The 104,637-nt window shown below is 52.3% G+C and carries 102 protein-coding genes and 2 tRNA genes (1 of these 104 cut by a window edge); 66 read left to right on the top strand and 38 right to left on the bottom strand.

Annotated features, from left to right (window positions below; genetic code table 11):
- Window positions 1–192: 192 nt before the first annotated feature.
- On the bottom strand, window positions 193–792 hold the full coding sequence (locus tag H575_RS07310; RefSeq protein WP_042700138.1) for a hypothetical protein: 600 nt from the start codon (window positions 790–792) through the stop codon (window positions 193–195).
- A gap of 330 nt (window positions 793–1,122) precedes the next feature.
- On the opposite strand from H575_RS07310, the gene H575_RS07305 reads away from it, so the two are divergent.
- The 8 genes from H575_RS07305 to H575_RS07270 all read left to right on the top strand — a co-directional run bounded on the left by H575_RS07305 (window position 1,123) and on the right by H575_RS07270 (window position 13,273).
- Window positions 1,123–1,389, top strand: a complete 267-nt coding sequence (locus H575_RS07305) for a hypothetical protein (protein WP_042700134.1) — start codon at window positions 1,123–1,125, stop codon at window positions 1,387–1,389.
- Between the two features lie 638 nt (window positions 1,390–2,027).
- Entirely contained in the window at window positions 2,028–5,867 is a 3,840-nt protein-coding gene (drmA, locus tag H575_RS07300) for a DISARM system helicase DrmA (protein ID WP_042700130.1), read from the top strand.
- A gap of 2 nt (window positions 5,868–5,869) precedes the next feature.
- Complete coding sequence (drmB, locus tag H575_RS07295) at window positions 5,870–7,681, top strand: DUF1998 domain-containing protein (protein ID WP_042700127.1); 1,812 nt, start codon at window positions 5,870–5,872, stop codon at window positions 7,679–7,681.
- Entirely contained in the window at window positions 7,681–8,157 is a 477-nt protein-coding gene (locus tag H575_RS07290; RefSeq protein ID WP_042700125.1) for a phospholipase D-like domain-containing protein, read from the top strand. Before drmB ends, H575_RS07290 begins: the two co-directional genes overlap by 1 nt.
- Entirely contained in the window at window positions 8,154–11,162 is a 3,009-nt protein-coding gene (locus tag H575_RS07285; protein WP_042700122.1) for a hypothetical protein, read from the top strand. The genes H575_RS07290 and H575_RS07285 overlap by 4 nt, the downstream gene beginning before the upstream one ends.
- Window positions 11,163–11,236: 74 nt before the next feature.
- Complete coding sequence (locus H575_RS07280; protein WP_042700119.1) at window positions 11,237–12,505, top strand: DNA cytosine methyltransferase; 1,269 nt, start codon at window positions 11,237–11,239, stop codon at window positions 12,503–12,505.
- Window positions 12,498–12,905: a very short patch repair endonuclease gene (locus H575_RS07275; protein ID WP_042700117.1), complete on the top strand. Its 408-nt coding sequence runs from the start codon at window positions 12,498–12,500 to the stop codon at window positions 12,903–12,905. The genes H575_RS07280 and H575_RS07275 overlap by 8 nt, the downstream gene beginning before the upstream one ends.
- A gap of 65 nt (window positions 12,906–12,970) precedes the next feature.
- Window positions 12,971–13,273 (top strand): hypothetical protein, encoded by a 303-nt coding sequence (locus H575_RS07270; RefSeq protein ID WP_042700115.1) that lies wholly within the window; start codon window positions 12,971–12,973, stop codon window positions 13,271–13,273.
- A 700-nt stretch (window positions 13,274–13,973) separates the two neighbouring features.
- Here H575_RS07270 and H575_RS07265 read toward each other — a convergent pair.
- Both H575_RS07265 and H575_RS09170 read right to left on the bottom strand, forming a co-directional pair.
- On the bottom strand, window positions 13,974–15,776 hold the full coding sequence (locus tag H575_RS07265; protein ID WP_042700114.1) for a ribosome biogenesis/translation initiation ATPase RLI: 1,803 nt from the start codon (window positions 15,774–15,776) through the stop codon (window positions 13,974–13,976).
- A complete protein-coding gene (locus H575_RS09170) occupies window positions 15,777–16,466 on the bottom strand; it encodes an EMC6-like membrane protein (RefSeq protein WP_081406702.1) in 690 nt (229 codons plus the stop codon).
- A 219-nt stretch (window positions 16,467–16,685) separates the two neighbouring features.
- Between H575_RS09170 and rqcH the strand changes: the two genes are divergently transcribed.
- The 7 genes from rqcH (at window position 16,686) to H575_RS07220 (ending at window position 27,151) form a co-directional block, all read left to right on the top strand.
- Window positions 16,686–18,596 (top strand): ribosome rescue protein RqcH, encoded by a 1,911-nt coding sequence (gene rqcH, locus H575_RS07255; RefSeq protein WP_245554504.1) that lies wholly within the window; start codon window positions 16,686–16,688, stop codon window positions 18,594–18,596.
- Window positions 18,593–19,621, top strand: coding sequence for an mRNA surveillance protein pelota (locus H575_RS07250; protein ID WP_042700110.1), 1,029 nt, complete (start codon window positions 18,593–18,595; stop codon window positions 19,619–19,621). Before rqcH ends, H575_RS07250 begins: the two co-directional genes overlap by 4 nt.
- Before the next feature lie 1,107 nt (window positions 19,622–20,728).
- A complete protein-coding gene (gene twy1 / locus H575_RS07240) occupies window positions 20,729–21,664 on the top strand; it encodes a 4-demethylwyosine synthase TYW1 (protein WP_042700104.1) in 936 nt (311 codons plus the stop codon).
- Window positions 21,661–23,241, top strand: coding sequence for an O-phosphoserine--tRNA ligase (gene sepS, locus H575_RS07235; RefSeq protein ID WP_042700101.1), 1,581 nt, complete (start codon window positions 21,661–21,663; stop codon window positions 23,239–23,241). The genes twy1 and sepS overlap by 4 nt, the downstream gene beginning before the upstream one ends.
- Window positions 23,242–23,415: 174 nt before the next feature.
- A complete protein-coding gene (locus tag H575_RS07230) occupies window positions 23,416–24,570 on the top strand; it encodes an LL-diaminopimelate aminotransferase (protein ID WP_042700098.1) in 1,155 nt (384 codons plus the stop codon).
- Window position 24,571: 1 nt separating this feature from the next.
- Window positions 24,572–25,873, top strand: a complete 1,302-nt coding sequence (lysA, locus tag H575_RS07225; protein WP_042700095.1) for a diaminopimelate decarboxylase — start codon at window positions 24,572–24,574, stop codon at window positions 25,871–25,873.
- A gap of 3 nt (window positions 25,874–25,876) precedes the next feature.
- The gene (locus H575_RS07220) at window positions 25,877–27,151 is read left to right on the top strand and encodes a hypothetical protein (protein WP_042700092.1); all 1,275 of its coding nucleotides are present in this window, start codon (window positions 25,877–25,879) and stop codon (window positions 27,149–27,151) included.
- On the opposite strand, the gene H575_RS07215 is transcribed toward H575_RS07220, so the two are convergent.
- Window positions 27,146–27,331, bottom strand: a complete 186-nt coding sequence (locus H575_RS07215) for a hypothetical protein (RefSeq protein ID WP_042700089.1) — start codon at window positions 27,329–27,331, stop codon at window positions 27,146–27,148. The two genes, H575_RS07220 and H575_RS07215, sit on opposite strands and share 6 nt — an antisense overlap.
- Window positions 27,332–27,536: 205 nt before the next feature.
- Between H575_RS07215 and radA the strand changes: the two genes are divergently transcribed.
- Window positions 27,537–28,526 (top strand): DNA repair and recombination protein RadA, encoded by a 990-nt coding sequence (gene radA, locus H575_RS07210; protein ID WP_042700087.1) that lies wholly within the window; start codon window positions 27,537–27,539, stop codon window positions 28,524–28,526.
- A 20-nt stretch (window positions 28,527–28,546) separates the two neighbouring features.
- Window positions 28,547–29,227 (top strand): phosphoglycolate phosphatase, encoded by a 681-nt coding sequence (locus tag H575_RS07205; RefSeq protein WP_042700083.1) that lies wholly within the window; start codon window positions 28,547–28,549, stop codon window positions 29,225–29,227.
- A gap of 27 nt (window positions 29,228–29,254) precedes the next feature.
- Here the strand turns inward: H575_RS07205 and H575_RS07200 are convergent, their stop codons facing one another.
- Both H575_RS07200 and H575_RS07195 read right to left on the bottom strand, forming a co-directional pair.
- A complete protein-coding gene (locus H575_RS07200; protein ID WP_042700080.1) occupies window positions 29,255–29,506 on the bottom strand; it encodes a PRC-barrel domain-containing protein in 252 nt (83 codons plus the stop codon).
- A gap of 58 nt (window positions 29,507–29,564) precedes the next feature.
- Window positions 29,565–30,443 (bottom strand): CBS domain-containing protein, encoded by an 879-nt coding sequence (locus H575_RS07195; RefSeq protein ID WP_042700077.1) that lies wholly within the window; start codon window positions 30,441–30,443, stop codon window positions 29,565–29,567.
- A gap of 55 nt (window positions 30,444–30,498) precedes the next feature.
- Between H575_RS07195 and H575_RS07190 the strand changes: the two genes are divergently transcribed.
- On the top strand, window positions 30,499–31,521 hold the full coding sequence (locus H575_RS07190) for an NOG1 family protein (protein ID WP_042700074.1): 1,023 nt from the start codon (window positions 30,499–30,501) through the stop codon (window positions 31,519–31,521).
- 95 nt (window positions 31,522–31,616) lie between these two features.
- Here H575_RS07190 and H575_RS07185 read toward each other — a convergent pair whose 3' ends face one another.
- The gene (locus H575_RS07185) at window positions 31,617–32,264 is read right to left on the bottom strand and encodes a CDP-alcohol phosphatidyltransferase family protein (RefSeq protein ID WP_042700072.1); all 648 of its coding nucleotides are present in this window, start codon (window positions 32,262–32,264) and stop codon (window positions 31,617–31,619) included.
- A gap of 81 nt (window positions 32,265–32,345) precedes the next feature.
- Between H575_RS07185 and H575_RS07180 the strand changes: the two genes are divergently transcribed.
- Together H575_RS07180 and H575_RS07175 are read left to right on the top strand one after the other, a co-directional pair.
- Window positions 32,346–33,023, top strand: coding sequence for a RibD family protein (locus H575_RS07180; RefSeq protein ID WP_042700069.1), 678 nt, complete (start codon window positions 32,346–32,348; stop codon window positions 33,021–33,023).
- 36 nt (window positions 33,024–33,059) lie between these two features.
- Window positions 33,060–33,527, top strand: a complete 468-nt coding sequence (locus H575_RS07175; RefSeq protein ID WP_042700066.1) for a peroxiredoxin — start codon at window positions 33,060–33,062, stop codon at window positions 33,525–33,527.
- Between the two features lie 69 nt (window positions 33,528–33,596).
- Here the strand turns inward: H575_RS07175 and H575_RS07170 are convergent, their stop codons facing one another.
- The 3 genes from H575_RS07170 to H575_RS07160 are packed head-to-tail and all read right to left on the bottom strand — an operon-like array spanning window position 33,597 to window position 36,745.
- Window positions 33,597–34,436: a hypothetical protein gene (locus H575_RS07170; RefSeq protein WP_042700065.1), complete on the bottom strand. Its 840-nt coding sequence runs from the start codon at window positions 34,434–34,436 to the stop codon at window positions 33,597–33,599.
- Window positions 34,437–35,498, bottom strand: coding sequence for a polymer-forming cytoskeletal protein (locus tag H575_RS07165; protein ID WP_245554503.1), 1,062 nt, complete (start codon window positions 35,496–35,498; stop codon window positions 34,437–34,439). It abuts the gene before it with no gap.
- 26 nt (window positions 35,499–35,524) lie between these two features.
- On the bottom strand, window positions 35,525–36,745 hold the full coding sequence (locus H575_RS07160) for a 2,3-bisphosphoglycerate-independent phosphoglycerate mutase (protein WP_042700062.1): 1,221 nt from the start codon (window positions 36,743–36,745) through the stop codon (window positions 35,525–35,527).
- A 451-nt stretch (window positions 36,746–37,196) separates the two neighbouring features.
- Here H575_RS07160 and H575_RS07155 point away from each other — a divergent pair, with 451 nt between their 5' ends.
- Window positions 37,197–38,858: a cache domain-containing protein gene (locus tag H575_RS07155; RefSeq protein ID WP_042700059.1), complete on the top strand. Its 1,662-nt coding sequence runs from the start codon at window positions 37,197–37,199 to the stop codon at window positions 38,856–38,858.
- Window positions 38,859–38,863: 5 nt separating this feature from the next.
- Window positions 38,864–39,295, top strand: coding sequence for a hypothetical protein (locus tag H575_RS07150; RefSeq protein WP_081406704.1), 432 nt, complete (start codon window positions 38,864–38,866; stop codon window positions 39,293–39,295).
- A gap of 1,142 nt (window positions 39,296–40,437) precedes the next feature.
- Here the strand turns inward: H575_RS07150 and amrS are convergent.
- Both amrS and H575_RS07140 read right to left on the bottom strand, forming a co-directional pair.
- Window positions 40,438–41,439, bottom strand: coding sequence for an AmmeMemoRadiSam system radical SAM enzyme (amrS, locus tag H575_RS07145; RefSeq protein WP_042700053.1), 1,002 nt, complete (start codon window positions 41,437–41,439; stop codon window positions 40,438–40,440).
- Between the two features lie 39 nt (window positions 41,440–41,478).
- Complete coding sequence (locus H575_RS07140) at window positions 41,479–42,195, bottom strand: FKBP-type peptidyl-prolyl cis-trans isomerase (protein ID WP_042700050.1); 717 nt, start codon at window positions 42,193–42,195, stop codon at window positions 41,479–41,481.
- Between the two features lie 197 nt (window positions 42,196–42,392).
- Here H575_RS07140 and H575_RS07135 point away from each other — a divergent pair, with 197 nt between their 5' ends.
- A complete protein-coding gene (locus H575_RS07135; RefSeq protein ID WP_342664216.1) occupies window positions 42,393–45,164 on the top strand; it encodes an aminotransferase class V-fold PLP-dependent enzyme in 2,772 nt (923 codons plus the stop codon).
- 43 nt (window positions 45,165–45,207) lie between these two features.
- Here the strand turns inward: H575_RS07135 and H575_RS07130 are convergent, their stop codons facing one another.
- A complete protein-coding gene (locus H575_RS07130; protein ID WP_042700047.1) occupies window positions 45,208–45,939 on the bottom strand; it encodes an SIMPL domain-containing protein in 732 nt (243 codons plus the stop codon).
- Window positions 45,940–46,156: 217 nt separating this feature from the next.
- Here H575_RS07130 and H575_RS07125 point away from each other — a divergent pair, with 217 nt between their 5' ends.
- Window positions 46,157–48,589 (top strand): CDC48 family AAA ATPase, encoded by a 2,433-nt coding sequence (locus tag H575_RS07125; RefSeq protein ID WP_042700044.1) that lies wholly within the window; start codon window positions 46,157–46,159, stop codon window positions 48,587–48,589.
- A 36-nt stretch (window positions 48,590–48,625) separates the two neighbouring features.
- Complete coding sequence (locus H575_RS07120) at window positions 48,626–49,045, top strand: hypothetical protein (protein ID WP_143744995.1); 420 nt, start codon at window positions 48,626–48,628, stop codon at window positions 49,043–49,045.
- A gap of 78 nt (window positions 49,046–49,123) precedes the next feature.
- Here H575_RS07120 and H575_RS07115 read toward each other — a convergent pair whose 3' ends face one another.
- From H575_RS07115 to pyrG, 6 genes are all read right to left on the bottom strand, one after another.
- The gene (locus tag H575_RS07115) at window positions 49,124–49,759 is read right to left on the bottom strand and encodes a CDP-alcohol phosphatidyltransferase family protein (protein WP_042700038.1); all 636 of its coding nucleotides are present in this window, start codon (window positions 49,757–49,759) and stop codon (window positions 49,124–49,126) included.
- The gene (locus tag H575_RS07110) at window positions 49,756–50,268 is read right to left on the bottom strand and encodes an adenylate kinase family protein (protein WP_042700037.1); all 513 of its coding nucleotides are present in this window, start codon (window positions 50,266–50,268) and stop codon (window positions 49,756–49,758) included. The genes H575_RS07115 and H575_RS07110 overlap by 4 nt, the downstream gene beginning before the upstream one ends.
- Window positions 50,265–51,323, bottom strand: coding sequence for a pyridoxal phosphate-dependent aminotransferase (locus tag H575_RS07105; RefSeq protein WP_042700034.1), 1,059 nt, complete (start codon window positions 51,321–51,323; stop codon window positions 50,265–50,267). Before H575_RS07105 ends, H575_RS07110 begins: the two co-directional genes overlap by 4 nt.
- Entirely contained in the window at window positions 51,301–52,428 is a 1,128-nt protein-coding gene (locus tag H575_RS07100; protein WP_042700031.1) for an aspartate aminotransferase family protein, read from the bottom strand. Before H575_RS07100 ends, H575_RS07105 begins: the two co-directional genes overlap by 23 nt.
- 162 nt (window positions 52,429–52,590) lie before the next feature.
- Window positions 52,591–54,117, bottom strand: a complete 1,527-nt coding sequence (gene guaA, locus H575_RS07095; protein ID WP_042700028.1) for a glutamine-hydrolyzing GMP synthase — start codon at window positions 54,115–54,117, stop codon at window positions 52,591–52,593.
- Between the two features lies 1 nt (window position 54,118).
- On the bottom strand, window positions 54,119–55,702 hold the full coding sequence (gene pyrG, locus H575_RS07090) for a glutamine hydrolyzing CTP synthase (protein WP_042700026.1): 1,584 nt from the start codon (window positions 55,700–55,702) through the stop codon (window positions 54,119–54,121).
- A gap of 187 nt (window positions 55,703–55,889) precedes the next feature.
- Between pyrG and dcd the strand changes: the two genes are divergently transcribed.
- The 7 genes from dcd (at window position 55,890) to H575_RS07055 (ending at window position 61,669) form a co-directional block, all read left to right on the top strand.
- Window positions 55,890–56,453: a dCTP deaminase gene (dcd, locus tag H575_RS07085; RefSeq protein ID WP_042700024.1), complete on the top strand. Its 564-nt coding sequence runs from the start codon at window positions 55,890–55,892 to the stop codon at window positions 56,451–56,453.
- Between the two features lie 125 nt (window positions 56,454–56,578).
- Entirely contained in the window at window positions 56,579–57,853 is a 1,275-nt protein-coding gene (locus tag H575_RS07080) for an O-acetylhomoserine aminocarboxypropyltransferase/cysteine synthase family protein (RefSeq protein WP_042700021.1), read from the top strand.
- Between the two features lie 8 nt (window positions 57,854–57,861).
- Entirely contained in the window at window positions 57,862–59,325 is a 1,464-nt protein-coding gene (metX, locus tag H575_RS07075; RefSeq protein WP_042700018.1) for a homoserine O-acetyltransferase MetX, read from the top strand.
- Window positions 59,322–59,798: a threonyl-tRNA synthetase editing domain-containing protein gene (locus tag H575_RS07070; RefSeq protein ID WP_042700015.1), complete on the top strand. Its 477-nt coding sequence runs from the start codon at window positions 59,322–59,324 to the stop codon at window positions 59,796–59,798. Before metX ends, H575_RS07070 begins: the two co-directional genes overlap by 4 nt.
- Window positions 59,799–60,180: 382 nt before the next feature.
- A tRNA-Cys gene (locus H575_RS07065) sits at window positions 60,181–60,252 on the top strand.
- A gap of 62 nt (window positions 60,253–60,314) precedes the next feature.
- Window positions 60,315–60,494, top strand: a complete 180-nt coding sequence (locus H575_RS07060; protein ID WP_042700012.1) for a hypothetical protein — start codon at window positions 60,315–60,317, stop codon at window positions 60,492–60,494.
- Entirely contained in the window at window positions 60,491–61,669 is a 1,179-nt protein-coding gene (locus H575_RS07055) for an aminotransferase class V-fold PLP-dependent enzyme (RefSeq protein WP_042700009.1), read from the top strand. Before H575_RS07060 ends, H575_RS07055 begins: the two co-directional genes overlap by 4 nt.
- A gap of 71 nt (window positions 61,670–61,740) precedes the next feature.
- Here H575_RS07055 and H575_RS07050 read toward each other — a convergent pair whose 3' ends face one another.
- The 10 genes from H575_RS07050 to H575_RS07005 form a co-directional block, all read right to left on the bottom strand.
- On the bottom strand, window positions 61,741–62,340 hold the full coding sequence (locus H575_RS07050; protein WP_042700006.1) for an SLOG cluster 4 domain-containing protein: 600 nt from the start codon (window positions 62,338–62,340) through the stop codon (window positions 61,741–61,743).
- Between the two features lie 94 nt (window positions 62,341–62,434).
- Window positions 62,435–62,869 carry a carboxymuconolactone decarboxylase family protein gene (locus tag H575_RS07045; RefSeq protein ID WP_052320009.1) on the bottom strand — a complete coding sequence of 145 codons (435 nt, stop codon included), beginning with the start codon at window positions 62,867–62,869 and terminating at the stop codon, window positions 62,435–62,437.
- Window positions 62,870–62,872: 3 nt separating this feature from the next.
- Window positions 62,873–63,811, bottom strand: coding sequence for a methanogenesis marker 7 protein (locus tag H575_RS07040; RefSeq protein WP_042700003.1), 939 nt, complete (start codon window positions 63,809–63,811; stop codon window positions 62,873–62,875).
- Entirely contained in the window at window positions 63,808–64,389 is a 582-nt protein-coding gene (locus H575_RS07035; RefSeq protein WP_042700001.1) for a methanogenesis marker 17 protein, read from the bottom strand. The genes H575_RS07040 and H575_RS07035 overlap by 4 nt, the downstream gene beginning before the upstream one ends.
- Window positions 64,390–65,652 (bottom strand): methanogenesis marker 15 protein, encoded by a 1,263-nt coding sequence (locus H575_RS07030; protein WP_042699998.1) that lies wholly within the window; start codon window positions 65,650–65,652, stop codon window positions 64,390–64,392. It abuts the gene before it with no gap.
- Window positions 65,649–66,095: a methanogenesis marker 5 protein gene (locus H575_RS07025; protein WP_042699995.1), complete on the bottom strand. Its 447-nt coding sequence runs from the start codon at window positions 66,093–66,095 to the stop codon at window positions 65,649–65,651. Before H575_RS07025 ends, H575_RS07030 begins: the two co-directional genes overlap by 4 nt.
- The gene (locus tag H575_RS07020) at window positions 66,095–66,556 is read right to left on the bottom strand and encodes a methanogenesis marker 6 protein (protein ID WP_042699992.1); all 462 of its coding nucleotides are present in this window, start codon (window positions 66,554–66,556) and stop codon (window positions 66,095–66,097) included. Before H575_RS07020 ends, H575_RS07025 begins: the two co-directional genes overlap by 1 nt.
- A complete protein-coding gene (mmp3, locus tag H575_RS07015) occupies window positions 66,553–68,097 on the bottom strand; it encodes a methyl-coenzyme M reductase-associated protein Mmp3 (RefSeq protein WP_042699989.1) in 1,545 nt (514 codons plus the stop codon). The genes H575_RS07020 and mmp3 overlap by 4 nt, the downstream gene beginning before the upstream one ends.
- Before the next feature lie 9 nt (window positions 68,098–68,106).
- Window positions 68,107–69,876 (bottom strand): methyl coenzyme M reductase system, component A2, encoded by a 1,770-nt coding sequence (gene atwA, locus H575_RS07010; protein WP_042699986.1) that lies wholly within the window; start codon window positions 69,874–69,876, stop codon window positions 68,107–68,109.
- Between the two features lie 149 nt (window positions 69,877–70,025).
- Window positions 70,026–70,850, bottom strand: coding sequence for an HAD-IC family P-type ATPase (locus H575_RS07005; protein WP_042699984.1), 825 nt, complete (start codon window positions 70,848–70,850; stop codon window positions 70,026–70,028).
- 73 nt (window positions 70,851–70,923) lie between these two features.
- On the opposite strand from H575_RS07005, the gene H575_RS07000 reads away from it, so the two are divergent.
- The 23 genes from H575_RS07000 (at window position 70,924) to H575_RS06890 (ending at window position 88,499) form a co-directional block, all read left to right on the top strand.
- Window positions 70,924–71,883, top strand: a complete 960-nt coding sequence (locus tag H575_RS07000; protein WP_042699981.1) for a ribose 1,5-bisphosphate isomerase — start codon at window positions 70,924–70,926, stop codon at window positions 71,881–71,883.
- A 1-nt stretch (window position 71,884) separates the two neighbouring features.
- Entirely contained in the window at window positions 71,885–73,096 is a 1,212-nt protein-coding gene (locus H575_RS06995) for a RuBisCO large subunit C-terminal-like domain-containing protein (protein ID WP_042699978.1), read from the top strand.
- 111 nt (window positions 73,097–73,207) lie between these two features.
- Window positions 73,208–74,032, top strand: coding sequence for a diaminopimelate epimerase (dapF, locus tag H575_RS06990; RefSeq protein ID WP_245241219.1), 825 nt, complete (start codon window positions 73,208–73,210; stop codon window positions 74,030–74,032).
- Window positions 74,033–74,179: 147 nt separating this feature from the next.
- Entirely contained in the window at window positions 74,180–74,668 is a 489-nt protein-coding gene (locus tag H575_RS06985; protein WP_042699975.1) for a hypothetical protein, read from the top strand.
- Window positions 74,665–74,904: a DUF2109 domain-containing protein gene (locus H575_RS06980; RefSeq protein WP_042699973.1), complete on the top strand. Its 240-nt coding sequence runs from the start codon at window positions 74,665–74,667 to the stop codon at window positions 74,902–74,904. The genes H575_RS06985 and H575_RS06980 overlap by 4 nt, the downstream gene beginning before the upstream one ends.
- Complete coding sequence (locus H575_RS06975; protein ID WP_042699970.1) at window positions 74,901–75,140, top strand: DUF2108 domain-containing protein; 240 nt, start codon at window positions 74,901–74,903, stop codon at window positions 75,138–75,140. Before H575_RS06980 ends, H575_RS06975 begins: the two co-directional genes overlap by 4 nt.
- Window positions 75,137–75,379: a DUF2107 family protein gene (locus H575_RS06970; protein ID WP_042699968.1), complete on the top strand. Its 243-nt coding sequence runs from the start codon at window positions 75,137–75,139 to the stop codon at window positions 75,377–75,379. Before H575_RS06975 ends, H575_RS06970 begins: the two co-directional genes overlap by 4 nt.
- Window positions 75,376–75,888: an EhaF family protein gene (locus H575_RS06965; RefSeq protein ID WP_042699966.1), complete on the top strand. Its 513-nt coding sequence runs from the start codon at window positions 75,376–75,378 to the stop codon at window positions 75,886–75,888. The genes H575_RS06970 and H575_RS06965 overlap by 4 nt, the downstream gene beginning before the upstream one ends.
- A complete protein-coding gene (locus H575_RS06960; protein ID WP_042699963.1) occupies window positions 75,885–76,505 on the top strand; it encodes an EhaG family protein in 621 nt (206 codons plus the stop codon). The genes H575_RS06965 and H575_RS06960 overlap by 4 nt, the downstream gene beginning before the upstream one ends.
- A complete protein-coding gene (locus H575_RS06955) occupies window positions 76,502–77,143 on the top strand; it encodes a membrane protein (protein WP_042699959.1) in 642 nt (213 codons plus the stop codon). Before H575_RS06960 ends, H575_RS06955 begins: the two co-directional genes overlap by 4 nt.
- A gap of 2 nt (window positions 77,144–77,145) precedes the next feature.
- Window positions 77,146–77,337: a hypothetical protein gene (locus H575_RS06950; RefSeq protein WP_042699955.1), complete on the top strand. Its 192-nt coding sequence runs from the start codon at window positions 77,146–77,148 to the stop codon at window positions 77,335–77,337.
- 1 nt (window position 77,338) lies between these two features.
- The gene (locus H575_RS06945; RefSeq protein WP_042699952.1) at window positions 77,339–78,193 is read left to right on the top strand and encodes a respiratory chain complex I subunit 1 family protein; all 855 of its coding nucleotides are present in this window, start codon (window positions 77,339–77,341) and stop codon (window positions 78,191–78,193) included.
- Window positions 78,190–78,438, top strand: a complete 249-nt coding sequence (locus H575_RS09430) for a hypothetical protein (protein ID WP_042699949.1) — start codon at window positions 78,190–78,192, stop codon at window positions 78,436–78,438. The genes H575_RS06945 and H575_RS09430 overlap by 4 nt, the downstream gene beginning before the upstream one ends.
- Window positions 78,435–78,794 carry a DUF1959 family protein gene (locus H575_RS09425; RefSeq protein ID WP_042699946.1) on the top strand — a complete coding sequence of 120 codons (360 nt, stop codon included), beginning with the start codon at window positions 78,435–78,437 and terminating at the stop codon, window positions 78,792–78,794. The genes H575_RS09430 and H575_RS09425 overlap by 4 nt, the downstream gene beginning before the upstream one ends.
- On the top strand, window positions 78,791–79,270 hold the full coding sequence (locus tag H575_RS06930) for an NADH-quinone oxidoreductase subunit B family protein (protein WP_042699944.1): 480 nt from the start codon (window positions 78,791–78,793) through the stop codon (window positions 79,268–79,270). Before H575_RS09425 ends, H575_RS06930 begins: the two co-directional genes overlap by 4 nt.
- Window positions 79,267–80,352: a hydrogenase large subunit gene (locus H575_RS06925; RefSeq protein ID WP_042699942.1), complete on the top strand. Its 1,086-nt coding sequence runs from the start codon at window positions 79,267–79,269 to the stop codon at window positions 80,350–80,352. The genes H575_RS06930 and H575_RS06925 overlap by 4 nt, the downstream gene beginning before the upstream one ends.
- A gap of 1 nt (window position 80,353) precedes the next feature.
- Window positions 80,354–80,950 carry a 4Fe-4S binding protein gene (locus H575_RS06920; protein ID WP_042699939.1) on the top strand — a complete coding sequence of 199 codons (597 nt, stop codon included), beginning with the start codon at window positions 80,354–80,356 and terminating at the stop codon, window positions 80,948–80,950.
- Window positions 80,951–82,651, top strand: coding sequence for a formylmethanofuran dehydrogenase subunit A (locus H575_RS06915; protein WP_042699936.1), 1,701 nt, complete (start codon window positions 80,951–80,953; stop codon window positions 82,649–82,651). It begins immediately after the preceding gene.
- Window positions 82,648–83,418: a formylmethanofuran dehydrogenase subunit C gene (locus H575_RS06910; protein WP_042699933.1), complete on the top strand. Its 771-nt coding sequence runs from the start codon at window positions 82,648–82,650 to the stop codon at window positions 83,416–83,418. The genes H575_RS06915 and H575_RS06910 overlap by 4 nt, the downstream gene beginning before the upstream one ends.
- Window positions 83,419–83,613: 195 nt before the next feature.
- The gene (gene argH, locus H575_RS06905) at window positions 83,614–85,092 is read left to right on the top strand and encodes an argininosuccinate lyase (protein ID WP_042699931.1); all 1,479 of its coding nucleotides are present in this window, start codon (window positions 83,614–83,616) and stop codon (window positions 85,090–85,092) included.
- Complete coding sequence (gene gatD, locus H575_RS06900; RefSeq protein WP_042699928.1) at window positions 85,089–86,324, top strand: Glu-tRNA(Gln) amidotransferase subunit GatD; 1,236 nt, start codon at window positions 85,089–85,091, stop codon at window positions 86,322–86,324. The genes argH and gatD overlap by 4 nt, the downstream gene beginning before the upstream one ends.
- Window positions 86,324–88,153 carry a Glu-tRNA(Gln) amidotransferase subunit GatE gene (gene gatE, locus H575_RS06895; protein WP_042699925.1) on the top strand — a complete coding sequence of 610 codons (1,830 nt, stop codon included), beginning with the start codon at window positions 86,324–86,326 and terminating at the stop codon, window positions 88,151–88,153. The genes gatD and gatE overlap by 1 nt, the downstream gene beginning before the upstream one ends.
- Before the next feature lie 67 nt (window positions 88,154–88,220).
- Window positions 88,221–88,499, top strand: coding sequence for a DUF5350 domain-containing protein (locus tag H575_RS06890; RefSeq protein ID WP_011832954.1), 279 nt, complete (start codon window positions 88,221–88,223; stop codon window positions 88,497–88,499).
- A gap of 176 nt (window positions 88,500–88,675) precedes the next feature.
- On the opposite strand, the gene H575_RS06885 is transcribed toward H575_RS06890, so the two are convergent.
- Entirely contained in the window at window positions 88,676–89,920 is a 1,245-nt protein-coding gene (locus H575_RS06885) for a tRNA (N(6)-L-threonylcarbamoyladenosine(37)-C(2))-methylthiotransferase (RefSeq protein ID WP_095642074.1), read from the bottom strand.
- 79 nt (window positions 89,921–89,999) lie between these two features.
- Here H575_RS06885 and ppk1 point away from each other — a divergent pair, with 79 nt between their 5' ends.
- The 5 genes from ppk1 (at window position 90,000) to H575_RS06860 (ending at window position 95,420) form a co-directional block, all read left to right on the top strand.
- On the top strand, window positions 90,000–92,069 hold the full coding sequence (ppk1, locus tag H575_RS06880) for a polyphosphate kinase 1 (protein WP_052320008.1): 2,070 nt from the start codon (window positions 90,000–90,002) through the stop codon (window positions 92,067–92,069).
- Window positions 92,070–92,124: 55 nt separating this feature from the next.
- Complete coding sequence (locus tag H575_RS06875; RefSeq protein WP_042699922.1) at window positions 92,125–92,694, top strand: HdeD family acid-resistance protein; 570 nt, start codon at window positions 92,125–92,127, stop codon at window positions 92,692–92,694.
- A gap of 284 nt (window positions 92,695–92,978) precedes the next feature.
- Complete coding sequence (locus H575_RS06870) at window positions 92,979–93,548, top strand: MerR family transcriptional regulator (RefSeq protein ID WP_042699918.1); 570 nt, start codon at window positions 92,979–92,981, stop codon at window positions 93,546–93,548.
- Between the two features lie 71 nt (window positions 93,549–93,619).
- Complete coding sequence (locus tag H575_RS06865; protein ID WP_042699916.1) at window positions 93,620–94,783, top strand: hypothetical protein; 1,164 nt, start codon at window positions 93,620–93,622, stop codon at window positions 94,781–94,783.
- A gap of 139 nt (window positions 94,784–94,922) precedes the next feature.
- Window positions 94,923–95,420, top strand: coding sequence for a hypothetical protein (locus H575_RS06860; protein ID WP_042700188.1), 498 nt, complete (start codon window positions 94,923–94,925; stop codon window positions 95,418–95,420).
- A 58-nt stretch (window positions 95,421–95,478) separates the two neighbouring features.
- Here H575_RS06860 and H575_RS09315 read toward each other — a convergent pair whose 3' ends face one another.
- Genes H575_RS09315 through H575_RS06830 form a run of 7 tightly spaced genes read right to left on the bottom strand, consistent with a single transcriptional unit; the run spans window position 95,479 to window position 99,460 of the window.
- Complete coding sequence (locus tag H575_RS09315) at window positions 95,479–95,661, bottom strand: hypothetical protein (protein ID WP_095642078.1); 183 nt, start codon at window positions 95,659–95,661, stop codon at window positions 95,479–95,481.
- 24 nt (window positions 95,662–95,685) lie between these two features.
- On the bottom strand, window positions 95,686–96,063 hold the full coding sequence (locus H575_RS06855) for a YigZ family protein (RefSeq protein ID WP_042699914.1): 378 nt from the start codon (window positions 96,061–96,063) through the stop codon (window positions 95,686–95,688).
- Window positions 96,060–96,671, bottom strand: a complete 612-nt coding sequence (locus tag H575_RS06850; RefSeq protein WP_042699913.1) for a DUF5591 domain-containing protein — start codon at window positions 96,669–96,671, stop codon at window positions 96,060–96,062. The genes H575_RS06855 and H575_RS06850 overlap by 4 nt, the downstream gene beginning before the upstream one ends.
- A gap of 2 nt (window positions 96,672–96,673) precedes the next feature.
- Complete coding sequence (locus H575_RS06845) at window positions 96,674–96,919, bottom strand: PspC domain-containing protein (RefSeq protein ID WP_042699910.1); 246 nt, start codon at window positions 96,917–96,919, stop codon at window positions 96,674–96,676.
- A 24-nt stretch (window positions 96,920–96,943) separates the two neighbouring features.
- Window positions 96,944–97,654, bottom strand: coding sequence for a HesA/MoeB/ThiF family protein (locus H575_RS06840; RefSeq protein WP_042699907.1), 711 nt, complete (start codon window positions 97,652–97,654; stop codon window positions 96,944–96,946).
- Window positions 97,651–98,283, bottom strand: a complete 633-nt coding sequence (locus H575_RS06835) for a TfuA-related McrA-glycine thioamidation protein (protein WP_042699905.1) — start codon at window positions 98,281–98,283, stop codon at window positions 97,651–97,653. The genes H575_RS06840 and H575_RS06835 overlap by 4 nt, the downstream gene beginning before the upstream one ends.
- Window positions 98,255–99,460 carry a YcaO-related McrA-glycine thioamidation protein gene (locus H575_RS06830; protein WP_042699902.1) on the bottom strand — a complete coding sequence of 402 codons (1,206 nt, stop codon included), beginning with the start codon at window positions 99,458–99,460 and terminating at the stop codon, window positions 98,255–98,257. The genes H575_RS06835 and H575_RS06830 overlap by 29 nt, the downstream gene beginning before the upstream one ends.
- 133 nt (window positions 99,461–99,593) lie before the next feature.
- Here H575_RS06830 and msrB point away from each other — a divergent pair, with 133 nt between their 5' ends.
- The 4 genes from msrB to H575_RS06805 all read left to right on the top strand — a co-directional run bounded on the left by msrB (window position 99,594) and on the right by H575_RS06805 (window position 102,791).
- Window positions 99,594–100,583, top strand: coding sequence for a peptide-methionine (R)-S-oxide reductase MsrB (msrB, locus tag H575_RS06825; RefSeq protein ID WP_052320006.1), 990 nt, complete (start codon window positions 99,594–99,596; stop codon window positions 100,581–100,583).
- Window positions 100,584–100,973: 390 nt separating this feature from the next.
- The gene (hypD, locus tag H575_RS06815) at window positions 100,974–102,002 is read left to right on the top strand and encodes a hydrogenase formation protein HypD (RefSeq protein ID WP_042699896.1); all 1,029 of its coding nucleotides are present in this window, start codon (window positions 100,974–100,976) and stop codon (window positions 102,000–102,002) included.
- Between the two features lie 10 nt (window positions 102,003–102,012).
- Window positions 102,013–102,672, top strand: a complete 660-nt coding sequence (locus tag H575_RS06810) for an HAD family hydrolase (protein WP_042699892.1) — start codon at window positions 102,013–102,015, stop codon at window positions 102,670–102,672.
- Window positions 102,673–102,717: 45 nt separating this feature from the next.
- A tRNA-Arg gene (locus H575_RS06805) sits at window positions 102,718–102,791 on the top strand.
- A gap of 80 nt (window positions 102,792–102,871) precedes the next feature.
- On the opposite strand, the gene H575_RS06800 is transcribed toward H575_RS06805, so the two are convergent.
- Entirely contained in the window at window positions 102,872–103,663 is a 792-nt protein-coding gene (locus H575_RS06800) for an FkbM family methyltransferase (RefSeq protein WP_081406700.1), read from the bottom strand.
- 187 nt (window positions 103,664–103,850) lie between these two features.
- Between H575_RS06800 and H575_RS06795 the strand changes: the two genes are divergently transcribed.
- Together H575_RS06795 and H575_RS06790 are read left to right on the top strand one after the other, a co-directional pair.
- Window positions 103,851–104,180, top strand: a complete 330-nt coding sequence (locus H575_RS06795) for an ATPase (protein ID WP_042699886.1) — start codon at window positions 103,851–103,853, stop codon at window positions 104,178–104,180.
- On the top strand, window positions 104,167–104,637 hold the beginning of the coding sequence (locus tag H575_RS06790; RefSeq protein WP_042699883.1) for a V-type ATP synthase subunit I. It continues 1,515 nt past the right edge of the window; the window shows 471 of its 1,986 coding nt (coding positions 1–471); its start codon is at window positions 104,167–104,169; the stop codon falls past the right edge of the window. Before H575_RS06795 ends, H575_RS06790 begins: the two co-directional genes overlap by 14 nt.

Raw genomic sequence — 104,637 nt, 5'->3', positions numbered from 1 at the left:
CCGTTTCGCTTCGCTCACTTGTTCACAAACTTTCGGTTTGCTCCCCGTTTCGGGTCTTCGACCCTCGCTTGTTCACAAATCAGAGATTTGCTCTCCGCTTCGGGTCTTCGACCCTCGCTTGCGTGCCGGTTTTTCTTTCATTGTACCGATTCTTTCACAAAGAGTACGTGGAATATTTCATCATTCTATGGGTTACCTGTAAAAATCCTCTCTTTCCAGGGCGATACGTTCGGGGATTATTTTTTTCCACGTGTTTATGGCTCTGAGCGTGGATGCGCTCAATTCCCCGGAGAGCACGAGTTTGTCCCGCTGAAGGGAGATAACGAATTGGTCTGAGTCTTTTGTACAGGTAAGGTTGGTTATCCAGGTGCCAAAGATCGTCGTAGTTTCAGCCAGGCCGCCATTCCCATACGTTCTTCTTAGTTCTTCGTCGGTCAGCATGTGATCGACGGTTTGGATGTAATCGGTTATGTTATCTGTTTCGACTGGAAGAGTTTCGGTCTGTTTACATGTTACCGGGTCAAAGTATCCGATTTCCGTGGTATAGAGACTATCTGTGATTTTTACTGAAGAGAGATCCAGAGGGTTTTCTTTGTATAGGGAGTCAAGTATATCCTCATACGTCGTCATCTGCAGGATAACGTCAGGATGGGGTATTTCGTATGCGCTGGTTTTTGTGTCGTCGGGTACTCCGGTCACAAGAACATACCCGATCAGGGATACGAGGATAAGAAGTAAAATGCCAATGACGATCCAAGGAGCTCTATTTTTTTGATCAGTTTTTTCTTTCATGGTATCACCTGAAGTTGACTGAATGATTCATCTGAGATGTATTAATGATTTTGATTGCCTGACATGGGACGTTTTTTTGCATTTTTTGTACGGTATCTCTCTGAGTGAGAGCGGGTTTTTTCCGTTTTTTGGGGGCATTATCGCTTCGCAAATCAGAGATTTGGTCGCAAGGCAAAGCCTTGCTCGGCTAAGATCGCCGGCTGAGCCGTCGATCCGCCTCAGCTGAGGCCGCTCCTGCGGAGCAACCCGCCACCGCGCGGTCAGGGGTTTATAATGCGTGACGTCTTAGGTTGTTTATGTGTTCGGGGATACCTGGGCAGGAGATACGTTATGATGAGTGATATTCCGCCGACGCTGCAGGATAGATTGAAGCCGCTGTTTTTTCAGAAGGATATGTATGCGGATAAGTTATGCCAGACAGGGAAAGATATCCGAAGAGTGCAGCTCGAACTAATGAAAACTGCGGGGGCGTCGAAAGAGACTCTTCTCCGTTCGCAGCGGCTGATCGACGGGACGCGGGTTGGACGCGGAACGCGGACGACCTCAGCGGAGGCGGGGACCTTTAGGTCCCTTAGCGGAGGCGGGCCGTCCCTTTAGGGGCGGGCTCAGCCGAGCAAGTCGATAGACTTGCGACCAAGTTTTCGAAGGAAACTTGCGACTGCGGGTTGGATGCGAGCGAAGCGAAGCAGACTACCCGAAGGGGTGACCTTTCCGACTGTGGGTTGGTGGAGAGTCGACGATCTTAGCCGATTTTTTTCTTTTCGATTTCGCGTATTAGCTTGTTTTGGATGGTACAATTCATCACACGAAATGCACGAAAAACACACAAAAACACGAAAAAGAAAAAGATGAGAAAGGGTGGCCCTCTTAAGTGCCCTCCCCCGTCCCTCGCAAGTCTATCGACTTGCTCAGCTGAGGTCGTCCGCTTTCAGCGTCCAACCCGCCCACACCAAAAAGCACCAACTCGCAAACCTTCGGTTTGCTAGGCTGAGGTCGTCGACTTCGTCGCCAACCCGCCAACGAAATTCACGAAAAGGGGGACAGGGGCGGAGAGAGGGGGAATGATGTGAAAAGGGAGCGCACAATTTTCGGTACTTATTTATTGCTAGATTCGGATAAAAAATCAGATAATGGATAAACAGGCTGGTTTCATGGCAGATGCCTAATAAAATCGTCTTCACAAGAGAGAAAAGAGTAGGAATGATTATATTTGCCAAAAAGAGAATATATCAACCATGAACGGATTACGCAGAGAATACATTAATGAATTACTCAAGGATTTACGAGGACCAAGACTTGGGGTATATGAGCTGATCTCTGCAAATCCATCCGAAGAATATGTTACAGGTATTATCGTCCCACCAACCCGGATATCAGAAGATCTGATAAATACCCCGGATGTTGAGTTGACCCGGGACATCATTGAAAATACAGATCCAAAGTATCTGGTCAATGATGATGAGTATGAAGAGGAACCAATCTATTCGATCCCAAATGAATTAAATCCAAAAGACCCTCCCAAATCATTCGGACTTTCATTCCTTGTTTCCGGAGATAATCCTATCCTTGATGTATGTGTTTCGTGGGCACGTTACCATGCCGAAAGTAAGATAGTGGATGATGATACTTCGAAAGGATGGAAAAGAATCCCATATCTGAAATTCTGTGAAGTAAAGATAAATAAACCAGGACAACAGGAATTGACTATATATTCCGAAGAAGACGGTGATGTCAAGCTGGTTGTAAGGACACTGCCATCTTCAGGAACTCCCACTTCACACCACGTTATAATATCACTTGTAAACAGGATGCTAATTCCACCCCCGCCTAAAAACAAAGAGATAAAAGAAGAAAGATCTCTGTTTCAACCATCTATTCGTGTAAATATCAAAAATGGATTATTATTACCAAATAAAATACATGTTGAAGACGGTTTAAGCTATGTTCATAGAGACCTTGCATCATATGCACGAGGATATATGTGTGCAGCCGTCTGGAAAGACGTCGACTATTATGATCAGGTTGATGTAAATTTATTGTGGCCGGAAAATGAAATTGATCCGGAAAAAACAAAACCATATGTAAACTGTGATGTCAGAACTGAATTTTTACCTCTGATTGCCCTTTCCTCTCCTGACCTTGACTGGCCGGCAGGTTATGAAAAACCCGAGTTATCAACTCAGAAACTATCAGAAGCATGGGATCCAAAGCTCTTATCAGGATATTTACAACCACTTATCGATTCATATTCCAAATGGGTTGAACAAAATAAAGTCAAACTTGTCTCCCGGGTTTCAGAGTATTCAGAAATAGAAAAGAACATTCTTAATGCTCAGACGATCTGCATTGAAAGAATTAAAGAGGGAATTGATTGTCTTATCACGTCAGAAGATGCAAGACTGGCATTTTGTTTTGCTAACAAGGTATTGTGGCAACAAAACCTATGGAAATCCAGACAGAAAAATCCGGATAGTACACCGGATTTTGTATGGAGGCCATTTCAGATTGCTTTTTTCCTGACATGTATCGAATCCCTCTACAATCCTGAATCAAAAAACCGGGATACAATGGATTTATTATGGGTCTCTACCGGAGGTGGGAAAACTGAAGCTTATCTTGCAATTATGGCATTTACTATCTCATTACGTAGAATCCGGGCAAAACCCATCGCCGGGGAAGATAATGCCGGCAACACCGGAGCCGGGGTCTCAGTAATTACACGATATACTCTCAGACTTCTGACGGTTCAACAATTCAGGCGTACACTTTTAATGGTTACTGCTGCAGAATATCTCCGGGTCATGAAATATGGCAACCTTCATGGATGGAGACCTGAACAATGCCCGGTTAGGGGAGACTGGATCTATGGTAGAGGTCGATTCTCAACAGGTATGCTTGTAGGCGGAGATGTCACACCGAATCACCTGAGAGATTCCGGAAAGGACTTGAGAGGTGCAATTACCGCTCTTGAAGGAAAACATAGAAAATCCGAACCCGCACAGATTACCAAGTGTCCGGTTTGCGGTGAGTGTTTATCTATTCCTGAAGCGGGGCTTCCACCGGGCGAACACCATCTTCACATTGTAATCCATACAGAATTAAAACGGGATGAACTGAAAAAAATCCTATCCACATATCACGTGGAATTGGAAGATATGAGCATGACGTGCTCGGTAGCACGAAATCTATTTACTCGATCAGAAAAATCAGGATATCACATAATTAATGTAAAATTATATACAAATTCACCAAAAAATGATGAGCAAATTGATCAGATTATAAGAAAGTTCATCGGAGATCGTGATTCTGAAATTATGGGGGAGTGCGTGGCTTTCAGACCATCACGTCCGGGTTATTTCCCAGCCCCATCATTTGGTAAGTCATCTGCTTCTCCGGACTTTGAGATCTACTGTCCGAATCCTGATTGTGATTTAAACGCTTCTCATGAATGGAGTGAGGAACTTCCAATAAATAGTGAAAGAACGAATCCCTTTTTCAGGGAGAAATGTATTCCTATTCCTGCATATACGGTAGATGAACAGATTTTTCACCGGTGTCCTACTATCCTCATATGCACAGTTGATAAAATAGCACAATTCGCTTTTGAACCACGTGCCGGCTCTATTTTTGGCAAAGTAAGATATTTCAACCGTTATTATGGATATCTACGGGGATCTGAAAAGGATAGCCCGTATATGCCGAAACATCATTCAGCCGCTGCACTAAAACCTGAAAACTCAGTTGAGACTGTTCAATTCCTCCCACCCGATCTTATCGTCCAAGATGAATTACATCTGCTTGAAGGACCATTGGGAAGCATGTTCGGGTTATATGAAGTAATGATCAGGGCATTAATAAAGGAGAGCGGCGGAAGACCAAAATATGTCTCATCATCAGCTACCGTGAACCACGCCGAAAAGCAGATCAAAGCTCTATTCAATACACCAACACAACAATTTCCGCCGTATGGATTACAATATGAAGATAGTTTCTTTGTCCGATATACTACTGATGCAGCATGGGATGCTGAAGAACCGGGCAAGGTGTATATGGGAATCTTCTGTCCGGGTCGCGGGGCACTCACTCCGGCTATCAGAGTATGGGCACGTCTTTTGAAAACAGGGAAAGATAATGAAACAGACACCTTCATCAATAATTTCTGGACAATTGTTGGTTATTTTAACTCGATTCGTGAGTTAGGGGGTATCTGCTCACTTTACAGGGCAGATATAGTTGAACGGCTGAGTCAGATTTCCGGAGATGATAACAGACGTGATCTTGAACCGGACAATGCAGAAAAAAGTATCGAGTTATCCGGGAGAATAGATTCCACATCTATTCCCCAACTTCTTGAGATGCTCGAAAACGGAGGGAAGCGTGATCATCTGGAAAACCATGATGCAATTTTTACCACGTCTATGTTTGGTACAGGTGTTGATATTCCACATCTGTCATTAATGATCGTGAATGGTCAGCCAAAGACAACATCACAGTATATCCAGGCAACCGGGCGTGTGGGACGTAGACACGGGGCATTGATTCCGGTTATCTACAAACCCGGAAAACCACGTGATTTAAGTCATTATGAAATGTTTACCGGATATCACAGACAGATGAATCTTGCAGTTGAACAGGTTTCTGTTTCCCCCTTATCAACAGGATGTCTTGAGAGAGCCCTGGCCGGGATAATGGTTGCATATCTCAGAAATTCTGCTAAAACTCAGGTTTCCTGGGAAAATAATGATGGGCATTTAATACAGCAGGAAAATGCCAGAGCAGAGTTCAAGAACTTTGTATCACTGTGTAAATTCTGTATTTATGATTGGTCTGAATCTATTGCAGATAATCTTTGGTCCCAATTCGAACTTTGGGAAACCAGATCCAAAAACTATAGCGGCGAACTCCCATATAGTGAGTTTGCCCCCTACTCGAAACCAAAGAAATGTGTAATCCTTGGAAATCCTGCTCACCCCCCCTACGAAAAAGCTCATGATAGTGATAGTGTGTGGTCGGTTTTCAAAAATGTACCAACTTCACTGAGAGATGTTGAAGATACAACAAACTTAGGAGTGTAAAAATGGCAAATATATCTGACACTCAACCGATTCGGAGATCCTCATTTATCTTTACCTATGGTCCGGGAGCGGTTATTGAAACGAAAAACGGACCCAGACTGATTCCATCAATGAAAAACGGGTTGAAATATTACTGGGATACAAATATGCTGGATCGTTTTGAGATCAGTGATGTACGATTGTGTCAGTATCTGGCAAAATCTACAGAATCCGCGGATAAATGCCGAATATTTGCATTACCATCAAATGCTGAACTGGGGCTTCCGGAAAATAAAGCAGTATATGTAACCAGAATCTTCCCGGAATGGCAAATCTGCTATAATCTTCAGGGGCATAAACATCCCGTTCTCCATAAAGAGGGAAAATGTCCGGTTTGTGGACGTTCTGATAAAAACAGCGCTGTCAGATTTGTGGCTGCATGTCCGGAAGGTCATCTGGATGAAATCGATTGGTCTTATGCAGTTCATCACGAAAGATCCGGATGCTCATCGAAAGTCTTTGACTGGATTGCCTCCGGTTCTTCGTTGGCATCCATTAGAATCAGATGCAGGAGTTGTAATAAGGAGACCACAATGCAGGACATATACAGGATGGCTCACAAATGCAGTTCAAGAATACCCGAGAAGGAAATGTTGTCTGACAAAAATGGCGCTTCGTCAGTTTATGGCCAGCCTGAAAGAAACTATGATAAATGCGATAAGAAGATGAAAGTTGTCCAAAGACAGTCGGTATCATTAAGGATTGCTGATATAGTCACACTTCTCACGATTCCTAAATATGATGATGATTTTTCCCGGATCCTGCAACAAAGGTCACTTAAATTAATTCTGGAAACAACAATTGCATTATGCCCGAAAGACAATGATCTCACAGCTGACACTCTAATTGGGCGCATCCACTCACTCCCTAATATCTCTTCAGAATCCAAAAGCACAATAATTGAGGCAATCAAAATAGACGGACTTGACGCATTTTTAAATAAACTTAATGGTTCAGATGAAATACAACATTCATTTATTGATATGATCAACGAAGAATTCCGGTCGTTGCTTAATGAAAATGGAAAAACCGGGTCAGTAAATTTCAGGATGGGGAAACTTCACCCTCTTCCAAAGACGACACAACTCATTCCGGAACTGATGATAGGACGGGTAAATAAAATACGGACTGTTACGGTTCAAAGAGGATACCGGAGGTTAATGAATAACCAGGAAATAAGTCCATCCAAGATGATCTCTATTGCAGAAAAAAATGGGGAAATGTTCTGGTTCCCCGGATTTGAAGGATTTGGAGAGGGTATTTTCATCCATTGTAATAACAACTCCCTGAATGATATTCCACATGGCGCTGCATACAAAAGCTGGTCGAACTTCACTCCGGATAAAACACAGATTAATTCAGACTGGCTTGAGGTCTGCTCAATTCCGGAGTTTGTCTGGATGCACACCTTATCTCATGCATTGATCCGATCAATATCTGAATTTACCGGTTACTCTGTTGCTTCAATCAGGGAGCGTGTGTATTATGATAAAAAGATGAATGAAGGGGGGATTCTAATCTATAATACTACTCCGGGAGACGATGGTGGAATGGGGGGATTAACTGATATTGTGGATTCCTTCCAGAAAATAATGAAACGTGCTGAAGAATTGATCATGATATGCTCTAATGATCCATTGTGTCATGATGTAAAACGGGAAGGAAAAATGGTTAACGGATCTGCATGTTATGGTTGTCTCCTTATTTCTGAAACATCATGCGAACATGGAAACAAATGGCTTGATCGTCATATATTCCTCGATGGTACTGAGTAATGAATAGTGATATCATCCCGGTAGCTACCGGAGATAAATGGATTGGATATGGGGTACGTTCTTCATCATCAGTGATTAGAAACCTGATTCTGGACGCAAAAAAGGAAGTAGTTCTGACAGCATATATACTCACTAATCAGGAAATAGTATCACAAATAAAACAGGCTCTGGATCGGGGAATTTCAGTTATTGTCTACATGTACATAGACAGGAATCCTAATTCATTTCAAATAACCAAAGCAGTTACCCGGTTATATGATTTGAAGGAGGAATATCCATACCTAAAAATAATCGAAGTCAGAAATGTTTTGCTTCATGCTAAAGTTATCATTTCTGATGGCCATAGTATTTATTGCGGGTCTGCAAATCTGTCAAATACAGCACTTGAGAGTAATTACGAACTTGGATTCCTTGTTCGTGATGGGAATACTGCCGGGAAGATGTGTGACCTCCTTCAAAAACTGGAGGATACATGAGAGATTATTACAACACATGCGTGACTTGTCCGGAATGTCTGAAACCTTACAATTCCCAAAAGTTGGAAACTGCACCTCCATTAACCAAGCAGGATGATGGAAATTATTACTGCCCTAAGTGTCATGCAGAATTTGCTGAAAGTGTAGAACTTCGGGAATATTCCACAAAAAACACACCATTTGTCAACATGGAATCCGGAAAAATTCCAATATATAGGCATGTCCTCCTCAATACTATAGAGAGAGAATATGTGAATTGGATTTGTGAGGACCCAAAGGGGATTCATCTTATTACATGGCCCTGGAAAGATGTACGTTTTTTACCAATTGCACTAACGGAATATATAGAGCACCATCCTGATAAAAAAATTCTTGTTCTTGGAAACTATGGGAATTCTTCCAACATGGAAGTAAATGATCCGATCGAGATTATTTCACGAACATTTTTCATTGAAACAGACGATGATCCAATTAACACCGACTGGATAAAAATCAATAAAAATGACCTTAAGTCCAATATTTATCATAAGATAGACGTAATTCATGTAAAAAGAAAGAAATACGGTTTGAATAATAGACCAATAGAGTGTACGTGTAAGAAATCATTAATCAAATGCAAAAATGCTATGATTAAATATCTTGAAGATGAGTATGGAAAAGAATCGATACGGTCCGTAACTCAGGCACGGAAAAACTCCGATAAAAAATCACTATATCATGAGAATGGAATATGGGATCTTACATTTACGGAACGCACTGAGTGGTCTGGAAAAAAGTTTTCATATAAGGTTTCATGGATGAAAGAAGTTCTTGCTCATTCAGATTCAGTAAGATATTGTAAGGATATTTTAAAAACTGCAGTTTATACAGGACAGGATGCCGGTGTGGACAATCAGAATGCCAATCTCTATATTCTGAGTCCGGATGAAGATACAAGCATGAAACCTGGTGTAATCTTTGATACAATCAGAAATCTGAATCCTGATCTGACAATTATTACCAATCCGGACACGTATATCGCAGATATAAGATATTCCGGACAGGCAAGCCGGCATATGCTGGATTTCCTGAAATCCACTTCATCATCTGTTCTTTTATTTTCCACAGAACCTGAATACAGGCAGTATTATCAACTTGATCAGGAAACGAATGTTTTTTCCTCACTTCCGGTAATCATTCAAACTCTGGATTCAGATCATGTTCTTAAAGAATTCAGAAAAAAAACATCTGAATCCCCGGAACTTCCATCACCCATATCATCAGGGCAAATACCTGCTTCAAAACAGGATAAAGTTCAAATTCGATACATTTCGTATTTACCAGAATTTTATCAGGCATTTTCTGAACTACTAAATGACAAATCAGACATATTTATAGCTGTTTTCGGGTTTTTTATCCGAAGTCTTTTGGCATCCCCGTTGAAGATTAAGGATGAACGCCATTCCCTGTCGTTTGTGGCACGGAAATCATTTCAGGATCCGGGTTTCAGTTATGACTGGATTAATGATACATTGGCAGAACGGATTTCTGATGGGAAAATACCGGAATCTGTTGGAATTTTATTTAAAGAATTGATTGAAAAATATTATTTCCCTGATAAAAATCCATTACGTGATTTGTTTATCGAAACAGCAGAACAAATTCTTAAACTTGAGCCCGAAAGTAATGTAATATTCGTGGTCAGTCCGTTTGAGAAAAATAGTTTTCAAAAAATTATTGACGAGAATAAGATGGTTCAGTCATGGAATCTGAAAGTATCCTGTTGGAGCCGGCTTTCAGAGGAATTAAGTAAAAATGACAAAGATACCCATACATATGTAATTTCATCCAGATATCCATCAATGTCATATAAATTAGGGGGATCCCCGATCAAAGAATTTATATTTATCAATGATCCTTACGGGATTCAACACATCAAAGAAATTCTGGACAGAAGACTTCTTGAACACATTGTCCGTCCGGTTATCCATCCATCAGAGAATCAGCAGATACCACCCTGTCTGCAGGATATCCTTGATAAAATTCCATTGGAAGATGCAGAAAAATCGGAGGTAATTCTTGAAGAATATTACCGGGATGAAGATATAACTGCATTTAAATCAGACAGGTGTGTTCCTAATACATTACTACCTGCATCCGGTGATGACTCAGAAGAGGCAGTAACTTTTGGAACAATAATTCCGGAAGGAACTACTATTATACTTTGTGTAGATGGAAATGGAAGAGGTTTGTTCATCCCGATGGATACTAACGTCCTTATCCTGAAAGAGAGTCTATTTGATGATATCAGAGTTGATAACTCCTTGACCCAATCGAAGTTGGCTGAAACTCTCTCAAATAAAGACATTGTTATTGGAAAAACAAACCTTTACTCCTCGTTCAGAGGGATCTTCTTCCGTTATATGATGGAACATCAGAATGACATTACATTTGAGCGTGGACCTTATAGCTGGAAAAATTATAAAGCGATGTACTTCTATTCGACTGCGTGGATCCGTTATATTCTCAAGGCAATTGAATTCATTCACAAATCGGGAAATTTAAGTCAGGATGAGGCGCAGGAATATGTTCTTCAGCTTCTTGCCAGTGCCGGATTAACAGCAAAGGATCCAAATACCATCAGATTGTGGTTACATCACATCGATCGTGTTCGGATTGATCAGGTTTGTTATCATCTGTACCGAACAGAACATCCATTCAGGATGTCTGATGTGAATCGTATTCACGAAATACTAAAAAAGTATGTTTCGGATGCTGAGAAATATGATTTGGAAGAATCATATAATGCCGCTTTGCATATTCAGGATATGCGGGTAAAAGTATTGAAAGGTGGTAAATCTCTTGAAGACAAGGCTATTAGAAAAATCTATGACGGGCTGAAAAAAGAAAGAGCTGCAATCCTCAGCAATGCCGACATTTTCCATCCGATTATGGTAAGACGGGAAATTCTTCATAAACCAGTCAATGCAATGAAAATTACGAATAATTACCAGGAATATCTCTAAGGTTGAGATAGAAGATCGTTTGAAATGATATTAATACTTACGTCCTAAACCATAAGTGAAAGTGATTTAAAACCATGACTGTAAAATACAATGTATTGGATCTTTTTTCCGGAGCGGGGGGTCTCACAGAGGGTTTTATTCAGGCTGATTTTAACTTCATTGCTCATGTGGAAATGAATCCGGATGCGGCTAAATCCCTCCAGACCAGAATATTATTCCATCAACTCAGAGAAAGTGGTCATCTGGATATATACAGAAAATACATGAAAAATTATGCTGCACCAGAGGCACGTAGTCAGTTCCTGTTAGATTGTATTGAACATGGAATTGATGATAACAGTGTAATTAACCGGGAAATCACATTCGAAAACAGAGATGAGATAGCCAAAACGATTCAGTCACGACTAAACAAGATAAACGGGCATATAGATATTATTATTGGAGGGCCACCCTGTCAGGCATATTCTATGATGAGAAGGTGGGAACAGATTCAAAAGGATTATCAGGATCCAAAGGGATTTTTGTATCAGCAATACCTGTATTTCCTAAATAGATTTCATCCCCGTGTATTTGTCTTTGAAAATGTTCCCGGTTTACAGTCTATGAACTCCGGTAAAAGATGCAACGATATAATATCCGGTCTGACAGACGCAGGATATAATGTTGATATGAAAATATTGCATGCATCCGATTTTGGTGTTCTTCAGGAGAGAAAACGGATAATATTTATTGGGTGGAGAAAACCGGAAAAACATGATTTTCCGGAGTTTGAAAAACACCCTTCCAAAGCTACAATCAGGGACCTCCTTCTGCAGGATTTGCCCTCCCTTCAGGCAGGTGAAGGTGAGATTGTTCAGGAGTATAATGCAAAACCAAATGAATACCTGAAGAAATCCGGACTACGTGCTCCCGATATGGATATTATTTTACATCATATATCCCGGGCAAACTCTGACCAGGATAGGGAAATATACAGATATGCTATCAGGGCTTGGAATGAAGGGAAGCGGATGAGATACACGGATCTACCGGAAAAATTACAGTCTCACAAAAATAAATCATCATTTCTTGACAGATTCAAAGTTGTCAATCCTGATGGATATTCTCATTCAGTAGTGTCCCATCTTTCGAAGGACGGGCACTATTTTATTCATCCGGATATTAATCAGGCAAGATCGATTACTGTTCGTGAAGCAGCAAGGATCCAGTCATTCCCAGATGATTATATCTTTGAGGGTTCGAGAACATCACAGTTCATTCAGATTGGAAATGCCGTTCCCCCCCTGATGGCAAAAGGACTTGCAGAAAAAATACGTGACATGCTATCTTCTTCAAATGACTGATGTTCTCACCCCGGAACAACGAAAGAAAAATATGTCTCGGATACATGGCAAGAACACATCTCCGGAGTTAAAACTCCGAAAACTTTTGTGGAAATCAGGACTCCGGGGATATCGGGTTTATTATAACCTCCCGGGAAAACCTGATATTGTTTTTACAAAACAAAAACTGGCGATTTTTGTTGACGGATGTTTCTGGCATAAATGCCCCGTTTGTTTCCGTCCACCGGCAACAAATGGGGAGTTCTGGAATGAGAAATTACAGAAGAATGTGGAAAGGGATCTGCGGGTTAATGAAGAACTGCAAAATACCGGATGGACAGTTTTGAGGATCTGGGAACATGAAATAAAGAAAACACCTGATGTTGTGGTTGGAAAAATCAGGGAGTTACTTCGGAAATAAGCCAAACATGGTATTTAATAATGTCTGCTGCCGATATACCAACTATTCATAAACTGGTGTCATCTATGTTTAAAACCTATAAATTTTTTGATTACCGGGATCTGGAGGATCTGGTTCCGGAGTTTTTGTATTATTATCTTTTTCAGGATCTGAGCCTGAAAGTTATTGAGGAAAAATACTACGGGTCCCAGGAATACAAAGGATGGCTTTGTAAAAGTCTGCTGAATTATTATGGTGTGGATACCGACGGGGAAAACAGAGGGCTATATAATGAACGTTCAATTCAGTCTGTAGTAGATGAACTTTACACCAGTACTGATATGACGCATCTCCGTATTGCACATATTCTGAAGAAAAAATATCTTTGAGACTTGAGCAACTCGCCATTAATTCTGTATACCCCGATATTCTGAATATCCCGCATCAGATGAGTCTGGCAAAAATTAAACCTGAATCTAGAAAATAGGATACCCCACCGCGGGCCGACTCGCAAGTCTATCGACTTGCTCGGCTAAGATCGCCGGCTGCGCCGTCAATCCGCCTCAGCGCCGGAGTCGCAAGTCCCTTTCGCTTCCCTCCGGGGCTTGCTCTGCTGAGGCCGCCCCTAAAGGGACGGCCCACAGTCGCGGCCCCGCACCCCGAAATATAATAAAAAAACCTTTTTCTCCCACAGGAGCCGCTGGGGCGGCGACAGGATTTGCCCGAACGTTCCCGCAAATCTAAAGATTTGCTACGCTAAGGTCGTCCGCGTTCCGCGTCCAACCCGCTCCCGATGAAGGGATGAGCAAGACTGCATAGCAGGCTTGCGAGAGTGAGGAAAAGCAAATCCGATTCTGGGAGCCCGAAGGGCGGATTCAAGCGAGGGTCGAAGACCCGAAGCGGAGAGCAAATCTCTGATTTGCGGTTCGCGGTTGGTTTTTTCTCATGCTTCCACACCCACCCGTACACTTCCCGAATCTCACACCCACCACCAAAATCCTTCCGCCCCTGTCCCCCTTTTCGTGTTTTCGTTGGCGGGTTGGACGCTGAAAGCGGACACCCTCAGCCGGGGCCCTCACTTCGCCGAAGTTACTCCTCCTTGCTTCCCTCAGCCGCCAGAGCCGACTCCGCAGCATTATAGTAATAATACTCCCCTGCCGCCTTCTGCTCCCGGTCCAGATACGACCCCGGATTATTGATCCGCGGCCTGCCCGTCTTATCCCTGCGGAACGTGATCCCCAGACTCGAAAGGAACAGATTCATCCCGTCCTTCATCTCAAACGGACCCCGGGCAGTACCTTCCTTACCCGGCACCCCGTCAAAGACCAGCAGCCGCTCACTGATCATATCGATCGTATACATATCATGATCGATCACCATGATCCCGGCCCCCTTATCCTCCGCCGCACGCTTGATCACCTTCGTCGTCACAAGCCGCTGCTCCACATCCAGATGCGCCGACGGCTCATCAAGAATATACAGATCCGCCTCACGCGAAAGACACAACGCGATCGCCACCCGCTGAAGCTCTCCGCCCGACAGATTCTTCACCTCCGACTGCAGGATCGGCATAAGACCAAGAGGCTCCAGGATCTCATGCTGATAATACGACGTATCGAACCTGCGGGTCACCGCCCGGAGCGTAAATTCGACTGAATCCGACGAATCGGCCGTCACATACTGCGGCTTATACGAAACACGCACCGTATCGAACTTCTTCCCGCCGTCCGGCGTCTCCACGCCCGCAAGCAGCTTTGCAAACGTCGACTTGCCTATACCGTTCGCTCCGACGATACCAAGCACCTCGCCCCTGCGGACCTCGCCCCCTTCCACCGTCAGATTGAAACCCGGAAACGACTTCGTCATCCTCGGGATCGTCATCAGCGTCTCGCGGTCCACATCACTCTCATGACTCCGCGTCTCAAAAAGCACCGGATAATCACGGATCCGGACATTCTCCTCAGCGACAAAGCCTTCGAGATACTGATTCACCCCGATACGCACCCCCTTCGGCCGGGAAATGATACCAAACGCCGACGGCTTCCCGTACCCGATATGCACCGTCTCCGCCACCATATCAAGGATCGCGATATCATGCTCCACTAAGATAACCGGATGCTTTGCCGCAAGCTCCCGGATAAGGCGCGCCGCGATCATCCGCTGATAGATATCCAGAAAAGGAGTCACCTCATCAAGGAAGTAAAAGTCCGCCTCCTTCGAAAGAGCCACCGTCAGCGCGACCCGCTGAAGTTCTCCGCCCGAAAGATACGTCAGATCCTTATCAAGGATCGTATCAAGGGCCAGCTCCTTCGCGTAATAATCGAGCATCTTCCGCTCATCATTCTTTTCCAGAAGGGATCTGACCGTCCCCTTGAACGCCTTTGGGATAAAGTCGATATACTGCGGTTTGATCGACGCCCTGATCGTCTTTGTGGCGACCTGCTTGAGATAATCCAGCAGCTCCGTTCCCGCATAATGCTTCAGGATCTCCGCCCACTCAACTTCATGATCGAAGATACCCAGATTCGGGCGAAGCTGCCCCGCAAGGATCTTCACCGCGGTGGATTTCCCGATACCGTTCGGGCCTAAAAGTCCGGTGACTTTTCCCGCCACCGGCTGGGGAAGCCCGTAGAGAACGAACGCGTTGGGCCCGTAGCGGGTCACCGGCGTATCCAGCTCCTCAGGAAGCTGGATGATATCCAGAGCCTCGAACGGGCATTTCTTCACGCAGATACCGCAGCCCACGCACAGCTCTTCGGAGATCTCTGCTCTGCCGCTCTCCCCTATTATAATGGTCTCATCACCGGTACGGACCCGGGGACAGTACGCGATGCACTCTTTGCCGCATTTTTTGGCATGGCACCGGTCTTTATGAACGATGGCGAGTCTCATTTATGCGGAGAGGAGGGAGGTCGAAAGCATCAGTGTCCAGGAGAGATACCAGGTCGCAAAGGTCATGAATGCCTGATAGAACCAGTCTTTTTTGCCGAGTTTGGAGGTGTCGATCTTGAGGACCATGAAAAGGGACTTCTGGATAACGATCGCCACAAGTAAGACCAGGACCCCTACAAGAGGAGTTGCCTGAACGCCTGCAAGGCCTGCCTCGATCATCGAGTCGTTGACCGGGTTTGGCGTGCCTGCAAGATAATAGGAGACGATACCCGCCGCCATACCAAGACCGCAGGAGATCGCTGTCCGGATGACGCGCTCGGCGTGCCGCGCTTTTTTCGAGGCGATCTTCTCTTCCGGCGTCTCTTTCCTCTTCGGCGGCGCGGTCTGCTTCACGGCCGTTTCTTCAGCCGTGACCTCGACTTCTTCGGTCTTTTCTATCGTCTCAAGCTTCTCGTCGATCTCGGCGTCGAGGGGTTTTCTGTCCGGCCGGTTGACCATCTCGATAGCCTTCTCAGGACAGATCTTCACGCATTTTCCGCATCCGTTGCATAACTCTTCAACGACCGTTGCTTTTTTATTCCGTCCGATGAAAATGACCGGCTGATCTTTGCGTGATGCCGGGCAAAACTTCACGCAGCGGTTGCACATCGCCGTGTTGCATTTTTCTTTTTTGATATAGGCTACCTGCATATGATATCTCCGCGATTTTTCAGTCTGATTATATTAGTATTCAGGTCTTATCTATGTTATCTGTTCTGTCCCGCGGTCCGATGACGGCGCGCCGGCGATATCGGCGGAAGATTTTTCGAAGTACCTGCAGAAAACAGCGATCTCCAAAGCAAAGGGCCGTGTCGGTTTATAGTTCTGCACGTCCTATCTAGTTATCATAGAATGGCGACGATATCAGGAATGAGCGGAGCGGACGTAAAAGCGATGACAGCGGAGCTCGCCGCGCTTTTACCTTTGTGGATCGGGAAAATATATCAGTATGACAATGCCTCGTTTGGTTTCCGCTTAAACGGGGAGGAGAAGGCGCGTCATCTTCTGTATGTGGTAAGGGGCGTTCGGGCGCATCTTGTGTCCGAACTTCCGCCTGCGCCGAAAAACCCGTCAGGGTTCTCGATGTACCTCCGGAAATACATTGAGGGGGGAAAGGTCCTCGGAATCGAGCAGAAATCGATCGAGCGTGTTCTGATCATCACGATCGGCAAAGGACCGTCCGAGTACAAACTGATCATCGAACTCTTCGACGAGGGGAATCTTATTCTCACGGACGAAAAGTACACGATCATCAACGCCCTCGCCCAGAGAAGATTCAAGGAGCGGGAGATCATCGGCGGCGCAGAGTATTCGATTGCGGCCGTATCGCCCGAGAAGCTGACCTTTGAGGAGTTCAAAGAAAAGCTCGCCGGAGACGAAGGCGAGATCGTGCGGGCTCTCGCGACCAGACTGCAGCTTGGCGGAATCCCGTCCGAAGACATCTGTCAGCTTGCCGGCGTGTCAAAAGCCCTGCCCTGTAAGTTTGCGACCGATGTCCAGCTTCGTCCGATCTATGAAGCGATGAAAAGCTGGATCGCAAAACTTGAAAAAGACCGCGATCCGGTGATCGATGCGAAAGGAGCGTTCCCGTTCCCTTCGCCCGCACGGGAGCCAAAAGAGCATTTTGCCACATTCTCCAAAGCGCTCGAGGCGTTCTATCCTAAACCCGTGGCCGAAAAGGTCATCGAGCAGAAGATAAAACTCTCCAAAGAGGAGCGGATCAGAAAACAGCAGGAGGCCGCGCTCATCACCTTCGACAAGAAGATCGCCGAGGCGACGGAGATATCGGAGATCATCTACTCGCATTACGGCGAGGTCCAGGAGACGATCGACGTGCTCTCTGCCGCAAGTCAGAAGCTTTCCTGGCAGGAGATCGCGGCCGTTATAAAACAAAGCGACGCCCCGGCCGCAAAACGGATCATCTCGGTGGAGCCGAAGAATGCGTCCGTCGTGATCGATCTGCAGGAGAAGCACAAGGTGACGATCTTCGTGCATGAGAGTCTGGAGGCAAACGTCGGCAGATACTTCGCGGTCGTGAAGAAGTTCCGCGCGAAGAAGGCCGGAGCGCTGCGTGCGATGGAGGCAGGCATCATCCACCCGGAGAAGAGAAAGGCGGCCGGACCCGGACGGCTGAAACCGAAATGGTATCACCGGTTCCGGTGGATGGAGACCTCCGACGGGGTCTTAGTGATCGGCGGCCGAAACGCGGACCAGAACGAGGAGATCGTGAAAAAGTATATGGAAGGAAAGGACACCTTCCTCCATGCGGATGTGTTCGGCGCGTCCGCGGTCATCGTGAAAGGGGCGACCGAACGCATGGATCAGGCGGTCCAGTTTGCCGCGTCCTACTCGCGGGCCTGGGCCGGGGGCGGGGCGTCCGTCGATGTGATCGCGGCCTCGCCCGGCCAGGTGAGCAAGACGCCCGAGTCGGGAGAGTATGTGGCTCACGGTTCGTTCATCATCAGAGGCGAACGAAAGATCTACAAGGATGTCCCGCTCGAGATCTCGATCGGCATCCGGACCGAACCGGTCCTTGCGGTGATCGGCGGAACGCCTTCGGCGGTCGAACCGCTGACCTCCCACTCTGTGCGTCTCGTTCCCGGAACGTTCGAAGGCAACGATGTAGCAAAGAAGGTGCTTCGAAAACTCAAAGAGGCAGTGCCCGAGAGCGGGCAGAAAGCGCTCAAAGCGATCCTGAATACCGAAGGGGTCGCGGCGTTCGTGCCGCCGGGAGGGTCGGATCTGAAGTTCGCTTCAGGCAGTGAAGGGGACCTGGAATGAAGGCGGAGGTGCCCGAACCGCTGAAAAGAGACGGATTCGGTGAGTATAAACTCATCCCCGAATCGGTCGACGATCTCTGGCATCTTTCGCATCTGATCAGTCCGGGAAATACGGTCTACGCAGTCACGCTCCGGACGGTGGACGGGCCGACGGACAAGCTCCGTTCGGAAAAGCTCGAGAAGCGGCCGGTGAAGATCGGCGTGAAGTGCGAGAAGGTGGAGTTCGTGCCGGAATCTTCCCGCCTGAGGGTCTTCGGGCTCATCAGCTACGGGCCGGATATGGGCCAGCACCACACGCTGAACATCGAAGCAGGCTATGAAATAAGCGTGGTCCGGCAGTGGAAGCCGATCGATCTTGCCCGTCTGGAGCGGGCGGTCTCCTCCTCGGTGCACGGCGTGGTCCACATCGTCGCGATCGAAGACGGGGAGGCGGAACTCTACCGTGTCCGGCAGTACGGACCCGAACGGATCACGACTCTCACGGTCGGCAGCGGGAAATCCGCCGAGCTGGACTCAAGGCAGGCATTGTTCGTCGAACTCCTGTCGTTTCTCGAAAAAGTCACAGGATCCATCGTCGTTGCCGGACCGGGATTTGTGAAAGAGGACTTCGTCAAGTTCGCAAAAACCAAGGCGCCGGCGATCGCGGAACGGATGCTTCTCGCGGATACAAGGCGGTGCGGCTACGGCGCGGTCCAGGAAGCTATCGGAAACGGCGTCCTTGCACGCGTGGCAGAGGATCTGCAGCTCGCAAAAGAGGTCTCGTTCATGGACGAGGTGTTTCTTCGGATCGGGCAGAACGGCGCCGTCGCCTACGGGAAAAACGAGGTGCGCCAGGCGGTCGATTACGGGGCCGCCGAGACGGTCCTCGTTGCCGATTCGGTTGTCAGGGACGCACGTATCGAAAAAATGATCGAAGGGGCCGAGCGGCTCGGCGCAAACGTCGTCGTCCTCTCGACCGAGTTCGAACCGGGCACCCGTCTCGTCGGACTCGGCGGGATCGCGGCCCTGCTCAGATATAAGATCTGAATAAGGGCTGCGCTGGTTGGTCTCAAGCAAATTCGGAAAGGAGTTTGTTGGGTGTGGAAACATGAGAAAGAACCAACCGCGAACCGCAAATCAGAGATTTGCTCTCCGCTTCGGGTCTTCGACCCTCACTTGAATCCGCCCTTCGGGCGAGGCTAATCGGATTTGCTATTCCTCACTTTCGCAATCCAGCTTCGCTGTCTTGCTCATCCCTTCATCGGGAGCGGGTTGGACGCGGAACTCAGACGACCTTAGCTGAGCAAACCGAAGGTTTGCAAAAGCGTTCGGGCAAATCCTGTCGCCGCCCCAGCGGCTCCCATGAGGGAGAGATTCATCGAGCAGCCCTGAATAGGAAAAATGTTCTTTTACTGATCATCTCGAGATGAGACGGAGAGGGAAACCATCATTGGGAGGCGCTGGGGCGCCGACAGGATTTGCCCGAACGCTCCCGATGAAGGGACGAGCCGTTGGGTCGAGCGGGTTGGCGACGAAGTCGACGACCTTAGCGGAGCAAGGCTTTGCCTTGCGACTTGACCCAACGAGCGAGAGTGAGGATAAGCAAATCCGATTCGCCTCGCCCGAAGGGCGGATTCGCGCCGATTCGCGGTTGATTTTTCTCATTGATCCACACCCAACACACTCCTTCCCGAATTGGATTAAGGTAACACCGCGTAAGTGCTATTTCAAGAGAGGGTGCGATTCTGCGCAGGCGAAGCCCAAATGGGCAAAGCCCATTTGAGGCGGCACGCAAATCTTCGATTTGCACGCATCAGCCGGAGCAGAGCACCCGAACGTAAGGAAAATGCGATTGGCGAGGATTCGCGGAGGCGTGCAAGCCGAAGGCTTGCGTGCCGCCTCAAATGAGCAAAGCTCATTTGGGCTTATTCGCGGTTAAATAGTCTCATGTTTCCACACCCAACAATCTCCCTTCCGAATTGAATCCACACCAACACCGCACAACTCCCCTCTAAAGAAGAGTTCCCGTCTCCTGTCCTTCCAAAGAAATAAAGCAGTCTCACGCAAAGACACTACTATACACGCCGTACCGGTTCCCGGATCGGATTTCAGACATCAGGCGTGAACAATACAAAAATCAGTCCTCTGATACCCATGTCGAGAAAACGAGCCCCGTCAAAAACCCCGAAAACCTCCCTTCACCGGCAGGGATACAACTTCATCGCTGAAGGCGCGTCCGCCGCCGTGAAACCCTGCATGTGGTGCAAACGCGCCCTTCGCGGCGGAGAATCCTGCTATAAACACCAGTTCTACGGGATCGACACCTGGAAATGCGTCCAGATGACCCCGACTTTACGCTGCAATCAGCGGTGTCTCTTCTGCTGGCGGTCCATGGAACACGAGATCGTGACCGAGACCGAACTCTCCCCCGAAGAGATCGCCGCAGCTCTCCCGAGGATGCAGAAGAAGGGACTCTCCGGCGACAAACCCTACACCGATCCGGCGAGGTGGGAAGAGGCAACGGAACACCCGACCCAGTATGCGCTCTCCTTATCCGGCGAGCCGACCCTTTACCCGAAACTGCCCGAACTCGTCGATCTTCTCAGAAAAGATCCCAAAAACAGCGTGTTCGTTGTTTCCAACGGAACGATCCCCTCTATGATAGAACGGATCCGGCCGACCCAGCTCTATCTTTCGCTGGACGCCGTGGATGTATCATCCTACGAAAGGATCTGCCGGCCGATCGGGGATCCGGCGGCCATGTGGGCAAATATCCAAAAATCCCTCGCCCTTCTCCGGAAAAAAGAGGAGGAAGGCATCAGGACCGCGGTCAGGATCACCCTCGTTAAGGGGTACAATGACACAGATGAGGAAGGTTTTGCCCGGCTCATCGAAGAAGCAGGCCCCCTCTTCGTTGAAGTAAAGGGATACATGTATTTGGGATACAGTCGAATGAGATTAACAGAAATGCATGTCCCTGACATGGAAACCATTCGCAGTTTCGCCGCAGAAGTTGCCAAACTCTGCAACTATGACATCATGGATGAAAACGCCGCGAGCCGCGTTGTTTGTCTGAAGAGAAAATCATGAAATTCGATATTGAGGAGTTCAAGGAACGCAGAAAAACCGATTTCGAAGGAGCCTGGCATGCCGGACCTTCGGTCATCACCCCGCCGGAATCAGCAAAGATCTATCCGCGTTATGCGTATCGCCGGGCGAAAGTCCACCCGATCTTCGACACGATCGCCCGCCTTCGGGCCGCATACATGTCGATGGGATTCGATGAAGCGATGGTCCCGGTGTTCATCGACGAACAGGACGTCTACCGCCAGTTCGGTCCGGAAGCCGCCGCGGTTTTAGACCGGGTCTACTATGTCGGCGGCCTTCCCCGTCCGAATGTAGGGATCTCCAAAGAACGTCTGGACGCGATTTCCCAAATCATCGAAAAGCCTCTCGCCGAAGGCACGGAAGAGAAGCTGATGAAGTGTCTGCATGCCTACAAGAAAGGCAAATTCGACGGCGACGATCTCACGCACGAAATGTCCGTCGCTTTGGGCGTGGACGACGGTGTGGTCGTTCACATCCTCGACACGGTCTTCCCCGAGTTCAAGGAACTCGCCCCGGAATCATCCAGAACGACGCTTCGTTCCCATATGACCAGCGGCTGGTTCCTCTCGCTTGCCCAGATGTGGGACAAAAAGCCGATGCCGATCCGGATGTTCTCGGTCGACCGGTGTTTCCGCCGCGAGCAGGAGGAGGATGCGACCCATCTTCGGACCTATCACTCGGCATCCTGTATCGTCGCAGGCGAACATGTCACGATCGAGGAAGGAAAGGCGGTCGCAGAAGGTCTTCTGTCCGCATTCGGATTCACCGAGTTCAGATTCCAGCCCGATGAGAAGCGCTCGAAGTATTACATGCCCGAGACCCAGACCGAAGTCTACGGCAAACACCCGGTCCACGGCTGGGTCGAGGTCGCCACGTTCGGGATCTACTCGCCGGCTGCCCTCGCTGAATACGGGGTCGGCGTTCCGGTCATGAACCTCGGCATGGGTGTCGAGCGTCTGGCGATGGTCCTGACAGAGGCAGAAGATGTGAGAAAACTCTCCTTCGCCCAGCTGTATCCGCCGGTCTACTCGGACACGGAACTGACGAAAGGCATCGGATTAAAAGAGGAGCCGCAGACGATAGAGGCGCGCCGGGCAGTGCGTTCTGTCATGGAAACTGCCGCCGCCCACGCGGCTGAACGCTCGCCGTGTTCATTCTCCGCATGGAAAGGCGAGCTGTTCGGTCATCAGGTGGAGATCACCGTCGAAGAGCCGGAAGAGAACACGAGTCTTCTCGGCCCCGCCGCGTTGAACGAGGTCTATGTCAGAAACGGCGCGGTCCTCGGCGTTCCTGACACCGAAAAGTTCGCCGACGTCAGAGCCGAAGGGGTCCCGGTAGGTATCTCCTTTTTGTTCTCAACGGCAAATCTCGCGCTCGCCCGCATCGAAGAGGCGGCAAGGGTCGGCGAAGGGACAAGCGTTCAGGTAAAAATGTCGAAACACCCAAGCGACGTGAACCTGAAGATCGAGGAGTATGTCATGCGGTACATCACCGACAATAAAAAGAAACTCGATCTCCGCGGCCCGGTCTTCATGACCATCACCTCAAAGATCCTGTAAAATACATCCAACCTTTTTTTTATTGCTGATCGTTTTTGGATCAAAGAGCCTCCCGGAAAACAACACATCGCCGCCGCGCTCTTTCATTGTCACGTCCAAACTCCTCTCTCTTCATCACCGCATAAATCTCCATGACAAACGTCTTAATTTATCTGCAGGTCCAATAAATATGCGATGTATGCAAAACGGCTAGACAACTTACCTCCGTATCTCTTTGCCCAGATAGATGCATTGAAGGCACAGAAACGTGCCGAGGGAATTGATTTGATCGATCTTGGTGTGGGGGACCCTGATTTACCGACGCCGAAGCATATTGTGGATGCATTATGTGAGGCTGCACGGGATCCTTCGACCCACCACTACCCTGATTATCTGGGGATGCTTGCATACCGTCAGGCAGTAGCCTCCTGGTATGACCAGCGTTTCGGCGTCAAACTCGACCCGAAAAAAGAGGTCCTCGCCCTGATCGGATCCAAAGAAGGTATCGCCCACATACCCGAAGCATTCGTAAACCCCGGAGACTATGTCCTCGTCTCCGACCCCGGCTACCCGGTGTACAAAACCTCCACGCTCTTTGCCGAAGGAAAATCCCACCCCATGCCCCTGCTGGAAGAAAACGGCTTTTTACCTGACTACGCCGCCATTCCAAAAGATGTATTGAAGAACGCAAAACTCATGTTCATCGGCTACCCGAACAACCCGACCGGCGCCGCGGCCTCGATCGACTTCTTCGAAGAGACCGTCGAGTTTGCAAAAGACAACGACATCATCGTCGTCCACGACAACGCCTACTCCGAGATCTCATTCGACGGCTACAAATCTCCGTCCTTCTTACAGGCAAAAGGCGCCATGGACGTCGGTCTTGAGACCCACTCGCTCTCCAAGACCTACAACATGACCGGCTGGCGTATCGGAATGTGTGTTGGAAATGCCGGTCTCATCGAAGCATTCGGCAGAGTCAAGACCAACATCGACTCCGGTGTCTTCGACGCGGTCCAGCGTGCCGCCATCACTGCTCTGACCGGCCCGCAGGACTGCGTCGCCCAGGCCTGCGCCGTCTATCAGGAACGCCGGGACGCTCTCGTCACCGGCCTTCGCTCGCTCGGTTTTGACGTCACCTCCCCGAAAGCATCCTTCTACGTCTGGATGAAAGTTCCCGACTCGGTCGAGTTCGTCGCAAAAATGATCAACGAAGCAGGTATCGTCATCACGCCGGGAACCGGCTTTGGCGCATCAGGCGCAGGATATGTCCGCTTCGCCATGACCCGCCCGGTCGACCGGATCAATGAAGCGGTCAGACGCATGAAAGAATGCGGCATCAGAGGATAACATGAACCTTCCCGAATCACTCTCCGTAAGAGGGGGTCATCTCTACTGCGGAGACGCAGACTGCGTTGTTCTTGCCGAACGATACGGCACCCCCCTGTATATCACCAACGAAAACCACATCACCGGAAACTTCAGACGCTACGAAGCCGCGCTGAAAAAGTACACCGGCAAAGTCCAGCTCCTCTATGCCGCAAAGGCAAATGAGAATCCGGTCATCATCCGGTCGCTTGCCCGCGAAGGAGCAGGCGCCGACGTCTTCTCACTCGGTGAGATGCGTGCCGCCCTCGAAGCCGGCATTCCTGCAGGGATCCTGCTCTTCAACGGCAGTTCGAAGACACAGGAGGATCTTCGCGCAGCGATCGAAAAAGGGATCATGATCTCGGTCGACTCGATCGACGAACTCCGTCAGATCGACGCCATCTCAAAAGAGCTGAAAAAGACCGTCAGGATCGGATTCCGGGTCAACCCGGCTATCGAGGTCCCGACGCACCCGAAGATCGCCACCGGGATCAAAAACAGCAAGTTCGGCATCCCCGCAGAGATGATCCTGGACGCCTACCGCGAAGCCCTCAAAATGGAGTATGTCATCCCGGTCGGCATGCACTGCCATATCGGATCCCAGATCCTTGAGATACCTCCGTTCGCCATCGCCTGCGGCGTCATCATGAAGGTGGCCGATGAGGTGACCAAGATCGGCGTCAAACTTGAGTTCATCGACTTCGGCGGCGGACTCGGCATCCCCTATCACCGCGAAGGCACCGTCGACAAAGCCCCGACACCCGAAGAGTATGCCGCCGCAGTAATGCCGGTGTTCCTCGAAGGATGCAAAAAAGCAGGCATCTCGCCCGCGTTCTGGGTCGAACCCGGCAGATGGATGGTCGGCGAATCGACGATCCTTCTGACGAAAGTCAACTCCGTCAAAAAGGTCCACAAAACCTTTGTGAACGTCGACGCAGGATTCAACCTCCTGATCCGTCCGGCGATGTATGACTCCTGGCATGAAGTCGTTGTGGCGAACAAAGCGGACCAGCCGGCCGACGGCACCTACACCGTCACCGGCCCGATCTGCGAAACCGGCGACATCTTTGCAGCCGACCGCAGACTTCCGGCAGTTGAGGCGGGAGATCTCATCGCTGTTCTGGATGCAGGCGCATACGGCTATGCGATGTCGTCCCAGTACAACTCGCGGCCGAGATGCCCCGAGGTGCTGGTGAACGGCGGCAAAGCAGAACTCATGCGCCGTGCTGAGACCTACGAGGACATGACCGCCTGCGTGGTCATCCCCTCCTGGCACAGGAAATAAGGAATGCATTACGCGCTCGTCTCCGATCTGCTTACGCAGGAAGCCTTTGAGGAGCGCGTGGAACAGAAATCCGCCTCGCTTGGCGGCCTGGTGGATGAAGTCACGGCCGCGATGATGGTTGTGGACGAGCTTGGACGAAGCCATATAAAGATCGGCAGCATCCCTTCGGCCAGGACCCAGGTCGTCTCTTTTTTCGGCAGGATCCTTGAGATCAGGCCGCCCCGTGAGTTCACCCGCGAAGGCGAACCGCCGGGTCTTGTGGCATCGGTCGTTCTTGGAGATCCGACCGGCACCGTGGTCATGACCTTATGGGACGATCGGGCAGAGGCTGCCGGCGAGCTGGAGACCGGTTCGGTGATCGAAGTGATCGCAAAACCCAGACCCGGAAAAAAGGAGGTGACCTGTCTTGCCCTTCGGGAGAGCAGAGTCACGATCGTCGAGACAAAAAAACCGCCGAAGTCCGAGGTGATGGCGTCACCCCTCACCGTCCGGATCCTGGTCGTCTCCGAAGTGCGGGAGATCACCCGCCGTGACGGGACGCCGGCCTTTTTGCAGGAGTTCATCATCGGTGATGCTTCCGGAACGGCCCGCATGGTCACCTGGACCCCGGAGCTGTTCGCCGACGTGGATGAGGGATCCTGCATCTCGGTCACCGGGGTGCAGAGAAAAGAGGACGACGGGATCGTCGAGTATGTCGTCTCCGACTCTGCAGAGATTAAGATCATCCCCGGAGAGATCGAGGTGCTTTCCAAAGATGCGTCCGAGGTGACCGAAGGTCTGAACCCTGTGGTCACCGGGGTTGTGACCTCTGTCTCTGATCTCAAAACGTTCATCACGAAACGCGGGACCGAGTCGCGTGTCAGAAATATCCAAATCCGCGGGTCTGCAGAAAAAAGCGGGGTGAATGCCGCCGTCTGGGGAGATGCGGCAGATATGCTGTTTCTTCCGGGCGACGCCGTGCAGGTGGTCAATGCCGAAGCAAAACTGAACCGGTACGGCGAACTCGAGCTCTCGGTCGGCCGCGGTTCGGCGATCAGGATGGTTCCCGTTCCCGGAAAAGCGTTCTTTGGAACAGGGATGCTGATCCGGCGGCCGGAAGGTCTTTCGCTCGATGACGGGACCGCGGTCTGGATCCTCGAGACCGATGAGACGCCGGTGATCGGGACGACGGCGGATGTCGAAGGCATCTCCGGGAACGGCCGGGTCGAAGTGACCGGTATTTGGCCGCGTCCGGCTGATCCTTCGTCTGCCGCAGCGCGTCTTCGCCCTCTGTTATAATCCGAGTTTATCGGTTATCTTGCGTTTGGCATACTCGCCGAACGCCTTTCTGCACTCCGGAGACCGGATGAAGTCATAGATGAGCTGATCGATGACAGGTTTGATGAGAGGATTGGCTGCGAGTTCGCCGGCCATCTCCATGAGGGCATTTTTGTATTCGGTATTGTCCTTTTCGGCCATACCGATAGATGGGGCGATGACGGCAATAATAGTATCGGATGAGGGGGGCAGAGATCAAAATTTTGCACGTGAAAATGTCCTCCTCTCTGAGTGGGAAGGGGGTTTTTCCAGGGGAGGGGGGGCATTATCGCACCGCGCGGTTAGGGGTTTATATGGCCAGATGCTGATGTATGAGTATATCTAAAAAACAGGAGTACAGGAAGATATGACAATGCTTGATATAGAAGACATTCCGGGTGTAGGACCGGCGACCGCTGACCGACTGCGTGATGCAGGCTACATAACTGTTGAAAGTATCGCGACTGCCACCCCTATCGATCTGGCGGAGGCAGCTGAACTTGGCGAGTCCACGACAAAGAAGATCATCAAGGCCGCCCGTGAACTGGCCGATATCGGCGGGTTCAAGACCGGGACCGACATTCTTGCACGCAGACAGGACATTCTCAAACTGAAAACCCTTGTTCCGGAGATCGATGAGCTGTTCGGCGGCGGTCTCGAGTCCCAGGCGATCACCGAGCTGTACGGCGAGTTCGGATCCGGGAAGTCCCAGATCGCCCATCAGCTGGCGATAAACTGTCAGCTCCCGACCACACTCGGCGGGCTTGCCGGAAGCTGTCTCTACATCGACACGGAGAATACCTTCCGTCCCGAGCGTATCGAGCAGATGGCCGAGGGACTGGAGCTTGCGGATCTGCCGGAGGGCTACACGCTTCCGACGGCCGACGAGTTCCTTGCCAACATCCATGTTGCCCGTGCAAGTTCTTCTGATCATCAGATGCTTCTGATCGATGCGGCCCGCGATCTTTCTAACGAGCTTGCAGGCGCCGGTCTTCCGGTCAAACTGATCATCATCGACTCGCTGACGAGTCTCTTCCGCTCGGAATACGCGGGCCGCGGGACCCTGGCCGGCAGGCAGCAGAAACTCAACCGGCACATGCACGACCTCTTCAAACTGGTCGATGACCTGAATGCTGTGGCTTTGGTCACCAACCAGGTCATGTCCAACCCCGGACTTCTCTTCGGCGACCCGACAAAACCGATCGGCGGCAACATCGTCGGGCACACGGCGACCTACCGGGTGTATCTGAGAAAGAGCAAAGCAGGCAAACGTATCGCCAGACTTGTGGACAGCCCCAACCTGCCGGAAGGCGAAGCGACCTTCACCGTCGAAACCGCAGGTATCAAAGCCTGCTGACCCCAATACTATTTTTAATCATGCCAAGGGCCCTTATCACCGATATCGACGGAACGCTGACCGACGACCGGCGCAGACTCTCAACAGAGGCCGTCGATGAACTGCGCAGGATCATCGACGCAGGGATCCCCGTCATTCTTGCATCCGGAAATACGCTCTGTTTTCTGGATGCCTTCTCGCACATGATCGGGACCGACGGGACCATCATCGCCGAAAACGGCGGGGTGTACCGTCTGGGGTACCTCGGCGAAAAACATATCGCCGGCGATCAGGAGGTCTGCCTTGCCGCGTATCAGAAGGTCGTGGACGAACTCAGGCCGAAAGGCGATGATCTGCGGCTTTTCAGCAGCAGATACCGGGACTCGGACATCGCGTTTTCCCGGGATGCTCCGGCCGCTTTGATCAAAGAGATCCTCAAAGATATGCCCGTCGAGGTCATCGACACGGGATTTGCGATCCATCTCCAGATCCCCGGCGTCACCAAAGGCGCGGCTTTTGAAAAACTGGCGGCAGAGATGGGTCTTGCCCCGGCCGATTTTCTGGCGGCAGGCGACTCGGTCAACGACGTCTCGATGCTGAAACTCGGCGGCATCTCCGTTGTTCCGGCAAATGCCTCCCCCGAAGCAAAAGAAGCGGCAGACCATGTCATGGAACGGTCCTTCGGTGAAGGGACGGCGGATGCTCTGCGGAAATACTTGTAAAAAAATGGAGTGAGGTGCCAAAAAACTTCAGCGGAGCATGTACCGGTCTACCACAATGAAATCGGTGATATCTTTTACTGCCTCAAACGGCAGCGTGATCGCATCATTTTCAAGCTTGTAACCGGTCGTATCAAAACCTGCATCCGGGCGTATAAGAAGAGCCTTCAGCTGCCCGGTCGGCGCATCGAAGGTAACGTTCCTGATCTGACCAATGATCTTCCCGTCAGTACTCATCACACGCTTTTTCCGGATATTATGGGTAAACTGCTCACTCTGCATGATTAATCAGCTTTAAAGTTTGACAAGCAAGTATATATCCGTTTGTATAAGGCATGCCTCACAGAGAGGGGAACACCCGGATAATATCAGAATGCGTCAGTATGCCGACCGGTTTTCCCTCGTCGGTCACGATCACCCGCCCGACATCCTGCTCCTTAAACTGTTTGATGACCTCATACAGCCGCATATCCGCCGGCATCGAGATGACCCGCGTCACCATCACCTCGGACACAAGCGACGTCGTCGGCATCTCACGGTCCAGTGCGGAAATAACATCCGTCAGCGTCACGATCCCGCATAAGATCCCGTTTTCAACGACCGGCGCCCCGTGGATGCGCCGCTGAAGAAACGTCTTCATCGCATAGGCAAGCGTCATATCAGGCTCCAGCGCGATCAGGGGGGAGCTCATATACTCGCGGATCTGTTTCTTTGGAAGCGACGTCATCTCCGACGTCGAGATCAATAGAGCGCTGTTGATCTCATCCTTGCCGAACACCTCTCCTTTGATCAGCAGCTTGTTCAGCGGCGTCGGTCCGATCGTGATCTTGTCGCCGACCTCAAACGACCGCACGTTTCCGATGATCTTGATCAGGGCATGACAGAGATCGGCATGCGTGAGTGTAGTAAATGCGATCTCATGCACGCGCACCCCTTCGACCTTCTCGCCGTTCTTCTGGAGGACCACTTCACTTTCTGAGTAGTCCGACGAAACGTTCAGTTCAGAATACGCCCGCGCTGTAGGCTGATATCCGCCTTTCGGCCCCGGAATGCCGTCGACCAGCCCGAGCACCTTCAGGGCCAGCATCTGATTTCTGACCGTCCCGGGGTTTCTCCGGATGATATCGGCGATGACCTCACTCTTGATTGGATGCGAATATTGATGATAGAGCGAGATAAGAGTAATAAGGATATCTTTTTGAATGAGTGACAGATCCATACTTACTGATTCTTTCTGATTGCTATAGTAATAAACCAAATGGATTGGATGAACAATGTACTTCGATAAAATCCCGACCGTTCCAACAGCAGACGAACTGCTCGACCGCAGTTTCCGCCGTGCTTCCAGGAAGATGCGGGAAAAAACAAATAAACGTCATGCAAATGAGGACTTCGTCCGGGCGATCACCCAGGCGACGCATGACAAACTGGTAACTATAATCCAGAGCTTTCCCGAGTTTGAAGAGCTGCCGCCCTTTTACCGGGACCTGTGCGACATATTATTCGGGATGGATGCCTTAAAGAAGAATCTCGGCATGGTGGGATGGGCCGCAAAGAATGTGCGTGACGTAGGAAACAGTATCTCGAAAGGGATGCGCTGGACCGATACCCAGATCGAACGAAGACGTGCGGTCGCACGCATCGCTTCGATCGTGCACCGGGCGGATGACGCACTCCGGTATCTCAACGATGTCAGAAACGTTCTTCGAAAACTCCCGGTGATCAGCACCGATGAGTTTACGATCGTTGTGGCCGGATACCCAAACGTCGGCAAATCCTCGTTCATCCGTCTGGTCTCCAGCGGTGAACCGGAGGTCGCCTCCTATCCGTTTACGACAAAAGGCGTTATCGTCGGACACAGAAATGCTGAACGCAGACGAAAGATCCAGTTTATCGACACGCCGGGTCTTCTTGACCGTGCCGATGAGGAGCGAAACGTCATCGAAAAGCAGGCGCTCAACGCGCTGGTCTATGTCGCCGATCTGGTGCTCTTTATCATCGACGCAAGTGAAAACTGCGGCTACTCATTTGAAGCCCAGATGAAACTCCGCGAGGAGATCGAGTCGATCATCTCGGTTCCCATGATCTCGGTCGTGAACAAATCGGATGTAAAAAGCGTTGACGGATTCTTCAACATGTCCACCGTCTCCGGCGAAGGCGTAGAGGAAGTTCTTGCAGAACTCCTCAGGCTTCGCAATGAGATGAAGGTGGAAGAGGAAGTCGACCTCCGTTCAGAACTCCCGCAGCCGGAGATCCGGCGGCACGGAGCAAGACTGGATACAGAAACTCATTTCTGATCCGGCAAACCTTTTTTTTTTATTTATTAGTGTTACCAGGCCGTCTCCCTTCCGGGTCGTATACCTTGAAACACCGCGTAACTTCTAAAAAATAGTTAGTCTTTCTTATACTCGCCGTGCTTTCTCCAGAGATACCATAACCTCTGGAATGCGGAAAGGTTCGTGCAGACGGCGACAAGGATCACGGCGATCCAGATCTGGCCGATAACGCCGAACAGAACAAGCGAGATCATCGTCTCGGGTCTGCCGAAAAATCCGACCCCTTCAAGCGGATCCGAGATCTTACCGTCCTCTTTGCAGGTATAGCCGATCTCCGCATAGGTCACCGGTTTGATGAACGTGTTCATGATCGAACCGATCACGGCAAGTCCGGCGATCAGCATATCCGCAGTCGGCGCAAAACCCGTAAACTGGGAGATGATCGGGATCCCCGAAAGACCTATCGCGAGAAGCACGATCCCGTCCACATATTTATCGACGATCCAGTCACAGACCGCGCCGAAATCGCTTTTCTTACCGGTGATGCGTGCGACCGAACCGTCCGTCAGATCCAGGATCCCGGAGATCAGGAGAAGCACGCTCCCGATAAGAAACGACTGACAGAAGTAACAGACCGCCGCACCGATCCCGAAAAACAGCGAAAGAAGCGTGATCTGATTGGGACTCATGCCTGTTTTGACGAAGACGCTCACGACCGGGTCGAGCCAGCCCGTCAGTTTGTATCTGAGTGATGTGATATTCATGGATAGAGAGGTAAAATCATTTATCGGTGTGTGCTAAATATCTATACATCGTCAAGCTATATGAATCAGAAGGAAACTTTCATGGAGACACTACATAAACCAAACGTGCTGATGATTTCAGAGATCACAGCTGACGGGAAACTTACTCTTGGCAAAGGCGTTTCCAGTAAACTGCTGATGAAACACATGTCCCATGAAGCCGAGATTCTTCTCCACGAAACCCGTGCCGGGTATGACGCGATCATGGTCGGGTCATCGACGATACGGATCGACAACTCATTTCTGACCGTCAGGATGGTGCCGGGAAAAAACCCGCTGCGCGTCATCCCAAACAGCATGGCCGATCTGCCGGTCGAATCGAATGTTTTTGCAACGGAAAACGCCAAAACGGTCCTCGCCGTCTCCGCCCTGGCGCCGGAAGAGCGGCTTGCCGCGTTCAGGGAAAAGGGCGTCGAGATCATCGTCTGCGGCGAAGAGCATGTGGATTTTCCTCAGCTGATGGATATCCTTTATACAAAATATCAGGTGAAAAAACTCATCATCGAAGGAGGCCCGACGCTGAACTGGCATATGCTCCATCACCGGCTCGTGGACGAGATCCGGCTCATCCATATGCCGTTCATCGTCGGCGGAAGCGACACGCCGTCTCTCGTCGGCGGCATGCCGCTCGCATCCGAAAACGAGATGATCAGGCTCGATCTGAGAAGCACCAGGATGTACGGCTCCAATCTGGTGACCGAGTATCAGGTCCTGTACTGAATAAGAATTATATGCTCAACGTGCCAAAATTCAGGTATGGCACTTCAGGTCAATGATACGATACCCCCCTTCACTCTTTTAGACGCTGCTGGAAAGGAGTGGACGTTTCCAACGGATGCGTCACACCTTATGGTCCTGTATTTTTATCCAAAGGACAATACCGGCGGGTGCACGACTGAGGCAAAAGAGTTTTCAAGTCTCCTTCCGGAGTTTTCGCGCCTCGATGCGCAGGTCTTCGGCATCAGCCCCGACTCCGCCGCCAGCCATCAGAAGTTCATCGATAAGCAGCAGCTTTCGGTAACGCTGCTTTCCGATCCGGACAAGACCGTCATCAGCGCGTTTGGGGTCTGGGTCACAAAAAAGCTCTACGGCCGGGAGTACATGGGGGTTTTGCGCAGTACGTTCGTTATCGATTCAACAGGTAAGATCCTTGCCGCGTGGGAAAAGGTAAAGGTCAAAGGGCATGCGTCCGAGGTCCTGCAGGCTCTCCACCCCCTGGTCTGAAGGAGAAACGCACAGAATAATCTGCAAAAAAGAACGGGCGAAGGGTCCATCCGGCTCAAGGGCCGTCCTTCACCCGAAACAGACCCAGCGGTCGTAGATCGGATCACGCGTATTTTCCATGATCGAAAGCGTCCGGTCCACTCCGTCGGCCCACTCCTGCACCCAGAAGGCTTCCTCCTGAGTTGCCACGGTAATAAGCGTCTTCTCCGTGATCCCGGCAAGCTCCTCCACGATCGGCCGCCAGATATCCTTTGTATATCCGTAGATCTGGCCGAACATGATCCCGACCCCGTACTCCGCGTCCGGCAGATACGCCGAAGCAGCTCTTGCATCGATACATGCCGTACGTCCCGGGGCCAGCCGTCCGGACGAAAGACCCAGCGCCAAAAGCTCGGGATCGTTGTCATAGGCGATCGGATCAGCCCCCATCTCACGAAGGAGAAGCGAACCGATCCCTGACCCGGCGCAGGCATCCAGCGCGGTACCGGAGATCGAGGGACCCCATACCTCGTGTAAAAGACCGCGGACCTTGCCGACCCTTTCCTCGGTCAGATCGTCACCGGCAGGCGCGATCACCTTCTGGATGATCTCAGCGTAATACGCCCGGCATGCATCCTCAACATTCCCGCGGTCCTCCTGATAGATATCCCCGTCGGCTGCTTCGAAGAGGGAAAACTCGCCCGCGGTCGGCGACCGGAAAAGCCAGGAGGTCCCGCACCACTCATCGCCGCTTTTCACTGCAAACAAAAGCGGGCTCTCGTCCTCATCGATCAGGAGCCTCGCTCCCTTATCCGCCGGCTCAGCCTCGCAGATCAAAACACCCGGCTCCCCATTGTTCACGAGCGATGCATAATCCGGTTCAAGCATGCGCAGCTCATCGAGCTCCAGCATTGCAGAAAGTTTCGACATTTATTTTCCTTCCGTTCTTCCGATGGTGAGCCCATCGGTCGCTTTGATCACGCCGCTTACCCGTGCGTCTTCATGCAGCCAGACAGTTTTGCCTGCAACATCGCCTAAAACATCAGCTCCGCGCTCGACCCGGATATTCTGGGCCGCCACATCGCCGTGGATCGCCGTCCGCGGTCCGAGTTTGATCCGCTGGGACGCCTGCACGCTGCCAAAAAGCGTCGTGTCCTTTCTGATCTTGACCGACTGCGCCCGGATATTGCCGTGCAGACGGCAGTTCGATCCGACATCCATCGGTGTTGGAACGGAAAAGTATCTGAGATCCATCGTCGTTTTCGGCGGGAGGACGAGAGGCGCGGCGTTCGCTTCGGAGATAAGACTCTCTACGCGTTTTTTCGCCGCCTCTTCGCCTTCCAGATGAAGCATCGTCATCACATACAGAAGAAGATACAAAACGACCGGCATAGGGTTGCGGATCGCGATATCCCCGTACGCCTTGAACTCCTTGTCGATCACGACGTTGTCCCCGATATCCAGATTGCCGCCTACATTCAGTTTTCCATGGATCTTGACGCCTTCGCCGAGATAGGCGTCCCCATTGCAGAGAACGGTTCCGTGGACCTCACAGAAGTTGTCGATCCTGAGATCCCCTTCGGCCACGATATCGCCGTGCATGACCGAAAGTTCGCTGATAACGATATCATCGCCGTACAGACCGTAGCCGATATCACAGTGATCCCCCACTAAAATATCATGCTTTGTTTTGAGATTGCGTTCCTGCAGTTCGGTCTTGTCAGGCAGGTAACAGGTTTTGAAAAGATCAGAGGAGGAGATAAGAATGGACGCGGTATCCTCGTCGACTTCTGAAAGGTTGAGACGAGGAGGCGCCGCCGCCTCCGGCCCGACCTCAGAGAACAGCGGTTCAGGTCCGTCTTTTTGTTCTTCTGATGATGACTGTGCAAGCTCCTCCTCCTCTTCGGGAGTGAGATCCGGTAATTTTAGGAAGGAATCCTCCTCGCCGGGTATCGATTCAGCTATTATTATCCGTTTTTTTTCCTCCGCCATTCTCCACCACGTGTATTAGTATATCGTTATGCTCCGTACTTATGGGTTTTGTCGATAAGGTCGCAAAGGATCGGCATGAGACTGCCGCCCGATATCCGGCACATGCCTCCTGCGGCGCAGGAGATCTCGTCGTACGACGTGACTGTGTCGATACGCGTTCCGTCCCCGTGAAGGATCAGGGGGACAGGGTCTGCGCTGTGATCTTTGATGGTGCAGGGGGTCGAGTGGTCTCCGCAGACGGCGATCATCAGGTCGGGGATATCGAAAAACGGCAGAATGGCCGCGTCGACCTCTTCCAGATACTTCATCTTCTCGACGGCTTTTCCGTCGTGGCCGTACTCATCAGCTGCTTTGACATTGAAGAGGACGAAGTCTTTTTTCTCCAGTTCGCGGCAGACGAGGTTTACCTGATCTGCAAGCGGGGTCGTCGGAAGGACCGGGATCCTCTCAAGACCGACGGAACTGCCGATACCTGCGATCAATGCTGCTGCGGCGACGACGCTGCCGGTAAGTTCATGTTTCTCTTCGAAGGGTTCGTAGACACCCATCTCGCCGGCTCCCCGGATGAGGACGGCGTTTGCCGGGTATTCGCCGCGGGCTTTTCGTTCAAGGTTGACCGGATGGTTTTTCAGGATCTCCGCCGCCTGGGCCGCGAAGGCATTGCAGACTTCGGCGGTGAAGGCGGCTTCTGCCGTGTCATCTTCCGCGACGATGGTTTTTGGCAGAACGCCGGTCTTTTTCGGATCGTTGGATGATACGGCCGCACTGAGTCCTTTGCCTCTGAGAGCGAGGGCCGCACGGTGTCCGGTTCCCGGCGCGAACTCGATCTCGACGCCGTATTTTGACAGATCGACACCGTCTTTCACGGCGGCGGAGATCTCGGCAGTGTCGGGTATGCGGCCTGCACGCCGGTCGATCACCTTGCCGTCGTCATCGACTGTCGCATAATTTGCCCGAAAGCCGATCATGCCGGGTTCCATTTTTATGCCGCAGCCTGCAGCCTCAAGGGGTCCTCTGCCGGTATAATACGTGTGCGGATCATACCCGAGGAGGCTGAGATGCGAGGTGTCGGATCCGGCACGGACCCCGGGAGCGATCGGATCCATGATCCCGCAGATGCCTTCGGCGGCAAGCCGGTCGAGATTGGGGATACAGGCGGCTTCAAGCGGGGTTTTATTTCCCAGATTTCTGCATGGTCTGTCACCCACACCATCAATAATGAGGAGAAGGATTTTTGATGCTGTCATTATGGAATTAATTTGATCGGATACCTCTTAGTGTATTCTGTTCGGTTATCTCATCGATGCGTGCCCGCCGCATCCGGCCGCGCCGGAAGATATCAGGCTTTTCACGACCCGGTGATGCCAAAACGGCCCAATAGAGTGAAATCCGGCATGCTGATGCGGCAGCTTACCTGAATCTGAGTATCCCCGCATCCATAAGTAAAACCCAGAATAATTTTTCTGAATTTCAGATATCTGCAATAAAATCACCCATATAATGCATCGTTCTTCGTAGAGTTTTTCCCGGAAAGGAGGGTCCGGCGAGTACAAAACAGGAGAAAAAACACAAAAAATCCGAATCTGATGATGAACGCTCTGCTCCTCTGAAGCGGGACAAAATGCCGGATGAAATAGACATTATAATATATGCATGGATGCGTAAAAAAGTAAATGCTTAGTCAGGGATGAAGGCACGATGACCCGTCAAATACTGCATATTCTTACATTTTGTCTGCTCCTGGCCATCATTCTGACCACCGGATGCATTGCATCAGGGCAGCTCACCCCGGTTCCCGGAGATCACGCTGCCGATATGCAGAAGGCACTGGACTCCTGGATACCGGTTCTCGATTCCCAGATCACGGAAATATGTGCCCTGACCAGTGCTGCGGCCGTTGAGCTGAAAGGGACCGAAAACGATCCCTTCGCACAGAAACAGATATTTCTCCAGCTTCGCCGGGACATCCCCGCATGCTCCGAGATCTGTCTTGCCGATGCGCACAATATCGTTGCCGCAGTAACCGGAAACCCGAAAAATCAGGAGTATATCGGGCATCCCGCCTGCACGGCGGTCACCGAAGAGGAGTTTGCCGCGGCAGGCGGCTGTATCATCTCTCCGCCCCTTACCCTTATCAACGGGGATCTCGGGATTCTTTTCAGCGCTCCGGTGTATGATAAAAACGGCATATACGCCGGATCGCTGCGCGTGTTTGTGAACCCTGCCCATCTCTTTTCCGGCCCGGTCTCTGAACTGAAAAAAGACGGTTATACGCTCTGGACGGTCCGGCCGGACGGTGTGCAGATCTATGACGAAGACCTTCAGGAGCTCAGCAAAAACATCCTGACAGATATCCTGTATCAGGAATCAACGGTCTATCAGGCCATGCACCGGGTAACTTCGGAAAAACAGGGGGCCGTGTCATATCTCTTTCACAATGTCGGGTGGACCGGATACGGCCAGGCAAACGCCGTCTGGAATACGATCGGTCTGCCGGACGGCACGGAGTGGCGGGTCGTTTTAAGTGACAATGTGAACACGGAAAAAACAGCCGAACCGGCCGTCAGCCACACGGCGGATGATCTGCGGACCTTTGTCGAAAAAGCCTACAGATACGCCCGGACCCACACCAAAGAAGATGCATTGGCTGCATTCAACGATCCAAACGGCGCGTTCGTCGATAAGGAACTCTACATCTTTGCCTATGATATGCATGGATCGACCCTGGCACTGCCCTATCAGCCGGACATGATCGGTATGGACCGGCGCAGCGGCGAGGATATCGTCGGCGTGAAACCTGTTCAGCGGTTTATCGACCGGGCAGGTTTCGGCGGCGGCTATCTCTTTTACCAGTATCCAAATCCGGCAAACGGGTTTGCTTCCGAACTGAAGCTTTCGTATGTGATGTCGGTGGATGATGACTGGCTGATCGGCGCAGGGATCTATCCGGGGACTCCTGAGCTCAATTACAGCTGGGAGATGCGCGATCAGCTGATAATGCAGGTGAGGGAGCTGCATTATCTTTCCACGGCGCTTCCCCGGGAGGAACTTCTGCGGATGATGAACGATCCGTCAGCCAGGTTCCATGTCGAAGGGCTTTATCCGTTTGCGCTGGATGCTGAGGGCACGCTTCTGTCCAACGCCTACAACACGTCCCGGATCGGGAAAAATCATCTGGGATATACGAACTCTTTTGGTATGTCGCCGATCCGGGAAGCCCTCTCCCTTTGCGCGTCCGGTGGAGGGCTGATGTACAGTCTTGTGCTGGATCCGGCATATACGAGGGAGGAGTATATCCTCATGTATGTGGAGCCGGCGGATGATGGGATCTGTTACGGCAGTATGATGGTTCTGGAGTGATCAAGTTGGCACTACGATACAAAAAACAAACACAGAAAGAAAAACGCATGGTCATGGCAGGTGTTCTCGGTATTGCTTCGCTTTTCATTGTCGGGGTATTCGCCCTGGCGGCGCTGGTCGGAACCGGGTATGTCGTGGACAAATCACTCGAAGATCCGGATGTTCTGCTGCATGTGTTTGTGGTCGGGAATGATGTGATCGTGACGATCTATGAGGGACGCCGGGTCAATGATCTTGTGATGCTTTCTCTGGAGATCGAAGGTGTCGTGCTGCCTGCTTCGGTCGCATGCATCCCGATCTCAACTGCAGGAACCGGGGAAGTGCGTTTCAGTAACGCCTGTTCCGGCGTTACCGGGACGCGGGATATCGCGGTCAGGGGAGTTTTCGCGGACGGCGCGACCCGGCTTCTTAAAATTAATACGATGAAGTTTACCTAACCGGATCTTCTTTTCTTTTTTTCAATAGGAGTTACGCGGTGTTTGTGTAACTCTAATTCGTAAAGGAGTTTTTTGGGTGTGGAAACATAAAAATAACCAACCGCGAATCGGCGCACTCGCAAACCTTCGGTTTGCTCTCCGCTTCGGGTCTTCGCCCCTCGCTTGAATCCGCCCTTCGGGCGAGAAGAATCGGATTTGCTATTCCTCACTTTCGCAAGCCTGTTGTGCAGTCTTGCTCATCCCTCATCGGGATCGTTCGGGCAAATCCTGTCGCCGCCCCAGCGGCTCCCGATAGTAATTTCTCCCCCCCCTTTTTCATTAAAAAATTCCCTAAATATTTCCTTCAGGAGGTGCCGGGGCACCGACAGGATTTGCCCGAACGGTCCCGATGAAGGGACGAGCCGGTCGTGGCTGAAAGACACGACGAGCGAGAGTGAGGGTCAGCAAATCCGATTCTTCTCGCCCGAAGGGCGGATTCAAGCGAGGGGCGAAGACCCGAAGCGGAGAGCAAACCGAAGGTTTGCGAGTGCGCCGATTCGCGGTTGGTTTTATCTCATGTGTCCACACCCAGTACTACCCTTCCCAAATTGGATTGGGAATGACACCGCGTAACTCCTATTTCAATAGGAGTTACGCGGTGTGCTCTGCTTCGGCTGATGCGTGCAAATCGAAGATTTGCGTGTCGCCTCAAATGGGCAAAGCCCATTTGGGCTTATTCAAGCGAGTGTCAAAGACCTGAGTCGGAGAGCAAATCTCTGATTTGCGGTTCGCGGTGGGATATCCCGTGTATCCACACACAATCAACTCCTTCCTGAGAGAGAGGCAAATCCCTAGGGTGCACATTTTTCTCAAAACCCTGGGAAAAATTTCTAAAACCTAAATATACACCTAATTACTACAAAATACAGAGTTTCGGGAAAAATGTGCACCCTCACAAAAAACCTTCAAATAAGCCTATTTTTCAAAAAAAAAACGCAAATAATAGCATAATGTGGGTGCACGCAGGTTTTTGAGACCTGCACCCTCAGCACAAATAAAAAACAAGGGTGCAGGTCCGACGTGCACCCTACTTTTTCAGAACACAGCTGAAAAACCGTGTTCCACGAATCATTTTCTCCTCAAACCCATACACCCGCGTCCCCTTAAAAAACGCCCCCGATCTTGCGCCCGCACGCTCCGCACTTCCCCCCCTCCATCCCGACAGCCGCCGACGAAAACCCGTCTCTATCAATTAAAACCGCGCCGCACTCCGGGCAGATCGTCTTCGAGCCTTCGGCATGGGGCATATTTCCCACATACGGATAATACAGACCATGCGCCTTCGCCTGACGGTAGATCCGGTCAAGCGTCGAGAACGGGGTCCTTGGAACATCCTGCATATGGTACATCGGCATGAACGCCGTGAAGTGATGCGGCACCGCCGGCCCGAGATTTGTCATGACCCAGTCAAGCATCGCGTCTATTTCGTCAACACTGTCATTATACCCCGGGATAACGAGCGTCACCAGTTCCAGATGGAGGCCAAGCTCCTTTGAAAGGAGAATCGTATCAAGCACCGGCTTCAGGCGTGCCCCGCAGACCGTTTTATAAAACTCATCCGTGAACCCCTTCAGATCGATACGGATCGCGCCAAGATACGGAGCGAGTTCGAGGAGAGCTTCTTTCGAAAGATACCCGTTCGTGATAAAAGCCGAAGTAAGACCCTGTTCCTTTGCGAGTTTCGCCGTATCATACACATACTCAAACGAGATCGTCGGCTCATTATACGTAAACGAGATGCTTTTCGCGCCAAGCAGAACAGCTTCCTGGACGACCGCTTCCGGCGGCACATACTCGGCGGGGATACTCGTCGTCTGCGAAAGCGTATAATTCTGGCAGTGTTTACAGGTAAAATTACAGCCGAAACCGCTCACGGAAAACGTCGTCGTCCCCGGCAGAAAATGATACAGCGGCTTTTTTTCGATCGGGTCGAGATTTGCCGCCGTAAGCCGACCATAGGAGTCCGCATACAAAACGCCGTCCATATTTTCCCGAACGCCGCAGAATCCTCTCCCGCCTTTTGCGATCATGCATCTGCGGGCGCAGACCCCGCAGGAGATCTTCTCGCCGGAGACTTTCCAGAGACGTGCAGGATGTCGGATCATTGACGAATAATAGGATCCGTCAGAAAAAAAGAGTATGGGTTATTCAGCTGCCTGCTCTTCTGCAGGTGCGCTTTCTTCTTCAGCCTTGTAGTTCGGGCGCGGGAAGGACTCGATGAACTTCACGTTCTCGATCTCCGGGAAGATCAGAAATGCTTCCTGGGAAACCATATACTGGGTCATGAGCCAGTTCTGGTTGTACATCGCCATCATTGCGGGGATCTCGATGGAGACAAAGGTCTTGTCCTCTGCACTGACCTTCATATCGCGGCCGGTGAGGAGTTTGATCATTCCTGCGAGCTGCTCGGTGCCGTCCTCGACAACACCTTCGATGGTGTAGACGTAGGCGACATCCTGGCCTGCAAGCGGATGGTTGAAGTCAACGATGTATCTGCTGCCGACTTTGTTTACAACAACACCGTCGCGGCCTTCGATCTTTACACGCTCGAAGAGTTCGGGTTTCTTCTCGAAAGCTTTCTTGTCGATAGCTTTGAGTTCCTCTTTTTTGTGCTCGCCGAATGCCTTTTCTGCGGGAACAACAAGAGTGTATTCCTTGCCGATCTCTTTGCCTGCAAGATCCTCATCAACGCCGGGAAGAAGGTGGCCTGCGCCGACTTTGACGATCGAAGGGCCGTACATTGCATTTTCACGGAAGATTCCGGCGGTCTTTGCAACTTCAGCGTCGGTTGTATCGAAGGGAACACCGTTCACAGATCCGGTGTAGCTGAGTTTAATATATGTACCATTCTCGATAGCCATACGAATTCCTTAGTATATGCGCCTTCATTCCTTATGAGAGTTGGGGAATGCTTTCTGGGGGAAAACGGGTGTGCGGGAGGACGAACCGCCCCCATCCCGTCCTTTCGACCCGGACCCCCTGCCCCGGCTTTTGCAAACATGCGTCCTCTCAACCGGGGCAGTTCTTTTTCTCTGTAAAAAACCAATAGATATCCATCGTGCCGCACGAATATAAGAAACCGCATTATAGAAAGAAAGCAGAAAAACCAGTACGTGTACGGGGCGAAAAGAAACCAGTCCCGAAAAAGGAGCTCAAGCCCGGATACTATATCAAAGAAAGCGACGACTTCGTCACCAAATTCCTGTACTGGTGTCCTGCATGCAACATCCCTCTGCTGGCAAAAACCTGCGCCTGTGATACAGACAGCATAAAGATCCCGCTTCAGCAGCCGTATGATATCAGGCCTGCCTTAAAAGCCGATCACGACCTCATCTCCTCCCTCATAAAAACCCGGTTCGGCGACAACGTCACCCTCCCGAAGATCCTTGTTCTGAACAAAGCCGGAGGACTCGACCGGAATGATCTCATCATCGCAAACGGCGTTCGGTTCGCCTGGCTCTGGTTCGACCCGGTAGCGAGAAGATTCAATCTCGACCTTGAAGCCGAGGCGCTGCCTTATCTGATCGGCAAAGCCGACAAAGGCATCATCGATCTCGAAAAGGAGGCGGTCGGTCTGCCGGAAGGAAGACTCGGCGGAAAGAAGGTAAAAGTCACGACGACCGGGATCTCAGACGGAGTCGTCATTCTCCGCTATAAAAATAAATACGGCACCGGCATCCTCAAAGAAGGTGCGGTCAGGATAAAAGAGCTCAACAGCGTCTCTCCGATAAAATCCAGACCAAACCCCTCATGGGAGGATGCGGTCGAAAAGAACGCCTTCCACATCAAAAACATGGAGCGAAACGCGATCCGCGAGATCCGACAGAATGCCCCGCAAAAACCCCGGGTCAACTGTTCATTTTCCGGAGGAAAAGACAGCACTGCCGTCTGGAACATCGCGAAAAAAGCCGGCGTCACCGAGGCGTTCTTCATCGATACCGGTCTTGAGTTCCCGGAAACCATCGATTTCGTGAAGTCAGAAGGCGTCGAGATCATTCAGAAAGCCGGCGACTTCTGGCAGGCAGTGGAAAAAGCCGGACCGCCGGGAAAGGATCACCGCTGGTGCTGCAAACTGCTCAAACTCAATCCGCTCAAAGTCCATCTCGCAGATACCGGAGAGTGTCTGACGATCCAGGGAAACCGCTGGTATGAGTCCTGGAGCCGGGCTTCGCTCGAAGCACTGAGTCAGAACCCGACCAACCCCCTGCAGCTGAACCTCTCCCCGATCAGGTCCTGGCGGGCTCTTGATGTGTTCTTCTATCTGTGGCTCAGGGAACTACCCTACAATCCGCTCTACGAACGCGGATATGAACGGATCGGCTGTTATCTCTGCCCGGCAATGCTCGAATCCGAGCTTGAAACGCTTCGCGTCACCCACCCGGAGATGGCGGACCGCTGGGAAGAGTTCCTCACAAGATGGGCGGAGGAGCGCGGCCTTCCGCAGGAGTTCGTCACCTGGGGTCTCTGGCGCTGGAAGGAACTGCCGCCGAAAATGCAGGAGCTCGTCAAAGAAGCAGGCCTTGATCTGACGGAGAAAAAGATCAGAAGAAGCACGCCCGCCTCGGTCGCCCACCTCATGCCTGAGGGAAAAACGACCGACATCGTCGAGGACCGCGTTCCGGAAAAACCCGAACCAAAACAGATCCCCGAACCTGACTGGGAAGCTCTTCGAAGCGAGTTTCCGATGATGGGAGACCTGATGTACTTCGACAACGGCGCGACGACCTGGTCGCCCGAGTGCGTTCTTGCGGCGATGGATGAGTTCGAGCGGCATTATCGTGCGAACGTCGGGCGGGGGGTCCACCGTCTCACGAGGATCGCGACCCAGAAGTACTGGCATGCCCACGAAAAGGCCGCTGCGTTCATCAACGGATCGGCCGGAACCACGGTGTTTGTGAAAAACACGACCGAAGCGGTCAACATGATCGCCCGCGGTCTTTCATTCAAGGAAGGAGATGTGATCGTAACGACGATCCTCGAGCACCACTCGAATCTTCTTCCCTGGAAGGCACTCGAAGCGAAAGGCGTGGAGCTTCGGATCGTCGGACTCAACGACGACCTGACCCTTGACATGGCCGCATTCGAAGCAGCGATGGATGCATCGGTCCGGCTCGTGACCGTGACCCATGCTTCGAACGTTACGGGAACGATCACCCCGATCGCCGAGATCTCGCGGCTGTGTAAAAAATACGGCGCACTGCTCGCGGTGGACGCGGCGCAGTCCGTTCCGCGGATGCCCGTCGATGTCGAGGCGCTCGGCGTGGACTTCCTTTCCTTCTCCGGTCACAAGATGTTTGGACCGATGGGGACCGGCGTTCTCTGGATGAAAGAGCCGATCCTTGAACCTCTCCTCCTTGGCGGCGGGATGGTTGCGAGCGTGAACGACGACGGATATGTTCCGGCGGACGGGTATCAGAAGTATGAAGCCGGCACGCCAAACATCTCCGGAGGCATCGGGCTCGCCGCCGCGGTGGAGTTTCTGACCGGCATCGGGATGGAGCAGATCGAGGCGCACGAACGAAAACTCACCGACCTGATGATCAGCGGACTTGCGAAGATCCCGGGGGTCACCCTTTACTCATGCAAGGATCCGAAAAACCGTATCGGCGTTGTGTCTTTCACGGTCGAAGGTTTTGCCCCTCACGAGATCGCGGAACATCTGGATGACGAGCACGGAATCGAGATCAGATCAGGTCTGCACTGCGCAGAGCCGCTTATGCGGTATCTTTCTGCAGAAAAAGGAACGGCGCGGGCATGCATCTCCTTTTATAACACCGAAAGCGAGGTCAACACCCTCGTCGCGGTGATCCGGGAACTTGCCGGCAATTAACGTATTTAAAAAAAAGGGGCGGCAGAGATCATCTCTCTTATTTTTAGTAGGTGTAGACGATCGAAACCGTGGCCGTTGTTTTGATCTCGCCTGATTCGATGGTGGTCGGGACACGGCTGCCTGCGGCATCTTTTGCCATCATGACTTCGGCATTCGAGTAGGAGACCGGCGTGTAGCTCTGACCTACGTTGATGGTCCCGGTTCCCGAGATCTTCAGACCAAGTGCCGAGGAAACGGAATCTGCATCGGCGCGTGCCGACTTAACTGCAGAGATGATCGCAGCGTTTCTTTCGATGATCAGTTTTTCGTCGGAAAGACCGAACTGAAGACTGTTCACGTTGTTTGCTCCGGCTTCGACTGCGGCATCGATGTAAGATCCGGCCTTGTCGACATCATAGGAGATGATTCTGACCGTGTTCGTTACTTTGTAGACGGTGGTTCCATTTGCCCACTTGCCGGGATTATACTCGCCGATGACATAGGAGTAGATGGTGTATCCGGTCGTCTGGATGTTCGCATCTTTGATGCCGGCATTCTTGAGTGCGGCAACAACTTTTGCCATCAGTGCGGCATTTTCACTTTGAGCGATGGCTGCATCAGGGTTCTCGGTCTCGACGCCGAAGCTGATCGTTACTTTGTCAGGCGAGGTGGCAGATGATCCGTATCCGGAGACGAGGATCACTTTGTCGGTCTGGCTGTCTTCAGCTGCCGCAGGGAAAGCGAAGAGAGCAAAGACCGCAAAGAGCAGGAGGATCGCAAGTACATTCTTTTTCATTTGTATCACTACAGTAATGCTCGCTATATTGAGATATACCTATCCAAAACTACGAAAAATATGGTAATTATCACCTGCCTTTCCGCGCGCCGGGTGTTTTTCTGTATTGCACGCCTATAAATAATCTTCTGTTGGCCGGGTTTTGTTTGCCCCCACACATACTTTAAATATTCGATGGATGTTACCTATAGTTATACCACCGTGGAAGTGATAAAAAATGACAGAGAATACAAAAATTTCATTGATCGTACAGGAGGCAGAATACAACGACGTCGGACGCGGATACGCGAAGATAAATAACGACGTCATGGCAAAACTCGGCGTCGAGTCCGGAGACTTCATCAAGATCACCGGAAAACGCATCGGCGCCGCCAAAGTCATGCGTTCTTCTGTATCCGGATCGGGCGGGATCGCGATAGACGGAGACATCCGCAGATCAGCCGGCGCCGGTATCGGAGATACGGTCACGGTTGAAAAGGTCGTTCCAAAGACCGCCGCAAAGATCACGCTCCAGCCCATCTCGCAGAGCATCCGTCTCGACAGCCGGGCGTTGGAACAGACGATCCAGAGCAAATTCGCCGGCCGGCCGATCACGAAAGGCCAGATCATGACCTTCGGGTTCCAGACCAAGTCAGAGGATCCGTTCTTCTCGGGATGGGGCGGATTCTCCAACTACAACACCGAGTATGTCGACTTCGCCGTCTCGGAGGTCTCGCCGGGAGATGTCGCGATCATCGGGTCGGAAACGACCGTCAACTATAAAGAAGGCGTCTACAAAGGCGAGGATGCCCCGAAAGGAAAATCGGCAGGTAACATCCATTACGAGGATATCGGCGGCCTTGGCCGCGAACTCTCGCTCGTTCGCGAGATGATCGAGTACCCGCTCAGGCATCCTGAAGTATTCGAGAAGCTCGGGATCGAACCGCCGAAGGGAGTTCTTCTCTACGGCCCTCCCGGAACCGGTAAAACCCTGATCGCCCGGGCGGTCGCAAATGAAGCGGGAGCCTACTTCGACACGATCTCGGGACCTGAGATCATCTCGAAGTATTACGGTGACTCCGAAGAGAAGCTCCGTGAGATCTTTGAGAAAGCCGAGGAGAACGCGCCGTCGATCATCTTCATCGACGAGATCGACTCGATCGCCCCGAAGCGTGAAGAGTCAAAAGGCGAGGTGGAACGCCGCGTGGTCGCTCAGCTGCTCTCACTGATGGACGGCCTCAAAAGCCGCGGAAAAGTCATCGTGATCGCGGCAACGAACCTCCCCGACTCGATCGATCCGGCGCTTCGCCGCGGAGGACGCTTCGACCGGGAGATCGAGATCGGCGTTCCGGACAAAGACGGCAGGCACGAGATCCTGCAGATCCATGCAAGAAACGTCCCGCTCTCCGAGAACGTCAAACTGGATAAGTACGCAAACACCACGCACGGATTTGTCGGAGCAGACCTTGCCTTGATGGTGAAAGAGGCCGCGATGCATGCCCTGCGCCGGGCGTTTCCCGGCATGAATCCGGACGAAGAGATCAGCGCCGAGAAGCTTGAAAACCTGAAAGTCACCGCCGAGGACTTTGAATCGGCCATGAAGATGGTGCAGCCGAGCGCCATGCGTGAGGTCCTCGTCGAAGTGCCCGATATCCACTGGTCCGATGTCGGCGGTCTTGACTCTGTGAAAGAGGAACTCCAGCAGGCGGTCGAATGGCCGCTCAAATACAGCGAGGTCTACAAACAGTTCGCCACGAAATCACCGAAAGGCTTCCTGATGTTCGGGCCGCCCGGGACCGGAAAAACGCTGCTTGCCAAGGCAGTTGCAAACGAATCGGAATGCAACTTCATCTCGGTCAAAGGGCCGGAGCTGATGTCGAAGTGGGTCGGCGAGTCCGAAAAAGGCATCCGGGAGATCTTTAGAAAAGCGCGGCTCGCATCGCCTTCGATCATCTTCTTCGACGAGATCGACTCGATCGTTCCCCGCAGAGGAAGCTACGAAGGCTCCTCCCACGTGACCGAAAGCGTCGTCAGCCAGTTCCTGACCGAACTCGACGGACTCGAAGAACTGAAAAACGTCGTCGTGATCGGCGCGACCAACCGCCCGGACATGATCGACCCGGCTCTCCTGAGACCGGGACGACTTGAACAGCACATCTTCGTGCCCCCGCCGGACCGGGAAGGACGAAAGCAGATCCTTGATGTCTACATCAAAGACATCAGCGCGATGCTTGCTGAAGATGTGGACCTTGAGGACCTGGTCGAAAAAACCGAAGGGTTTGTCGGCGCCGACATCGAAGCGCTCGTCCGCGAGGCAAAGATGGTCGCGATCCGCGAGTTCGTCAAGGTGATGGCGGGCCACGAGGCAGCGGAGATCACGCTTGCCGTATCCAGCGTGAAGATCTTCGCCAAACACTTCGATGCCGCGTTGAAGCGGGTACGGCCCTCCCTCGACAAGGCGGGAAGACGCAGCGCCGAGAGGAGTTCATGGCAGTACAGATTCAATGAAGAGGAGAGAAAGACCCTCGAAAAGGGCATTTCTCTACTGGAAACCGCAGAATACAAAAACGACGGGCTCACCGAAAAACTCCGTGAGCTTGATGAACTGCTGATGTCTCATCAGAAAGACTTTAGCAGAATCAAAGAGATAATTAACAACGCAGATGCGTGAAGAGAACAACTCTCTTCACCTCGGAGATGAAACAGCATGCCGGAAACACCAGATGATGCATACAGGGAATTAATGGATATCATCCATAAAATATTGATCAGTCATGTTTCTGGAGAAAGCGAGGGAAAACTTCCGCCTGTCGTCGGCGTGAAGTTTGTCCTTTCCGGCGGTAAGATCCATCTGACACCCGATGAGGTCCACAATAAAACGATCCCCATCGAGATGTTTGAGGATAAGGGAACAGTGATCATCCAGACAGAACTCCCCCCGGAGTGTCAGGATGATTTCTTTATCGCCTATCAGGACGGCAAACTTCAGCTCAATGCCGGCGCGAACCGGGAATACTCAGCAGTCATCCCGGTTGCCGGTATCGACCCGTCACAGACCCAGACACATCTGAAAAACGGTGTGCTGGAGATCATCTGTTACAAGAAGCTGGCACAAACCGTTCAGTAAGAAACAGGGAATAATGTATGCGGCCGAAAAATACGGCCGCGGTCTTTTTTATACTGCTCTATTCAGAATAGTCAGGCTCTACTGCCCTTTTCCCGCGTTCAGTTCTTTGAGCGACATCACGAACCGCTGGACCGCGGTGATGTGGCCGAAAAATCCGTATACAACGAGCATCCAGCCAAGAAACGGCAGACCAAACAGGATCGGGGCAGGGTAGATGAACTCGGCAAGACCAAACACCATCAAAAGGACCAGACGGTCGGCGCGGCCGAGGAGACCGCCGTAATTTCGTTTCAGGCCGACAGCCTGCGCCTGGGTCCCGAGATACGAGGAGAGCAGGACCCCGGTGAGGGCAAACAGACCGATCACCCAGGCGGGAACCGGCGCCTGCCAGGTCTGGACCCCGTAGATGATGATACCGGTAACGATGAACAGGTCCGCATACCGGTCGAAGACATGATCCAGATAATCACCGATAGGGCTTGCGAGGCCAATATACCGGGCGAGCGCTCCGTCCAGAACATCCAGAAACGAGTTCAGCACAACAAACAGCACGCCGAAAAACGGCTGTCCGAAAGCGAAAAAGACGCCGGCGATAAACGCACAGATCAGCGAGACCACGCTCCACATATTCGGCGTTACCGGCAGTTTCGAAAACGCACGGGCGATCGGGGTCAGCACCCACTGGATCTTTGGACGAAGTGATTCTAAACTCATATTACATCTGTTATATACTCTGACCAGTCAAGCGATCCAAACGATGCGGGAGATTCCCCCTTCGCAAAAGACAGGATACTCCTGACCACAGATTCACTGTCTGTACTTGTAGTGTCGATCTCATAAATCTGTTCCGATGCAAAGGAATCAACGGTTTCGATCAAAATGACGTCCAAAGCCTCTGCCTCCGCGTTTTCACGGATCTTTTCTTCGGAATAGCCGCGGGGGGCAAGACGTTCCCTGAGAACATCCGGCCGGCATCGAAGGATCACGATCTTATCGCAGGGAAGATAATGGGCGAACGTGCCTTCCACGAACCCTTCGGTGTAGGGAAACGCATCTGCCCACGCATCCACATCCACGACATCCGAACCTGATGCGTCGTCATGTTCCAGAACGAACGGACCGACCGTCGTTTTCAGATCAAGGACGGGATGGCCGAGTTTTCGCAGAAGTTTTGCGGCCGCGGTCTTTCCGCATCCGGGTGTTCCGGTTATCCCGATCATCATAATTTTTTCACCGCAGTAAGGAACCGTTCATTTTCCCAGTCTGCGCCGATACTCACGCGGATGAACGTATCGCCAAGACCCGGGAAACTCGTGCAGGAACGAACGAGAACGCCGTTCTTTGCGAGAAAATCAGCAGATCCATCACCCGATCTTGGTGCCGTGTCGATCAGGATAAAGTTCGCGCCGCTTAAATAGACCGGGAAAGGGATCTCTGTCATGAAGATATCACGCCATTTTCGTACATGGGCGATGAACGATTCACGGTAGGAGGATTCTGAAACGGCGGCTGATGCGGCGGCTTCCGAGACCCGGTTCAGCGTGAACGGGGTCGCGGCGACGGCATAGGGAGCTTCCAGCCATGCAGGAACGAAGGCATAGCCGATCCGAAGACCCGCAAGACCATACACCTTCGACATTGTCCGCCCGATGATGAGGTTGTCATGGGATGAGAGCAGCGGCAGATAATCTGTATCGGAAAACTCGACGTATGCACAGTCCAGGAAAAGAACACCGTCGATTTTGTCAAGGATGTATTCGATGTCTTTGACCGGGGTCACGGTTCCGGTGGGGTTATTCGGCGTGCAGAGGAAGGAGAGCGCTGCGTCCTTCGCTTCATGAAGGAAGGATGCGATATCGACCGTGAAATCAGGATTTCTGGAGACGTTGACAACGCAGGCCGAGGCTGCTTTTGCCGCAAGACCGTACATGGAAAACGTCGGTGTGGAGATGACGACTTTGTCTCCCGGCTCAATAAGGGTCCGGATAACGGTCTCGATGACACCGTCCATACCAAGGCCGGAGGTCACGACCGGCGCATCGCAGATATATTTCCGCAGCGCCGCATGAAACTCGGCGGCTTTTGGATCCGGGTATCTGTTCACGCCGGAAAGTTCGCCTGCAGCTGCCCGGAGGACCTTGTCTGAAGGAGGGGAGGGGTTTTCATTGCTCCCGAGCATGGCAACTTCCAAAAATCCGTACTCCTTTGCGATCTCCGCCGGGGATTTGGCAAAGACGTAGCCTGATTTGATGAACTCAGATCTGACCCGCGGCTTCATTGATCACTCCGACAGCATACCTGATTTCGTCGGCCGAGATCGTCAGCGGCGGAACGATCCGGATATTTCCGTCACCGGCGACATTGATGAGAAGACCCTTTTCCTTACAGAGTTCGGCAAGTTTTGGAGCGGATTCGCCAAGCGTGAACCCGACCATCAGACCCCGGACCCTGGGGTTGAATGCGGAAAGACCCTGCCGGAAGAGTTCGCCTTTTGCGGCGATTCCCGGGAGGAGCTGTTCGATGATGCCGAATGTGGCGTTTCCTGCGGCGCAGGCGATCGGACCGCCGGCAAAGGTGCTGCCGTGTTCGCCTTTGGTGAACTCGAGACCTTCTTTCGCGATGATCGCACCCATCGGGAAGCCGGAAGCGATGCCTTTTGCAATGCTGATGATATCCGGCTGAACGGTCGAGTGCTGGAATGCGAACCATTTGCCGGTCCGTCCCATGCCTGTCTGGACTTCATCGCAGATCATCAAAGCGCCGGCGTCGTCGCAGATATCCCTGATCCCCGGCAGGAAGTCTGCCGGCGGGATGATGACGCCGGTCTCTCCCTGGATAGGTTCAAAGACGACGGCGGCGGTATCTTTATTTACGACCGCTTTGAGGGCCTCAAGGTCGCCGTACTCCGGGAAATCACAGTGGATGCCGAGCGGCTCGAAGGGCTCTCTGATCTGGGGTTTGTGGGTGACGGCGAGGGAACCCACGGTCCGGCCGTGGAAATCATGGTTGAAGGAGACAAAGTTTTTGCGTCCTGAGCGGACTTTGGCAAGTTTGAGCGCCGCATCGATCGCCTCGGCTCCGCTGTTTCCGAAGAAGACTTTTCCCATCCCGCTCGCTTTGCTCAGTTTTTCTGCGAGTTCGGCCTGACCCGGTATGTAGTAAAGATTGGAGCAGTGGATCAGTTCATGTGCCTGGCGGCATATCGCGTCCACTACCTGCGGGTGGCAGTGACCTGTGCTGCAGACCGCGATTCCTGCGACCAGGTCGAGGTATTTGTTTCCGTTATCGTCCCAAACATTGCAGCCTTCACCTTTGACGATCTGCATAGACCGTCCAAAACAGGGCATGTAATATTTTGCGTCAAGTTCTTTGTAGGTGGACATGATTTTTTTTCTCGCTGGATATTTAGATAAGTATTCGTCGTTCTGTGTATTGAAACTGCATGTTGATCGGGGGAAAATACGGCAAATGCAGGGTTTTTTCTGGAGAAAAGCGCCTTGGAACCTGAGGGAGAAGATGGACTGGATGATTAAAAAAAGAAAGGGTTATTCGTATTCGATCGTTGCCGGGGGTTTGCTCGTGATATCGTATAAGACCCGGTTCACGTGCCGCACTTCGTTGATGATCCGGCTCGAGATCTTTTCAAGCAGCGGGAAAGGGATCTGCGCCCAGTCGGCGGTCATGAAATCGGTCGTCGTCACCGCACGCAAAACGATCGCGTAGTCATATGTCCGCTCATCGCCCATCACGCCGACACTGCGCATGTTCGTCAGCGCCGCAAAATACTGATTGATATCGCGGTCGATGCCTGCCTTCGCGACCTCCTCGCGGAAGATCGCGTCCGCATCCCGCACAACATCCAGCTTTTCCTTCGTGATATCGCCGATCACCCGGATGGCAAGACCCGGACCAGGGAACGGCTGACGCCAGACAAGTTTCTCCGGAATGCCGAGTTCGAGACCCGCACGGCGGACCTCATCCTTAAAGAGGACACGCAGCGGCTCGATGATCTCCTTGAAATCCACATTGTCCGGCAGACCGCCGACATTATGATGGCTTTTGATCACCGCGGCCGCGCCGGGTCCCGACTCGATCACGTCAGGATAGATCGTTCCCTGCACAAGGAAATCCACTGTGCCGATCTTTTTTGCTTCTTCTTCAAAGACCCGGATGAACTCCGCGCCGATGATCTTGCGTTTCTGTTCCGGGTCGGAAACGCCGGCAAGTTTTCCGAGGAACCGGTCCTCGGCATTGACGCGGATCAGATTGATGTCGAACTGTTTGCGGAAGATCTCCTCGACCTCATCCCCCTCGTTCTTCCGGAGAAGGCCGTGATCGACGAAGATGCAGGTCAGCTGTTTGCCGACAGCCTTGTGGATCAGGACCGCGGCAACCGACGAATCGACGCCGCCTGAGAGGGCGCACAGAACTTTTTTGCCGCCGATCTTTTCACGCAGCTGGAGGATCATATCCTCGACAAACGAGGACATATGCCAGGTCCCTTTGCATCCGCAGACATCGTAAAGGAAGTTTCTGATCATCGTCATGCCCTCAGGCGTGTGCATGACCTCCGGATGGAACTGAACTGCGTAGATCTTCTTCTCAGGGTTTGCCATCGCGGCGACCGGACATACGGCAGTATGCGCAGTCTTCGCAAATCCGGCCGGGACCTCGCTGATGTAATCCGTGTGGCTCATCCAGCAGGTCGTCTCTCCAGGGACATTTTTGAAGATAGAGGACTCTTCCGTTGAAACTGACGTTCGTCCATACTCGCGGGTCGTCGCGGAAGCAACTTTTCCTCCGAGAAGATAGGCCGTCAGCTGTGCGCCGTAACAGATCCCGAGGATCGGGATGCCGAGATCGAAGATGCCGGCATCAACGGTCGGAGCGTTCTTCGCATACACGCTCGCCGGTCCGCCGGTGAAAATGATTCCCGCATAATTCCCTTCTTTGATCTCAGAAAGAGGGATCGTGCATGGCTTCACTTCGCAGAAAACATGGGCTTCCCTGACCCGCCGGGCAATCAGCTGATTGTACTGGCCGCCGAAATCCAGAACTAAGATCGATTCCATGTTACTCCTTTCTCTGAAGATCGCGGCAGGTTTTTACAAAGCCGATGAACGGTGCGGACGGGCGGGTAGGGCGTGATCTGAACTCCGGGTGGAACTGGGTCGCAACAAAGTACGGGTGATCGGCAAGTTCGAGAGCTTCCATGCGTCTGCCGTTTCTGCCGACAAACTTCATACCTTTCGCTTCGATCTCGTCGATGTACGCCGGGTTGACTTCATATCTGTGCCGGTGACGTTCGATGATCTCGGTCGCGCCGTAGAGATCGGCAAGACGGGACGCCGGGTCAAGAGTGACGGAGTAGTCCCCAAGACGCATCGTTCCGCCAAGATCCTCAACGCCTTCCTGTTCGGGGAGAAGAGCGATCGCGTGAGTTCCCGCGCCCATCTCTTCGCTCGTCGCATCCTTATAGCCGACGACGTTTCTCATGAACTCGATCACGCAGAGCTGGAATCCGAGGCAGAGACCAAGAAGGGGCTTTTTGTGTTCACGGGCATACTGGATCGCGGAGATCATCCCTTCGATGCCGCGGTTTCCAAATCCGCCGGGGATCAGGATACCGTCGAGATCAGCGAGGTCTTCGTTCGTGTAGAGTTCCGCATCGAGCCAGTGGATGACGACCTCGGTCGAGAGAAGACGGCCGGCGTGTTTGAGGGCTTCTTTTATAGAGATATAGACATCCTCAACGCCGTATTTGGTGATGATGCCGACCGTTATGCGGTTCGTATATTCGCGGGCGATCAGCGAATACCAGCTGTTGTCCGCTTTTCCCGGCTCAAGATGGAGCTGTTTCAACAGGACCTCGGCCATTCCCTCTTTTTCGAGTTCCATTGGAACGAGGTAGGTGTCGGGAGCCGTCTGAGCGCTGATGACTGCGTGGACGTCCACATCGCAGAAGGAAGAGATCTTTCGTTTGGTGGAAAGGGAGACAGGAAGGTTGCTTCTCCCGACGATGATGTCGGCTTCAAGGCCGAGTTCGCGAAGAGCTTTGACGGAGTGCTGGGTGGGTTTGGTTTTCAGATCGCCCATCGTATCGGCGGGAAGGAGGGTGACATGGACGAGGGCAAAGTCGCCGTTTCCATACTCCCAGTGCATCTGGCGGACAGCCTCCAGAAACGGCATGCTTTCGATGTCGCCGACGGTCCCGCCGACCTCGACGATACAGATCTCGGCATGGTTCCCGTCTTTGTCGACCCAGGACTCGGCAGCGTGTTTGATCCGGTCCTTGATCTCATCGGTGATGTGGGGGATGATCTGGACAGTAGCGCCGAGATAATCGCCGTGTCGCTCCTTCGAGATGACCGAGGAGTAGATCTTTCCGGTGGTGAGGTTGTGATCACGGGTCAGTTCGATGTCGAGAAAACGCTCGTAGTTTCCAAGATCCAGATCGGCTTCTCCGCCGTCTTTGAGAACAAAAACCTCGCCGTGCTGAGCAGGGTTCATGAGTCCCGCGTCGATATTTAAGTAGGGGTCGATCTTCACGCTGGTGACGTGATACCCTCTGTTGATCAGAATGCGGCCGATGGATGCAGCAGTTATGCCTTTTCCCAGTCCGCTCATTACTCCTCCGGTTACTACTACATATTTCATTTTTTGCCCTTCCTTTTCCGAAATCAAATAATGCTTATCTATTGGTCCTGAAGAGTATTAAGAATACGGGAACGGGGAGAGGGAGACCGGGAGGCGGTATGTGAGTTCACCGACCGGTCACTCTCCTTTCATCTCCATAGAGACGGGACTGAAAGAGTATTTTAGTTTATCCGGCGAATAGTAGTATATGATTCTGGTAGACTGGGAAATTGCAGACCATATCAAACGGGGGTACATCGGCATCGATCCATTCGATCCGGCGCTTGTTCAGCCCAACTCCCTTGATATCCGCCTGGGTAATCATTTTGTCTGGTATGAACCATGCGACGATGTGATCGACCCTTATCAAAAAGAGACGCTTCACACCCATACAAAAGAACGAAAAGGAACCTATTTTGACATTCAGCCCGGACAGTTCGTCCTTGCCGAAACCCTGGAAACGGTGACGCTGCCCGACAACATCGTCTCCTCGATCGAAGGAAAAAGCAGCGTGGCACGCCTCGGCATCGCCCTTCATCAGACCGGCGGCTGGATCGACGCGGGTTTTTCCGGAACCATCACGCTTGAGATGTGCAACTCGAACTGCCGCCCCGTCCGGGTGTATGCAGGAATGCCGATCGGTCAGCTGGTCTTCTACGTGACAAAACGCTGCGAGTGCCCGTACGATAAAAAACCGGATGCAAAATATCAGAACCAGAAAAACGCCACGATCTCACGCTACGATAAAAATATGATGAAAAACGTGGAGTAATCTCTCCTTTTTTTAATCTGAAATTGGGTTCTGCATTCCTTAAAAACACGAAGACAGACCCGCATATATTTACAAGAATCTATATATCATATGCCCTCTAATATGAATTCACAGCGTGAACTATCATGACATCTAAATACCAGAAAGAAACACTCAGCATCCATGCCGGACAAAAACCGGACGAAACGACCGGGGCACGGACAGAACCGATCTACATGACCACTGCGTATGTGTTCAAAGACGCAAAGGAAGCTGCAGGACGATTTGATCTCTCCGTTGAGGGAAATATTTACACTCGGCTCACGAATCCGAACAACACCTCGTTTGAAAAACGCATTGCCGCGATCGAAGGCGGAACTGCCGCAATCAGTACTGCCTCCGGAATGGCAGCGATAAGCACTCTGATCCTTGCGCTCACCAACCTGGGAGACGAGATCGTTTCGGCCGATAATCTGTATGGAGGAACATTCGAGTTATTCAGTCTGACCCTGCCGAACTTTGGGCGAACGGTCAGATTTGTTCCTTCAAATGATCTGACTGCCTTGAAGGCTGCGATCAACGAAAAAACCAGGGCCGTCTACTTTGAATCCATCGGAAACCCGAAACTTGACATCCCCGATTTTGCAGAGATCGCAAAAATCGCCCATGAAGCAGGTGTTCCCTTCGTCGTGGACAACACGGTCGGGATCGGAACGGTCCGTCCTCTCGAGCACGGAGCGGATCTGGTCGTGATGTCGGCAACGAAATATGCCAACGGGCATGGAAACTCCCTGGCGGGCGTGATCGTTGAAAGCGGCACATTCCCCTGGGACAACGGCAAATTCCCCAAGTTCACCGAACCTGATCCGGCGTACAAAGGACTCGTGCACTACAAAGCATTCGGTCCGGGGACCGTATCGACCAGTATTCGTATTTCCCTGATGCGCGACCTCGGTGCCGCTCTCTCGCCGTTCAATGCCTGGCTTACCTCGATCGGTCTTGAAACCCTCTATCTTCGGGTTCCCAGACACGCAGAGAATGCATTGATCGTAGCAAAGCATCTGGCATCTCACGAAAAGGTTGCCTGGGTCAACTATCCCGGTCTTCCCGGACACCCGTCGGAAAAGAACCGCGAAAAATACTTCGGCACATCAGGCGGCCCGCTTCTTACCTTCGGCGTAAAAGGAGGATATGATGCGGCGATCACCGTGCAGAATAATGTACAGCTCATCTCTCTTCTCGCAAACATCGGAGATGCAAAAACACTCATCATCCATCCGGCATCGACGACCCATCAGCAGCTTAGCGAAGAAGAACAGCGTTCAACCGGGGTCACGCCTGATACGATCCGTCTCTCGGTCGGTCTTGAAAATCCGATCGATATCATCGCCGATCTGGACCATGCCCTCTCCCTCATCTAAATACACCCATGTTACAGGATTCACTTGGTGAAGTCACCACACACTATCACACCTTAACCCGCCCGGTGGATCTGGAGAGCGGAGCATCTCTTTCAGATGTGATCATTGCCTATGAACGGTACGGAAGAAAGGATAACAAAAACGTCATTCTTGTCTGTCATGCTCTCACCGGAGATGCACATGCGGCAGGTTTTCATAAAGGCGACACAAAACCCGGATGGTGGAACGGGATCATTGGTCCCGGCAAAGCACTAGACACAAACCGATACTGTGTGATCGCGACCAATGTTCTCGGCGGGTGTAAAGGTTCGACCGGTCCTTCGTCGGAGGATCCGGCCACCGGAAAGCCCTACGGAATCACATTTCCGGGGATCACGATCCGCGACATGGTCCATGCCGAACACCTACTGCTCGAAGAACTGGGCATTACTGAACTCTATGCCGTGATCGGCGGTTCGATGGGCGGAATGCAGGCCATGCAGTGGAGTGTTGAGTTTCCGGCATTCGTCCGCCGTGTTATTTGTATTGCTTCGGCCGGTTACTCGACTCCCATGCACATTGCGTTCGGGGCGGTCGGCAGAGCGGCCATCATGAGCGACCAAAACTGGAACAACGGCAACTATTCTGCCACAAAAAAACCAGACCGCGGCCTCTCCCTTGCAAGAATGATGGCACATATCACCTATCTCTCGGATGAATCCATGCATACGAAATTCGGGAGAAGACTTCAGAAATCAGAGGCCTTTGGATACGGATTCGACACTGAGTTCTCGGTAGAAAGTTATCTTCAGCATCAGGGAGAGATGTTTGTGGAACGCTTCGATCCAAATTCTTATCTCTACATCACCCGGGCCGTTGACTACTATGATCTTACCAAAAACGGCAGTCTGACCGATGGGCTTGCAGGGACAGAGGCAAAGTTTCTGATCATCTCCGTCTCGTCCGACTGGCTGTATCCGCCGTATCTTTCGCAGGAGATCATGCTCGCCCTCTCAGCAAACGGTAAAGAAGCCAGGTATGCGGAGATCGTTTCCCCCCACGGGCATGACGGCTTCCTTCTGGAAAATGCCCAGCTGAACTATATGGTCGGTCAATTTCTGACCCCGGTCACCGTAGAGGATCTGATGATGCATGATCCGCCGTCTATTCGGGAAACCTCCTCGATCCGCGAGGCAGCTGAATTGATGATCGGGCACGAGATCAATCATCTGCCGGTGGTTTTAGAGGATGGGACACTCTCTGGTATCGTAACGTCGTGGGATATCGCGAAGTCGGTCGCCGGCAATTTCCAAAACCTTGCCGAAATCATGACAAAAGACGTGATCTCTATTCAGCGCTCGGACTCACTCCGGTTAGCAGCTTCGCTGATGGAAAAACATGCGATATCCGCTCTCCCGGTCATTGATGATGCCGGCCGTGTTCTCGGGATGCTGACCAGCGAAACACTCTCTCTTTCCGAGGTGCTCCAATGAAAATTCTTGGGATCCATACGGACCGTGTATGGTATAAAGTCACCAAAAAAACAAAGATCGCCGAGCCGGATCCAGTAAGGGAGGACGAGATGGAGAACTGTGTTCTTCTGTTTGCGAGCGTGGAAAAGTCGGATGAACTCTCACCCGAACTGACGGTAACGTCAACGGTGGAAAGTATCAAACTGCGTCTTTCCCGCCTTGGGGCAACACGCGTGATGCTTTTTCCCTATGCCCATCTTGCCTGCGATCTCGGGTGTCCGGGTGTTTCCCAGTGGATCTTGAAAACGATCCAGAGCAGACTCATTGAAGAGGGTATCGAGACTAAACGGGCGGCATTCGGGTGGTATAAGGAGTTTGAAATAAAAAGCAAAGGGCATCCTATGGCCGATTTTTCGATGACGATCTGCCCGTATGCCGGCGGGGAATGCGAGAGCAGCAGTAAATGCTGCCAGAGTGAAGTGAAGAACGACTGATAAATGTAACTATTCACCCTCCCTGATCTCTCAAAATTTATGTGCCTGGATCCAATTTGTTTCGACTTTTTCCTATATCTTTTTTTAAGATCCCTTTTTTCTTTCAGGCCGCACTCTCCCTCTATTGAAACCCTGCATGCAATTAATTGAAAATCAAAAATCAAAAATGAAACATCGTTCGTCTTGAGGGCTGTATTGCTGAATTGGAATCCCGCAGGGATCTCACCTGCTGCAGATATATTTTATCATGCGTGCAGCCCTAAAATCGACCGAAAACCGCTGAAACTTCTTTCATCATCCGCAAATCCACGAAACTATTAAATACAAAAACCACATATGTATTATTCACACTGTGAACATCACAATGTGAATCAAAAACCGTGCCAGGTTGGCGGAGTGGTAACGCGACTGCCTGCAGAGCAGTTCTACGCCTGTTCAATTCAGGCACCTGGCTTTTCCATTCTGGAAAAAACCGCATGGTATCTGTGCGGAGAAAATGCAGATACTCTCTAAAAAATGTCACAAAAAGCGATAGATGCAGTATTCACCGGTCTCTTTAATCTGACCGACATACGTGTCACCCTGCGGGAGACCTCACCTTTGCATCATCTCACCGATGAACAGAAGGAACGCACGAAAAAAACCGTCGAAAACATCAGAAAACAACTTGAGATCCTCGAGGGTGAGCTTCTATGAAATGCGCCGGGCAGATAGAGACACGTGCTGTTGAAGAATCCTCGATCAATCTTGATCCGATCCAGGCAGCCGGCAGACTCACCCCGGAGGCGATGAAAGCCGTCATCGCGTGGGGAGACGGATACTCAGTCTGTGACAACTGTCATAAACCCTTCCGCCTGGACTATGTAACTAAACCGCCGATCGCGGACTTCCACACCGAAGCAGCCGCATGGCTCGGCATGGACCAGATCCAGCTCGTTCCGGGAGCACGGCGGGCATTCCAGGAAGTGACCGGAGCACTCGTCGGAAAAGGCGAACCGGTCATCATGACCGGGATGGGGCATTACACTGCGTATTTATCCGTAGAGGTCGTGAACGGCGTCGTCCGGGAAATCAAACCGACCCCCGATCACCACATCACCGCCGACGCAGCTGCGGAATCGATCGAAAACGCCATACGCGAATTCGGATATGCCCCTAAACTGGTATTTGTCGATGCGGTCGATTTTATGTATGGAAACATGCATGAAGTCGAAAACATTGCAAAAGTTGCTCACCAGTATGATATCCCGATCCTCTACAACGGAGTTTACACCGTCGGGGTCCTGCCGGTAAACGGCAAAAAACTCGGCGTCGATTTCGTCGTCGGATCCGGGCATAAAAGTATGGCAGCACCCGCCCCGTCCGGCATTCTCGCGACCACCGACGAGTATGCAGATATCGTTCTTCGCACAACCAAGATCCAGGGAGATGTCACCGGCAGAAAATTCGGCATCAAGCAGGTCGGGATCCTCGGTTGTTCGCTCATGGGCGACCCGGCAGTTGGTCTGATCGCCTCATTCCCGCGGGTGAAAGAGCGGGTCAACCACTTCGACGAGGAACTGAAAAACCACAAGATCGTTACCGACGCCTTGCTTTCCATCGAAGGAACAAAAGTTGCCTCGGAATATCCGAGAAAACACACCCTTACCCGAATGGACACAGCGGGATCATTCGACGTAGTCGCACAAACCCATAAAAAACGCGGCTTCTTCCTCTCGAGTGCCTTAAACAAACGGGGGATCACCGGCATCATGCCGGGTGTCACCAAACAGTGGAAGTTCAACACCTATGGACTGACCACCGCACAGGCAGAATATCTCGCAGATTCGTTCATCGAGATCGCCGAAGAAAATAATATGGTCGTGGGGTAACCCCCCTTTTTTCTCTCAAAAATTTAGTATCGGCACCAGGATAAAAGAGATTAGGGGTGAATAGTTACACGTTAATTCCGCTTTCCCGCAAGAAGCGGGCGGCGCGTATACTTCGAGAGCCGCTCTGCAAGAATTCTGATGACGTCATCAGCCGTGTCGACGCCAAACACGCAGTCGTCGGGGATGTCCGGATACCGCGGTTTGTCGTCGATCTTTTTATCAGCCACGACAGCTCCCCAGTCGGAGAACACGCCGTCTCTTTTCACCACATCCGGAACACGGTATGCCATGATCAGACGGTGCATCACCCAGGCATAGGAAAGTTCGGAGAGCGTCCCCGACCCCCCGCCTACCGCGACGACCGCGTCCGTATTTGCCACGATGAAGTTTCGCGCATGATCCAGTCCGGTCGCGATAACGATATCCGTATACGGGTTTGCCTGGGCCGGATCATTTCCAGGAAGGACCGCGATCACGTCCCCTTCACGGTATAAAGGAGAGGCATGAGCTCCGCGGGATACAGCTTCCATCACCCCGCCGAGCCCTCCCGAAAGCACCCGGTATCCGTTTGAAACAAGCGCATTCCCAAGCGAAAACGCAAACTCTTCTTTCGCAGATCCGGGTCGTATCGCTGCGTCGCCGATAACAGAAATAACCGGTCTCCTTGACATACCTAATCATGCGCTGTCCGGTAAGAAGAATATTCTCTCCAAAAAAATCCGTTGCATGAAGCCGAAAAAAGGGTTGGAAGTCTGCCGGATCGCTCTATTTCATAGCGCAGGTCCCGACGCACGGCTCCTTTTCAGGGACGACCAGACGATAGGCATTTGCAAGGACCGACGAGTTTGCAAGAAGACCGGCGACCAAAACCGCTTCCAGGATCTCTTCGTTTGTGATCCCCATCTTCTTTGCGACCTGCATATGATACGTAGTACAGTGATCACACCGTAACGCTGCTCCTACTGCAAGGCTGATCAGCTCCACAGTTTTCGGCGGCAGTGCTCCTGCCTGGGTCACCGCATTTTTGTATAAAAGATGCGAAATGAGGGCCTCCGGACAGGCCTCCAGTTTTTGGTAGATCAGAGGAGATGTTCCGTACTCCGCTTCGATCCTTCCCAGCCACTCGGCGGCTGTCTGTTTCGCGCCGTTCTTTTGTACTTCCGCGATCGCCTCTTCAAAATTCATGTCGATTTCTACCATGATTCATACCACTATGTTTGTTTCCGAAAGCGGCTTTATGCGGATCAGAATATAATCCCGCATGCGTGAAGGCAGAACGTCTGCCACATCGCCGACTTTTACTTCATCCTCGATCACGAGATCACGGACCTTTTGCGCATACGTCGGGTAGGACAACTTAACCCGCAGGCCGTTGAGCTGGACTGCGATCGGGGACGGGGAGTAGACCTCCTCGATCTCGGGAAGTTCCTGTTTGATGAGCGCCTGAAGCCGCGCCGGCGAGACCGAAAGAGGATCGTTTGCTATCTCCTGACGGCGCGCCTCGATCACTTTTTTCACTTCATCGATCACCATATCGAGCCGGTGGATGTCCGCTTCGGTCTGGGTCCGGTGCATGAACCGCCCAAGGCCGCCGACGTATCCGGCAACCGGCGGATCGGTCTGCTTAACGAGGACCTCACGGTCGGGCCCCCCCGTCAGAATGACCGGGACTGTGAGCCCGTATCTGAATTTGGGGAATTTCTTCTCGATACAGGAGGCAAAGTTTCCCAAAACGAAGATCGCCAGATCATGTTCATTGATCAGATCCCGTTCCTCGTCATTCATCTGCGCGATGCGTTTGCCAAACCCGCGTGCCATGCCAAGCATGTTCGACTTCGAGCCGTGGCTTCGCAGATACTCGGCCACGTCGCATGCCGAGTGAGGAAGGTGATGGATCTCCAGACTTGGGATCACCACCGCGATCTCGGTCCCTACAAGCGGAGATTCGATAACCTCTCCGCCGAGGGGGCGGGAAAACGTGATCAGATGCCTGATGTCCTCTTTGGGCATCAGGACCTGAAGAACGACCTCGCTTGCAATATTATGCCGCTGAACGATATACCCGCCGAGATCCTCGATGTAGTCGATGATCTCGTCAAGACGGTACACGCCTCCCTTATACGTAACAGGAACAAGGATCATTTCAGGGCCTCCTCCATTCGTGCGAACCGGTCCGCGATGATCTTCTCGACATCGGCCGCCGGCAGAGTGTTTTCGCTCGCGGCATAAGAGAACCTGTTTTTGCCGTAGTTCTCACGCCTGACCTTGAACCCTTCGGGGGCGATCACCTGGATCGCATAGATGAGATCTTTAAATAGTGACTCGGCCGGATCGACAACCACCCAGTCCCGGATATCCTTTGGGATCTGCGTATTTTTGATGATGACGGTGAACCGGTCCGGTTGATCGACATTGTCATGACCGAGTTTCTGCCACAATATCTTCAGCATGGCAGCAAGATAGGTCTCATCTCCTACGGCGATCGTCGCCTGTCCGTCCTGAAGCAGTACATTGCCTACATCCGAGATCTTTATTACAGAACGCGGGGGGCGGATGAAACCTGCAGCTACAAAAAGGGGATACTGCGGATCGATGTAGATATGCAGACCTTCCACGATACCCAGAAGGTTGTGATCCTGCAGTACAGTAGTAGCGACCTTGATGTAGTTGTCCGATCCGTCTTCGGTGCATTCGACCTCGAAGTAGTCCAAACCTGCCATTTACGCCTCCTTCACCTTTTTATCGACAAAACCGGAGGAGATCAGTGCGCCGCCGACTGCCCCGATATACTGGGAATGAGGAGGGACAACGACCTCTGTTTTGAGCATCCTTCCCATGGCGCGGACAAGTCCCTGGATAAGTGATGATCCGCCGACCATGATGACCGGCTCTTTGACATCGACTTCCTGGAGCTGCTGTTCGTACACCTGCTGGGCAACGCTGTGGCATGCCGCGGCGGCAACATCTGCGGGTTTATAGCCTGCAGCGAGAGCATTGACCAGGGACTGTGTTCCAAAGACGATACAGTAACTGTTCATCGGCACATTTTCCCCGCCTTCACTTTCCATCGAGAGAGCGCCAAGCTCGGTGATATCGATACCGAGACGTTTTGCCGTCATCTCAAGGAACCGTCCGGACGCTCCGGCGCAAATACCTCCCATCGTGAATGACCCGGGCATCCCGTCGTTTACGCTGATAGCTTTATTGTCCATACCGCCGATATCGATGACGGTCGCAAATCCTTTCTGGGCGTTTGCAAGGTAGACCGCTCCTTTTGAGTTGACGGTGAGTTCTTCCTGAATGAGATCAGCTTTGATATGTTTCCCGACAAGGAACCTTCCGTATCCGGTCGTTCCGACAGCTTCTATATCGGAGATCTTGAGTCCTGACTCTTCAAGTGCGAGAGCGATGACCTCGTCAGAGCTTTTCAGAACATCGGTCGTCGGTCTCCACCCGGTCCCGATGATCTCGTTATCCTGCATGATGATGCATTTCGTTGTCGAAGATCCGGAGTCCACACCCATCGTGGTCCCGACCTGGACCTCGCGGGCCATCAACGCACGGCGTTTTGCGATGGTCGAAAGAGCTTCGAGTCTGGTGAGAAGGGTCGAAGCGCCGGTCCGCTCGTTGAATGAGTAGGAAACGACCGGGATCTTGGAGTTCTCGACGATATATCTGCGGAGTTCGTTTCGAACGATCGCCGCCTCGGCGCAGCGGAAACAGCTTGCAATGAAGATGCCGTCAGCCTCGATCCTCCCCTCCACGATTGCCTGGGCGCGTGCGATGGCAAGTTTCAGATCCGGACTTTTCACCGGAAGACCGAAGTCCTTGTAGGCGCGTTTTACATCCTTTAAGGCCACATCCGGGTAAAACATCTTTGCTCCGACGGTCTCTGCCGCGGACGTGATCTCGTTTTGGATACCGCTGTATTCTGCTCCGCAGGTGATCTGGGCGATCCGCACCGGCTGATCTTTTGCGCTCATTGTTTCACCTCCAGATCTTTGAGGAACTGTTTGATCTTTGCGACAAATGTCACGCCCTCTTCTTTCGAAGCCGGGTAGCGCAGTTCGAGTTTCGGCATCTCTTTTTCCCGAAGCATGAAGACAAGAAGTTCATTTGTCCGTGCGCAGCCCATACAGCCGAATGCCAGCTCCGGTTCATCGATGATGACTGCCGCTTCGGCCTCTTCCACAAGCGGGCCGTAAAGCGCCATGCGCCCTCTGATCCCGGACGGGACCTCAACAGCAGCCCATTTCAGACCTTTCTGAGGATCTTCGGCGGTCATCTGGATCGGCGGCGAATCAAAACCCGGTGTCTGGACATGTTCGCGGATCGAAAGAGCCGATCCGAGCGGTTCGTGACCGAACCTCTCTACAAGGTCGGATAAGATGAGGCTGGTTGCCGGATAGATGAATACTTTTGCCATTATTTTTCCTCCGAAAAAAGTTGTTCGAGGATATCTGCATCAAGAGGTTCTTCAAGCGGCAGAGCGACCCCTGCAGCTTTTTTCAATGATGCCTTTGTCAGTTCCTGGGTCTCTTTCAGTCCATGCGAAATATACCGGATAAAACTCATTTCATATTCGTGCCCAAGATACCCGGGCCTTGCGCCGCCGAGATCGGCTCTGCAGCGCCGGGAATCTCCGGGGGGGAAACCCCGGTCTTTTATGAAGATCCGGTAGGGATCGAGAGTACGCAGGTGATCGATGATACGGGAAACATCCTCCGGCGTACCGGTGATCTGGCAGCCAAAACAGGTCTCTTTGATCATCACGCCCTGAGCTATCTCATAGGCGGCCGTTGCGATATCCTGAGGGGTCGTGTTTGGCGAGTCCACGAACACATACTTGGTCACGGTCCCGACATACTCCGGGACGTACGGTTTCATTCCCTGACCTCCCGGATATAGATGGTCCCGCCCTCTTTCATCAAAGAAAGTTTGTCCATATCGATCACGGTCCCGATCACGTTCGTTCCCTCAAAGGGCTCTCCTGTCGGTCCGTACTCCTTGTTTTCCACCACACGCACACCCACCATCCCGACTGCATGCCGCGAGTCGTTCGTCAATGCAAGAGTATTGGTCCTGACCGGTTTTTTCGGCGTGTTCTCCGGGATGATGTTTGTCCCGGTCGAGAACGGAGGCTTGAAAAGGTACATCTCATTCTCCAGATTGTAAATAAACGGCATGGTCCCGACCGCATACCGTTTCAGGCCGGTGACCCGGCGGAACAGATCGACCGAGCGGGGAGCCTTTTTATAATCCAGCGAGATGTCGATGACATTGTCCAGACCCATGGTGAAGAGCGAGACTTTTCCCTCTTTCAGGACCTCAAGCGTCGTCTCCGGTTTCTGATCGATGACGACTCTTCCGGTCAGATCACGGTTGTCGGCCATCACTTTGAGACCGCGTTTTTTCGCAAGATCCACCGCTTGTCCGAGAGGAAGACCCCGCAGATCAAGCAGCTCGGGGACAGATCTCACCGAAAGGGTCGTTTTATCGGTTGAAAATTTGGCAAGCTCTATCCCTCTGGTAACTGACCCGGTCCGGGTATGATGCTGATTGCTTGGCACATCCCGGGTGTAGATATAGAGAGCGCCTGAGCCTTTTCCTGCCGTTCTCACCGTTACGGTTCCTTCACGTCTGGATTTCTGGCGTTCCTGCGCAGCGTAGAGTCTTCCTTCGGTGTGATCCCGGATAAAGGTGGACGCAGTCTGATCGACCCGGAATCTGCTCTCACGCAGGCAAAACAGCATATGTTCAACCGATTCGGTACAGGCGCAGTCGATCTCTGCATGATTCTCCTGATACCCTTCCGCGGTGATGACCAGCTCGGAAAAGATCTGCACCCCGTCTTTCACTTCAGCCGAAAGATCAGCTGTCACTTTTGCATTGGTCGAGTCGGTACTGGAAAATACCTCCTCGATACGGGTGATCGTGTCGCCGTTTCTCCAGCGGTTCAGGATCCCCAGACCATAGATGACTTTTCCCAAAACGGCTCCGCCTTTGGCTGCCCCGTGATCCGCCACATGTTCCCTGCGGGAAAAGGTGAGATAGGCATTTTTGGGATCATAGCCGCCTGAACCCAGACAGACCAGTCCGCGGTCATACCGGTACGGTGTTTTGTCAGGAACGAACTCCTGAGGGAAGGGACCAAACGAGACGGCATTTTTATCCTCGAAATGTACCCGCAGATTTTCTTTCACTTCACCGGTCGGCAGAGGAAAAGCGGTTTTCTTTGCAAGTTCGATCACGATATCTCCGGCAGAGGTGGTCAGACGGAGATGGGATGTTTTCGCCCGGGAAACGCTGCCGGGCATAAGAAGGATAACAGAGGTCCCCTCCGGCTGGTTTGGAAGGAGATCTTTGAGGGTTGTTGTTTCCGGAACGGTTTTTTGTTCACCGTTCAGGAAGATCCGGACATCGGTCATGATCCTGACCTACATCTCAAACATTTCATCGGTCGTTTCATGCAGAGCACCTTCGGTTGCTTCCGCTTCCGGCGCTCCTCCGGCGAGGGTCACTTTCTTCGGCGTGCCGGTCTCTGCCCGCGCCCTTTCCTTTTCGACGGCATTGCGCATAACGATCTTTTCATCCTCGGATAGATTGTCGAGCACCTCATGGGTCGGACCGATGTCGATGATCTTGCCGCCGCGCATGAACATACATCTGTCGCAGACATCGCGTACAAACTCCATGTCATGGGAAACGATCACAAATGTCTCATCCATCTCTTCCCTGGCATGCATGATCGAGTGCTTGACATCGACTTTGGTGATGGGATCCATAGTTCCCGTCGGCTCATCAAGAAGTATGATGCGCGGTTCGCGGATCAGGATCTGCGCGAGAGCTACCCGGTGCTTTTCTCCTTCCGAAAGGCTTGCCGGCAGTCTGTGCAGAACATCTTTTGCCTTCTTTTCGGTGAAACCTGCCATTCGAAGAGTGATAAGCGCTTTTCTGGTCGCAAGTTCTTTGGGGAACTCAAGGCCGATAGCATCGGTCAGGTTGTCGATGACGGTTCTGTGAGGATACAGATCGTACTCCTGATGAAGCAGACCGATATACTGTTTTGCCCGTCCGCGGAAGAGATATCCCGGTTTTGACATATCGATCCATTCATCCCCGATCCTGACGTTGAGTTTTCCTGACGTCGGTTCATACAGACCCGCGATCATCTTGGAGAGCGTGGTCTTGCCTCCGCCGGATACGCCGATGATCCCGAAGATCTCCCGTTCATTGATCTCGAAGGTGATATCGTTTACCGCGTTGATAACTCCACGGTCAACGGCGATGAATTTTTTGAGCAGGTTTTCCGCACGGATGATCGGGTCGCCGAAGATCTGATCGGTGTAGACACGGTCGTCGTGATAACCTTTCATGAACTCTTCAACGATCTCATCGGGCGTGCCGATCAGGGTTATTTTTCCATCGTCCAGGAGCACTGCCCGATCACAGACATCCTCCAGAACCTGGGAAAAGTGGGAGGTGACGATCATTCCCATATTGTTTTCCTTGGCGGCTTTCTTCAAAAGATCATGGACGATCCTGGCCGTTTTCGGATCAAGGGTGCCGGTTGGTTCATCGGCACATAAAAAGAGCGGTTCCCTGGCAAGCTGACGTGCCAAAACGACACGCTGTTTTTCGCCGCCGGAAAGATCACGGGATATATGCATCATCCTGTGGGTGAGTCTGACTTCATCGAGTAAGTCGGCTGCACGTGATATGGCTTTTTCCGAGGGATAGTTTATGTCGTCTAGAGCGCGAAGAACATTTTCGATGACCCGGTCATCCCCGTAGAGGGCAAACGTCCGCTGGAACATCAGCGAAGTCCGTGCCATTATCTGGGCTTTGAGTCTCTCGTTTTCCGGTTTCCAGAAATCGATATCTTCAGCAGCAAGCGTGTCGCCGCAGGCGGGACAGGGTTTCCCGGCATCACTCTGGAACTCGATTTTTCCGCATTTTGGACAGCGGGATATATGATAGATGATAGTTCCGGACGTTGGAGCCTGATCGATTCCGCGGATCAGATGGATGAGTACGGTCTTTCCGCAGCCGCTTCTGCCGATAACACCCACGATCTCTCCTTCGGAGATTTCCAGATTGATGTTATCCAGGACCCTGACCATTTCGGCTGATTTCTCGAGGCAATCTTCCGTTGAGGCTGGAAAGTCCATGATGAGGTCCTTTATCGTGATAAACGGGGTTGTCATATGTTCTTCCTTCTATAATGGTATGTGTTTGTTTTACGGAGTTATTAGTTTTTAGAAGAGGGTCTGCGGATCTCAGATCTTGGGGGCAGATGCATCTGAAGGCATATTATCATATTATATATGTGCAAAACCGAGACCGGCATGCGGCCTCAGGAACTTTCAGTGTTCAGTTTGTCCACGATCCCGACCACGTCACGGATATCTTCGATGATATAGGATGCCTGTCTGCAGAGTGCTTCGGGCCGATCGCTTTTCTGCTGGACGGTTAAAATAGAGACATCGGCAGCCCGCATGGCAGAGAGGTCGTTGATCCCGTCTCCGACCATGACGACGACATCATATTCATCTTTGAGGCTTGTTACGATCCTTGCTTTCGTAACCGGCGTTGCCACCCCGTGGACCCGTTCCCGGGGAATGCCGATCTTGTCAGCGATCAGTTCGAGTTTTGAGGTCCGGTCCCCGGAAGCGATATAGACCGCGACGCCTTTCAGATGCAGCGCCGAGATCATCTCCCTCACTCCCGGAAACGGATAGCCGGCGGCGGCGATCGTAAACTCGATCTCGCCTGTCCGGAGATTGACGATGATGCCGGCGTTCATCGCAAATGACTCGGCTTCCCGGGAAACGATCTTCCAGCAGGCGCGGATGACCTCCTGCATATCGGAGACCAGGCACACGGGATCGGAAAAAAGGATCGCGGCCACGCAATCGGCGTCGATGATCTTTCTCCCGCAGCTGATGCCGAATACCACATCGATCTCCTTGAGGTACTCGGAGAAGTTCTTTTCCGGAGGTATCTGCATCATCTCGGTCGAGCTGATATTCAGCAGAACAAGGATCCTGTCCGGATCCTCAAACGTCAGCATTGTCGTTTCCGGACTGTTGTTCAGCAAGAGACCGCTTTTTATATTTTTGACGGCGCGATTCGTTTTCAGAAGCGTTCCGGCACTGTCAAAAACTACTCCGACAGACATTATCCTCCTCTTTTTGGATGGAACATGGTTCGACCCTCAGTTATTTAATCTTAGACTCCAATCAGTAATATAAATGAGCATCAACGACACAGCCGATAAAATCATCTCGATGGAGATTCGCGGCGCCGGAAAGATTGCCCGGGAAGCAGTTTCTGCGCTTCGTGATCATGCCGAAACTCTGCCCCGGACAGGAGATGTATCGATATTCATCCGTGAGATGGAACTTGCGGCGGATCTTCTTCTCGCGACCCGGCCGACAGCCGTCTCTCTTCCCAATGCAGTGCAGATCGTTATGCGGGATGTCCGCTCAGCCAGCAATGAAGAGGCTGCACGAAGAATTCTGCGGGAAAAAGCGAACGAGTTTATCTGGTCATCAAGAACAGCTCTCGACCGGATCTCGGTGATGGGCGCAAACCATATCCCTGACGGCAGTGTCGTGATGACGCACTGCAACTCGAGTGCGGCTCTTGGAAGCATCATCGAGGCAAAACGGCAGGGAAAGGATATCGAGGTCTATGCGACAGAGGTCCGGCCGTGGAACCAGGGAAGGATCACGATAAAAACGCTCAACGATCATGAGATCCCGACCACGTATATTGTGGATTCGGCGGCACGGACCATGATGAAAGAGGTCGATCTCGTTATTGTAGGGGCAGACGCAATAACCGTGAACGGAGCGGTCGTGAATAAGATCGGGACATCCCAGATCGCTCTTTGCGCCCACGAGGCAAGGAAAAATGTCATCGTTACGGCAGAGACATACAAGTTTGCCCCGCGAACGATCCTCGGCGAGCGGATCCAGATCGAGGAACGCCCGACAAACGAAGTTCTTCCTGACGATATTGCAGCAGGACTGCCGTTTGTCCGCATCAAAAACCCCGTGTTTGATGTTACGCCGGCTGAATACATAGATCTGATAATTACCGAAGCAGGAGCGATACCCCCTCACCTTGCCTTCACCATCATGCGTGAATACCTTGGATGGGGACTGGGAGAGCTGCAGAACCAGTTTCTAAGTCTGGAGAAAGACTAACATGAATGACCTGATTGCAACCTATTACTTTAAACCAAAAGCAGGAGTGACGCCTGAGTACGCCGCCCAGGCGATCTCAGAAGAACAGACGACCGGCACCTGGACCGGGATTTCCACCGTGAACGAGAAGACCGCATACGTTCATGCCTATGACGGCGAAGTCCTTGAGCTTGCGCCTTCGGGTTCAGGTTTCCAAACGAAACTTAGTTTCCCTTATGAAATTTTTGAGCCGGGAAACATCCCCCAGTATCTCTCGGTCGTCGCAGGAAACCTGTTCGGTCTTGGAAAACTAGAAGCCGTCAGACTTCTTGACATCGAGATCCCGAAGGGTCTTGACGGGACCGGACCGAAGTTCGGCATAGAAGGCATCAGAAAGATCTGCGGAACTGAAACCAGCCGCCGCCCCCACGTCGGCACGATCATCAAACCAAAAGTCGGTCTGAACCCGAAGGATACGGCTGAGGTGGCCTACGAGGCGGCGCTTGGCGGTGTCGATCTGATCAAAGACGATGAGACCCTGACCGATCAGAAGTTCTGTCCGCTGATGGTCAGGCTCGAGATGGTGATGGATGCACTTGAGCGGGCAAAGGAGGAGACGGGACGGGAGGTTTTGTATGCCCTGAACGTCACCACCGGAGGGGACAGGATCCTGGAAATCGCTTCCAATGCCGTAAAAGCAGGCGCCAACATGCTGATGGTCGATGTTCTGACGGCCGGTTTCTCAGCGGTCCAGTGCCTTGCGTCCGAGCCGTCGATCAACGTTCCGATCCATGTCCACCGGACGATGCACGGAGCGCTGACAAGAAATCCCGAACACGGTATCGCGATGCGGCCGATCGCCAAACTGGTTCGCGTCTGCGGAGGAGATCAGCTCCACACAGGAACGGTTTCCGGGAAGATGGGCGGAAAAGCCGATGAGATCCTGGGGGACAACAGGGCCCTTACCGGTCCTGCGGGAAAGCTTCTCACGGTGTTTCCGGTGGCTTCGGGCGGCCTTCACCCGGGAAAAGTCAATGCCGAGATCACTACGCTTGGAAACGAGATCGTTCTCCAGGCAGGAGGCGGGATCCACGGCCATCCGGACGGTACCGCGGCCGGAGCACGGGCGATGCGCCAGGCAGTGGATGCGGCATTGGCGGGCGTGAGTGCGAACGAGTATGCAAAGACCCATATCGAGCTGCAGAAAGCGCTGGACATCTGGGGTTCTGTGTAAAAGAGGAGCATTTTTACCCGGTGACGGGAGGGCTCCACACCCTGTTTTTATCAGATTTCTGTCTCTTTGGAGTAATGAGTATAAATCTTCAGGAGCACATATACTAGTATTATGACCATCAAGTTCCCGAAGCATGACGTTATGTCGATAGCATTCACAAAACTTCACGGAAACGGGAATGACTTTATTCTGATCGATGAGATGAATCAGGTCATTATTCCGGATGAAATGAAGGCGCAGTTTGCAGTTGTGTACTGTGACCGGAGATTCGGTATCGGCGGAGACGGTGTGCTCTTTATCTCCAAATCCGATAAGGCGGACATCCGCATGAGACTCTTCCAGCCCGATGCAAGCGAGGCTGAGATGTGCGGCAACGGGATCCGCTGTCTTGCAAAATATGCATTCGATAAGGAGTATGTGAAAAAGAAAGCCTTTGCCGTCGAAACACTCGCCGGCGTGATGCAGGTCCGCGTGGGATATGACAATGAAGGGGATTTCATGGCGACCATCGATATGGGAGCGGCAGCATATCAGGAGAGCTGTGAGATCGAAGGGATGACCGTATATTCAGTGAACACCGGTGTTCCCCATGCTGTCGTTTTCGTCGGAGATGTTGAAGGGATCGATATTGATAAAGTGGCGCCGAAGATCCGGCACCACCCGAGATTTCCGAAAGGGACCAATGTCAACTTTGTTCAGATCACCGGACAGTCGGAGATCGTCATCCGGACCTTTGAACGCGGTGTTGAGGGAGAGACACTTTCATGCGGCACCGGATCAACGGCCTCGGCGCTTATTGCGGCAAAGGCCGGAAAGGTGTTTGGAAATCCCATTCACGTCAAAACAGCCGGCGGTCCGCTTGACATCACAGTCGGCGATATCCCTCAGATGACAGGGCCGGCTTCTACCGTCTTTGTCGGAGAAATCAGATATTAACCCCTTTTTTTGAAACGGCCGGTCCGTATCTTCTGCAGTCAAAGGCCGCGACATATGGCCAAATGCAACACCTTTATTTAACCTAATGTCAATACCTAACTAACTAGCACTTTCCCCATTTCCTTTCAGACGTCCGGATGAAATATTATGATCGATGTAATCCCCGCTATTCCCATTGCTGCCGTGATCTGCCTTCTGCTTTTTACCGCACTTGATTTCTTGTGGAAACTGCCCAAACAGGGCGGTGTTTCCGGAGCAGATGTGATTGGAAAAGAGCTGGAAAAAAGCGGAGGAGACCGAAACGGCGGATGGATGATCGGAAACCTCATCTCATCGCCGGATGCATCGGCAGGCACGCTTCTTGCCGCATGCGGCTATTATGTGTGGGGTATATGGGGGGCACTCATCTCGATCGTTCTTGTATATATCGGTGCACGCATCTGTGCGGACAAGGGATTTGCAGGAACGAGCGGAGCTGTTTGTGCCACACTGATCATCTGGACACTCACCTCATTTGCCGGGTTCCCTCCCGAGTCCTTCATCGCGGGGTGTGTTGTCGCGATATTCCTCGTTGAAGGGATCTCTGCAAAATATGCAAGCCGCATCCTTGGAAAACTCTGGAGGAAAGTCTCATGATCGTTGAGGGGATCTGTGTGGTCATCGCCGTGTACTGTGCGGTCCGTGCAGTTTTCGAGCCGAAAACGCTGAAAAAACTGCCGTACCTCAACGTGATGAACTTCGCCGTCGCCGGAACGATCGTCCTCTTGATCCCGCATCCGATAACAGTTTTTGCGGCAATTGCCTACTTCATAGGAGCGACCCTTGAATCGAATGCGATCGCAAGCACCTTTGCTCAGCTGGAGGGAGAATGACGGATTTGATTCTGATACTGGCAATCTTCCTGGCTCTCTTTGGAGGGATCGCTGCGCTTGTCGTGAGATCAGCTTTTGACAAACTGATCTGTCTTGGCATTCTTACAGCTGGGGCAGTCCTCTTCCTTGTGGAAAAAGGATATCTCGATGCGGCGATCGTGGTCTCTCTCCTGATGCCTGTCGGCACGATCTTTATCCTTCTTCTTCTCGGCAAAAAGCGGGAGGCTGCCAAATGATTCTGCCGTATGAGTTTCTTATCGGGTGCATCCTCCTGCTGGCAGGTGTGATCTTCACGGCATTTCCCCGGGAAAAAACCTATCTTACACGGCTGATCAATCTGGAAGTCGCTGAATTCGGTCTGGTGTTCATCATGCTCGGCTTCAATGAAACGCTCGCCTTGGTCACGTTTGTTGCCGTGAACATCGTAACTACACTGATCTTTGTCAGAGTGATCGAGAAAAAGGAGGCAGCATGAAAGAGGAGCGGAGCCGCAAAAACTGTCCGGCAGAAACGGCAGGCGGAGTATGTTCACCATTCCAGAAACTTTCCGGGTATCTTTCGACGATCGAAAATCTGCCGAAACTTTATGCGATCTGCGTCTGTCTGATCGCTATCTTCGGGCTCTGCAGTGTCCCGTTCATTTCATATGAGGAGGATCAGCTTTACCCCAAGTCGCTGGATCCTTCCAGTTCCCTGGATCCGTATGACCGGGGAGGAGTGCCGTTCACGGAACCTGCCGTGATCATTGCCCAGTATCCGGAAAATGCTCCGGCACTCGGATATGTGACCGCGTATCTGACGCCGCTAAGTCAGCTCCTTGCAGATTACACGCTCCACCTTGGGACAACGATCGTTGCCCACCCGGGAGGCATTCTTGATGAGATCCTCTACTACACACGCGGGTTTGACACCATCGTTGAAGCCAGCATCCTGTTCTGCGCATTCTGGATAGCAGCATATCTTTACCGGAGGTCTAAGGAATGATCGAGTTATTTGCCGGGATGGATGTAATCTATAAAATCGGACTTGCCGTCGCATTTATTGCGATAATAATCGCATTTTCCGCGATACTCAGAGAGAAAGACGGGATCCACCTGCTTATCATCGTTGATCTGATCGAGATCACCGGTCTTGTCGTGATCGCGCTTCTTGCAACCGATCTCGCCGAGGCGCTCATTCTTCCCGGCCTCGTTGTAGGCATTGCCGAGATAATGGCGGTATCGGAGCTTTGGCTCGTAAAAGAGGGACTGCAGAACGTCCGCCCGGCCCGCCGTCTCGACATCGAGGTCATGCACACAGCGCCGCCGATCATCGGCGCCCTTCTTACGGCATACGGTATCTTCCTGACAGGATTCACCGGCGGTCTCATCGCGGGCCTCGGCCTTGCCCTGTTCTTCCTCGGCAAATCGACGACCGAAAATTTCCTTTCATCAGAAACCGCATCCGGATATGCCTGGGTCCTGTGGGTGACGGCGTTTTTGATCTTCATCCTCTTCCCGAGTCAGTGGTTCCTTGCTCTTATGGCCGCCGCGGTCGGGATAATGATCAAGGTGATGGCAAAAATAGCTCTGGTCGGGACCATGCGGGGTGACGGATCATGATGGAGTCTATACTCGTAACGATACCTTTTGGCGACATGATCCATTATCTTTCGGGATATACGGTGATCCTGTTTGCATTTGCAGCGATGTTCATCCTTCTTGCCGTGATCTCCCTGCCGGAAAAACCGGTCGACATCGTATTCGGCACAGACGGCTATACCCTGAAAGAGACCCCGAAGGATCTTTCCAGATTCCAGCGGTTTATGGCGGCCGCCTGCGGGATCGCGACGATTGGCGCGATCGTTACGGGCGATATATTCAACTTCACGCTCTTTGCCGCGTTCATCGGCGTTTTGAACATCGGGATCATCGCCGGCGTGAAAAATACTCATGTTCTTTCAGCAGGATTTTCGTACGGTCTTGTCGTGATGATGGGGACAGTGCCTCTGTTTGCCGGCGCCGCCATAATCGCCGCCTCGACTGGAACGCTTTCCATCTGGGAACTGGCGGCGGCCGGAGGAGTCCCCCTGGTTGCGAAACTTCTCCTGCTGATCGGAGTTCTTGGCGAAGGCATGGCTCCATTCTATATAGGTAAAGCCGAGATAACGCGGGCGTCCGGAGCTCCGTATATCCTGATGATCCATGTGAGTTCGCTCCTGCTCTTCCTGCGGGTGGTTGAGATCCTTATGACGGTGTGATCATGAAAAAAACAGCATACATCTTACTTGCAGCCCTCTTTGTCTGCACAGCAGTCATCTCGGCCGTGCTCGTCGACGCGAATCCTTACTGGATCCTTCTGCTGATCATATCGGTCCCGGGATTTTTTGTCTCAGCGGTCCTTGCAGTATGCGCCTGTTCAAAAGACGGAGATGTTCCGTTTGTGGGGTACTGACATGATCGCGTTCCTTCTTCTCCTGATATTTGCCGTCTTCTTCGGCCTTCTCCTGCACGGGATCCACCGCAAAGTCATCGCAAGGATCCAGAAACGTCCGGGACCGCCGATCTGGCAGGAGATACTGCACACACTGAAGTTCGCCTTCAAACAGACATGGATCCCGAAAACGGCCAGTCAGGTCATGTATGTCGCGATCATTCTGATCGCGATAGGCATCTGGACCGCGGCACTGTATGTGGTCTGGATCGGCGGGAGTCTGCTGCTGATCTTCGCATTTTACATGCTCCATAAGATCGTGGAACACGGGACCGGTCTTTCTTCGGGGTCACCCTACACCAAGTTCGGCGCGATAAGATCGGTCATGTCGGCGGCTGCCGAACTCCCGCTGCTCGTCACTGTATCGGTGATCTATCTTTTTACCGGGACGCTTTCTCTCTCAGAAATATCGGCATGGGAAGCGGCAAATGTTCCGCTCATCGGCATCGCACTGCCTGCGGCGGTCTCCATGTATCTCATCATCCTCTCGAAGGCGCACTACGGACCGTTCTCCGTGATAGAGGCAAAGGAGCTCGTCTCCGGCTACTGGACAGAACACTTCGGGGGATGGCGGGCGCTTTTGAACATTGCCCTTTCGCTGAAAACATTCGTGCTGATCACCGTCTTCATCATCGTGTTCATCGGGATCCTTCCCTGGTGGCTGTTTTTGATCGTCATGCTTCTTGTGATGGTGTCGGTCTCGTTTATCTGTGCCTCAACACCTATGCTTACACCGTACAACACGGTCCTCATCCAGACGATCTGGACGATCGTCGTCTGTGTGTACGGAGTCGTCGTCTGGCTGGTGATATCATGAAATATATTCCGTTAGCTGCATGCATCTCTGTGGCTTTTTATGTCGTTCTGATGCTGCTCGAAGCCTCGCTTCATCCGGCGATCCTTCCGGGTGCTATGATCGGGGCGGTCCTTTTGGGGATCCTTGCCGCCGCTTTTGTCTGGAAGAGCGATCATGCCAAACATCTTGGCGAGGTGATCCTCATCTGGATCATGGTTCTCGGATTTATCATCTACGGACTTTTGCGTTTTGGAGGGCTGTTATGAAACTCGCGTATGAAAGGGATCTGACCCCCATGAAACTGACATCGCTCAGCGGTGTCCGGCAGAATGACGTGACGATCGCGCTGGCAAACCGCCTCGGCATCTCACGTCAGCGTATGCGGAGAATTCTGATCCAAAAATGTGATCTGATGACATTGGAAAATCTTGGACCCAGATATGACGCAGCCGAGATACAGGCTAGGTCCGACGAGATCGGAGATGCCCTGTCTCTGCCGCATCTCTCAACAGCGGCCGGGATCCTCACAAAAGAACGGGCGGATCACTACCGCGCTCTTGCCGGGGAAAAAGACGCCGTAACTGCAGATATTCTCAGGATGATCCTGGAGGAGATATCATGAGTGTTCTGCAGCAGATAAAAAATGCCGTTCGTCAGCGTTCGATCCATGTATGTTATGTAAATACCGGATCCTGTAACGGATGCGATATCGAGATCCTCGCCTGTCTTGCCCCGAGGTATGATATAGAACAATACGGGATCTATGTCCACAACAATCCAAGAGAGGCCGATGTGATCCTTGTGACAGGCGGCATGTCTCCCCAGTGGATCGATAAATTGCCCGATTTGTGGGGTCGTGTACCTGACCCGAAAGCGGTCGTGACTATTGGAAACTGCCCGATATCGGGATGTGTATTCAACCGGCCGGGTAAACTGATCGATCCGCCGGTCAGTAAATATATCCCGGTCACGGCGGCGGTACCCGGATGTCCGCCGAGTCCGACGGAGATCATCACCGCGATCCTCGGCGCGGCAGACATACTGTTCAGGGATTATGAGGTTTCGCAGAAGGAGAAGGAAGGAGGGCAGAAGAAATGAAAAAAGTCGTTGATGTATCCCTGCCAGTCGGACCGGTCCATCCCTGTTTTAAGGAACCCTGCAGGATCAAATGTGAAACGCGGGGAGAACGGGTCGTGACCACCGAAGTGGAACTCGGATACGTAAAGAAAGGGATCGAAAAGATCATGGTCGGGCGGCCCTGGCAGGAGACGATCTTTCTTGCAGAGAGGGTCTGCGGGATATGTTCTGTCGTCCACAATACGGTGATCGTTGAAGCTCTGGAAAAGATCAGCGGGATCACGGTTCCAAGAAGGGCAGAACTCCTCCGCTTGATCTTGAACGAACTTGACCGTATCCAGAGTCATCTTCTTGCAAACTACTCATACTGCTACACGATCGAGCATGAAACGCTTGGCATGTACCTGCTTAATCTCCGTGAGACCGCGATGGATTCGATCGAACTCATGACCGGGACACGGATCATGGCGGCCTATGTGGTTCCCGGGGGAGTTCGTGAAGATCTGTCCGCAGAGAATGCGGCAGCCATCCTTGCAGGCACCTATCATATGGAGAAGGAACTCAAACGCTTTGTAAAGATGTTTGAGACCGGACCGATGATCGGTCTCAGGTCAAAAGGGATCGGCGTCCTTTCCATGCAAGATGCCCAGGCATCGGGTGTGGTCGGCCCGACTGCCCGTGCTGCAGGCCTTCCCCGCGATGCAAGAAAGGCTGACCCTCTCTATCTGGAGATGGGGTGGCATATGATCACGAGAACTGAAAGTGACAACTTTTCCCGGATAATGCTCAGGTTCGACGAACTCTTCCAGTCTCTGAATCTGATCAGAAATGCCGTCGCCGCTCTTGAACCCGGAAAGATCCGCAACGGCGGAGAGATGAAAGCAGGCAGGATCAAACACACGATCGAAGCGCCAAGGGGTGATCTCACCTACGACATCGAGATAGACGCGGCCGGACAGGTGGTTTCTGTCTCGATCCAGACGCCGTCTATTCCAAACATCGAAGTGGCGACCCATGCGATGATGAAAGATCTGGCATCTGCTGCTGATGTAACATCGACGTTCATCAGTGCTGACCCCTGTATAGCCTGCGCGGAGCGGTAGAATGACCCTGTTTACCTATGTTCATGAGTTCCTGCGCCTTTCCTGGCTGAAGGCATTTTTTACGGTAAAGACAGCGCCCCTGACAAAACCATCCTACTTCCGGGATTTTCCGGAGCTGACCGGAAAGGAATGCACCCACTGTCTTGCCTGCAAAATGATCTGCCCCTGTCCGGGCGCGATCGATGTGGTCCAGACGCACGGCGTGTGGAATCCCCAGATCACGCAGGGTCATTGTGTCCGGTGCGGATACTGCGTGGAGGCATGTCCGGAAGATGTCCTGACCAGCGGGGATCTGCTGGCACGAAAACATGCCCAGGGCCTTGTCTTTACGCATGAATACATCGTAAAAATCGATACGGACCTCTGCACAGGCTGCGGAAACTGCACGACCGCGTGCCCCGCAAATCACGAGTTCGATCCGCTGATCAGTGCAGGCGGGACCTCGAACTCTCAGGAGGGGGTCATCCGGGTCGAGCATGGTAAAAATAAGGTCATGCACAATGAACGCTGCAAAGGATGCAAAGTGTGTATGGAAACCTGTCCAAACGGTGCGATCCATGTGATTCGAAACGTGACTGCGGTCCAGGAGGAGGCGTAAATGAACTATATCATCAAAAATGCCTATGTCGTCGACCCGGTCAACAAAATATCCGGCGAAAAGATGGATATCTTTGTTGCCGACGGCAGGATCACTGACGAGGAGCCGAAAAATGCCGAGATCATTGACGCCGGAGGATTCCTGACACTTCCGGGAGGTATCGATTCCCATACGCATATCTGCGGGACAAAGGTCAACTTCGGCCGATATATGAGTCCGGAGGATATGCGGGCCGGCCGTGCTCCGCGGAGAAACGGGATGCGGGCCGTTTCCGGATACAGCATCCCGACAACCTACGGGAACAGTTACCGGTATGCCCAGATGGGGTACACGACCCTCACCGAAGGCGCCATGGCCCCGCTGGAAGCCCGCCACACGCACGAAGAATTTAAAAACACCCCTCTGCAGGACGGACTCATTCTGACCCTCTTCGACGGAGACTGGGGCGTGATGCGGGCAGTAGCCTCCGGCGATATCAAACGGGCCGCCGCGCTTATAGCCTGGCGCCTGGATGCAGTCAAAGGATACGGCGTGAAACTCACCAACCCGCTCGGCGCCGAGATGTGGAGCTGGGGAAAAAATGTGGAATGCATGCGAAAACCGATCCCCGAGTTCGACCTCAGTTCGGCGGAGTACATCAAAGGCGTGATCGAGGCAAACGAGATGCTGGATCTCCCGCATTCGGTCCACCTCCACTGTAATAATCTGGGCAAACCGGGAAACTTCACCTGCACGATCGGCTCGATGGGGCTCGTTCCTGATCTGAACCCAAAACGGCAGACCTGTTATCTCACGCATGTCCAGTTCCATTCATACGGCGGGACCGGATGGGGAGATTTCTGTTCGAAGGCCGAACCGGTCGCAAACATGGTGAATCTGCGCCCGCAGATCACCATCGATATGGGCCAGGTGATGTTTGGACGGACCACGACCATGACGGCGGACGGTCCGATGGAATTCAACCTGTACCGTCTCCATCAGGACAAATGGAGTAACCATGATGTCGAGATGGAGACCGCATCCGGTGTCATTCCGGTGATCTACCGGCGGAAAAATCTGGTGAACAGCATCATGTGGGCGATCGGTCTCGAACTTGCCCTTCTCGTGAAAAACCCGTGGCAGTGTATGCTGACGACCGACAGCCCGAACGGAGCGCCGTTTGTCAAATATCCCGAGATCATCGGACTTCTGATGAGCAAGGAATACCGTGACCGTGAGTTTGCCACCATCCACCCAAAGACCGAAAGCCGGGTTGTTCTTCCTGCGCTGGACCGTGAGCTGACCTTCGAAGAGATCGCCGTAATGACCCGGGCGGGTCAGGCGCGTGCTCTTGGTCTTATCGACAGAGGGAAAGGACATCTCGGGCCAGGAGCCGAAGCCGATATAGCGGTCTATCCGTTCAGACCCGACAGACTCGACCCGTCAAAACAGTATGCAGAAGTCATCAGAGGGTTCGCACAGACAAAATACACGATGAAAGCTGGTGTTCTGATATCCAAAGACGACACGATCCTTGCCGACAAACAGAACCGGATCTTCTGGTGCAGCCCGAAAGTTCCGGAGAAGTATGATATGGCGAAAGATCCGGATCTCATCAAAACCTTTGAGAACAATTACTCGATACGCATGGAAAATTATGCGGTCGATGAGAAGTTCTATCTTTCAGGCAGTGTGAAGATCGAGACGGAGACGCGATTATGAGACGGATAACCCTGATCTTACGCGAGGAGATCGATCCATTTCTGCCGATCGAAGCAGAATCGATCAGCCCTGAGATCCTGTCAAAGAGGATCGACGTGCCGGTTTATGTGGGAAATGAGCAGAAGCTGCTCAAGGATGTCTTCTACATCAGAGTTGACGGGGAGGCAGCCGGCCCTTCGGCGACCGAGATCATTCTGGTCGGTGACTGTCATCAGGTCAAACGTATCGGCGAATACATGACCGACGGGAAGATCATTGTCGAAGGGGACATCGGGATGCACTGCGGGGATTTTATGAGCGGCGGCACGATCGAGATCATGGGTGATGCCGGACACTGGCTTGGTCGTGAAATGCTTGGCGGAAAGATCATCTGTCATGGAAATGCCGGTAACTACTGCGGCTCCGGGTATCGGGGCGGAAGAAAAGGTGTCAGAGGCGGCCAGATCTTTGTTGAGGGAAACGTCGGTGACTACTGCGCCGAGTGTCTGTTTGGCGGCCTGGTCCACGTAAAAGGAAATGCCGGCATCCATGCCGGAGGTAATATGAAGGGCGGCAAACTCCTGATCGAAGGAGACTGTCTGATGCCCTGCGGAGATATGTTCGACGGAGAAGCGACGATCTACGGCCATGTTACGGATTTCCTTCCAACATTTGTACAGACAGGTCACATAACCGAAAAGGGACACAGACTCACGGTTTTCAAAGGTGATATGGCGCACAGAAACCCGAAAGGGACCCTGCGTGTAGGATCGTTCGAGCGAATCTGAGAAAACTATTCTGGACGCATACAGCAGAGCGGATCATGCAGAGCTTTTCTCATTATCCCTTCCTCTTTTTTCTCTCAAATGGAGATGAGCTGATATTTCTTCTGATGAAAAAACTGTGCGGCAGCTTTTCTTACTGCATGCACTCAACCATTTTAACTCCTCCGAACCAAATAATTACACAGGTTTAGAGTTTACATGGCAAAAGATCAGATTCGTAACGGAAGACTGGAAGGCGGACGTTCTGCCCTGGTAGAACAGTATCTTTCCTCAATGGAAGCTGACCGAGAGATAGCGGACAGCGATATCCGGGTTGATATCGCGCATATCCTGATGCTTAGAAAACAGGATCTGATCGATGCAGTATCTGCAAAAAAACTGCTCACGACGCTGCTGGGCTATATGGAAAACGGTCTTCCTGCCGATGTATTCGATATGACCCGCGAGGATATCCATGCCGGGATCGAAGCTCAGCTCATGGCTGATGCTGGTTCTGATGCGGGCGGGCGGATGCATCTTGGCAGGAGCAGAAATGACGAGGTTGCGACCTGTCTTCGCATGCGGACCCGTGAACTCCTCATCGACACGCTGACCGCCTTGTTTGAGCTGCGTCAGTCTCTGATCTCCCGTGCAGAGGAGCATACGACCACAATAATGCCGGGTTTTACGCATCTTCAGCACGCTCAGCCGACAACGCTGGCTCATTACCTTCTGGCCTACGAAAGCCTCTTTGCCCGTGACACTGCCCGTCTCTTCGATGCCTACACGCGTGTCAACATCTCCCCTCTTGGATCGGCCGCCTTTGCCGGAACGGGTTTTGCTATCGACAGAAATCTCACTGCCGCGTATCTCGGATTTGCAAACCCTATGGAAAACAGTATGGATGCCGTGGCGAATCGTGACTTCATCGCAGAAACACTCAGTTCGCTTGCGATCCTGATGACGAACATCAGCCGCATCTGTGAAGAGCTGATCCTCTGGTCAACGTCATTTGTCAGATTCGTTGATCTGAATGACGCTTACTGTTCGACAAGCAGCATCATGCCCCAGAAGAAAAATCCTGACACGCTCGAGATCATGCGGGCAAAAAGCGCCGCCGTGATCGGAGAACTGACAGCAGCCCTCACGCTGATCAAATCGCTTCCCATGAGCTACAACCGCGATCTGCAGGATCTGAACCCGCATCTCTGGAACGCCTTCCGTCAGACGAATATGTCTCTGCCCCTTCTGGCAGAAATCATTTCTACTGCAGAGTTCAATGTGCCTGTGATGAAAAAGCAGGCTTCGGCCGGCAATACGACCGCCACCGAGCTTGCTGATTTCCTTGTCCGCGAGTACGGCATCCCGTTCAGGACCGCACACAACATCGTCGGACGCGCCGTGAAACTCGGATCTCTCGAGCTCGACGTCGTGGATGCCGCGGCAAAAGATCTTGCGTCGATCTCGCTGAAAGAGAAGGGACTGACCGAAGAAACCATCAAAAAAGTCCTTCATCCGGCAACGATCCTCCGGCAGAAGCAGAGTTTCGGTTCGCCGAATCCGAAGATGATGAAAAAAGCCGTAAAAGTGGCAGACATCCGGCTGGTCCAGGATCAGGTGACCGCCGATATCCTGCAGGATCAGCTCAGAGATGCGGATGAAAAAATGAAAACAGCCATACAGGAGCTAGATTTATGAGTCTGAACAACAGTGATCCGGTAACCGTAAGATTTGCGGGAGTCGAGATGGACGGTATTTATATCAACCGTTCCGGTGAGAATGCGATCGTAAAACTTTCAAGCGGATACAATATCTGTGTCCCGACCTCCCTCTGCTCCGCAAAAGAACAGACGGTCCCTGCAGAAAAACCCCGCGTGCTGCCGATAAAACAGGATCCGGCTCTGCCGCTTCTTTCAATAATATCGACCGGCGGAACGATCGCAAGCACCGTCGATTACCGGACCGGGGCCGTTTCCTCCAGATTTACAGCCGAGGACATACTCCGCAGCATCCCTGAACTTGCAGGGATCGCACGGTATCACACCCTTCAGCCGTTTCAGGTCCTTTCTGAAAACATGAATCCTGCCATGTGGCAGGAGCTTGCCGGAACGATCCATGACGAGATCCTGCACGGGTCAGAGGGGATCATCATCACCCATGGTACAGACACGATGCTCTACAGCGCGGCGGCGGTTTCCTTTATGCTGGACACTCCCGTTCCGGTCGTGTTTGTCGGGGCGCAGAGGAGCGCCGACCGTCCAAGCAGTGATAATGCGATGAATGCGATCTGCTCGGCGAAAGCGGCCGTCAGTCAGATGGGAGAGGTCGTTGTCTGTATGCATGCGAACGAGAGCGATACGACCTGTGCTCTTCACCGGGCGACCCGGGTCCGCAAAAATCACACCTCACGCCGTGACGCGTTCCAAAGCATCGGACGTGGTCCTGTCGGAGAAGTGAGTTATCCCGACGGAACGGTCGTTCCTGCAAAAGATGCGGTCCTTCGCGGAACAAAGGAGCTCCGCCTCGCGAATAATCTTGAACCGTCCTGCGGTCTCCTGCAGTATTATCCAGGCATGGATCCGGCAGTCTTTGACGCCTTCAAAGGTTACAAAGGTCTCGTGATCGCGGGAACGGGTCTTGGACATGTGGGAACAGACTGTATCAGCCGGATCGCCGGTCTTACGGCGTCAGGAACTACCATCATCATGACGTCCCAGTGTCAGGCGGGAAGCGTTTGTGACCGCGTGTATGAGACCGGCCGTGATCTTCTGGATGCCGGCATCATCGAAGGAGGAAGCATGCTTCCCGAGGTGGCACTCGTGAAACTGATGTGGGTGCTTGGAAATGCAACGCGAAAAGAGGATATCCGCCGTCTGATCAGGACAAACCTCAAGGGTGAACTTGAATATGATCTTTGGAGGTATGCATAATGGATTATGAAGCAGTCGGTCTGAAAGCAGGACTTGAGATCCACCAGCAGCTGAACACGAAAGAAAAGCTGTTCTGCCACTCGCCGACGGTCATCCGTGACTCGGCGGAACACACAGGCGAGGTCAGCAGATATCTGCGTGTCGCCGTATCTGAGATGGGGGACGTTGACCGGGCGGCAAAGGAAGAGCTGATGAACCAGCGTCTTTTCACATATTACACGTATGATACCACCGGTCTTGTCGAGATCGATGAAGAGCCGCCCGCACCCCTCAACCCGGATGCGCTGGACATCGTTTTGACGATCGCCAAGATGTTTGAGATGACGCCCCTTCCGGAGATCCATACGATGCGCAAGATGATCGTGGACGGCTCGGCGACCAGCGGTTTCCAGAGAACTGCCCTGGTCGCGCTGAACGGAGCGATCGAGCACGCCTGCAGGGTGGAAACGGTCGCGGTAGAAGAGGAGGCATGTCAGCGTGTCGAAGACACGATTTTCTCTGTCGACAGACTGGGAATCCCGCTCATCGAGATCACCACCTCTCCCTGCATGAAGACCCCGGAAGAGGTCCATGACATCGCCCAGTATATCGGGATGACGCTGCGTTCGACCGGCCGGGTCAAGCGCGGGATCGGCACGATCCGGCAGGATGTCAATGTCTCGATCAGAGACGGCGCACGAGTGGAGATAAAAGGCGTCCAGGAGCTCGATCTTATCGCTGAGGTCGTCCGCCGCGAGGTCCAGAGGCAGCTCTCGCTGCTTGCGATCCGGGATGAACTCCAGGCAAGAAATGCACTGGTGAACGGAGAAGTGTATGATGTCACCTCTGTTTTTGCCAGGACCCAGTCCCAGGTCCTGAAGAAAGCACGCGTGATCCTTGGAACCGTGCTCCACGGATTTAACGGCCTTGTCGGTCTGGAGATCCAGCCGGATCGCCGTCTGGGCTCGGAGATGTCTGATTACGCCAAGAAATGCGGGGTGGGCGGACTTTTCCATACGGACGAACTGCCGGCCTACGGCGTGACCGAGGAGGAGGTCCATGTTCTGAAAGAGACCCTCGGCGCCGGACCTGAGGACGCCGTCGTTATCGTTGCATCTACGGAACAGAAATGCCGGTGCGCCATGCAGATGATCATCCGCCGGGCGAAGATGGCGTTCGAAGGTGTTCCCGAAGAGACCAGAAAGATGCTGGAAGGAGGTTCGACCGCCTACATGCGTCCGCTTCCGGGCGCTGCGCGAATGTATCCGGAAACTGATATTCTCCCGGTCCCCGTTACCAAAGAGTACTGGGAGAGCATTGCAGCCCCTGAGCTTTTGACGGTGAAAGCAGAGCGGTTTGTCGCCGAATACGGACTCGACCCCGGTATGGCACGGCAGATGGCGTTCTCTGAAGAACTTCCGCTGTTCGAGCGCGCAGTATCCGAAGGGATCCGGCCGGTGTTTGCCGCACGAACGATCCTTGCCTCTCTTAAAGAGCTGTCACGAGCGGGCATCTCCTCCGACGCTTTATCCGATGACGCGATCATTGCCGTCATGAAGACGGTCGAGGCCGGAAACGCCGCTAAAGAGGCTGTTTTAGATATTCTCACGGCATGCGCCAAAGGAATGTCAGTCTCCGATGCGGTATCGCGGGTCGCTCCCGCATTCTCCCGCGAAGAGCTTCAGGATCTGGTACATGGTATCGTGAACGACCGTGTGGAGTTCATCCGCACCCGCGGGAAAGCGGCTCTGGGCCCGGTCATGGGCGTAATCATGAAGGAGGTCAGGGGAAGGATCGACGGGAAAGTCGTTTCCGAAGTACTGGATGAGGAACTTGGCCGGATCATCTGAGGTTATACAGGTGAAGCATAGAGATATGTTTAAGTGAATGGGGCACTAACAAAATACGGAGTTCAATATGGGTAAGACAGGAAGTATCAACTGGCACCAGGTAAAAGGTGTCAACGGTCAGATTCGCCTTGTCCCGCAGAAAGAGGGAGAGGTCAAAAAGCCCGGACCGAATCAGAGATTCAAGAGAGCAAGCATCGTCTCCAAGATTGAGAGCCGCATGGCAAACAATCCGCAGCAGGGACGCGGACGCGGACGCGGGCCGAAGATCGCAGATCAGCGTATCCGCCGCCGGATCCGCCGCTCGAAGAAATCGATGATGGGCGCAAAAGCAAAAGCAAAGCGTTAACATTTCTCATCAATTTTTTTACATTAACATCAATACATGATGCGGAACCCCGCGTCATTATTTTTCTCTTGTTTTAGAAAGCAGAACTAATTAGCGCATACGCTTCTCTTCAGGCAGTATATCCGGGATATCCCGCGGCGTATAACGAATAAAAAAAGAGGACCGTCTTTTTCGGATCAGATCAGCTCCCCGATCAGATAATGACGCCGGTGTCCGGTTATTTTTACCCGGATCTCTGTTCCGATCGGGATATCCTGCATAACCACGATGTTCTGATAGGTCCGATCGCGCGCCGTGACACTGCCCAATTTCACCACTTCTGTCACGACTGCCTTGAGAATACGGCCGATCATCTCTGCATTATTGGCATCATACACCGAGTTTGCCGCCGTGGTAAGCTCCCGCGAACGCTGTTTTTTTATCTGTTCCGGGATCTTTTTCATCTTTGCGGCAGGCGTGTTTTGCCGCACGGAAAAGCGGGTAATATTCACCTTCCCGGGTTTTGTCCGCCGGATCTGTTCCACAGACGCCGCCGCATCTTCATCCGTCTCACCGGAAAATCCGGCGATATAATCCGTGCTTATCCGGATATCGGGAAACGCTTCCCGCGCCCTTGTACAGATCTCTTCATACTGGGCAGAGGTATAGCGGCGCCCCATCAGTCTGAGGACAGGGTCAGACCCGGACTGAACCGGTATGTGCAGAAACAAAAAGATCTTCGGATCCTGCAGAGCTTCAAGAAAATCATCGAGAAGCGGCAGGAGCGTATCAGGATTTGCCATCCCGATCCTGATCATAAAATGACCCGGGAGCTTACAGAGCGCCCTGAGGAGATCGGGAAGTCTCTTTCCGTCGTTTCGGTCCATCCCCCAGGAGGAGGTGTCCTGAGCGGTCAGCTGGATCTCGGACGCTCCCGCTTTGATGATGCTTTCGGCCTGCCGGAGAATATCCTCTGCCGGAAAACTCACCAGTTTTCCCCGCGCGAGCCGGGTTATGCAGTAGGTACAATGACCATTACATCCCCGGGCGATCTGGAGAACACCATTTGTTCCGGAATGCGCCGTTGCGACCTCCATATAGCAGGCGTGGATATGATCCGGATCGATGATATGGATATGCGGATACCTGGTTTCGAGAACCTCTTTTGCGACCGGAGGCAGACATCCGGTAACAAACAGGAGTTTTTCTGCATAACAATCCAGACGTTCATACATGTGCTGCTCGGTCCTCCCGATCACCACGCAGGTATTGATCAAAACCGCGTCCGCCTGATCTGCCGACAAAGCAGGAACACATCCCTGACTTCTCGCGATCTCCATAAGCTTCTCGGTATCCCCTGCATTATAGGTACACCCGTAGGTTTCGGTAAAAATGGAGAGATTTTTCAGAAGCTTCAGTGATCCGGCGGTTTGTGCGTCCATGAGTACCTTACTATTTTCTGCCCGCAGATAAATAATTAAATAGTATTCAGACTATCATTGTAAAACGGAAATACAGAATATGGGAAGTATACATAAACCCGGAAAAACCCGGAAAAACAGGTATGTAAGAAAAGCCACGCGGTTTCCAAAAGAGTCGGGACGATATTTCAACCGTGAGCTTTCCTGGCTCAAATTCAATGAACGAGTATTATTCGAAGCGGAAAATACCGACAATCCCCTCCTTGAACGGGTGACCTTTCTCGGGATCGTGGCAGGAAATCTGGATGAATTTTTTATGGTCCGGGTGCCTGCGTATCAGAAAGGCGCCACCTACTCGGCTGATGAATTCAGCGAAGTGATCGGCAGCAGCACCCAGCTGGAGATGATCTACTCACGCGTCATCGTTCTGATGCGCCATATGGCCGAGGTGTGGAACAATGATCTGGTCCCAAAACTCGCTGCGGAGGGGATATTTTTCCTCCGGTATGCGGAGTGCACCGATGAGGAGAAAAAAGCCTTCAAAAAGGAGCTCGGGGAGGAGTCGTTCACCATTCTCCGGGGAGACCGGTTCTCCGACATTCAGCATGACGAGTATCTCCACGGATTTGCCATGCTCGTTCAGACAGACAAAGGGCGAGCTGTCATCCCGGTCCAGAGGATCATTGATGAGAAGGGTAGATTCGTACCGGTCGGCGATCGGAAAAATACCTTCATATTCCGTGAGGATCTGCTGAAAAAACATATCCTGTCACTGTTTCCGGATGAGACCGTGTACGCCGTGATGCCGGTTCGTCTGACGCGGGATTCGGATCTCGATCTCAAAGGCGACGATGCCGATGATCTGATCAGCGCCATCATGGATGCGCAGAAAACGCTGGCGAAACGGTATCCGAGCAGACTTGAAACGCTGGACACGATGCCGTTTGGCTATATGGCCCCTCTCGTGGATGCCCTTTCCCTTGTCCCGGAACTCGTGTATGATATGGCCGCTCCCCTTGGCCTCATCGATCTGAAAGAGTTCCCGGTAAAACGTCCGAACCTGAAATTTCCCCCGTATACCGCGTCCCTGCCGTCCGGCCTGTCCGGGAACGTATTTTCCGCGATCGCCAAAAGAGACCGGTTCATGTTCAACCCGTACAACAGTTTCGACGGGCTGATCCGTTTCATGTCGGCGGCAGCCGATGATCCTACGGTCGTAAAGATCCAGATCACGCTCTACCGGCTGGGTTCCGAGTCTCCGGTGATCGATGCGCTTTTGGCAGCGGCAAAAAATCGAAAAGATGTCACCGCCGTTGTTGAACTGAAAGCGAGTTTTGATGAAGAGACCAACTTCCGCTGGGCGACGAAACTCAAAGAGGGGGGAGTGAATGTCATAATGGGATATCCCGGCGTGAAAGTCCATGCAAAATGCTGTCTGATCACCAGGATCGAGAATGGACAGATCGTCAGATATGCAAACATCTCCACCGGGAACTACAATGCAAATACCGCAAAGATCTACGCGGATATGGCCATATTCACAGCAAATGAGGAGATCTGCACGGATGCCGCGGCAATGTTTGCGATGCTGGCCGGCACGTTCTCTTCCCCGGTCTACCGCCGGCTGATCATAAGCCCGAACTCGATGGACCAGGAGATCATCCGCAGGATCGAACGGGAAGCGGAGATTTCCGGGACGAACGGGCGCATCATCATGAAGATGAACTCGCTCACGGATCGGGACATCATCAATGCGCTGTATGCCGCCTCAGAAAAGGGTGTCAGGATCGATCTGGCGGTCAGAGGAGTATGTATGCTTCGGCCGGGGGTCGAAAAGCTCTCGGAGACGATCAGTGTGATCTCGGTTGTCAGCAGATTTCTGGAACATGCGAGGGTGTATTACTTTGAAAACGGCGGGGATCCGGAGGTGTTTATCGGCAGTCCGGATATGATGCCGAGGAATCTGCACCGGCGTATCGAGATCCTCTGTCCTATCCTGGATAAACGGATCAAAAAGGTGCTGATACAAAAAATACTCCCTGCGTTCATCGACGATCCGGTAAAGGGGCATACGCTGGATGCGTACGGGAGATATCACCCGCCTGAGCGGAGACCCGGCGAACTGAGTTCCCAGCAGAAGTTTATCGCGATGCAGAGGGCGTGGAGATAGACAGTCTTCTTTTTTTCGGATATCTTTATCATCTGTTATGTGACAGTATGTCAGTATGACAAGTGTTGTAATCATTGAGCAGGAACTCAGGCCAAATGCCTGGAAGATTCAGATCCTTAAAGCGGTCATATTTGTTCTGTTTGGAGTGTTCTGTCTCGTGTTTCCGTTCTCTGCCCTGAATCTCGGCGCCTATCTGGTCGCATTTTTCCTGCTGTTCGTTTCGATCGCAGCATTGTTTTCCGGATTTGCCGCATTCGGCGAGCCGAAGACGACCTGGTGGATGATCGTGCTTGGTGTCATAGGTATCATTATTGCAGGATATTCGTTTTTGAACCCTGCATTTATGATCACGTTCGGCACGATCTGTGTAGGAATTATCGCCCTTCTCTCCGGCCTGACCGATATCATCCTTGCCTTCAGTCAGGGACTTTCGGCAGGTATCCGTGTTCTGACCTTTATTTTAGGTGTTCTCGGCCTTCTCGTCGGACTGATCTTTCTGCTTCAGCCGGGGATCGGTGCCGAAGTTTTGGTCGTTCTCTTAGGGATCTTCCTTATCCTCGGCGGGATCGTTGCTTTCATTGAAGGTCTTCTGTTCAAAAAATTCATTGCTGAAGTGACGAACTGATCATTCATTTTTTCTTTTTGATAGGACTTATGCGGTGTTGTGATCTTGACCGAAATAAACTGACGTACGTATGAGATGCACTTCGATTTCGAGCAAGGGATTCGTTTTGACACAAGAGAAAAACCAACCGCGCCGATTCGCGGTTGGTTTTTATCTCATCTGTCCACACCCAACAACCTCCTTCCTAAATTAGGACCACACCCACACCGCGTAAGTACCATTTGAAATACCGCGAGTGCCAAACCTTTTATTATATCGGTGCAATAGAATCAAACAAGAGCAGTATGGCGGAAAATACAAAAAAAATCGCAGAGATCTCAGCAATTCTCGGCATCGACGAACAGACCTGCCGGACAATAGCAAAAGAGTATGAAGAGATCCTCCCCTGCAGGAAAATCGGAAAAGTCAGCGTCTACGAAGACAATACCGTAGACCGGTTCAGAAAGATCGCCGATCTTCAGGCCCAGGGACTCCCAAAAGAGGTGATCGTCCCGGCGATCCGCGGAGGGAAATCCCTGATGGAGCGGGCAATAGAAGATATGAAAAAGATGGGGGTGGATATCCAGACCGAACCGAAAAAAGAGGCGCCAAAACCGATTCCGCGTTCCGAGACGGAAGAGGAACTCATTCTTGCCGTTCGATCCGCCCAGACAAGCACTGCCGCAATGGAACACCGGCTTTCTGCGTTCCGGGAAAGATCCGAGGCCGATACCACTGCGATCCTTGACGCGGTCTCTTCCGTCTCTGCAGAAGTTGCAGAACTGAAAACCCAGGTGCATACTCTCTGGGATCAGATAGCTGCCCTGGAAGAGTTCCTTCGTGCATCCCAAAACAGATCTTTCTGGAAACGCTGAATCCTCAGTATACCCCCCGCAGCCCGGACACAAAACCCTAATCCCTCACGCACCAATATCTACCTGATATCATGCCCTCCCAGTGTGCCGTATGCAAAGGAAAAGGACTCTGCGGTCTGCCAAGCTGCCCGATCACGCGGCGTTTCCATGCACTGAAAGACACACGACCCGTTTCTGAATATATGGGAGCGTCTCCTTCGGTTTTCGTCGGCAGTTACGGCTATCCGCGGGTCGTCGGCGGCCCCCTTATGATCAACGATTCCGACAACCCTCTTGACTGGGTCAGACAGGGATTCTCCATCGATGATATCGTTTCCGTTCGTTCCAGAACGATCCGGGGAGGATCCGATCTGGATGTAAAGATCCCAAACATCGGCAAAGTTCAGGAGATCGCCCTTTCGGCCAGGCCGCTGGACGTCGAGGTGGCGTTTGAAAAACCGGTCTCGTTCGATATAAACTTTGACGGGACCGTCACCCCGGTCGGCATGTCGGGTGCGATGAAAAAACTGGATGTCATCGACAATGCCTCGGTTTCCCGGATCGTTGACCGATGTACCTCGGATACCGATCTCAAGGCAACCGAGGCGGCACGGATCATGTTTGAGAATGGGACGGATGTCTACAAGATCACGAATCTTTTAACTGCCGGTCTTCTCGGGGTAAAACGCCGGGTGGTCCCCACCCGCTGGGCGATTACCGCCACAGACGACATGATCTCCACCTCGATCAAGCGCGAGGTCATAAAAATGCCGGCTCTCCCCGAGTATCAGGTGTTCTCCGGGACCCTGTATGGAAATACGATTTGCTTCATTCTCATCCCGTCAAACGACTGGAGGTTCGAGATGCTCGAACGCTGGCAGAAACATTCTCTCTGGTCCGGGGACGAGGAGACCATAGTCGTTGACGGGGAGAAGGGGCTTACGAAATCGAAGTATTCCCCGATTGCCGGAGCATACTACTCGGCAAGACTCGCAGTTCTCGAGTATCTGAAAAGTATCGGGAGATGTGCACGGGTCTTGTGTATCCGGGACATTTCCGGTGAGTACTGGGCACCTCTTGGGACATGGGTCATCAGAGAAGCCGCCCATGCATCGCTTTCTTCGCCTGCTGACCGTGTTGGAACGCTTCAAGAGGCGCTGACTTCGGCCTCGCAAAAACTCGGGACCAGTTTCTGGATCCAAAAAATGGGTCTGCTCAGAGATATCAGGCAGCAGAAGACGCTCTTTGAGTTCTGAAATATCGGGCAGTCCCAAATCAACGGCGGCAGAGCCATCACAAAAATAAACTTTTCAGACAGCATATCTACATCTATTGTATGATCCGCACGCCGATGCCGGCAGTTGTCAAAAAGCATCGGAAGACGGAGGAGAAACCATGAAAGCTATCGTTTACGAATCAAACACAGGATTTACGCAGAAGTATGCAGTAATGCTGAGCGAAAAGACCGGCCTTCCGGCATTCCCGTTAGAAACGGCGAAGAACGAACTTCAGAAAGGAGAGGAGATCTTTTTCCTCGGGTGGATCTGCGCAGGGAAAGTCAGCGGGTATGCGAAAGCCGCGAAACTCTTTTCCGTGCAGGGAGCCGCCGCGGTGGGAATCATGTCTCCTGATGAGACCACGATCCCCCAGCTGAGGGAGAACAACAAGATCACCGATATCCAGCTCTTTTTCCTGCAGGGAGGGGTAGCTCTAGAAAAACTCAGCATGATCAAACGCAAGATCCTGAACATGGTGGCCAAAACGGTGGAGAAAGCCGGACCGAAGAACGAAGGCGAGAGAGAGATGATCGATGCCCTCCGGATCGGCGGGGACTTTGTCAGGGCGGAGAATCTGGATGAGATCGTTGCGTTTATTCAGGAAAAAGAGAGATAATCTTTTTTTGCATATCTCTCTCTGCCAAAAAACTGACAACTCTCAAAAAAGTATACGTTCAGGTCCGTTTCCCTTCAAGGAACTCAGCCGGAACATTGTGTTCGAACGTAGCTCTGACATCCTGCGCCCGGAGATAGCGCACCATAACATTCATCGTACAATCCTTCCACTCTGGATCCCACCACTGACAGGAACCCAGAACACAGGCCTCCTTCAGCAGCGGACATAATCTCTCACTCATAATCCATTACTTATCGCCGCAGGATTATAATGCCTTTCTTCTCTCCTCATACTCCGTCACGACACCGTTTCCCGCTTCACGAAACGCCCGCGCCACGCCGGCAGGACCAAGCTTGATCCCGCCGAAAAGCCGTGAAACGATCAGAACATGACTCGAAAGACCGTGCCGTTCCAGGATCTCGGCAAGCACGCGGCCCGGAGAGCCGACCTCCCCGTCCGCACGGCTGTCCAGAAACGTCCCAAAGGCTGCCGCATAACAGTGATGGGCTGCCTTTTTATACAGCTTTTCATGGATCTCGCGGATTGCGGCAACATCATCGACCGAATCGATCTCATACAGATGAGCGTAAAACTTCGATTTCTTCTCATCCAGTCTGACGGCCGCGACCTCCCGAAACGTCATATCTTCCTGTCCCTCATCTCAGTCAGGGCAGCTCTGAACTCATGCAGATACTCCTGCATGGAAAGACTCCCTTCCGGAAACGGACAGTCCGCATCGTAAAGCTTGTCGATCATAGGATTTGTCGGATAGATCTCCACAGGAATGCCGGTCTGATGAACGGCAGCCTCCATAGCTTTTCTGAAAAGCCCTATGCAGTAGGCTATCCGGAAGGTATAGGTATCCTGCGTCTTCTCCAGATAGCCGGCGATACGTCCCGTCTCGATCCTGAGAAAGTCATCCTTGATCTTCTGATCCTTCACATTGCCGAGCATATAATGATAATGGGCAAACGGATACATCAGTTCAAGTTCCGCAGGAACCGTCCCGCATGTGCCGAATATCACGACATGATACTTCGACTTATCCAAAAACACGTCATCAAATACGGAATGAAACAGCTTATGGCTGGGGCTCGAACTATAGGGTTTTCGCACTGCACAGGGAATAAAGATCCCGATATCCCGCGGAGCAACAGAATACTCCCTGATTATGTATTGGTATGCCTCTTCAAACTGGGGCAGATAAAACGGGGGATCGGTCAGATCCTGCGGATCCTCCGGCGGATGCATGATTATTCCTTAACTTTGAACTCGGCGTCGACGGTATTCGGGTCAAGGGCTTTTGGCCCGAGCGGGACGAAGATCCACATCAGGATATAGATCAGGATGCTTGGGATCGTCAGATAGGGAATGAGCGTGACAACGACCCAGATAAGCCGTACGAGCCAGGTCGGGGCATCCAGATATTCTGCGACCCCGCCGCAGACGCCTCCAAGGAACTTATCGGTCTGTGACCGGTGAAATGTTTCCAGTATCATGTCCTACATGTTTTTCCCGAGAGGCTATAAGGTTGTGCACACAGGACAGCGGGGACTCTTTTTCACGGTAAAGACCTCCATGGAGTTCTGCGCTCCGTCATAGAGCAGCAGTCTGCCGGCAAGCGTGCTGCCGATACCCGTGAGATGCTTGATGACCTCAGCAGCTTCGATACTGCCGATAACACCGGCTGCGGCGCCGATCACAGGCGTTTTTGCCGTGGTTTTCGCATTCTGAAATATGCACGAAAGACACGGCGTCTTTCCGGGAACGACAAGAGTCGCCTGACCGGTGAATCCGGAAACAGCGCCGTGCATCAGAGGAAGACCAAGATCCAGGGCCGCTTTGTTCAAAGCGAACCGTGCGGAAAAATTATCCATACAGTCAACGATGATATCGGCATTTCCTATCAGCCGGCGAACGGAAGCCTCGTCGATCTTTTCAGAGAGGGCCGTGACGCGGCACTCGGGATTCAGGGACTCAAGGGTCATTTTCGCGGATTCTGCTTTGGAGGCCCCGATCCGTTCTTCGGTGTGGAGGATCTGCCGGTTCATATTGGAGAGCTCGATGACGTCCAGATCACAGATCCGGATCGAACCGATCCCCGCGGCGGCAAGGTACAGAGAAGCCGGCGAACCGAGCCCTCCCGCTCCGGCGATGAACACCGTTGTGTCGTGCAGTTTCTTCTGACCCGCTTCTCCGAGGAGAGGCACCTGCCTGACGTAGCGTTCGTTCACAGCATATCCCTCACGGTTTTCAGGCACTCGACCGCATCGAGCCGTTTCTGATCAACGGAATGCTCTTTGAGCCAGGAGGTAAGCCGGGTTTTGGTTTCGTCACTGACGAGAGCGTCTTTGATGACCCGCCGGTAGGTCCGGTCGGGATAATAGATCTTTTTGCAGGCGGAAAGGAGAGCTGTCGCCTCGTCGTCTGTGATGATCCCGTCATGGCAGGCTTTGGAAAAACTCGCCCGCATATTGACCATGGGTTCGGAGAGCGCGATGCCTGTTTCCGCATCATAGACGAGTCCTACCTCGTCATCGGCGATGATCTCACCGGATCTGTACTGCTGATAGATCTTGCCAATACCGGTCATTCCGAGAGTATCCAGTTCGGATGCGCGAAGCGCCCCCATCGACGAGGAGCCAAAGACTTTGACGCCGGAACGTATCACGCCGAGAATCTCCCGGTGGCCGACAGCCTCGTCCTGGAAAAAGACGCCGTCGATGATGACCATGATATCCGCTTTCTCTGCCGCAGCAGAAGCGTCGCCGCGTTTTACCGGGGGTAAAAAGACCGCGTCAGGGAGGATGGATTTGGCAGACGCCTGATCCAGACTAGGACCGATGAAGACGACGACGTTCAATGTCCACGCACCTCTGTCCTCTGCGTTCGTTGTCGATGGTATAACACTCAAGTCCCGGAACAACGACTCTGACGACCGGGATCTTGAGTTCAGGATCCGTGAGGTCACAGACGATGACCCGGTCAAGCCCGACGGCGGCAAGATTTTTCACGATCAGCTCGATGTCGGTCTTGAAGTCACCGGAGGAGTTGTCCAAAAGCTCGGATGCGGATCTATACTCGTCGCCTTTGAACCAGTAGGCGTTCATCCGTTTGACCCGGTCATAGCCCATCATCTCGCGGAACTGGGCAAGGGTCGCATCCTCGCGTGCTCCGTGGATCTGGGTCGCCCGGCTCTGGGCAACTTCGGATAATGCCCGGATCATGGCGATCTCCGGGTTGGTGTGGGTCCCCATGCCGATGGTGAGAAGCCGGGGATCTTTGAGTTCGATATCATCGGAAACGGCGGCGATCGTTGGGATCCCGATGTCGGAGGTGATGTCTCTGAGGGTCACCTCGACTCCGGCGGCAGTGAATTTTGCGAGCATATCGGCCGCTTTTTGCGGAAGATCAGTGAGTTTTGGACCGGTGTTTCTGGTCGTCTCAACCAGAGACCAGGCATCCCGCTCGATCACTTCGGTGAGCGCATAAAAGATCGCCTCTTCCAAAGTGTTTCCCGACGCGATCCCGTTTGAACTGGTTCGAAACAGAGTGGGATAACTGAACGGATTGGGATGGATGACGGCGCAAAGCGGGAGTTTGACCGGTTCGTTATTGGTTATGTCCCATCCGTCGACCCAGGGGATCTCCAGATTCGGGTCTGTCGAATTGGGGAGGATCAGGTCTTTTGGATCGACCGCAGTCTCGGTTTTCCGGATATTGCTGTAGGAGAGATTTGCGATGTCACGGGGGATCGCTTCCGCCGAGTAGCGTTCGATCCCTTCCATGATCCCGGCGACGCGTGCCTCGGCGGGTGTCCCGCCTTTTCCATTGTATACGGAGATCGCCCCGTCGGCTGCGGTCGGGCGGATGCATGAGTATACCGGGATCCCGATCCGGTCGAGATCAGTGATGTCAGCAACGCGGGTGATTCCGGCTTCCGGAACATGCTGTTCGATCCGCCTGAGGGTCTCTTCCGGTGTGCAGCTCCGTTCGGTCCACCCGGCGTAAACTTTGGGAGATGACTGCAGTTCTATCATTGTATGAGTATCTGCGGGGAAAGCTAAAGTATGTTGCGGGGCGGCGGGCAGGCTGATGTTTTTGCCGATTACTGCCGGTTTATAGAGTTATATATACAGACCGGGAAAATACTCATACATATCAGAGGCAGCTATGGTGCAGAAAAACGAACCGACATATCTGCCCGGGGAAGGGATCTTGGTGATCTATCTTGCGGGCGGTTGTTTCTGGGGGATGGAGAAGCTAATGCGTTCGATCCCCGGCGTGATCAGGACGACTGCCGGGTATGCGAACGGTAAGACCAGCGTGATCCCGGATTATGAAACGGTATCATCCGGAAGATCCGGCTACCGGGAGACCGTCCGCGTGGAGTATGATCCGGCGAAGGTGAGTCTGGACGCTCTGCTGTTTGCGTTTTTCCGCGTGATCGATCCAACAGTGGAGAACAGGCAGGGAAACGATCATGGGACCCAGTATCAGACCGGGATCTATTTTGCCGACGAGGCATCGAAAAACACTGTTATGCGGATCGCGGAGATCGAGAGGGAGCGGCACCCGGCGTTTAAGGTGGAGATCGGACCGCTGCAGTCGTTTTATGAAGCGGAGGAGTATCATCAGCGATATCTGGAGAAAAACCCGGGCGGATACTGTCATATCGGCAGGACGGCGTTTGAGGAGGCTAACCGGATGGTCGTGGATCCGGGACGATATCCGCGCCCGAAGCCTGAAAAGATCGCAGAGATGGTGGATAAGACGGCGTTTGGGGTAACACAGAAGGGAGAGACGGAACCGGCTTTTCAGAATGCGTTCTGGGATCATGATGAGAAGGGAGTGTATGTCGATGTGGTGACGGGCGAGCCGTTGTTCACTTCATCGGACAAGTATCGGAGTTCCTGCGGGTGGCCGGCTTTTTCGAAGAGTATCGACAGCAATGCGATCGTTTCACGGGAAGACCGGTCATTTGGGATGAAAAGGATCGAGGTGAAGAGCAGGGCGGGAAATTCGCATCTCGGGCATGTGTTTTCGAATGACCGGGAGTCGCCGACGGGAACGCGCTTTTGTATTAACAGTGCTGCGCTGCGCTTTATCCCCTATGAGGAGATGGAAAAGGAGGGGTATGGGTATCTGAAAGAACTGCTGTAAGGCATGACGGGCCTGATCCGGATCATAGATGAAGAAGATGGAGTATGCAGGGTATTCGGGAAGGAGTCTGTCGTGACCGGGAACGAGGTCATCAGCCTCTCATATACTGCAGGGATCTTCTCTGCTCTTGTTCTTTTTTTGGGGGGGGTATTTTGGTTTCGTGTTTTCGTGTGGATTTCGTGAATTTGGTGTGATGAGTGGTACCACCCAAAGAATCCAATCCCACTCGCAAGTCTATCGACTTGGTCGCAAGTTTCCTTCGAAAACTTGCTCAGCTGAGGGCGACGACAAAGTCGTCACCCCGCTTCCGCTAAGGTCGGCCTCCTTCAGCGTCCAACCCGCAACTCGAAAAGATGTGATTATGTGGAGTGACGTGCAATATACATATATATGACGCTCGGCACGGATATTGCAAAAAAACTCTCCGAGGTAGTGGATACAGACATCAGGATCATGCACGTCTGCGGCACCCATGAAGCCGCCATCGCCAAATACGGCGTAAGATCCGTCCTTCCTCCCCAGATGAAAATCGTGATGGGACCCGGCTGCCCGGTCTGCATCACCCCTCAGGGAGAGATCGATGCTGCATGCGAACTTGCCGAGCGGGGCTGCATCGTCTGCACCTACGGAGACCTCCTCCGGGTCCCCGGATCCAAAACCTCCCTCGAACATGTGGACGGCGATGTCAGGATCGTCCAGGGAATAACCAAAGCAGTCGAGATCGCACGCCAGAACCCGGAAAAGGAAGTCGTGTTCATCTCCGTCGGATTCGAAACCACCGTCCCGACCGTCGCCGCGACCCTCATCACCAACCCGCCCGAGAACTTCAGCATCCTCGTCTCTCACCGGCTCGTCCCTCCCGCAATGAAATGGCTCATGGAACAAGGCGAAGCAGACCTCCACGGATTCATTCTCCCGGGACATGTCTGCGCCGTCATGGGATACCATGAATATGAACAGTTCAAGGTCCCACAGGTGGTCGCCGGATTCGAACCCGAAGACATTCTCCTCAGCCTTCTGATGCTTGCCGAGCAGATCAAAAACGGCGAAGCAAAAGTCGAGAACGCCTACCCCCGCGTCGTGACCTACGAAGGAAACGTCAAAGCCCAGAACCTCATGAAAGAGGTCTTCACCCCATCCGACGTCGAATGGCGCGGATTCCCGGTCATCCCCGAATCGGGTCTTGCCCTGAAGCCCGAGTTCGAAGCCTTCGACGCCCAGAAAAAGTTCGACCTGGTCTATGAAAAGATCACCAAAAAGGACGGCTGTATTTGTGACCGGGTCCTTCGAGGTCTCGCCGACCCCTCAGACTGCAAACTCTTCGGCAAAGCCTGCACACCGCGGGTGCCTGTCGGTCCGTGCATGGTCTCCCACGAAGGAGCATGCAGGATCTGGCATCAGTATCAGCAGAAAAAATAAAAATCCCGGTATGAAAACCTACACGAATATCGTCTTCGATCTCGACGGAACGCTTACCGATCCGGCTCTGGGCATAACCAACTCCGTCATGTATGCGCTCGAAAAATACGGGATCCCGGTACCGGACAGAAGCGAGCTGCTCAAGTTCATCGGGCCGCCCCTCATCGAATCGTTTCAGGAGTTTTACGGTCTTTCCCGCGAAGAGGCGAAGATCGCCGTCGACTATTACCGCGAATACTACCTGGCAAAAGGCATGTTTGAAAACAGCGTCTTTCCCGGAATCGAAGACCTGCTGATATCCCTCAAAGCTAACGGCAAAAACCTGATGGTGGCGACGGCAAAGGTCGAGCAGTTTGCAGAGACCGTCTTGGAACACTTCGGGATCGCGAAATATTTCACCTGTATTGCCGGCAGCGATCTGGAAAACACGATAACGCATAAAGGCGAGATCATCCTCTCGGTTTTGGAACGCTGCGAAATAACCGATAGGGAACACACCGTCATGGTCGGCGACCGGATGCACGACATGCTCGGCGCGAAATACGCTAGCATCGATTCGATCGGCGTGCTGTTTGGTTACGGCACGAGAGAGGAGCTGGAAAACGCCGGAGCCGATATCATTGCCGAAAGCGTTTCCGATCTGAAAAGGATCCTTTCACCCCAGGTATAAATACTCTCACGTGTAATATAGTAAGGCGTTCAATCTAATGCATGTGCACCGATAGGGTAGTCAGGATATCCTATGGGCCTCCGGAGCCTATGACTCGGGTTCGAATCCCGACCGGTGCGTCGTTTCTTTTTTAATGATCGTATTCTTCAAAGCAAAACTTTCCGCGTGAGCGATTCTCAAAAAAAAGAGGGGGTCAAATCTATTTCGCGAAGACCATCACCACATATCCGTTTCCGGCTGCAGCCTCCCGGCTCTTTTCCGCAAAGCCAAGCAGCTTCATCTTTTCCGCAAATGAATCCGGTGTGTTCTTTCCGTCGGCATATACCGCCGAGATGACCGTGCTCACGTTCCGGCTCAGGAACTCCGCCTCATACTGGACAACGGCATGCTCATACCCCACAATATTCATCACAAGTGATATATTCGACAGGAACCCTGCGTCTTCAGCAAGTTTTCGCACCGTTGTTGCCTCCACATCCACAGATTTCACGATCGCACCGTTTGACTTGACGATACGGTTATTCGTGATATCCGAGGTCACGGATACCGCGACCTTCGCCGATCCGTAACCGATCGCCTTCTGGACAAACGTCACGCCGAGATCGTTCATCTGTTTGGTTTTCTCCAGCGAAGGGATCAGATAGGGGTTCGGCTCGACCGAGATCTGATTCACCGGCATCGTCAGCTTATCGTTCATATATGCTGAAAGTGCGCCGATTCCCGCTCCAAGCTCGATAAGCGGGTTTTGTATGATCAGATATTCATCCGCCGCAGCAATCATCTCCGGTTCATATCCGTTTGGGTCCAGCAGAAGTTTCCAGATAAACGACCCGTCAACATATCCCGGGTCGACAAAAATCAGATTCCCGCGGATCATGACCTCACTTGGCGTCGGATTCACCAGACCCACACACCCCGCCGTCAGCATGATACCGACGACCAAAAGAGCTGAGATCAAAACTGAAACAGTTGTTCTCCCCGGCTTATTCATGGTAAACTTTCGGAGTGCAATCTATTTCTAGATATTGTTTGCCAAAGCCGGACACCCGGGCATTTTTCCGCCGGTCATATGGTATGTTCACCATAGATGGATGTTCAGACTGCAGCAAGCCCGGGTAAATAACGTAAGTATAAACATATCCGTTACCAAATAATATATGCCGTGAGAGGAGGGTTGGATGAAAACTGAGGTTCTGAAAAGCATTAAAGAAACCGAAGCAAAAAGTAAATCCACAATCACCGCAGCTGAGAGCGCCGCCGAGCAGACGCTTGCAAACGCAAAACTCGAAGCTGACAACCTGATTGCCAAGGCAGCAACCATTGCCGAGGATTACAAAAAGCAGAGACTTTTAGATGCACGGAATGTAGCAACAGCAAAGCATGCCGCTATCGTTACCCAGGGGAAGGCAGACGCCGATAACCTGATCAACGCAGGAAGCAAAAAGCTCCCGCAGGCAGCTTCGCTATTCGTAGAGCGGTTCAAGGAGAAACTGCATGTTTCAGCCTAGACCGATGACCCATTTGTTAATTGCCGCGAGCAAAGAGCAGATGGCGTCAGTTGTGACCGAATTATATCGTCACCAGATTTTCCACATCACCGATTTTGTAAATCAGGGGAAAGAAGGGTATGAAGGAGTAAAAATCGGCGTTCCATTTGGCAATGCCGGCGATCTCTCGAATAACCTGCTGAAAATACGCTCCATTGAAAGCGTATTTCAGACCGCCCCGTCAACGCAAAGCACAGTCCAGATGCGTCCTGCAGAAACGATTCGAGCAGCAATAGATAGCGAACTTCCGAAAATTGATGAAGAAGTGAGCAGTCTCACGGTAAAGCGATCGAATGCAGAGACCCGTATCCGGGAATGCGAACAGCGTATCAATGAACTTAAACCATTTGCCTTAGTGCCCCTTGAGCTTGATCTCTACCGGGGTTACGAGACTCTGAGTGTTTTTGCAGGGAGCATC

The organism is Methanocorpusculum bavaricum DSM 4179 (genome assembly GCF_000430905.1).
GTDB lineage: Archaea > Halobacteriota > Methanomicrobia > Methanomicrobiales > Methanocorpusculaceae > Methanocorpusculum > Methanocorpusculum parvum.
This window is presented reverse-complemented; position numbering and strand designations above follow the sequence as displayed.

Coding starts and splice junctions, on each gene's coding strand:
- H575_RS07310 (WP_042700138.1), bottom strand. CDS start 792: ATGAAAGAAAAAACTGATCAAAAAAATAGAGCTCCTTGGATCGTCATT.
- H575_RS07305 (WP_042700134.1), top strand. CDS start 1,123: ATGATGAGTGATATTCCGCCGACGCTGCAGGATAGATTGAAGCCGCTG.
- drmA (WP_042700130.1), top strand. CDS start 2,028: ATGAACGGATTACGCAGAGAATACATTAATGAATTACTCAAGGATTTA.
- drmB (WP_042700127.1), top strand. CDS start 5,870: ATGGCAAATATATCTGACACTCAACCGATTCGGAGATCCTCATTTATC.
- H575_RS07290 (WP_042700125.1), top strand. CDS start 7,681: ATGAATAGTGATATCATCCCGGTAGCTACCGGAGATAAATGGATTGGA.
- H575_RS07285 (WP_042700122.1), top strand. CDS start 8,154: ATGAGAGATTATTACAACACATGCGTGACTTGTCCGGAATGTCTGAAA.
- H575_RS07280 (WP_042700119.1), top strand. CDS start 11,237: ATGACTGTAAAATACAATGTATTGGATCTTTTTTCCGGAGCGGGGGGT.
- H575_RS07275 (WP_042700117.1), top strand. CDS start 12,498: ATGACTGATGTTCTCACCCCGGAACAACGAAAGAAAAATATGTCTCGG.
- H575_RS07270 (WP_042700115.1), top strand. CDS start 12,971: ATGTTTAAAACCTATAAATTTTTTGATTACCGGGATCTGGAGGATCTG.
- H575_RS07265 (WP_042700114.1), bottom strand. CDS start 15,776: ATGAGACTCGCCATCGTTCATAAAGACCGGTGCCATGCCAAAAAATGC.
- H575_RS09170 (WP_081406702.1), bottom strand. CDS start 16,466: ATGCAGGTAGCCTATATCAAAAAAGAAAAATGCAACACGGCGATGTGC.
- rqcH (WP_245554504.1), top strand. CDS start 16,686: ATGAGCGGAGCGGACGTAAAAGCGATGACAGCGGAGCTCGCCGCGCTT.
- H575_RS07250 (WP_042700110.1), top strand. CDS start 18,593: ATGAAGGCGGAGGTGCCCGAACCGCTGAAAAGAGACGGATTCGGTGAG.
- twy1 (WP_042700104.1), top strand. CDS start 20,729: ATGTCGAGAAAACGAGCCCCGTCAAAAACCCCGAAAACCTCCCTTCAC.
- sepS (WP_042700101.1), top strand. CDS start 21,661: ATGAAATTCGATATTGAGGAGTTCAAGGAACGCAGAAAAACCGATTTC.
- H575_RS07230 (WP_042700098.1), top strand. CDS start 23,416: ATGTATGCAAAACGGCTAGACAACTTACCTCCGTATCTCTTTGCCCAG.
- lysA (WP_042700095.1), top strand. CDS start 24,572: ATGAACCTTCCCGAATCACTCTCCGTAAGAGGGGGTCATCTCTACTGC.
- H575_RS07220 (WP_042700092.1), top strand. CDS start 25,877: ATGCATTACGCGCTCGTCTCCGATCTGCTTACGCAGGAAGCCTTTGAG.
- H575_RS07215 (WP_042700089.1), bottom strand. CDS start 27,331: ATGGCCGAAAAGGACAATACCGAATACAAAAATGCCCTCATGGAGATG.
- radA (WP_042700087.1), top strand. CDS start 27,537: ATGACAATGCTTGATATAGAAGACATTCCGGGTGTAGGACCGGCGACC.
- H575_RS07205 (WP_042700083.1), top strand. CDS start 28,547: ATGCCAAGGGCCCTTATCACCGATATCGACGGAACGCTGACCGACGAC.
- H575_RS07200 (WP_042700080.1), bottom strand. CDS start 29,506: ATGCAGAGTGAGCAGTTTACCCATAATATCCGGAAAAAGCGTGTGATG.
- H575_RS07195 (WP_042700077.1), bottom strand. CDS start 30,443: ATGGATCTGTCACTCATTCAAAAAGATATCCTTATTACTCTTATCTCG.
- H575_RS07190 (WP_042700074.1), top strand. CDS start 30,499: ATGTACTTCGATAAAATCCCGACCGTTCCAACAGCAGACGAACTGCTC.
- H575_RS07185 (WP_042700072.1), bottom strand. CDS start 32,264: ATGAATATCACATCACTCAGATACAAACTGACGGGCTGGCTCGACCCG.
- H575_RS07180 (WP_042700069.1), top strand. CDS start 32,346: ATGGAGACACTACATAAACCAAACGTGCTGATGATTTCAGAGATCACA.
- H575_RS07175 (WP_042700066.1), top strand. CDS start 33,060: ATGGCACTTCAGGTCAATGATACGATACCCCCCTTCACTCTTTTAGAC.
- H575_RS07170 (WP_042700065.1), bottom strand. CDS start 34,436: ATGTCGAAACTTTCTGCAATGCTGGAGCTCGATGAGCTGCGCATGCTT.
- H575_RS07165 (WP_245554503.1), bottom strand. CDS start 35,498: ATGGCGGAGGAAAAAAAACGGATAATAATAGCTGAATCGATACCCGGC.
- H575_RS07160 (WP_042700062.1), bottom strand. CDS start 36,745: ATGACAGCATCAAAAATCCTTCTCCTCATTATTGATGGTGTGGGTGAC.
- H575_RS07155 (WP_042700059.1), top strand. CDS start 37,197: ATGACCCGTCAAATACTGCATATTCTTACATTTTGTCTGCTCCTGGCC.
- amrS (WP_042700053.1), bottom strand. CDS start 41,439: ATGATCCGACATCCTGCACGTCTCTGGAAAGTCTCCGGCGAGAAGATC.
- H575_RS07140 (WP_042700050.1), bottom strand. CDS start 42,195: ATGGCTATCGAGAATGGTACATATATTAAACTCAGCTACACCGGATCT.
- H575_RS07130 (WP_042700047.1), bottom strand. CDS start 45,939: ATGAAAAAGAATGTACTTGCGATCCTCCTGCTCTTTGCGGTCTTTGCT.
- H575_RS07125 (WP_042700044.1), top strand. CDS start 46,157: ATGACAGAGAATACAAAAATTTCATTGATCGTACAGGAGGCAGAATAC.
- H575_RS07120 (WP_143744995.1), top strand. CDS start 48,626: ATGCCGGAAACACCAGATGATGCATACAGGGAATTAATGGATATCATC.
- H575_RS07115 (WP_042700038.1), bottom strand. CDS start 49,759: ATGAGTTTAGAATCACTTCGTCCAAAGATCCAGTGGGTGCTGACCCCG.
- H575_RS07110 (WP_042700037.1), bottom strand. CDS start 50,268: ATGATGATCGGGATAACCGGAACACCCGGATGCGGAAAGACCGCGGCC.
- H575_RS07105 (WP_042700034.1), bottom strand. CDS start 51,323: ATGAAGCCGCGGGTCAGATCTGAGTTCATCAAATCAGGCTACGTCTTT.
- H575_RS07100 (WP_042700031.1), bottom strand. CDS start 52,428: ATGTCCACCTACAAAGAACTTGACGCAAAATATTACATGCCCTGTTTT.
- guaA (WP_042700028.1), bottom strand. CDS start 54,117: ATGGAATCGATCTTAGTTCTGGATTTCGGCGGCCAGTACAATCAGCTG.
- pyrG (WP_042700026.1), bottom strand. CDS start 55,702: ATGAAATATGTAGTAGTAACCGGAGGAGTAATGAGCGGACTGGGAAAA.
- dcd (WP_042700024.1), top strand. CDS start 55,890: ATGATTCTGGTAGACTGGGAAATTGCAGACCATATCAAACGGGGGTAC.
- H575_RS07080 (WP_042700021.1), top strand. CDS start 56,579: ATGACATCTAAATACCAGAAAGAAACACTCAGCATCCATGCCGGACAA.
- metX (WP_042700018.1), top strand. CDS start 57,862: ATGTTACAGGATTCACTTGGTGAAGTCACCACACACTATCACACCTTA.
- H575_RS07070 (WP_042700015.1), top strand. CDS start 59,322: ATGAAAATTCTTGGGATCCATACGGACCGTGTATGGTATAAAGTCACC.
- H575_RS07060 (WP_042700012.1), top strand. CDS start 60,315: ATGTCACAAAAAGCGATAGATGCAGTATTCACCGGTCTCTTTAATCTG.
- H575_RS07055 (WP_042700009.1), top strand. CDS start 60,491: ATGAAATGCGCCGGGCAGATAGAGACACGTGCTGTTGAAGAATCCTCG.
- H575_RS07050 (WP_042700006.1), bottom strand. CDS start 62,340: ATGTCAAGGAGACCGGTTATTTCTGTTATCGGCGACGCAGCGATACGA.
- H575_RS07045 (WP_052320009.1), bottom strand. CDS start 62,869: ATGGTAGAAATCGACATGAATTTTGAAGAGGCGATCGCGGAAGTACAA.
- H575_RS07040 (WP_042700003.1), bottom strand. CDS start 63,811: ATGATCCTTGTTCCTGTTACGTATAAGGGAGGCGTGTACCGTCTTGAC.
- H575_RS07035 (WP_042700001.1), bottom strand. CDS start 64,389: ATGGCAGGTTTGGACTACTTCGAGGTCGAATGCACCGAAGACGGATCG.
- H575_RS07030 (WP_042699998.1), bottom strand. CDS start 65,652: ATGAGCGCAAAAGATCAGCCGGTGCGGATCGCCCAGATCACCTGCGGA.
- H575_RS07025 (WP_042699995.1), bottom strand. CDS start 66,095: ATGGCAAAAGTATTCATCTATCCGGCAACCAGCCTCATCTTATCCGAC.
- H575_RS07020 (WP_042699992.1), bottom strand. CDS start 66,556: ATGAAACCGTACGTCCCGGAGTATGTCGGGACCGTGACCAAGTATGTG.
- mmp3 (WP_042699989.1), bottom strand. CDS start 68,097: ATGACCGATGTCCGGATCTTCCTGAACGGTGAACAAAAAACCGTTCCG.
- atwA (WP_042699986.1), bottom strand. CDS start 69,876: ATGACAACCCCGTTTATCACGATAAAGGACCTCATCATGGACTTTCCA.
- H575_RS07005 (WP_042699984.1), bottom strand. CDS start 70,850: ATGTCTGTCGGAGTAGTTTTTGACAGTGCCGGAACGCTTCTGAAAACG.
- H575_RS07000 (WP_042699981.1), top strand. CDS start 70,924: ATGAGCATCAACGACACAGCCGATAAAATCATCTCGATGGAGATTCGC.
- H575_RS06995 (WP_042699978.1), top strand. CDS start 71,885: ATGAATGACCTGATTGCAACCTATTACTTTAAACCAAAAGCAGGAGTG.
- dapF (WP_245241219.1), top strand. CDS start 73,208: ATGACCATCAAGTTCCCGAAGCATGACGTTATGTCGATAGCATTCACA.
- H575_RS06985 (WP_042699975.1), top strand. CDS start 74,180: ATGATCGATGTAATCCCCGCTATTCCCATTGCTGCCGTGATCTGCCTT.
- H575_RS06980 (WP_042699973.1), top strand. CDS start 74,665: ATGATCGTTGAGGGGATCTGTGTGGTCATCGCCGTGTACTGTGCGGTC.
- H575_RS06975 (WP_042699970.1), top strand. CDS start 74,901: ATGACGGATTTGATTCTGATACTGGCAATCTTCCTGGCTCTCTTTGGA.
- H575_RS06970 (WP_042699968.1), top strand. CDS start 75,137: ATGATTCTGCCGTATGAGTTTCTTATCGGGTGCATCCTCCTGCTGGCA.
- H575_RS06965 (WP_042699966.1), top strand. CDS start 75,376: ATGAAAGAGGAGCGGAGCCGCAAAAACTGTCCGGCAGAAACGGCAGGC.
- H575_RS06960 (WP_042699963.1), top strand. CDS start 75,885: ATGATCGAGTTATTTGCCGGGATGGATGTAATCTATAAAATCGGACTT.
- H575_RS06955 (WP_042699959.1), top strand. CDS start 76,502: ATGATGGAGTCTATACTCGTAACGATACCTTTTGGCGACATGATCCAT.
- H575_RS06950 (WP_042699955.1), top strand. CDS start 77,146: ATGAAAAAAACAGCATACATCTTACTTGCAGCCCTCTTTGTCTGCACA.
- H575_RS06945 (WP_042699952.1), top strand. CDS start 77,339: ATGATCGCGTTCCTTCTTCTCCTGATATTTGCCGTCTTCTTCGGCCTT.
- H575_RS09430 (WP_042699949.1), top strand. CDS start 78,190: ATGAAATATATTCCGTTAGCTGCATGCATCTCTGTGGCTTTTTATGTC.
- H575_RS09425 (WP_042699946.1), top strand. CDS start 78,435: ATGAAACTCGCGTATGAAAGGGATCTGACCCCCATGAAACTGACATCG.
- H575_RS06930 (WP_042699944.1), top strand. CDS start 78,791: ATGAGTGTTCTGCAGCAGATAAAAAATGCCGTTCGTCAGCGTTCGATC.
- H575_RS06925 (WP_042699942.1), top strand. CDS start 79,267: ATGAAAAAAGTCGTTGATGTATCCCTGCCAGTCGGACCGGTCCATCCC.
- H575_RS06920 (WP_042699939.1), top strand. CDS start 80,354: ATGACCCTGTTTACCTATGTTCATGAGTTCCTGCGCCTTTCCTGGCTG.
- H575_RS06915 (WP_042699936.1), top strand. CDS start 80,951: ATGAACTATATCATCAAAAATGCCTATGTCGTCGACCCGGTCAACAAA.
- H575_RS06910 (WP_042699933.1), top strand. CDS start 82,648: ATGAGACGGATAACCCTGATCTTACGCGAGGAGATCGATCCATTTCTG.
- argH (WP_042699931.1), top strand. CDS start 83,614: ATGGCAAAAGATCAGATTCGTAACGGAAGACTGGAAGGCGGACGTTCT.
- gatD (WP_042699928.1), top strand. CDS start 85,089: ATGAGTCTGAACAACAGTGATCCGGTAACCGTAAGATTTGCGGGAGTC.
- gatE (WP_042699925.1), top strand. CDS start 86,324: ATGGATTATGAAGCAGTCGGTCTGAAAGCAGGACTTGAGATCCACCAG.
- H575_RS06890 (WP_011832954.1), top strand. CDS start 88,221: ATGGGTAAGACAGGAAGTATCAACTGGCACCAGGTAAAAGGTGTCAAC.
- H575_RS06885 (WP_095642074.1), bottom strand. CDS start 89,920: ATGGACGCACAAACCGCCGGATCACTGAAGCTTCTGAAAAATCTCTCC.
- ppk1 (WP_052320008.1), top strand. CDS start 90,000: ATGGGAAGTATACATAAACCCGGAAAAACCCGGAAAAACAGGTATGTA.
- H575_RS06875 (WP_042699922.1), top strand. CDS start 92,125: ATGACAAGTGTTGTAATCATTGAGCAGGAACTCAGGCCAAATGCCTGG.
- H575_RS06870 (WP_042699918.1), top strand. CDS start 92,979: ATGGCGGAAAATACAAAAAAAATCGCAGAGATCTCAGCAATTCTCGGC.
- H575_RS06865 (WP_042699916.1), top strand. CDS start 93,620: ATGCCCTCCCAGTGTGCCGTATGCAAAGGAAAAGGACTCTGCGGTCTG.
- H575_RS06860 (WP_042700188.1), top strand. CDS start 94,923: ATGAAAGCTATCGTTTACGAATCAAACACAGGATTTACGCAGAAGTAT.
- H575_RS09315 (WP_095642078.1), bottom strand. CDS start 95,661: ATGAGTGAGAGATTATGTCCGCTGCTGAAGGAGGCCTGTGTTCTGGGT.
- H575_RS06855 (WP_042699914.1), bottom strand. CDS start 96,063: ATGACGTTTCGGGAGGTCGCGGCCGTCAGACTGGATGAGAAGAAATCG.
- H575_RS06850 (WP_042699913.1), bottom strand. CDS start 96,671: ATGCATCCGCCGGAGGATCCGCAGGATCTGACCGATCCCCCGTTTTAT.
- H575_RS06845 (WP_042699910.1), bottom strand. CDS start 96,919: ATGATACTGGAAACATTTCACCGGTCACAGACCGATAAGTTCCTTGGA.
- H575_RS06830 (WP_042699902.1), bottom strand. CDS start 99,460: ATGATAGAACTGCAGTCATCTCCCAAAGTTTACGCCGGGTGGACCGAA.
- msrB (WP_052320006.1), top strand. CDS start 99,594: ATGGTGCAGAAAAACGAACCGACATATCTGCCCGGGGAAGGGATCTTG.
- hypD (WP_042699896.1), top strand. CDS start 100,974: ATGACGCTCGGCACGGATATTGCAAAAAAACTCTCCGAGGTAGTGGAT.
- H575_RS06810 (WP_042699892.1), top strand. CDS start 102,013: ATGAAAACCTACACGAATATCGTCTTCGATCTCGACGGAACGCTTACC.
- H575_RS06800 (WP_081406700.1), bottom strand. CDS start 103,663: ATGAATAAGCCGGGGAGAACAACTGTTTCAGTTTTGATCTCAGCTCTT.
- H575_RS06795 (WP_042699886.1), top strand. CDS start 103,851: ATGAAAACTGAGGTTCTGAAAAGCATTAAAGAAACCGAAGCAAAAAGT.